General features: G+C 54.3%; 107 protein-coding genes and 3 pseudogenes (2 of these 110 only partly in view). 42 read left to right on the forward strand and 68 right to left on the reverse strand.

Annotated features, from left to right (window positions below):
- Together E0E41_RS09900 and E0E41_RS19130 are read right to left on the reverse strand one after the other, a co-directional pair.
- On the reverse strand, positions 1-900 hold the 5' portion of the coding sequence (locus tag E0E41_RS09900; protein ID WP_438819455.1) for a DUF6040 family protein. Its footprint begins 66 nt before the window's first position; only the first 900 of its 966 coding nucleotides appear in the window; it begins with the start codon at positions 898-900; its stop codon lies off the left edge, out of view.
- An 18-nt stretch (positions 901-918) separates the two neighbouring features.
- Positions 919-1,278, reverse strand: coding sequence for a hypothetical protein (locus E0E41_RS19130; protein ID WP_278045183.1), 360 nt, complete (start codon positions 1,276-1,278; stop codon positions 919-921).
- Between the two features lie 286 nt (positions 1,279-1,564).
- Here E0E41_RS19130 and E0E41_RS09910 point away from each other — a divergent pair, with 286 nt between their 5' ends.
- Positions 1,565-2,773, forward strand: coding sequence for an IS110 family transposase (locus E0E41_RS09910; protein WP_130870730.1), 1,209 nt, complete (start codon positions 1,565-1,567; stop codon positions 2,771-2,773).
- A gap of 260 nt (positions 2,774-3,033) precedes the next feature.
- On the opposite strand, the pseudogene E0E41_RS09915 reads toward E0E41_RS09910, so the two are convergent.
- From E0E41_RS09915 to E0E41_RS09930, 4 genes and pseudogenes are all read right to left on the reverse strand, one after another.
- Positions 3,034-4,086, reverse strand: a pseudogene (locus tag E0E41_RS09915) (MobA/MobL family protein); the annotation flags it as partial.
- Positions 4,043-4,414, reverse strand: a complete 372-nt coding sequence (locus E0E41_RS09920) for a hypothetical protein (RefSeq protein ID WP_015561462.1) — start codon at positions 4,412-4,414, stop codon at positions 4,043-4,045. The gene E0E41_RS09920 and the pseudogene E0E41_RS09915, both read right to left, overlap by 44 nt.
- A complete protein-coding gene (locus E0E41_RS09925) occupies positions 4,414-4,728 on the reverse strand; it encodes a hypothetical protein (RefSeq protein ID WP_008394181.1) in 315 nt (104 codons plus the stop codon). Before E0E41_RS09925 ends, E0E41_RS09920 begins: the two co-directional genes overlap by 1 nt.
- Positions 4,729-4,868: 140 nt before the next feature.
- Positions 4,869-5,099 carry a helix-turn-helix domain-containing protein gene (locus E0E41_RS09930; protein ID WP_004843519.1) on the reverse strand — a complete coding sequence of 77 codons (231 nt, stop codon included), beginning with the start codon at positions 5,097-5,099 and terminating at the stop codon, positions 4,869-4,871.
- Between the two features lie 171 nt (positions 5,100-5,270).
- Between E0E41_RS09930 and E0E41_RS09935 the strand changes: the two genes are divergently transcribed.
- The 15 genes from E0E41_RS09935 (at position 5,271) to pglX (ending at position 22,878) form a co-directional block, all read left to right on the forward strand.
- Positions 5,271-5,900: a helix-turn-helix domain-containing protein gene (locus E0E41_RS09935; protein WP_015530715.1), complete on the forward strand. Its 630-nt coding sequence runs from the start codon at positions 5,271-5,273 to the stop codon at positions 5,898-5,900.
- Between the two features lie 226 nt (positions 5,901-6,126).
- Positions 6,127-7,281, forward strand: coding sequence for a tyrosine-type recombinase/integrase (locus E0E41_RS09940; protein WP_438819456.1), 1,155 nt, complete (start codon positions 6,127-6,129; stop codon positions 7,279-7,281).
- A 160-nt stretch (positions 7,282-7,441) separates the two neighbouring features.
- A complete protein-coding gene (locus E0E41_RS09945; RefSeq protein ID WP_008982901.1) occupies positions 7,442-7,651 on the forward strand; it encodes a hypothetical protein in 210 nt (69 codons plus the stop codon).
- Between the two features lie 19 nt (positions 7,652-7,670).
- The gene (locus E0E41_RS09950) at positions 7,671-8,708 is read left to right on the forward strand and encodes an O-acetyl-ADP-ribose deacetylase (protein ID WP_130869769.1); all 1,038 of its coding nucleotides are present in this window, start codon (positions 7,671-7,673) and stop codon (positions 8,706-8,708) included.
- A 25-nt stretch (positions 8,709-8,733) separates the two neighbouring features.
- Complete coding sequence (locus E0E41_RS09955) at positions 8,734-10,242, forward strand: DinB/UmuC family translesion DNA polymerase (protein ID WP_130869770.1); 1,509 nt, start codon at positions 8,734-8,736, stop codon at positions 10,240-10,242.
- The gene (locus E0E41_RS09960) at positions 10,239-10,661 is read left to right on the forward strand and encodes a hypothetical protein (protein ID WP_008396798.1); all 423 of its coding nucleotides are present in this window, start codon (positions 10,239-10,241) and stop codon (positions 10,659-10,661) included. Before E0E41_RS09955 ends, E0E41_RS09960 begins: the two co-directional genes overlap by 4 nt.
- 101 nt (positions 10,662-10,762) lie before the next feature.
- A complete protein-coding gene (locus tag E0E41_RS09965; protein WP_130869771.1) occupies positions 10,763-11,419 on the forward strand; it encodes a VWA domain-containing protein in 657 nt (218 codons plus the stop codon).
- Positions 11,419-12,078, forward strand: a complete 660-nt coding sequence (locus tag E0E41_RS09970; protein ID WP_130869772.1) for an SIMPL domain-containing protein — start codon at positions 11,419-11,421, stop codon at positions 12,076-12,078. The genes E0E41_RS09965 and E0E41_RS09970 overlap by 1 nt, the downstream gene beginning before the upstream one ends.
- A gap of 236 nt (positions 12,079-12,314) precedes the next feature.
- Positions 12,315-12,644, forward strand: a complete 330-nt coding sequence (locus tag E0E41_RS09975) for a plasmid mobilization protein (protein ID WP_005934759.1) — start codon at positions 12,315-12,317, stop codon at positions 12,642-12,644.
- Complete coding sequence (locus tag E0E41_RS09980) at positions 12,605-13,969, forward strand: relaxase/mobilization nuclease domain-containing protein (protein WP_207303211.1); 1,365 nt, start codon at positions 12,605-12,607, stop codon at positions 13,967-13,969. Before E0E41_RS09975 ends, E0E41_RS09980 begins: the two co-directional genes overlap by 40 nt.
- A 194-nt stretch (positions 13,970-14,163) precedes the next feature.
- Complete coding sequence (locus E0E41_RS09985; protein ID WP_034242946.1) at positions 14,164-14,379, forward strand: helix-turn-helix domain-containing protein; 216 nt, start codon at positions 14,164-14,166, stop codon at positions 14,377-14,379.
- A 52-nt stretch (positions 14,380-14,431) separates the two neighbouring features.
- Entirely contained in the window at positions 14,432-15,037 is a 606-nt protein-coding gene (locus E0E41_RS09990) for a DUF1819 family protein (protein ID WP_130869773.1), read from the forward strand.
- Positions 15,038-15,053: 16 nt separating this feature from the next.
- Complete coding sequence (locus E0E41_RS09995; RefSeq protein ID WP_130869774.1) at positions 15,054-15,608, forward strand: DUF1788 domain-containing protein; 555 nt, start codon at positions 15,054-15,056, stop codon at positions 15,606-15,608.
- A gap of 13 nt (positions 15,609-15,621) precedes the next feature.
- A complete protein-coding gene (gene brxC, locus E0E41_RS10000; RefSeq protein ID WP_130869775.1) occupies positions 15,622-19,167 on the forward strand; it encodes a BREX system P-loop protein BrxC in 3,546 nt (1,181 codons plus the stop codon).
- A 15-nt stretch (positions 19,168-19,182) separates the two neighbouring features.
- A complete protein-coding gene (gene pglX, locus E0E41_RS10005; protein ID WP_130869776.1) occupies positions 19,183-22,878 on the forward strand; it encodes a BREX-1 system adenine-specific DNA-methyltransferase PglX in 3,696 nt (1,231 codons plus the stop codon).
- A gap of 128 nt (positions 22,879-23,006) precedes the next feature.
- Here the strand turns inward: pglX and E0E41_RS10010 are convergent, their stop codons facing one another.
- Positions 23,007-24,215 (reverse strand): IS110 family transposase, encoded by a 1,209-nt coding sequence (locus tag E0E41_RS10010; RefSeq protein WP_130870825.1) that lies wholly within the window; start codon positions 24,213-24,215, stop codon positions 23,007-23,009.
- Between the two features lie 429 nt (positions 24,216-24,644).
- On the opposite strand from E0E41_RS10010, the gene E0E41_RS10015 reads away from it, so the two are divergent.
- The 10 genes from E0E41_RS10015 (at position 24,645) to E0E41_RS10060 (ending at position 38,354) form a co-directional block, all read left to right on the forward strand.
- Positions 24,645-25,763 (forward strand): DUF4238 domain-containing protein, encoded by a 1,119-nt coding sequence (locus E0E41_RS10015; RefSeq protein ID WP_165450536.1) that lies wholly within the window; start codon positions 24,645-24,647, stop codon positions 25,761-25,763.
- Between the two features lie 32 nt (positions 25,764-25,795).
- On the forward strand, positions 25,796-28,402 hold the full coding sequence (gene pglZ, locus E0E41_RS10020; RefSeq protein WP_130869778.1) for a BREX-1 system phosphatase PglZ type A: 2,607 nt from the start codon (positions 25,796-25,798) through the stop codon (positions 28,400-28,402).
- Complete coding sequence (gene brxL / locus E0E41_RS10025) at positions 28,399-30,468, forward strand: protease Lon-related BREX system protein BrxL (RefSeq protein WP_130869779.1); 2,070 nt, start codon at positions 28,399-28,401, stop codon at positions 30,466-30,468. The genes pglZ and brxL overlap by 4 nt, the downstream gene beginning before the upstream one ends.
- Before the next feature lie 28 nt (positions 30,469-30,496).
- Complete coding sequence (locus tag E0E41_RS10030; RefSeq protein WP_130869780.1) at positions 30,497-31,372, forward strand: hypothetical protein; 876 nt, start codon at positions 30,497-30,499, stop codon at positions 31,370-31,372.
- A 7-nt stretch (positions 31,373-31,379) separates the two neighbouring features.
- Entirely contained in the window at positions 31,380-32,012 is a 633-nt protein-coding gene (locus E0E41_RS10035; protein WP_130869781.1) for a hypothetical protein, read from the forward strand.
- A gap of 56 nt (positions 32,013-32,068) precedes the next feature.
- Complete coding sequence (locus tag E0E41_RS10040) at positions 32,069-33,463, forward strand: NYN domain-containing protein (RefSeq protein WP_130869782.1); 1,395 nt, start codon at positions 32,069-32,071, stop codon at positions 33,461-33,463.
- A 29-nt stretch (positions 33,464-33,492) separates the two neighbouring features.
- Complete coding sequence (locus E0E41_RS10045; protein ID WP_130869783.1) at positions 33,493-35,541, forward strand: ATP-dependent DNA helicase; 2,049 nt, start codon at positions 33,493-33,495, stop codon at positions 35,539-35,541.
- Between the two features lie 74 nt (positions 35,542-35,615).
- Positions 35,616-36,227, forward strand: coding sequence for a hypothetical protein (locus E0E41_RS10050; protein WP_130869784.1), 612 nt, complete (start codon positions 35,616-35,618; stop codon positions 36,225-36,227).
- 308 nt (positions 36,228-36,535) lie between these two features.
- Positions 36,536-36,985 (forward strand): MarR family winged helix-turn-helix transcriptional regulator, encoded by a 450-nt coding sequence (locus E0E41_RS10055; RefSeq protein ID WP_130869785.1) that lies wholly within the window; start codon positions 36,536-36,538, stop codon positions 36,983-36,985.
- Positions 36,978-38,354, forward strand: coding sequence for an MATE family efflux transporter (locus E0E41_RS10060; RefSeq protein WP_130869786.1), 1,377 nt, complete (start codon positions 36,978-36,980; stop codon positions 38,352-38,354). The genes E0E41_RS10055 and E0E41_RS10060 overlap by 8 nt, the downstream gene beginning before the upstream one ends.
- A 235-nt stretch (positions 38,355-38,589) precedes the next feature.
- Here the strand turns inward: E0E41_RS10060 and E0E41_RS10065 are convergent, their stop codons facing one another.
- From E0E41_RS10065 to E0E41_RS10130, 13 genes are all read right to left on the reverse strand, one after another.
- Entirely contained in the window at positions 38,590-39,105 is a 516-nt protein-coding gene (locus E0E41_RS10065) for an SLOG family protein (protein ID WP_130869787.1), read from the reverse strand.
- A 141-nt stretch (positions 39,106-39,246) separates the two neighbouring features.
- Positions 39,247-39,582, reverse strand: coding sequence for a helix-turn-helix domain-containing protein (locus E0E41_RS10070; RefSeq protein WP_130869788.1), 336 nt, complete (start codon positions 39,580-39,582; stop codon positions 39,247-39,249).
- Positions 39,583-40,074: 492 nt separating this feature from the next.
- On the reverse strand, positions 40,075-41,847 hold the full coding sequence (locus E0E41_RS10080) for an antirestriction protein ArdA (RefSeq protein ID WP_242623752.1): 1,773 nt from the start codon (positions 41,845-41,847) through the stop codon (positions 40,075-40,077).
- A 13-nt stretch (positions 41,848-41,860) separates the two neighbouring features.
- The gene (locus E0E41_RS10085) at positions 41,861-42,076 is read right to left on the reverse strand and encodes a transposon-transfer assisting family protein (protein WP_130869790.1); all 216 of its coding nucleotides are present in this window, start codon (positions 42,074-42,076) and stop codon (positions 41,861-41,863) included.
- 1 nt (position 42,077) lies between these two features.
- Positions 42,078-43,271 (reverse strand): DNA mismatch repair protein MutS, encoded by a 1,194-nt coding sequence (locus E0E41_RS10090; RefSeq protein ID WP_130869791.1) that lies wholly within the window; start codon positions 43,269-43,271, stop codon positions 42,078-42,080.
- A gap of 12 nt (positions 43,272-43,283) precedes the next feature.
- Positions 43,284-45,173, reverse strand: a complete 1,890-nt coding sequence (locus tag E0E41_RS10095) for a DUF3849 domain-containing protein (RefSeq protein WP_130869792.1) — start codon at positions 45,171-45,173, stop codon at positions 43,284-43,286.
- A gap of 16 nt (positions 45,174-45,189) precedes the next feature.
- The gene (locus tag E0E41_RS10100) at positions 45,190-45,948 is read right to left on the reverse strand and encodes a phosphoadenosine phosphosulfate reductase (protein ID WP_130869793.1); all 759 of its coding nucleotides are present in this window, start codon (positions 45,946-45,948) and stop codon (positions 45,190-45,192) included.
- Positions 45,945-48,014 (reverse strand): DNA topoisomerase 3, encoded by a 2,070-nt coding sequence (locus E0E41_RS10105; protein WP_130869794.1) that lies wholly within the window; start codon positions 48,012-48,014, stop codon positions 45,945-45,947. Before E0E41_RS10105 ends, E0E41_RS10100 begins: the two co-directional genes overlap by 4 nt.
- Entirely contained in the window at positions 48,011-48,790 is a 780-nt protein-coding gene (locus tag E0E41_RS10110) for a DUF4366 domain-containing protein (RefSeq protein ID WP_130869795.1), read from the reverse strand. The genes E0E41_RS10105 and E0E41_RS10110 overlap by 4 nt, the downstream gene beginning before the upstream one ends.
- Positions 48,783-49,019 carry a DUF4315 family protein gene (locus tag E0E41_RS10115; protein ID WP_006573549.1) on the reverse strand — a complete coding sequence of 79 codons (237 nt, stop codon included), beginning with the start codon at positions 49,017-49,019 and terminating at the stop codon, positions 48,783-48,785. The genes E0E41_RS10110 and E0E41_RS10115 overlap by 8 nt, the downstream gene beginning before the upstream one ends.
- Before the next feature lie 16 nt (positions 49,020-49,035).
- On the reverse strand, positions 49,036-51,240 hold the full coding sequence (locus tag E0E41_RS10120; protein ID WP_130869796.1) for a C40 family peptidase: 2,205 nt from the start codon (positions 51,238-51,240) through the stop codon (positions 49,036-49,038).
- The gene (locus E0E41_RS10125; RefSeq protein ID WP_242623753.1) at positions 51,240-52,070 is read right to left on the reverse strand and encodes a DNA-methyltransferase; all 831 of its coding nucleotides are present in this window, start codon (positions 52,068-52,070) and stop codon (positions 51,240-51,242) included. The genes E0E41_RS10120 and E0E41_RS10125 overlap by 1 nt, the downstream gene beginning before the upstream one ends.
- Positions 52,071-52,222: 152 nt before the next feature.
- Positions 52,223-52,864, reverse strand: a complete 642-nt coding sequence (locus E0E41_RS10130; protein WP_130869798.1) for a nitrogen fixation protein — start codon at positions 52,862-52,864, stop codon at positions 52,223-52,225.
- A gap of 289 nt (positions 52,865-53,153) precedes the next feature.
- On the opposite strand from E0E41_RS10130, the gene E0E41_RS10135 reads away from it, so the two are divergent.
- A complete protein-coding gene (locus E0E41_RS10135; RefSeq protein ID WP_130869799.1) occupies positions 53,154-54,368 on the forward strand; it encodes an IS110 family transposase in 1,215 nt (404 codons plus the stop codon).
- Between the two features lie 261 nt (positions 54,369-54,629).
- Here E0E41_RS10135 and E0E41_RS10140 read toward each other — a convergent pair whose 3' ends face one another.
- The 27 genes and pseudogenes from E0E41_RS10140 to E0E41_RS10265 form a co-directional block, all read right to left on the reverse strand.
- Entirely contained in the window at positions 54,630-57,029 is a 2,400-nt protein-coding gene (locus E0E41_RS10140) for a VirB4-like conjugal transfer ATPase, CD1110 family (protein WP_130869800.1), read from the reverse strand.
- Position 57,030: 1 nt separating this feature from the next.
- Positions 57,031-57,411: a PrgI family protein gene (locus E0E41_RS10145; protein ID WP_005934790.1), complete on the reverse strand. Its 381-nt coding sequence runs from the start codon at positions 57,409-57,411 to the stop codon at positions 57,031-57,033.
- Positions 57,380-57,868 carry an XF1762 family protein gene (locus E0E41_RS10150; protein WP_071430980.1) on the reverse strand — a complete coding sequence of 163 codons (489 nt, stop codon included), beginning with the start codon at positions 57,866-57,868 and terminating at the stop codon, positions 57,380-57,382. Before E0E41_RS10150 ends, E0E41_RS10145 begins: the two co-directional genes overlap by 32 nt.
- On the reverse strand, positions 57,856-58,449 hold the full coding sequence (locus E0E41_RS10155) for an MT-A70 family methyltransferase (RefSeq protein WP_081365654.1): 594 nt from the start codon (positions 58,447-58,449) through the stop codon (positions 57,856-57,858). The genes E0E41_RS10150 and E0E41_RS10155 overlap by 13 nt, the downstream gene beginning before the upstream one ends.
- Positions 58,439-59,308: a VirB6/TrbL-like conjugal transfer protein, CD1112 family gene (locus E0E41_RS10160; protein WP_130869801.1), complete on the reverse strand. Its 870-nt coding sequence runs from the start codon at positions 59,306-59,308 to the stop codon at positions 58,439-58,441. Before E0E41_RS10160 ends, E0E41_RS10155 begins: the two co-directional genes overlap by 11 nt.
- 39 nt (positions 59,309-59,347) lie before the next feature.
- Entirely contained in the window at positions 59,348-59,563 is a 216-nt protein-coding gene (locus E0E41_RS10165; protein ID WP_130869802.1) for a Maff2 family mobile element protein, read from the reverse strand.
- 94 nt (positions 59,564-59,657) lie between these two features.
- Positions 59,658-59,873 carry a Maff2 family mobile element protein gene (locus E0E41_RS10170; RefSeq protein WP_005934794.1) on the reverse strand — a complete coding sequence of 72 codons (216 nt, stop codon included), beginning with the start codon at positions 59,871-59,873 and terminating at the stop codon, positions 59,658-59,660.
- 131 nt (positions 59,874-60,004) lie between these two features.
- Positions 60,005-60,823, reverse strand: a pseudogene (locus tag E0E41_RS10175) (VirD4-like conjugal transfer protein, CD1115 family); the annotation flags it as partial.
- A 41-nt stretch (positions 60,824-60,864) separates the two neighbouring features.
- Complete coding sequence (locus tag E0E41_RS10180) at positions 60,865-61,023, reverse strand: transposon-encoded TnpW family protein (RefSeq protein ID WP_006428300.1); 159 nt, start codon at positions 61,021-61,023, stop codon at positions 60,865-60,867.
- 142 nt (positions 61,024-61,165) lie between these two features.
- Positions 61,166-63,037: an AAA family ATPase gene (locus tag E0E41_RS10185; RefSeq protein WP_117861105.1), complete on the reverse strand. Its 1,872-nt coding sequence runs from the start codon at positions 63,035-63,037 to the stop codon at positions 61,166-61,168.
- An 11-nt stretch (positions 63,038-63,048) separates the two neighbouring features.
- Positions 63,049-63,351, reverse strand: a complete 303-nt coding sequence (locus E0E41_RS10190; protein ID WP_024729653.1) for a hypothetical protein — start codon at positions 63,349-63,351, stop codon at positions 63,049-63,051.
- The gene (gene mobQ, locus E0E41_RS10195; RefSeq protein WP_130869803.1) at positions 63,348-64,844 is read right to left on the reverse strand and encodes a MobQ family relaxase; all 1,497 of its coding nucleotides are present in this window, start codon (positions 64,842-64,844) and stop codon (positions 63,348-63,350) included. The genes E0E41_RS10190 and mobQ overlap by 4 nt, the downstream gene beginning before the upstream one ends.
- Positions 64,810-65,169, reverse strand: coding sequence for a DUF3847 domain-containing protein (locus E0E41_RS10200; RefSeq protein WP_130869804.1), 360 nt, complete (start codon positions 65,167-65,169; stop codon positions 64,810-64,812). Before E0E41_RS10200 ends, mobQ begins: the two co-directional genes overlap by 35 nt.
- 127 nt (positions 65,170-65,296) lie before the next feature.
- Entirely contained in the window at positions 65,297-65,821 is a 525-nt protein-coding gene (locus E0E41_RS10205; protein WP_015516227.1) for a hypothetical protein, read from the reverse strand.
- A gap of 300 nt (positions 65,822-66,121) precedes the next feature.
- Positions 66,122-66,952, reverse strand: coding sequence for a TraX family protein (locus E0E41_RS10210; protein ID WP_025483373.1), 831 nt, complete (start codon positions 66,950-66,952; stop codon positions 66,122-66,124).
- 135 nt (positions 66,953-67,087) lie between these two features.
- On the reverse strand, positions 67,088-67,432 hold the full coding sequence (locus E0E41_RS10215) for a TnpV protein (protein ID WP_033119194.1): 345 nt from the start codon (positions 67,430-67,432) through the stop codon (positions 67,088-67,090).
- Positions 67,429-69,315, reverse strand: a complete 1,887-nt coding sequence (locus E0E41_RS19270; protein ID WP_368019950.1) for a DUF4368 domain-containing protein — start codon at positions 69,313-69,315, stop codon at positions 67,429-67,431. The genes E0E41_RS10215 and E0E41_RS19270 overlap by 4 nt, the downstream gene beginning before the upstream one ends.
- A gap of 60 nt (positions 69,316-69,375) precedes the next feature.
- Positions 69,376-70,359, reverse strand: a pseudogene (locus tag E0E41_RS19275) (type IV secretory system conjugative DNA transfer family protein); the annotation flags it as partial.
- Positions 70,356-70,847 carry a PcfB family protein gene (locus E0E41_RS10225; RefSeq protein ID WP_130869806.1) on the reverse strand — a complete coding sequence of 164 codons (492 nt, stop codon included), beginning with the start codon at positions 70,845-70,847 and terminating at the stop codon, positions 70,356-70,358. The pseudogene E0E41_RS19275 and the gene E0E41_RS10225, both read right to left, overlap by 4 nt.
- 128 nt (positions 70,848-70,975) lie before the next feature.
- Positions 70,976-71,830, reverse strand: coding sequence for a DUF6017 domain-containing protein (locus E0E41_RS10230; RefSeq protein WP_118600784.1), 855 nt, complete (start codon positions 71,828-71,830; stop codon positions 70,976-70,978).
- 46 nt (positions 71,831-71,876) lie between these two features.
- The gene (locus E0E41_RS10235) at positions 71,877-72,638 is read right to left on the reverse strand and encodes a phage antirepressor KilAC domain-containing protein (RefSeq protein WP_130869807.1); all 762 of its coding nucleotides are present in this window, start codon (positions 72,636-72,638) and stop codon (positions 71,877-71,879) included.
- Positions 72,631-72,879: a hypothetical protein gene (locus E0E41_RS18950; RefSeq protein WP_117570518.1), complete on the reverse strand. Its 249-nt coding sequence runs from the start codon at positions 72,877-72,879 to the stop codon at positions 72,631-72,633. The genes E0E41_RS10235 and E0E41_RS18950 overlap by 8 nt, the downstream gene beginning before the upstream one ends.
- Positions 72,880-73,005: 126 nt before the next feature.
- A complete protein-coding gene (locus E0E41_RS10245) occupies positions 73,006-73,314 on the reverse strand; it encodes a DUF6050 family protein (RefSeq protein WP_005934801.1) in 309 nt (102 codons plus the stop codon).
- 93 nt (positions 73,315-73,407) lie between these two features.
- On the reverse strand, positions 73,408-73,722 hold the full coding sequence (locus tag E0E41_RS10250) for a recombinase family protein (RefSeq protein ID WP_130869808.1): 315 nt from the start codon (positions 73,720-73,722) through the stop codon (positions 73,408-73,410).
- A gap of 222 nt (positions 73,723-73,944) precedes the next feature.
- On the reverse strand, positions 73,945-74,154 hold the full coding sequence (locus E0E41_RS10255) for a hypothetical protein (RefSeq protein ID WP_130869809.1): 210 nt from the start codon (positions 74,152-74,154) through the stop codon (positions 73,945-73,947).
- Positions 74,155-74,269: 115 nt separating this feature from the next.
- Positions 74,270-74,614, reverse strand: coding sequence for a hypothetical protein (locus E0E41_RS10260; protein ID WP_130869810.1), 345 nt, complete (start codon positions 74,612-74,614; stop codon positions 74,270-74,272).
- Complete coding sequence (locus tag E0E41_RS10265; protein WP_130869811.1) at positions 74,604-74,933, reverse strand: plasmid mobilization protein; 330 nt, start codon at positions 74,931-74,933, stop codon at positions 74,604-74,606. The genes E0E41_RS10260 and E0E41_RS10265 overlap by 11 nt, the downstream gene beginning before the upstream one ends.
- A gap of 951 nt (positions 74,934-75,884) precedes the next feature.
- Between E0E41_RS10265 and E0E41_RS10275 the strand changes: the two genes are divergently transcribed.
- From E0E41_RS10275 to E0E41_RS10315, 9 genes are all read left to right on the forward strand, one after another.
- Positions 75,885-76,166, forward strand: coding sequence for a hypothetical protein (locus tag E0E41_RS10275; protein ID WP_130869813.1), 282 nt, complete (start codon positions 75,885-75,887; stop codon positions 76,164-76,166).
- 252 nt (positions 76,167-76,418) lie between these two features.
- Positions 76,419-76,724, forward strand: coding sequence for a hypothetical protein (locus E0E41_RS10280; protein ID WP_191400110.1), 306 nt, complete (start codon positions 76,419-76,421; stop codon positions 76,722-76,724).
- A gap of 38 nt (positions 76,725-76,762) precedes the next feature.
- A complete protein-coding gene (locus tag E0E41_RS10285; RefSeq protein ID WP_130869815.1) occupies positions 76,763-77,296 on the forward strand; it encodes a hypothetical protein in 534 nt (177 codons plus the stop codon).
- A gap of 34 nt (positions 77,297-77,330) precedes the next feature.
- A complete protein-coding gene (locus E0E41_RS10290; protein WP_130869816.1) occupies positions 77,331-78,116 on the forward strand; it encodes a hypothetical protein in 786 nt (261 codons plus the stop codon).
- A 117-nt stretch (positions 78,117-78,233) separates the two neighbouring features.
- A complete protein-coding gene (locus tag E0E41_RS10295) occupies positions 78,234-78,797 on the forward strand; it encodes a hypothetical protein (RefSeq protein WP_130869817.1) in 564 nt (187 codons plus the stop codon).
- Positions 78,798-78,812: 15 nt separating this feature from the next.
- The gene (locus tag E0E41_RS10300) at positions 78,813-79,514 is read left to right on the forward strand and encodes a hypothetical protein (protein WP_130869818.1); all 702 of its coding nucleotides are present in this window, start codon (positions 78,813-78,815) and stop codon (positions 79,512-79,514) included.
- Between the two features lie 44 nt (positions 79,515-79,558).
- Positions 79,559-80,017 carry a hypothetical protein gene (locus tag E0E41_RS10305; protein ID WP_087348679.1) on the forward strand — a complete coding sequence of 153 codons (459 nt, stop codon included), beginning with the start codon at positions 79,559-79,561 and terminating at the stop codon, positions 80,015-80,017.
- Positions 80,018-80,062: 45 nt separating this feature from the next.
- Complete coding sequence (locus E0E41_RS10310) at positions 80,063-80,695, forward strand: hypothetical protein (RefSeq protein ID WP_130869819.1); 633 nt, start codon at positions 80,063-80,065, stop codon at positions 80,693-80,695.
- A 180-nt stretch (positions 80,696-80,875) separates the two neighbouring features.
- The gene (locus E0E41_RS10315) at positions 80,876-81,460 is read left to right on the forward strand and encodes a hypothetical protein (protein ID WP_165450537.1); all 585 of its coding nucleotides are present in this window, start codon (positions 80,876-80,878) and stop codon (positions 81,458-81,460) included.
- A 26-nt stretch (positions 81,461-81,486) separates the two neighbouring features.
- Here E0E41_RS10315 and E0E41_RS10320 read toward each other — a convergent pair whose 3' ends face one another.
- Complete coding sequence (locus tag E0E41_RS10320) at positions 81,487-81,786, reverse strand: DUF6809 family protein (protein WP_130869821.1); 300 nt, start codon at positions 81,784-81,786, stop codon at positions 81,487-81,489.
- A gap of 399 nt (positions 81,787-82,185) precedes the next feature.
- Here E0E41_RS10320 and yedF point away from each other — a divergent pair, with 399 nt between their 5' ends.
- A complete protein-coding gene (gene yedF / locus E0E41_RS10325) occupies positions 82,186-82,785 on the forward strand; it encodes a sulfurtransferase-like selenium metabolism protein YedF (RefSeq protein ID WP_130869822.1) in 600 nt (199 codons plus the stop codon).
- Complete coding sequence (locus E0E41_RS10330; RefSeq protein ID WP_130869823.1) at positions 82,785-83,042, forward strand: DUF3343 domain-containing protein; 258 nt, start codon at positions 82,785-82,787, stop codon at positions 83,040-83,042. The genes yedF and E0E41_RS10330 overlap by 1 nt, the downstream gene beginning before the upstream one ends.
- A 7-nt stretch (positions 83,043-83,049) precedes the next feature.
- On the opposite strand, the gene E0E41_RS10335 is transcribed toward E0E41_RS10330, so the two are convergent.
- From E0E41_RS10335 to E0E41_RS10405, 15 genes are all read right to left on the reverse strand, one after another.
- A complete protein-coding gene (locus E0E41_RS10335) occupies positions 83,050-83,289 on the reverse strand; it encodes a phage-shock protein (RefSeq protein WP_130869824.1) in 240 nt (79 codons plus the stop codon).
- 125 nt (positions 83,290-83,414) lie between these two features.
- On the reverse strand, positions 83,415-84,122 hold the full coding sequence (locus E0E41_RS10340) for a zf-HC2 domain-containing protein (RefSeq protein ID WP_130869825.1): 708 nt from the start codon (positions 84,120-84,122) through the stop codon (positions 83,415-83,417).
- A gap of 1 nt (position 84,123) precedes the next feature.
- A complete protein-coding gene (locus E0E41_RS10345; RefSeq protein WP_130869826.1) occupies positions 84,124-84,591 on the reverse strand; it encodes an RNA polymerase sigma factor in 468 nt (155 codons plus the stop codon).
- Positions 84,592-84,692: 101 nt separating this feature from the next.
- On the reverse strand, positions 84,693-88,376 hold the full coding sequence (locus E0E41_RS10350) for a phosphoribosylformylglycinamidine synthase (protein WP_130869827.1): 3,684 nt from the start codon (positions 88,374-88,376) through the stop codon (positions 84,693-84,695).
- Positions 88,377-88,404: 28 nt separating this feature from the next.
- Positions 88,405-89,781, reverse strand: a complete 1,377-nt coding sequence (locus E0E41_RS10355; RefSeq protein WP_242623754.1) for an ABC transporter substrate-binding protein — start codon at positions 89,779-89,781, stop codon at positions 88,405-88,407.
- 139 nt (positions 89,782-89,920) lie between these two features.
- Entirely contained in the window at positions 89,921-90,733 is an 813-nt protein-coding gene (pgeF, locus tag E0E41_RS10360) for a peptidoglycan editing factor PgeF (protein WP_130869829.1), read from the reverse strand.
- 62 nt (positions 90,734-90,795) lie between these two features.
- On the reverse strand, positions 90,796-93,543 hold the full coding sequence (gene secA, locus E0E41_RS10365; protein ID WP_130869830.1) for a preprotein translocase subunit SecA: 2,748 nt from the start codon (positions 93,541-93,543) through the stop codon (positions 90,796-90,798).
- A 129-nt stretch (positions 93,544-93,672) separates the two neighbouring features.
- Positions 93,673-94,509 (reverse strand): epoxyqueuosine reductase, encoded by an 837-nt coding sequence (locus E0E41_RS10370; RefSeq protein WP_438819457.1) that lies wholly within the window; start codon positions 94,507-94,509, stop codon positions 93,673-93,675.
- On the reverse strand, positions 94,493-96,019 hold the full coding sequence (locus E0E41_RS10375; protein WP_130869832.1) for a Mur ligase family protein: 1,527 nt from the start codon (positions 96,017-96,019) through the stop codon (positions 94,493-94,495). Before E0E41_RS10375 ends, E0E41_RS10370 begins: the two co-directional genes overlap by 17 nt.
- A gap of 25 nt (positions 96,020-96,044) precedes the next feature.
- A complete protein-coding gene (locus tag E0E41_RS10380) occupies positions 96,045-96,749 on the reverse strand; it encodes an aspartate/glutamate racemase family protein (protein WP_130869833.1) in 705 nt (234 codons plus the stop codon).
- Positions 96,746-97,954 (reverse strand): carboxylate--amine ligase, encoded by a 1,209-nt coding sequence (locus E0E41_RS10385; protein ID WP_130869834.1) that lies wholly within the window; start codon positions 97,952-97,954, stop codon positions 96,746-96,748. Before E0E41_RS10385 ends, E0E41_RS10380 begins: the two co-directional genes overlap by 4 nt.
- A complete protein-coding gene (locus E0E41_RS10390) occupies positions 97,944-98,153 on the reverse strand; it encodes a hypothetical protein (protein WP_130869835.1) in 210 nt (69 codons plus the stop codon). The genes E0E41_RS10385 and E0E41_RS10390 overlap by 11 nt, the downstream gene beginning before the upstream one ends.
- A gap of 36 nt (positions 98,154-98,189) precedes the next feature.
- Positions 98,190-100,415: a RelA/SpoT family protein gene (locus E0E41_RS10395; RefSeq protein WP_130869836.1), complete on the reverse strand. Its 2,226-nt coding sequence runs from the start codon at positions 100,413-100,415 to the stop codon at positions 98,190-98,192.
- A gap of 131 nt (positions 100,416-100,546) precedes the next feature.
- On the reverse strand, positions 100,547-102,613 hold the full coding sequence (gene recJ / locus E0E41_RS10400; protein WP_130869837.1) for a single-stranded-DNA-specific exonuclease RecJ: 2,067 nt from the start codon (positions 102,611-102,613) through the stop codon (positions 100,547-100,549).
- Between the two features lie 306 nt (positions 102,614-102,919).
- Positions 102,920-103,960 carry a M42 family metallopeptidase gene (locus E0E41_RS10405; protein ID WP_130869838.1) on the reverse strand — a complete coding sequence of 347 codons (1,041 nt, stop codon included), beginning with the start codon at positions 103,958-103,960 and terminating at the stop codon, positions 102,920-102,922.
- A 62-nt stretch (positions 103,961-104,022) separates the two neighbouring features.
- Between E0E41_RS10405 and ybaK the strand changes: the two genes are divergently transcribed.
- Complete coding sequence (gene ybaK / locus E0E41_RS10410; protein ID WP_130869839.1) at positions 104,023-104,499, forward strand: Cys-tRNA(Pro) deacylase; 477 nt, start codon at positions 104,023-104,025, stop codon at positions 104,497-104,499.
- 3 nt (positions 104,500-104,502) lie between these two features.
- Here the strand turns inward: ybaK and E0E41_RS10415 are convergent, their stop codons facing one another.
- Entirely contained in the window at positions 104,503-106,104 is a 1,602-nt protein-coding gene (locus E0E41_RS10415) for a potassium/proton antiporter (protein WP_130869840.1), read from the reverse strand.
- A gap of 174 nt (positions 106,105-106,278) precedes the next feature.
- Between E0E41_RS10415 and E0E41_RS10420 the strand changes: the two genes are divergently transcribed.
- Positions 106,279-107,109 carry a DUF4358 domain-containing protein gene (locus E0E41_RS10420; RefSeq protein ID WP_130869841.1) on the forward strand — a complete coding sequence of 277 codons (831 nt, stop codon included), beginning with the start codon at positions 106,279-106,281 and terminating at the stop codon, positions 107,107-107,109.
- A 91-nt stretch (positions 107,110-107,200) separates the two neighbouring features.
- Complete coding sequence (locus tag E0E41_RS10425) at positions 107,201-107,671, forward strand: hypothetical protein (RefSeq protein WP_130869842.1); 471 nt, start codon at positions 107,201-107,203, stop codon at positions 107,669-107,671.
- Positions 107,672-107,713: 42 nt separating this feature from the next.
- Here the strand turns inward: E0E41_RS10425 and ftsH (E0E41_RS10430) are convergent, their stop codons facing one another.
- From ftsH (E0E41_RS10430) to rlmB, 3 genes are all read right to left on the reverse strand, one after another.
- Positions 107,714-109,594 carry an ATP-dependent zinc metalloprotease FtsH gene (ftsH, locus tag E0E41_RS10430; protein WP_130869843.1) on the reverse strand — a complete coding sequence of 627 codons (1,881 nt, stop codon included), beginning with the start codon at positions 109,592-109,594 and terminating at the stop codon, positions 107,714-107,716.
- Positions 109,595-109,765: 171 nt separating this feature from the next.
- Positions 109,766-111,970 carry a hypothetical protein gene (locus E0E41_RS10435; protein WP_130869844.1) on the reverse strand — a complete coding sequence of 735 codons (2,205 nt, stop codon included), beginning with the start codon at positions 111,968-111,970 and terminating at the stop codon, positions 109,766-109,768.
- 35 nt (positions 111,971-112,005) lie between these two features.
- Positions 112,006-112,773: a 23S rRNA (guanosine(2251)-2'-O)-methyltransferase RlmB gene (rlmB, locus tag E0E41_RS10440; RefSeq protein ID WP_130869845.1), complete on the reverse strand. Its 768-nt coding sequence runs from the start codon at positions 112,771-112,773 to the stop codon at positions 112,006-112,008.
- A 359-nt stretch (positions 112,774-113,132) separates the two neighbouring features.
- Here rlmB and ftsH (E0E41_RS10445) point away from each other — a divergent pair, with 359 nt between their 5' ends.
- The gene (gene ftsH, locus E0E41_RS10445; protein ID WP_438819466.1) at positions 113,133-115,160 is read left to right on the forward strand and encodes an ATP-dependent zinc metalloprotease FtsH; all 2,028 of its coding nucleotides are present in this window, start codon (positions 113,133-113,135) and stop codon (positions 115,158-115,160) included.
- Between the two features lie 56 nt (positions 115,161-115,216).
- On the opposite strand, the gene atpC is transcribed toward ftsH (E0E41_RS10445), so the two are convergent.
- Positions 115,217-115,343: the final stretch of an ATP synthase F1 subunit epsilon gene (atpC, locus tag E0E41_RS10450; RefSeq protein ID WP_130869847.1), read on the reverse strand. Its footprint extends 278 nt past the window's final position; 127 of the gene's 405 nt are visible here — the last part of the coding sequence; its start codon lies off the right edge, out of view; it ends in the stop codon at positions 115,217-115,219.

Genomic DNA, 115,343 nt, shown 5'->3' on the forward strand with positions numbered 1-115,343 from the left:
AAGTACGAAAAGCAATAGAAGATTTACTGACAGTACTTTTTTGATTGATTCTCCAAAATAAATGACAATAGCAACACTTGTCAGTATCATTAGTAGAGTAATAACATCCCAACAGTTTTTCTTATATAATTCTATAACCTTTATTTCTATCAGTATCGCCAGCATCCCTGTTCCTGCCATACATATTCCTACAATCAATATTAGCAATAACCAATATACCATTCCGGCTATAAAAGCATTTGGAATTTTTGTACTAATCTGTGCCGCAGAATGCCCGGCATCAATCGTCCATCCGACAAAGGTTTGTATGAATGATGCTAAATCATTGAAGAATGATTTACAATCGACAAGGAACATATCTGACTGTACTGCCTGAAAAAGAGTGGTTGTCAACGAATACCATGCAAGAAGGAACAAGGTTGTTTGGAACATTACCGTTTTTGCTTTATACTGTCCTGCAAGTCGCTCTTTTTGTGTTTCGTATTTTGCTTTTGCATTCTGATAGGCTGTCCGGTTACAGGCTTCACATTTTTCATAGAGTACCGGCTTTTCTACCGGTATTTCTACGATTTTCTGATGTGTCCGGGCATAATCCCGTTCCTGTGTTAAATAGCATATTTTATCTTGACATTCCTCTATCATGACGTTTGCGCTTCGCAACTTCTCTTTCTCGATCCGCAATGCTCTGTCTGCCAGCTTCAAGTCGTTCTTTAATGCTTGAATATTCCCGGCTCTGTTCTCTTTGTTTAATTTCTCGTTCAAGGTCAGAGATTCGCTGAGCTGCGTCTTCAGTTCCACGATAAGCTGTTCTTTCTGTTCTAGTTCTTCTTGTATCTCCTCGGTCAAGAGCAGAAGTTCTTCCAACTGTTCGGCGTTCTTTGATTCTCTGGATTCGTTCATCTATATCACGTCCTTTCTCTATCTGCTGTTCCAGTTCAGCAATTCGGTGTTCTGTTTCAGTAATAAACTGTTTTCGCTGTTCAGCTTCTGTGCCAATTTCTGCCATTGCTGATTTTCGTTTTCCAAAAGCTCTATCTTCGTTTTCTGTTCTTCCATCTTGGAAAGCAGTTCCTCGGTATTTGGCAAAATGTTGAGCAGCTCGGATAACTCGTTGTTTAATTTTTGTAATTTCTGATTCTGTTTTTGCATAAGAGAGAGTTGAGTGTCCCGGTTCTGCATTTCCAGAATCATTTCTGCCATTAGGTTCTGCTGTTCTTCGATTTGACCAATCATGGATTCCATTAAGGGTATAATTTCCCGGCTTTCTTCTAATGTCATTTAATCGCTCCTATTACAATAAATTTGGACAGGAAAGCCGGGCAGCCAGTCCGGCTTTCCCTCCATCTCGTGCCTAAGCTACAATAAGAGGAGCAACTGGCTGACCACTCACTCCTTGGGCTTGTAAGTCCGTACGAAAGACTGTCAGCCATCCTCTTGTTGTAGCGTTCGATTTCAGCAGGTTGAGCCACCGGATGCCGGGGAGTTCGCGTCACCCAATAGATTGAATCGGCAACGAGAAAAGATGGATTCCGGTTGCAGATTCTTTAGTATTGGAGGAATGTGGATGAACAGCGTTGGCATCGATGTTTCCAAAGGGAAAAGCATGATCGCCGTCATGCGCCCCTTCGGTGAGGTGGTGGTTTCACCCTTTGAAGTGCGACACACCGCCAATGAACTGAACGAACTGGCAGGGCTGCTCAAAAGTTTGGACGGTGAGACCCGTGTGGTGATGGAATCCACGGGTAATTACCACGCGCCGGTGGCCTGGCTGCTCCACGACGCGGGACTTTATGTCTCCGTAGTCAATGCAATGCTGGTGCATGACTATGGGAACAACAGTTTAAGACGAGGCAAGACTGACAAGAAGGACGCCGTGAAACTGGCCAACTACGGCCTTGACCACTGGCTCACACTACCGAAATATGTCCCGGAGGAGGACACCCGGCTCATGCTGAAGACCTGCTACCGGCAGTACCAGCAGTATTCCAAAGTACGGACCATGCTGAAGAACAACCTAATCTCCCTGCTGGACACCGCTTTCCCTGATGCAAACCGCCTGTTTACCAGTCCACCCCGCGCCGATGGCAGCGAGAAGTGGGTGGATTTTGTAGCCGCTTTTTGGCATTGTGAGTGTGTCTGTGGTTTGTCTAAAAAGGCCTTTACCACCCAATACCAGAAGTGGTGCAGAAAGCACGGCTACAATTTTAGCGAGGATAAGGCACTGGACATATACGCCTCTGCATGTGGACACTTCGGTGTCATGCCGAAAACGGATACGGCAAAACTTTTGGTAGAACAGGCTGTTTCCCAACTCCGGGCAACTTCCGCCGCGTTAGCTGCTCTCAAGCAGGAGATGCAGTCCCTGGCCGTTTCTCTACCGGAGTATCCTGTGGTGATGGAGATGTTTGGTGTTGGCCCAACCCTCGGCCCCCAACTCATAGCTGAAATTGGCGATGTACGCCGTTTTCATTCCAAGAAAGCGCTGGTGGCCTTTGCAGGCATTGACGCCCCACCTTACCAATCTGGACAAGTGGATGTCCGTAGCCGTAACATTTCCAAGAGAGGATCTGCCTCACTGCGAAGGACGCTCTTTCTGGTGATGGGGGTCCTCCTGCAATGCGCTCCAATGGATGAGCCGGTCTACCAGTTCATGAACAAGAAACGCTCTGAAGGTAAGCCCTACCGTGTCTACATGATGGCCTCCGCCAACAAGTTCCTGCGCATCTACTACGCTTCTGTGAAAGCCTACCTGGATTCTCTGGAGCATGGCTGATTTCCCAGCTCTATACTGTCTGGCTGACCGCCATTTTTTGAAATGCACAGCGGTTTAATTTGGTGCACCCTTTTCCTTTGCTCGTTTCCTTTGAAAGTTTTACTTGACTTTTGTTAGCAGGTCTNGGAGCATGGCTGATTTCCCAGCTCTATACTGTCTGGCTGACCGCCATTTTTTGAAATGCACAGCGGTTTAATTTGGTGCACCCTTTTCCTTTGCTCGTTTCCTTTGAAAGTTTTACTTGACTTTTGTTAGCAGGTCTTCCATAATGATAATGCACCCGATACTTTCCCAAAGGTGTTTAGTATCTTTTGCAATAACGTGTTTTGTTGTTTTATGATTTGATTTTCCGCTACTTTCCACGAGCCTTTTATTTCCTGCCCGGCAAAAAACTTTTGTTCAATCTTTCTTGCGTCAGCTCCTTCATGGATGGTAGGAATCTGGAGTTTTCCCTGCTTTTCATAAGAACGATGATCAACTTGATTATGCAAAGGCAGATGTTCATTACATACCTTTGCCCATTCACTCCGCCACAGTTCACAATTTTTTGGATTGTTCCATCCAGTAGCATCGGTCAGCACCCGTTTCCATTGCAGGCGGTTTCTTGCTCCAATCTTCTGAATTCCGTTTTCGTCTAATACAGGGATACGGATTCCATGACGGTCAGGGTTTTTCTTATCCTGCCACCAGTTCGGATGGGATTCATCAATCACGATATTTCCGTTTTTATCTCTGACAAAATCCCAATCCTTGACTTCTTTCTTTCCCCAAGAATGATCCGGGTTAAAAGGACGCATAGTTAGAAGCAGATGGACATGGGGGTTGCCATCCCCTTTGTCGTGGATACTCCAATCAGCGCACATTCCTCTATCTACAAAAGTTTTTTGGATATAGTCGGTTGTATATTGAATTTGTTCCTGTCTGCTCCATTCTTTGGGGAGGGCAAATTCAAATGACCTGCCAAGTTGGGCATCTGCATTTTTTTCAATCTTCAATACCTCATTCCATAACCTCTGTTTCTGAAATGTGATTTTGAATTTTTCTAAAGCAGCTTCTTTATCTTCTGACCTTTTGTAGCGGACAGATTTTTGAAAGCGTTTTATATTTTCTTCTGGTACTATCTGCCATTCAGGAGGTGCGTTTTCACACATCATCAGACTGGTGTAGACCACTTCTTTTTTAGAAGTGTAATAACTGATTCTCCCGGTTTCCTCGTTTTTCATCACATCCCCATTGAGATATGCGGAAGCGGAGATAACAGATTTCCCTTTACTTCGTCCGACTATTTTGATTGTGTAATGAAAAATCGCCATATCTGGATTCCTCCTTTCTGCACATCCGGTATAGATTTCCGGCAACATTGCTTTCGATTTTAGAAAAAGCAGCATTGCCAGAACGCCCTCTGCGTAAGAGTGCCCTGCGCATAGCAGCCTGCATGGAATGCGCCTCTCTGGCGAAGAGTGCCTCCTGTGGCATGAGCAGGTCTGGCTGAAAGCCCCGCCGACGGAACGAGCCCGGCAAGCGTGAGCGCAGACCGGTTGCCACTTGTGGCAAACTTATTGGGACGACCTCTGGTTGTCCATAAGTGCGCCCTTCATGAAAAAGCAATGAAGGGAATGAAAAACTCATCCCATCCGCCATTACACTTCCTCCATATCGGTATTTGTTTCTTTCTGCATTGCCTTTGAGAAAAATTTCCCATTGGCTTCCTGCTTTTTCAGAAAACCAATCAGCTTTGGGATGTCTTCCTCCTCAATAGTCGCACCAAGAACGGATTCCACCGCACCGCCAACCTGACAGAGCCTATGGGTTCGTTTTTTACTTTCTTCGGCTTTCTTTCGTTTTAGAAGTTCTTTCTTCTGTGCTGCATATCGTTTTGCTTTTTCAAGGCTTTCCTGTTCCTTCTTTTCCATTTCAAGCATTCGTTCTTCATAACTTTTTGTTGATTTTGCCATTCTTACATTCTCCTTTCCTTCACAAACATAAGTTCTCGGTTGCGTATCAGAAGAAGCACATGGTATAATCTTCTTGCGTGTAGGTATATCATGGCTTCGGTCTGATAGAACCTTTGGCGGTTTCTTCGGAAGCCGCCTTTTTAATTTGCCGCAGTTCTTGTTACGGCTTTTACATTTCCTCTATCCCTCAAATCACGACCTTCATTAGCTTCCATAAACATTTCCAGAATATCGGTTTTAATCAGGACTTTGCGACCAACCTTTAATACTGGAAGTTTCTTCCATTCTACAAGCTGTCTTAAGGTATTTCTGCCGATTCCCGTATAGTCAGCAGCTTCTTCGATGGATAATGCAATTTTTCTTTGCGTCATATAATCACCTCCTTATAAATTGCATTATGCAATTCTTGTGATGTAAGTATATCCTTTTCATATCTTTTTGTCAAGCGTTACGAAATATCAAAAACAAACTTTATGTTGCATATTGCAATTTTAGAAAAACAATGCTATAATTCATACATACCGAAAAAGGAGGCAGTCAGCATGAAAGATAAAGAACTACGCAAGCTGATAGGCAGCAGAGTAAAACAGCGCCGTCTGGAATTGAATCTGACACAGCCTTATGTCGCAGAAAAGATGGGGGTTACCGCTTCTACAATCCTGCGTTATGAGAATGGTTCGATTGACAATACGAAAAAAATGGTGCTGGAAGGTCTTTCGGAAGCACTCCATGTATCTGTGGAATGGCTCAAAGGGGAAACAGATGAATATGAAACCGACATTACGGATAAGAGAGAGTTACAGATTCGTGATGCGATGGGAGATATTCTGGAACAGTTACCGCTTGCCCTTACCAAAGAAGAAGATGCTTTTTCAAAAGATTTATTACTGCTGATGTTAAAACAATATGGTCTGTTTTTGGATTCCTTCCAGTTCGCCTGCAAAAATTTCAAGGGGAATGCTGGTCAGACGGATATTGCCAAAACAATAGGGTTTGAATCGAATGAGGAATATAATGAGATTATGTTCTTAAGGGAAATCACTCCTACCATCAATGCTCTTAATGAGATGGCAGACGTTGTAAGGCTCTATTCCAAGAAACCAAAAACAGCAGAACAAAGGCTTGCAAATCTTTTATCAGAAGTCTTATACGAAGATTCCGAATCGGTATAGTAAGACAACCGGAGTTATGATATACTTACACGCACGAAGCATTTCATCAGTTCCGATTGTCTAATATCGAAAGGAGATATACGATTATGGCAAAAGGATCTGTAAGAAAAAAGGAAAGAAATGGTACTACCGCTTCTATGTAGAGGACGCAAGCGGCAATCTTGTTCAAAAAGAATGCGTTGGAACAGAAAGCAAAAGTGAAACTGAAAAGCTGCTCCGTCAGGCAATGGATGATTATGAAAAAAAGAAATTTGTTGCCAAAGCGGAAAATCTCACAGTCGGACAACTTCTGGATGTGTGGGCAGAGGAGGAATTAAAAACAGGTACGCTCAGCAATGGTACTGTGGAGAATTACCTCGGAACAATCCGAAATATCAAGAAACACCCATTGGCAGAACGGAAATTAAAAAATGTAACCTCTGAGCATTTGCAATCCTTCTTTGATTTGCTTTCCTTTGGGGGAGTTCATCCCGATGGAAAAGAGAAAAAGGGTTACAGCAAAGATTACATCCATTCTTTTTCCGCAGTCATGCAGCAGTCCTTCCGCTTTGCAGTATTTCCAAAACAGTATATTACGTTCAATCCCATGCAGTATATTAAACTGCGGTATCAGACGGACGAAGTTGATTTGTTTTCGGATGAGGACATGGACGGAAATATCCAACCAATTTCACGAGAAGATTATGAAAGACTGCTTACGTATCTTCAAAAAAAGAACCCAGCCGCAATACTTCCAATCCAGATAGCCTATTATGCCGGGCTTCGTATTGGAGAAGCCTGTGGTTTGGCATGGCAGGACGTAAATCTGGAAGAACAATGCCTTACCATAAGACGCAGCATCCGATATGATGGCTCAAAACGCAAATATATCATCGGACCAACCAAGCGGAAAAAAGTGAGGATTGTTGATTTTGGAGATACGCTGGTAGAGATTTTCCGTAATGCCCGGAAAGAGCAGTTAAAAAATCGAATGCAGTATGGAGAACTTTATCACACGAACTACTACAAAGAGGTCAAAGAGAAAAACAGAGTGTACTACGAGTATTATTGCTTAGACAGAACAGAGGAAGTCCCGGCAGATTATAAAGAAATTTCTTTCGTCTGCTTAAGACCTGATGGCTGTCTGGAACTTCCGACTACTTTGGGAACGGTATGCAGAAAGGTAGCAAAAACATTAGAGGGATTTGAAGGCTTTCATTTCCACCAGTTACGTCACACCTATGCAAGCAACCTTTTAGCAAATGGAGCTGCCCCAAAAGATGTGCAGGAATTGTTAGGACACTCAGATGTCAGTACCACAATGAACGTCTATGCTCACTCCACAAGAGATGCGAAACGAAAATCGGTTCGGCTTCTTGATAAAGTGGTAGGCAATGACTAAAAAATTTCCCTTATTTCCCTTGTGATTATCTCATAAGGGCAAAAATAAGGGAAACTACATATCATTTCACTAATGGACAGGCGGGAAAGCCTATAAAATGGGGAAAGTTAGAGAGATAATTATATAAATTCCAGTTTAACGAACAGGAGATGATGAACGCATGAAAATCCTACATGAACTTTCTTGGCTATGGGAAACGCTGGGCATTGCGCTTTTGGCGGCGGCTATCTGCATAGCTTGCGCCGCGCTGATCTGCAAGGCAGCGAAGAAGAAACTCAGCAAAAAGGTATTGGCTGTCATAGGGGCTGCGGCATTTGTAGGGGCAATTCTGGCGATCATTCTGATCGCCCGGACACCGATGCCGCTTTGATAGGACGGAGGATTGCATAATGCCGCTTCAAATCGTCAGAAATGACATCACAAAAATGAAGGTGGACGCCATCGCCAATGCTGCCAACGAGTCGCTGCTGGGTGGCGGCGGTGTGGACGGCTGCATTCATCGCGCTGCAGGACCGGAGCTGCTGGCGGAATGTGAAACTCTCCACGGCTGCAAAACCGGGAGCGCAAAAATCACGAAGGGCTACAAGCTGCCCTGCAAATATGTCATTCACGCAGTCGGTCCGCGCTGGTATGACGGGCGGCACGGTGAGTGCGAACTGCTGATCTCCTGCTATCGGACATCGCTCATGCTGGCGAAGAAATACGGATGCGAGTCGGTTGCGTTCCCGCTGATTTCCTCCGGCATTTTCGGCTATCCGAAGGATCAGGCTCTCAAAGTGGCGATTGACACCATCAGCAGTTTCCTTCTTGAAAACGAAATGACGGTGTACATCGTCATTTTCGACCGCAAAGCCTATCAAATCAGTGGCAAGCTATTTGCCGACATTGCTTCATACATAGATGACCGCTATGTGGATGAGCATACCGATCCTCGTTCCAAGCGTCTGCGCAGGATGAACGCCTTCCGGATGGACGAGCCGATGCCCTGCGAGTCATCCGTTTGTGATGAAGCTATCGAAAAGCTCACAGCTCCTATGGCAGTCAGCTCCGAAAAAGTAGCAACTCTTGACGATGCACTGGGACAGATCGATGAGAGCTTTTCGGAGATGCTTCTGCGGAAGATTGACGAGCGCGGCATGACGGACTCGCAGTGCTACAAGAAGGCGAACATTGACCGGAAACTCTTCTCGAAGATCCGCTCGGACAAGTCCTACAAGCCTTCCAAGCCCACCGTCATTGCATTTGCCATTGCCCTTGAGCTGCCGCTTGTGGAAATGAAGGATATGCTCATGAAGGCGGGCTTTGCACTCTCCCACTCCAACAAGTTTGACATCATCGTGGAGTATTTCGTGGAGCATGGGAACTATAACGTCTTTGAGATCAACGAGGCTCTGTTTGCCTTTGACCAGAGCTTGATAGGAGCATAATCTGACTATGAAGGAGGCTTAGAAGATGAAACAACACACCTATATCGCAATCGACCTGAAATCCTTCTATGCCTCCGTGGAATGCCGGGAGCGTGGCTTAGATCCTCTGGACACAAATCTTGTTGTCGCAGATGAAAGCCGGACAGACAAGACTATCTGCCTTGCCGTCACGCCCTCCCTCAAGAGCTACGGTATCTCCGGACGCGGACGGCTATTTGAAGTCAAGCAGCGTGTGAAAGAAGCAAATGCCGGACGGCAGCACGACGCGCCGGGACACAGGCTGGACGGCACATCACACTTCTTCTCAGAGCTGCAAGCAAACCCGTCTCTGGCGATTGACTTCATCATCGCGCCACCCCGGATGGCGTACTATATGGAATACAGCACCCGCATCTATCAGGTCTACCTCAAGTACATTGCGCCGGAGGACATCGTAGTCTACTCCATCGACGAGGTGTTCATGGATGTGACGGACTACCTGAACACCTACAAGCTCTCCGCCCATGATCTCGCCATGAAGATCATCCTCGATGTGCTTGAAACAACCGGCATCACAGCAACCGCAGGAATCGGCACGAATCTTTTCCTCTGCAAAGTGGCAATGGACATTGTGGCGAAGCACATCCCCGCCGACAAAAACGGCGTCCGCATTGCAGAGCTGGATGAGATGAAGTTCCGGCGCGAGCTTTGGACGCATCAGCCCCTCACAGACTTCTGGCGTGTGGGTCGAGGTATTTCCAAGAAACTTGAGCAGAACGGGATGTTCACGATGGGCGATGTTGCCCTCTGTTCAGAGCGGAACGAAGACTTGCTTTACAAGCTCTTCGGGAAGAATGCAGAATTGCTCATCGACCATGCGTGGGGCTGGGAGCCTACGACCATTGAGGCAATCAAGGCATACCGTCCCAACTCCAACAGCCTCAGCTCCGGTCAGGTATTGTACTGTCCCTACGAGCCGCAGAAGGCGAAGTTGGTTGTGCGGGAAATGACAGATTTGCTTGTGCTGGACTTGGTGGACAAGGGGCTTGTTACCGACCAGATGGTTCTCACAGTCGGCTACGACATTGAGAACCTGACCGATCCGGCACGACGGGCAAAGTATCACGGCGCGGTTGAGACAGATCATTATGGGAGGCAGATTCCGAAACAGGCGCACGGCTCTATCAATCTCGACGGTCACACATCATCTACTCGCAAAATAATGTGTGCTGTGTCAGAACTCTTCGACCGGATCGTGGATAAGAATCTGCTTGTCCGCCGTATGTATGTTGTTGCAAATCATGTCCTGCCGGAAGCTGATGTACCGAAGAAAAACGACGGTGCAGTCCAGCTCGACCTTTTTACCGACTATGCCGCCGAAGAGGAAAAACAGAAAGCCGAAGATGCCGCTTTGGAGCGTGAGCGGAAGATACAAGCCGCCACGCTTGCCATCAAGAAGAAGTATGGAAAGAACGCCATCCTCAAGGCAATGAATCTTGAAGAAGGTGCAACCGCGAAAGACCGCAATGCGCAGATTGGAGGGCATAAGGCGTGAACGGAAAATACGACGAGATCATGGGACTTCCTCACCACGTTTCCAAAACGCGACCACAAATGCCGATGTCAGATCGTGCAGCGCAGTTTGCGCCCTTTGCCGCCCTCACCGGCTATGATTCTGCAATCAAGGAAACCGGACGTCTGACCGACGAAAGGATCGAGCTTGATGAGGGAGCCTTGACCGCTTTGAACATGAGGTATCAGCTTCTCATGGATGCCCTTGATGAAGAGCCGGAGGTTGAAATAACCTACTTCAAACCTGATGAGCGCAAAGCTGGCGGTGCGTATGTAACTGCAACCGGCGCAGTCATAAAGGTTGATGACTTTGAGCGCCTGATTACCATGCAGGACGGCACGAAGATTCCGATGGATGACATCCTAAGCATTGACGGAGAGCTGTTCTTGTCCTTAGAATAATGTCGCTTGCCATGCGACCAAATGAAGTGAATACCGAAGTACAATATGACTGTAAGGTGAGACACCAAGCAGTCATATTTTTATATACGGAGGTACAAAACATGAGAAAGAACTTGACGGAGATCGTATTCATCCTTGATCGCAGCGGCTCTATGAGCGGACTGGAAACAGACACCATCGGAGGATTCAACTCCATGATTGAAAAGCAGAAAAAAGAGAATGGCGAGGCATTGATCTCTGCCGTTCTCTTTGACAACGTGAGCGAGGTTATCCATGACCGTGTGCCGGTTCAGAAGGTGGAGCCGATGACCGACAGGGACTATTCCGTTCGCGGCTGCACCGCGCTTCTGGATGCTATCGGCGGAGCGATTCATCACATTGGGAATGTCCATAAGTACGCAAGAAAAGAGGATGTCCCTGAACACACACTGTTCGTCATCACAACGGATGGCATGGAGAATGCAAGCCGCCGTTATGACAGCGAGAAGGTCAAGAAGATGATTGAGCGACAGAAGGAAAAGTACGGCTGGGAGTTTCTTTTCCTCGGTGCAAACATTGATGCAGTTGAGACGGCAAAGCATTTTGGAATTGGAGCAGATCGAGCGGTCAATTACCACTCTGACCGCGAGGGAACGCAACTCAACTATGAAGTTCTGAGCGAAGCGGTTTCCGCTGTCCGATGCAGCGTACCGCTGGGTACGAATTGGAAAAAACGTATTGATGAGGACTTCAATTCCAGAAAGGACGGGAGAAAGTAATGAGAACAATCACCGTAAAAGGGACAGGCAATGTCTCCGCAAGACCGGATTACATCATCCTATCCCTGAACATTGAAGTCTTATCTGAAACATATGACCGCGCAATGTTGGAAGCTGCCGAGAGAATCGAAAGACTGCAAGGTGCCGCAGTCCGCGTTGGGTATCGCAAGGAAGACCTGAAGACCACGAGCTTTGATGTCCAGACAAGGTACGAGAATGTCAAGGATCGGCAAGGAAATTACAAGCGAGAGTTTGCCGGATATGCTTGCAGCTATCGCTTGAAACTTGCCTTTGACTTTGACAGCAAGCAGCTTGCAAAGGTCATTTCTGCGATTGCGGATTGTGGGGCGCAACCAGAACTCAGCATTGCGTTCACCGTGAAAAACCCGGCAAGAGTCAGCGAAGAGCTGCTGATCAATGCGACGGAGAACGCCAGGGCAAAGGCGGAGATTCTTTGCAAAGCATCAGGCAGTACGCTTGGGCAGTTGCTCAACATCGACTACAACTGGGGCGAACTCAATGTTTTTTCCAGAACAAGCTACGATGTTGAAGACTGCATTCAGCCTCTCATGGCGATGAGCAAGTGCGCCGCACCTGAGATTGAGCCGGTTGATATTGATGTGACAGACACAGTGGCTTTCACATGGGAAATCCAATGATTTTTTGACTTTTTTGAAATCCGGTACTCAACAAACGCCCTTTTTGTGTCCGTTGTAAAGTGAAGGGACATTTCACGGAGGAATCTTCGGGGAATACGATTTTGGGAGATTAGCAAGCAAATCCGGTGAGTACCCACCGGAGAAAAATCAGTTAAGGAGACCCTGCCCTTAACATCAGATTTTTGCTTGTTGGGATAGTCCCAAACCCTTCTAATCTTTACGACGGAGGGCGCAGCATGGTACGAAGAACACGAGACATTCAGAAGAAGATTTGGCTGACACCACAGGAAGAACGGACGATTGCAAAGAAGATGGAAATGATCGGCACGGAGAACTTCGGTGCGTATGCAAGGAAGATGCTGATCGACGGCTACATCATCGTTGTGGACTACACGGAGCAGAAAAAGCTCGCCGCCGAAATCAACAAGATCGGTGTGAACATCAATACCGTCTGCCGCAGGATCAACTCGACGGGACGATTCTATCAGGACGATATTGACGAGCTGAAAGAAAAGATGGACGCGGTATGGCAGTTACTAAAATCAAAGCAATCCGAGGAACTTTGAGCAAGGCAATCGCGTACATTCTGAATCCCGAAAAGACAGACGAGAAGCTGCTGGTCTCGTCCTACGGCTGTGCCAGCGAGACCGCAGCGCGGGAATTTGAATGGACGCGGAAAATAGCCGAGCAAAAAGGGATGAATCCGGTCAGGATCATAGCCCGTCATGTGATCCAGTCCTTTGAAATCGGAGAGGTCACACCGGAGCTTGCCCACGAGATCGGCAAGCAGTTTGCAGATGAAATCCTCGGAGGAAAATATGAGTATGTGCTGACCACTCACATTGACAAAGACCATGTTCATAACCATCTGATTTTCAATGCGGTTGACTTTGTGGGCTACCACGCATACAAGAGCTACAAGCGGATTTACTATGATATGCGTGAGGTCAGCGACCGGCTCTGTAAGGAAAACGGTCTCTCTGTTATCCCTCCCTCTCAGAACAAGGGCATGGGCTACAAGGAGTACACCGAAGCCAAACGCGGCACGAGCTGGAAGCAAAAGCTCAAGCAAACCATCGACCGGCTTGTCATCACAGCCAAGGACTACGATGATTTTTTGCGGCTCATGCAGGAAGCTGGTTATGAAATCAAGACCGGCAAATATATCTCCTTTCGCGCTGAAGGTCAGGAGCGGTTTACTCGTTCTAAGACCATTGGAGAGAACTACACCGAGGAACGCATCAAGGAGCGGGTTGCCGGACGGACGCCGCGCAGAAACAGGAGGCAGACCGTGCCGAAGGGCATCTCTCTCATCGGAGATATTCAGGAGCGGATCAGGCTCATCGACAGCAAGGGTTACGAGCATAAAGCAAAGCTCACTATCCTCAAGGAAGCGGCGCGGACACTCAATTATCTCACGGAAAACAACTTGCTCCAATACGCCGATCTTGAAAAAAAGGTCGAGAATGTTCATAGCTCCTATGACCGCACCGGCAAGGAACTGAAAGGCGTCGAAGCGCGACTGCGGGAAGTCCAACCGCTTATCAAAAACATCTCCAACTACCAGCGGCTCAAGCCTGTATATGATGCCTTCCAGAAGGCAAAAGACAAGCCGGGGTTCAAGGCAAAGCACGAAGCAGAGCTTGTGATCTTTGAGGCAGCGAGAAGCACATTACTTGCCATGCAGGGCAATGAAAAACTGCCGAGCTTGAAGACACTGCAAGCGGAACAGCAGCGACTTCTTGAAGAGCAACAGCGGCTCTATGATGAACGTGCGAAGCTCAAAAAGGAAGCTCGGATGATCGACACCATGAAGGCAAATGTAGATATTTTCCTCAAGCCGAGTGTAGTCCAAGAGCCTGAGCAAATTCGAGATAATCAGAGAGAATAACAAAAAGACTGTGCTGGTTTTTGACCGGCACAGTCTTTCCCTTTAGCTGTATATCATCCGAATCGAAAATGATGAACGTCTCGTGCAAATCGGTCGTATTCACCCAAAGTTTACGAAACTCTATTGAATAGCAGACCTTCTTGTGCTATAATATAAGTTAGGTTTATTTTACATACTTTGCTGAGGTGAAAGTCATGAAAGCAAGCTACAAAAAGTTGTGGAAACTGCTCGTCGATAAGGAAATGAGCAAAGGTGATCTTCATAAGGCGTCCGGTCTTTCTTCAAGCACAATGACCAAGCTCAGAAAAGGTGAAGATGTGTCAATGGAAGCTCTGAGAAAAATCTGCATTTGCCTTGGCTGCAATATTGGCGACATCGTGGAGTTTGTCCCTGACAACACACAGTCCTAAATATGGGACAGGCACTATGCCATGATAGAGTAGGTAGATTGGAGCAAATGTGATGGATCAGACACACCCTTATAACGGCAGCTTGACTGCTGAACAGTTCCTCTTCTATGAGATAAGAATTGCCGCCAAGTATTATGTTCGCGGCTTGAAAATTGAAGAGGCAATCGAGCGAATTAAGAAGGATAACCTCTTTCAATACCCAACAGAGAGGCAGGTTTCCCGTCTGGCGAGAGCCTGTTATAAACGACTGGACGCACTCGGCAATGAACAGCTTGTTCACGAACTTGCCTCTGCACCAAATGAGATTGCAAAACAGATCAATCTATACGCGGTGATGAGGTACAATCGCCTGGTCTGGGAGTTTATGATTCAGGTGATAGGTGAAAAATACCGCAATCAGGACATGATCTTTTCAAGGAAAGACATGAATGCGTTCTTTTCCAGACTGCAAGCACAGGATGATTCTGTTGCCGCTTGGAGTGATGCGACAATCACCAAAATCAAAAGTGTTCTCGTTCGGATGCTAATAGAGACAGGGTATCTGGATGGGCTGAAAGACACCACGCTGAATCCCGTTTTTCTCTGTGAAGAGCTTGAACGAGGTATCGAAGCAAACAACGATTATGATGCACTTCCGGCATTTAATTACTTTAGATAGACGGGCGGACACGACCATGATAAAACAGGAATTAGACAGGATCAGAGAACGTATCTCGAATAAGGATTTCCTTGAAAACAAAGGACTGAGCAACGAAGTCGGTATCCATGTTTTCTGCTACAAAGCGGAGGACGAGTTGATTGTTCAGGATTATATTCGCAGATTAAAAAGTGAGGTGAACTCACCATATCGGATTATTGAGTGCGACCTTTATGAAGTTTTTCTCTCCCTTTTGGAGGACAAGCGCATTCTGAAATCAGTTGCAGGGTTAGAAGAAAAACGAGGCAAAAAGTATCTTCTGGATCAGTTGCAGAAGATCGCCACACCGGAAGCTCTCCTTGCCAAGATGGACTATTCACCCCATATCAAAGGGCAGGATGTTCTCTTCATGACAGGCATTGGAAAAATTCATCCATTTATGCGTTCTCATAAGATGCTTGATAGTATGCAGCATCTCTTTGAAGACATCCCTATTGTGATGTTCTATCCCGGAACCTTCAATGGACAGACGCTCAATCTGTTCGACGAGTTCAAAGAAGGCAACTATTATCGGGCATTCAATCTGCTGTAATGGAGGTAGCAACGTGAAAATACAGAATATGTTCCAGAAGGACATCGAAAGAGACATCAACGGCGTTATCAAGGTTATGCAGGATGATGACCGGAGTTTGGAACAGGAACTCAGCGAATACATAATTACCAAGGAGCTTCGCCGTCACTTCCGCACATTCTTTGACAACTACACAAAGGCTATCGACCAGCCGACTGATAAAATCGGCGTGTGGATTTCCGGCTTCTTTGGAAGTGGTAAATCTCATTTCCTGAAAATCCTCTCTTACCTGCTTTCCAATCAGGAAGTCTGCGGTAAAAGAGCGATTGACTACTTTGCAGACAAATTTGATGACCCGATGATGTATGCTCAGGCGGTTAAAAGTGTGTCCGTGCCTACGCAGTCTATCCTTTTCAACATTGACATCGAAGGTCCTCTCACGAAGGATAAGACCGCAGTGCTGCGCGTCTTTGCAAAGATGTTCTACAACCACTGCGGGTTTTACGGCGATGATCTGAAAATTGCCAAGCTGGAACGCTTCATTGAAAAGCAAGGCAAGACGCAGCAGTTCCGCGAAGCCTTTGAGAAGGTCAACGGTGCGTCTTGGACTGAGACCCGCGATTCCTTTGCATTCTTTGAGGATGACATTGTTGCGGTTCTGCAATCTACGCTCGGCATGAGTGAACAGGCGGCGCGGAACTGGTTCAACGGCGAGGAAACGAACGAACTGAACATCGCGCAGCTCGTAGCTGACATTCAGGAATATGTAGACGGCAAAGGCAAGGATTTCCGACTGCTGTTTATGGTGGATGAAGTCGGTCAGTACATTGGTGACGATGGTGACTTGATGATCAATCTGCAATCTCTTGTAGAAGAGATTGGCATTCGCTGCCACGGCAAGGTTTGGGTCATGGTGACAAGTCAGGAGGCGATTGACTCCGTTGTCCACATCACCGGTAATGACTTTTCCAAAATTCAGGGACGCTTCAATACGCGCCTCAGCCTTTCCTCGTCCTCCGTTGATGAAGTTATCAAAAAGCGTGTTCTGGCGAAAACAGATGCGGCAGATCAGCTTCTTCGCATGGTCTATGACAAGGAACACGCCGTACTCAAAAACCTCTATACTTTCAACAATCCCGTTCTTGACATCAAGGGCTTTACGGATGGTGCGGAGTTTTCTGCAACTTTCCCCTTTGTACCGTACCAGTTCATCGTGATCCAGAAGGTACTTGCCGAGATTCGCAAGCACGGCAATTCCGGTAAGCATCTGTCCGGCGGTGAGCGTTCCATGCTCTCCGGCTTCCAAGAAGCAGCACAGGATGTGAAGGATAAGGATGAAAACGCTCTGGTTCCGTTCCATCTGTTTTACAATACAGTTCACACATTCCTCGAAAGCCCCATCCGACGGGTTATCGACCGCTGCCAGACTGCGGCAGACAATCACGATGGACTTGAGCAGCAGGATGTCAGTGTTCTGAAGCTCCTGTATCTTGTGCGCTATATTGAGGACATCAAGGCAAATATCGACAATATTTCCATTCTCATGATCGATGACATCCGCACAGATAAGATTGCGCTGCGGGCGTCGGTTTCCGCCTCACTGGAAAGGCTTCTCTCGCAGAACTACATTTCTCGCAACGGCGATACCTATGCCTTCCTGACGGACGAGGAACAGGATATTGCCATTGACATCAAGAATACACCGGTTGACAGTGCGCAGGTTATCACCAGCATTGCACAGACGGTTTACGGAGAAATATATCCCTCCAAGAAATTCAAGCATGACAAGTATGACTTCGCCTATGACCAATACATTGACGAGACCCTGAATGGCTCTGCTTGCGGAGGAATGCGGCTTCGCATTGTGACCGTTGCAAGCGACTACTACGGTGCGCCGAACGAACGGCTCATTATGGATTCTCAGGTCAACAATGAAGCAATCGTTGTACTGTCCAATGAGACGCCGTATTTTGATGAACTGGAACAGGCAATGAAGATCCGCAAGTATGTTAAGCAGCGGAATGTATCTCAGCTTCCTGAAAGCATTCAGGACATCATCCGCAAGCGGCAGCAACAGGCACGTATTCTGGAAGAAAGAGCGCGTAGCTATATTGAAAAAGCTATCGTCGGTGCAAAGGTCATTGTCCACGGCGAAGTCATGGACATCAAGACTGGCAACGCGAAAGACAAGCTGGACGCCGCGATGAACGGTCTGGTTGAGAGCGTCTATTCCAAGCTCAACATGGTCAACCGTTTCGTAGAGAGCGACGCAGACATTCTTTCCATCCTGAATGGAGCGGATGACGGGCAGATTGCCTTCAACGGTCAGGGCGCAAACAACGAGGATGCGCTGAACGAGATCAGCCAGTGGCTTGAGCTTCAAAATCAGAAGATGCTCAGTACCTCGATGGGCGATGTGCAACGCCGGTATCAGGCGATTCCCTACGGCTGGCGTGAAATTGATATTGCTGCGCTGATTGCTCGTTTGATTTCTCAGCAGAAAATATCCATCAAATACGGCGGCGCTTTGGTTGGCAAGGACGAACGCAGACTGGTTGATTATCTGCGGAAAAAATCCGAGATTGACAAAGCCGTCGTTACCCGCAGGATTGCCCCTTCCGAAGACCTTATGCGCAAGAGCATTGCCTTCCTCCGGGACTACCTTGGTGCGATGGATATTCCTTCCGACGAGGACGGACTGATTCGCTTTGTGCTGGACACCTTTACTCAAAAACAGGAGCATTATCAGGAGCTTCTTGATAAAGCCTATTCTGAGTTCCGTTACCCGGAAAAGGAAGTTGTCACAAAAGCCCGCGACCTTATGAATGATGTTCTGAGTCAGCGTAGGGACAATGTTGCGCTTCTCACACGCATGGTGCAGCGTCAGGAAGACCTTCTGGATTGCTCTGAGGACATGGAGGGTGTGGAGTTCTTCTTCAAGTCGCAGCGGAGTGTGTATGATGAGGCACGGCGTCAGATGGAGCGCGTGAACAAGGAACGTGACTACTTTGCTTCTGATGCGGATACATTGGAGGTCTTCCATACTATTGCGACCATCCTTGCACAGCCTAAGCCCTATGACCGCATTGGTGAGCTGCCGGAGCTGATTCAAAAGGTCAAAACGGCATACTCCGGTCTGCTGGATTTGAAGAAGGATGAGGTTGCCGAGAATATCCGTCAGTGTATGCAGGACGTTCATCAGCTTGCAACCGAGGCACGGGATGCTGGAGTTCCGCTGCGTCAGGCAGACGATTACTTTGTCGGCAAGCGTGAGGCGGCGAAGAACGCATCTTCTCTCACCGAGCTGGACGCTATGATCACCCAGCTTCTCACCTACAAGGACAATATCTGCCGTCGCATGGAGGTTATGTCTGCATCTCATCAGGAACGCACTACCCCGGTCGGTACAGGTACGGCACAGCCCGCTCCGAAGATGCCGAAGATTACGACACTTCGCCGGTATGACCTCTGCTCTGTCAAGCGTCTGCAATCCAAGGAGGATATTGACCGGTACGTCGATGGAATCCGCGAGAAGCTGCTGAAAACGTTGGAAAGCTGCGACGGCGTTCAGATCAACTAAAGGAGAATTACGAGCATGAATAAAGGTGCGATACAAAGATTTGCAATCTGGGCGCGGAACGAGCTGATCGCTCAAGTGTCGCAGAGAGCTTATCAGTATGGAATCACGAAGGAAGGCTGCGGCGAGGCAAACGCCATGACGGTGGGCGGACGCGCATTGACCGGCGATGAGCAGAAACAGCGCAAGGAGCTTGTCGATCAGATCCGCTCAAAGGGCTACACACAGGTCATGGAAGAGGTTGCCTACACTTGGTTCAACCGCTTTATTGCCCTGCGCTTTATGGAGGTCAACAACTATCTGCCCTCCCATATTCGCGTGTTTTCGGACAGTACCGGCGCGTTCAAGCCGGAGATTTTGAGTGATGTTCTGCACCTTGACCTTCCGGGGCTGAACCGGGAGAAAGTTGCGGAGTATATCGAAAGCAACGACACCGAAGGTCTCTATCGCTATCTGCTTTTGACGCAGTGCAACGCCCTGAACGATCCTCTTCCCCGTATGTTTGAGAAAATGGGCGGCTATACCGAGCTTCTGCTGCCGAACAACATTCTGAAACAGGACAGCGTTCTCGGTCACATGGTCGCGGATATTCCCGAAGCGGACTGGACGGATCAGGTGCAGATCATCGGCTGGCTGTATCAGTATTACAACTCCGAACTCAAGGATGATACCTTTGCGCTGCTCAAGAAAAATGTGAAGATCACCAAGGAGCGCATTCCTTCTGCGACACAGCTCTTCACTCCGGACTGGATCGTCCGCTATATGGTTGAAAACAGCCTTGGCAGAATCTATGTAGACAAGCGCAAGAACGAGGGCATCTATGCGGATGGTCGCGGCGCAAATGAAATGACATGGGAAGAGTCTGAGGCTAAGAGAATTGCCAACGAAAAGTACATCGCAGAGCAGATGGGCTGGAAATATTACTTGCCGGAAGCTGAACAGACGGAAGAAGTCAGACAGCAACTTGATGAGATTCAGAGAGAGTATGCCAATCTGGATGTCAAAGACATCAAAGTCATTGACCCCTGCATGGGCAGCGGGCATATCCTTGTCTATGCCTTTGATGTGCTGATGCAGATTTATGAGGCAACCGGATATAGTCAGAGGGACGCGGCGCAGAGCATTCTTGAAAACAACCTCTACGGTCTCGATATTGATGACCGTGCGGCGCAGCTTGCCTATTTTGCGGTCATGATGAAGGCACGGCAGTATGACCGCCGCATCTTCTCCCGTGGTATTCAGCCTCATGTGTATGCGATTGTTGAGAGCAACGGACTGGATAGCAGCTCTGTTGAATACTTCACCAACAACGATCCAAAGCTCAAAAAGGACTTTGGAACGCTGATGGATGAGCTGCGGGATGCAAAGGAATATGGCTCTATCCTCAATATCTCTCAGGTGGACTTTGCTTCCCTCTATGCCAGAGTCGAGGAAGTGCAGGCTGACATCAGTATGTTCCGCGAGATCGTGCTGAACAGCATCCTGCCGTTGATTCAAGTAGCGGAGGTTATGGCGCAAAGGTATGATGTTGTAGTCACGAATCCGCCTTACATGGGAAGCAGTGGCATGGGAAATAAACTAAGCTCGTATGTAAAAAAGCATTTTCCAAATACCAAGTCAGACATGAGTACAGTCTTTATGGAGCAAGCGAACCGCTTGTCATGTGCTAACGGCTACACTGCGATGATTAACATTCCTGTATGGATGTTCCTAAGTTCCTACGCTAAGATGAGAGGTGCGCTTCTTCACAATAGTTCCATTAACACGATGCTTCACTTAGGAAGGGGCGTTTTTGGTGCTGACTTTGGTACAACAGCTTTTGTGATTCGTTCTTCTCCTTTAAGTGGATATAAAGCGGTGTACCGAAGATTGTTCGATAGCCCAAGTGCTGTTGATAATGAAACGGAAAAGCAACTACGATTCTTTTCGGCGGAGAATAGCTTTTGCATTTCACAAGACAACTTTTTGAAAGTCGAAGATTCCCCGATAGTGTACTGGTTGAGCGACAAGATGCTTTCATTACTTTCAAGCAAGGATGCAATCAGCCTACATCACGATGTCGGTAGCGGACTATCTACTGCTGACAATGAGAGGTTCTTGCGCTTTCATTGGGAGGTCGCAGCAAATAGAATTGGGGAATCAAAGGATTCTCCGCGAAAATGGTTCCATTTCCAAAAAGGCGGCGAATTTAGGCGTTGGTATGGGAACCTTGAATACGTCGTTAACTGGGAAAATGATGGCTCAGAAATTAAATACTGGGTAACACATAATCCGAAGGATCCGGGAACAACGAGTTGGTCAAGGCGTATATTCAATGTTCCTCTTTATTTTCAGCATGGAATAACTTGGGCAGTAATTGGGATAGGGAAGATTTCCTTTCGGGAGACAACCGCTAACTCAATGATCTCAAATGCTGCTGGCGGCATATTCTCTTTCGAGTGTGAAGATGACTTTCTCAATCTTCTAGGTGGACTAAATACAAAATTGTGGGGAAATATTTTTCAGGTTATCAGCCCAACTGTAAATTATAGTGCGGGCATTATCCAAAAAGCTCCTGTGCCAAAGGCAGATTGCGCCGGTATAGTGCGTGATTGTATCGCAATTTCGAGAAACGATTGGGACACCTTTGAAGTCTCGTGGGGTTTTAAGAGGAATCCTTTACTTATTGGAAATAGCCTTTTTGCTGCCTACACAGCATGGAAACAGGAATGCGAAGACCGCTTCCAGCAGCTCAAAAAGAACGAAGAAGAAATCAATCGCATTTTCATTGACATTTACGGCTTGCAAGATGAATTGACGCCGGACGTGGCGGACAGGGATGTGACCGTGCATCGGGTGTTCGATAGCAAGGACGAAGTGCCGGAGTCCATGAAGGGCAGCAATTACGTCCGCACCATGCGCGACGAGATCGTCTCCCTCATTTCCTATGCCGTGGGCTGTATGTTCGGACGGTATTCACTGGACAAGCCCGGTCTGGTTTTTGCCGGGTACAGCAAGATAGAGAAAACCACAAAGACGCTTGACGGCGATGATCCTGAGCTTGAGAAGTTCGCAAAGCAGAACGCGGATGGTTCTGTCTCCTATGGTTCCTATTATCACGAGGTCAATCAGGATAACTACAAGTCCTTCCCGATTGATACGGACAATATCATCCCCATCTGCGACGATGACTACTTCGACGATGACATCACCGGACGGTTTGTGAAGTGGGTCGAAATTGTCTACGGCAAGGAGACGCTGGAAGAAAACCTCAAGTTCATCGCTGACGCACTTGGCGGCAAGGGTATGCCCCGCGAAGTTATCCGCAGCTACTTCCTGAATGACTTCTATGCTGACCATCTGAAAACCTATCAGAAGCGTCCGATCTACTGGCTCTTCGACAGCGGAAAAAAGAACGGCTTCAAGGCGCTGATCTATATGCACCGCTATCAGAGCGACCTTCTTGCCCGGATGCGTACCGACTACGTTCATGAGCAGCAGGAGCGTTATCGCACCCAGCTTACCCACCTCACGGATGCCATTGAACACGCTGGGGCTGCGGAGCGCGTGAAGCTGACCAAGCAGCAGAAAAAGCTACAAGAACAGGCGCTTGAAATCCAGAAGTACGAAGAGAAAATCCATCATCTTGCCGATCAGAACATCCAGATCGACCTTGATGATGGCGTGAAGCACAACTACGAGCTGTTTGCCGATGTGCTGGCGAAGATAAAGTGACGAAAGACCTGCTAACAAAAGTCAAGTAAAACTTTCAAAGGAAACGAGCAAAGGAAAAGGGTGCACCAAATTAAACCGCTGTGCATTTCAAAAAATGGCGGTCAGCCAGACAGTATAGAGCTGGGAAATCAGCCATGCTCCAGAGAATCCAGGTAGGCTTTCACAGAAGCGTAGTAGATGCGCAGGAACTTGTTGGCGGAGGCCATCATGTAGACACGGTAGGGCTTACCTTCAGAGCGTTTCTTGTTCATGAACTGGTAGACCGGCTCATCCATTGGAGCGCATTGCAGGAGGACCCCCATCACCAGAAAGAGCGTCCTTCGCAGTGAGGCAGATCCTCTCTTGGAAATGTTACGGCTACGGACATCCACTTGTCCAGATTGGTAAGGTGGGGCGTCAATGCCTGCAAAGGCCACCAGCGCTTTCTTGGAATGAAAACGGCGTACATCGCCAATTTCAGCTATGAGTTGGGGGCCGAGGGTTGGGCCAACACCAAACATCTCCATCACCACAGGATACTCCGGTAGAGAAACGGCCAGGGACTGCATCTCCTGCTTGAGAGCAGCTAACGCGGCGGAAGTTGCCCGGAGTTGGGAAACAGCCTGTTCTACCAAAAGTTTTGCCGTATCCGTTTTCGGCATGACACCGAAGTGTCCACATGCAGAGGCGTATATGTCCAGTGCCTTATCCTCGCTAAAATTGTAGCCGTGCTTTCTGCACCACTTCTGGTATTGGTTGGTAAAGGCCTTTTTAGACAAACCACAGACACACTCACAATGCCAAAAAGCGGCTACAAAATCCACCCACTTCTCGCTGCCATCGGCGCGGGGTGGACTGGTAAACAGGCGGTTTGCATCAGGGAAAGCGGTGTCCAGCAGGGAGATTAGGTTGTTCTTCAGCATGGTCCGTACTTTGGAATACTGCTGGTACTGCCGGTAGCAGGTCTTCAGCATGAGCCGGGTGTCCTCCTCCGGGACATATTTCGGTAGTGTGAGCCAGTGGTCAAGGCCGTAGTTGGCCAGTTTCACGGCGTCCTTCTTGTCAGTCTTGCCTCGTCTTAAACTGTTGTTCCCATAGTCATGCACCAGCATTGCATTGACTACGGAGACATAAAGTCCCGCGTCGTGGAGCAGCCAGGCCACCGGCGCGTGGTAATTACCCGTGGATTCCATCACCACACGGGTCTCACCGTCCAAACTTTTGAGCAGCCCTGCCAGTTCGTTCAGTTCATTGGCGGTGTGTCGCACTTCAAAGGGTGAAACCACCACCTCACCGAAGGGGCGCATGACGGCGATCATGCTTTTCCCTTTGGAAACATCGATGCCAACGCTGTTCATCCACATTCCTCCAATACTAAAGAATCTGCAACCGGAATCCATCTTTTCTCGTTGCCGATTCAATCTATTGGGTGACGCGAACTCCCCGGCATCCGGTGGCTCAACCTGCTGAAATCGAACGCTACAACAAGAGGATGGCTGACAGTCTTTCGTACGGACTTACAAGCCCAAGGAGTGAGTGGTCAGCCAGTTGCTCCTCTTATTGTAGCTTAGGCACGAGATGGAGGGAAAGCCGGACTGGCTGCCCGGCTTTCCTGTCCAAATTTATTGTAATAGAATGGCTGACAGTCTTTCGTACGGACTTACAAGCCCAAGGAGTGAGTGGTCAGCCAGTTGCTCCTCTTATTGTAGCTTAGGCACGAGATGGAGGGAAAGCCGGACTGGCTGCCCGGCTTTCCTGTCCAAATTTATTGTAATAGGAGTGTAACTGTGGGAACAACAAAAAAGCAGCATTATGTGCCTCGTGTATACCTCAAAGCGTGGGAAACATCAGTCACAACAGATCAAGAACCAAACAAGCAGATACAAGGCGTTTACAGACTTGACCACGATGAGAAACGTGGACATGGAACGCCAATAACTGCTGTACTTTGGGAATCCAGACTATATACTGTTGACTTTGCCCACAGCTACATCACACAATCTTGCCCAAAGATACTGGCTGATTTTGTTGAGCAGATATATGAGATCCTGCGAATAAAGCGCACACCGCCTGTTTATGGAAAACTTGGTTATAGTGTAATTAAAACAAAATCAAGCATTCGCAAGCATATCCAAGAGATTGACCAGTGGGATTTCTTCTATGACACAGGAGATCGCGCCCGAAAGAACGCCATCCTGAATGATATTCATGCCATCAACTCTTATTTGATTGAAGATGGTCTGGATTCGCATTTTGAAACGCATTGGCAATCTCTATTGGAGCAGTTCATCACTGAAATGAACTCAGATGAATCGGGAATTGATGGGAAAAGCGAGAGGCACATTTCTATGGAAACAGCAAAGGATATGCTTGCGTTTTTCTTTATGATGCTTTGTCGAAATCCCCGGTTTGATGGGACAGGTATATATAGCTGGATTCGAGACGATATACTCTTACCAGCTTTTCGTGGTGAATCTAATACACAGTCTGGCGAGAGCAACGGGAACGAAATTGAAGGATGGGCTGATGACTTTATAGATGGCTTATGGTATGCAGAACTATACCGAATGCTATATAAAAACAAAGGCGGTCATTTCCATACATTCTTGGATATTGGAAGTCAGCGGCTCCAAATGATTCTATTTGAGGCTTACAGCGATGCCGGAGACTTTATCACTTCGGATAATCCAGCGTTTCAATATCATAGCGTTCCAGAATCGAAGAACATGAACGGCTATATCTTCCCGTTGTCTCCCAAGTATCTGTTGTTCATAGGCTCTGGCAATCTTCCGATCAATATTGTCGATATGCGATATGCTGATCGTAACACAGTTGCCTATTTCAACCAAGCCATCAGCCGAAACAAAGTTCAAACGGTCATTTCGCGTTACAGGGACTTATCGTAATGGCTGTCATTCGCAATTAAGGAGAAAGAAAAATGTCCGAAGAACGCATACAATTTGATCTAATAGAACGTTTTGCCGCCCCTCTGCCTGAGTTCTATCAAAGACGGATCATCTTCTGGCAGGACGAGGACCGGGAGTTCGAGTCTATGCTTGATGAGCTTTCCATCCCTGATGTAACAATCATCAAGCTCACCGGGACGAACAACTTTGCCGTGAAAAAACTGCTCCTGCACGATGACCTCTCAGGGAACTACCTGATTTATAATCCCTTCTCTTATGCTGATCCAAAGGATAATTGGCTGCTGGATATTGAGAAGTTCAGTGAAGAATATCGCTCCGACCTTATCTCTACGCGCATGAATGAGCTGAATATCGAGGCAAGTCCGGCGATGCGCAAGACGGTAAAAATGTACGCAAAATTCTTTGACAGCAAAGAGCGGATTGAAAGGCTGAAAAGAATTGGGCGAGAATACCATACACCGTTGCAGCTTCATATTGACATTATGGCTGTGCTGGCAGGACTAAACGGCGGCTCTGCGCAGGATGTATTTATTGCTGTCCTTTCTGCAGGACAGGATGAGGAAAACAACGCCGTTCTCAGCAATATCAAGAAGTTCGGTAACATTGACGCCTTCTGGCAGCTTGTCCGCAAGTACACGGGCTATATCCATGAGGACGGAAATACGCTTGACCTGTTCGCCGCCCATGTGCTGCTGACAGCCCTTGCGCAGACGATGAATCCCAGCGTTCTCAAGGGCTTGGAACGCTTCATCTCTGATTCCAATAAGGCGTATTGCTACAGTATCGTCCATGAATGGCGCAACCGCGAGGACAACGATGCGCTCTGGGAACTGTGCCGCAGTGTGGAGCAGGAGTTGCATCTTGCATCTCGATTTGATAAGCAGGATATTGAAACGCTGCTGACAGCAGACATTTTCCCGTCCATTCACGAGGTCATTCTGAGCCGTTTCTTCTCTGAAATCGCAGATCATGTGGTAAAGACCGAGCTGATGCTGAAAACGGCTGAAAACCGCCGTACCTCCGGATGGATTGAGCGGTTCGAGAACTATTATGACTGCCTCTACTATGTTGCAAAGATGCAGAATTTTTATCAGGAGAATGCAGCAGGCTTCCATATCGTAGAACCGAAAGCAATCTGGAAGCTCTATGCAGAAAAGGCGTATGAGATGGATAGCTTCTATCGGCACTTCCACTATGCCTTCGGCTGCACTCTCAAGAACAGCAATGTGCTTCTGGAAGATAAGCTGAAACACGCGGCAGATTACGTTGAGGGGCTGTATCAGAACTGGTTCCTCAAGGAACTGACCGGCTGCTGGACAAAAGCAATTTCTGACAACCTTGCCGCATTGGGTTATGTGTCCGAGATCGGCAAGCAAAGAGACTTCTACTCTCACTATGTTAAGCCGCTTGCGGGGAAAAACTCCCGCGCCTTCGTGATCATATCCGACGCTCTGAGATATGAAGTTGCTGCGGAGCTATGCGATACCATCACCCGGACAACCAAGGGAACAGCGAAGCTCGATGCTGTTCAAGCAGTTTTTCCCTCAATCACAAAGTTCGGTATGGCGGCTCTCCTTCCGGGGCGAAAGTTGTCTGTCAATGACAGCATGGATGTTCTCGTGGACGAAATGCCCACCCGCTCTACTGATGAGCGTGGCAAGATTCTCTGTGCTGCTAACATGAACAGCGTGGCAGTTCAATACACAGATGTTTTGAACATGAAACGCGCCGAGCGACGTGAGCTTGTGAGCGGCAAAGAAGTCGTGTATATCTACCACAACACGATTGATGCCATTGGCGACAAAGCTCCAACTGAGAAAAAGGTGTTTGAGGCTTGCGAAGACGCTATGCAGGAGCTTTCCAACATTCTTCGTATTGTCATCAACGATATGCAGGGTACAGACATTTTCATCACCGCAGATCACGGTTTCCTCTACACATACAGTCCTTTGACCGAAGGCGATAAACTGGGCAAGGATGCAATCAGCGGCAAGGTCTATGAAAGTGGACGGCGGTATGTGCTGGCAGAACCCTCCGCAGCAGCAGAGTACCTTGTGCCGGTTCAGCTTGACGGTGAGATCGTCGGTACTCCGGTCAAGGGCTACACGCCTTTTGATTCCACACGCATACGGATTTCTGGTGGCGGTGAGAATTATGTTCACGGCGGTATCAGTTTGCAGGAGCTTGTTGTGCCTGTTATCAGCTTCAAGAATCTGCGCTCCACGAGCAAGAAGTATGTGGAGGTTTCCAACGCAGAATTGAAGCTGTTGAGCGAAAGCCGCAAGGTGTCCAACCTGCTATTCTCTCTGGATTTCTACCAGCGTCAGCCGGTCGGAGAAAAGATTCAGCCCTGCACCTACTACATCTATATGACGGATGATGAGGGCGTGGTCATCAGTGACCGTCAGACTGTCATTGCAGACCGCACAAGCACAAATGCTTCCGAGCGCGTCTTCCGTGTGCGCCTCAATTTGAAAGCCGGTGCCTATGACAAAAACAAGATTTACCGCCTTGTTATCGCCAATGATACAGATGTCCCGGAAGAGGCTGAGTTCCATATTGACATTGCCTTTGCGGATGACTTCGGATTTGACCTGTGGGGGAGAAACAGAAAATGAGCGAGTATATTGAAACGGTATCAACAGAGGATGCAAACGCTGTAATCGACAGCAAACTGCGCAAGGTATTCGACGGCAGGATTGTCCGCAAAGACCTTACAAAGAAAATCAAGGAAGGGGCAAATGTCCCCGTTTATGTCCTTGAGTTTCTTCTTGGACAGTATTGCAGTTCCGATGACGAGGATGTCATTGAAACCGGCGTTGCAAACGTCAAGCGGATTCTGGCTGAAAACTACGTCCGCCCCGACGAGGCGCAGAAGATCCTTTCTGTCCTCCGTCAGCGAGGCAGCTATACCGTGATTGACAAGATCACGGTTAATCTCAACATTAAGACGGACAGCTATGAGGCGGAGTTTTCCAATCTCGGAATCAAAGCAATTCCTATCTCTGAGGATTACCCGACTAAATACGATCGGCTTCTCTGCGGCGGTATCTGGTGCATTGTCCAGCTTGAATATGAATATGTGGAAGAGGATAAGCGCAGATCCCCAATACTCATTCATAAGCTCACGCCTATTCAGATGCCTCATGTGGACATTGAGGAATTGAAGCAGGGGCGAAAAGCGTTTACGCAAGAAGAGTGGATCAAGATTCTCCTTCGCTCCATCGGTATGGAACCGGACAAGTTAAACGACCGCGAACGCTGGCTTCTGCTTGCCCGTATGCTGCCGCTTGTCGAGAACAACTTCAACCTCTGTGAGTTAGGTCCGCGAAGCACCGGCAAATCCCATATCTACAAAGAAATCTCCCCGAACAGCATCCTTGTTTCCGGCGGTCAGACTACCGTTGCCAATTTGTTTTACAACATGGGCAGAAAAACGGTCGGCTTGGTCGGCTTGTGGGACTGCGTGGCGTTTGACGAGGTTGCCGGTATCAATTTCAAGGACAAAGACGGCATCCAGATCATGAAGGACTATATGGCATCCGGCTCCTTTGCCCGTGGAAAGGAAGAAAAAGCCGCGACCGCTTCTATGGTCTTCGTCGGCAACATCAATCAGAGCGTGGATGTGCTGCTGAAAACGTCCAGCCTCTTTGACCCATTCCCTCCCGAAATGGGAACGGACACAGCATTCCTTGACCGTATGCACTGTTATATTCCCGGTTGGGAGATACCGAAGTTCCGCCCGGAGCATTTCACCAACGACTATGGCTTCATCACCGACTATCTGGCAGAGTTTATCCGGGAGCTTCGCAAGGAGCAGTACGGCGATGCGCTGGACAAGTATTTCCGCCTCGGCAAAAACCTTAATCAGCGCGATACCATTGCCGTCCGCAAGATGGTCGGCGGAATGATCAAGTTGCTCTATCCGGACGGGGAGTTCACGAAAGAACAGCTTGAAGAAATCCTCAAGTTTGCGCTCGAAATGCGCCGCCGCGTCAAGGAGCAGCTCAAAAAGCTGGGCGGTATGGAGTTCTATGACGTCAATTTTTCGTACATTGACAACGATACCTTTGAGGAACATTTCGTCTCTGTCCCGGAACAGGGCGGCGGAAAACTCATCCCCGAAGGAATGTGCAATCCCGGTCAGGTCTATACGGTTTCTCAGGGAAAGAGCGGCATGATCGGCGTCTTCCGTCTGGAATCGCAGATGCTTCCCGGCAACGGCAAGTTTGAGCGGACGGGACTGAACTCTGACGGAAAGTGCAAGGAAGCGGCAAATACCGCATTCAACTATCTGAAAGCAAACGGCAACCGCATCAGCGGCGCGATTAGCACAACAACAAAGGACTATATCATCAACTATCAGGATTTGCAGGGCATCGGCATGACCGAGAAACTTGCGCTTCCCACGCTGATTGCACTCTGCTCGATTGCGCTTGGGAAACCGACCCTCAGCAGTCTGGCGGTGCTGGGCGAGATCAGCATTGCCGGAACGATGCTCAAGGTGGACGAGCTTGCAAATGCCCTTCAGGTCTGCCTCGATAGCGGTGCAAAGAAGGTGCTTCTTCCCATTACCTCTGCGGCTGACCTCGGAACAGCTCCCGCCGATCTAATCGGCTGCTTCAACCTGATTTTCTATCAGAGTGCGGAAGACGCTGTTTATAAAGCATTAGGCGTTGAGTGACATCCGCTGATTGGAAGGAGGCGTACCCATGTCCAAGAAAAAACGGTCAAAAAAACGTGAGCGCATTCCTGTAATAGATACCTTGATTGATCTTGCCGGAGCAATGACCTTAGATTATCTTGCAGCAAAACGTAGGCAGAAAAATGGGACAAAACGTAGCAAGAAAATTGATCCATACGCTGCAACCGGTGCTGCAATGGGCATGGGGCTAATTAAGGACACCGATGACATCATCAAGTTTGGCGGTGTCCTTGGCGCAATGGGAGCTTTTGATTCTGATGATGATTTACCAATTAGCACAGCCGCATACATGGCTCCCCGTGATAATCGCTATGCTTGGCGTTTGAATTGTGAAGATGGCAGCGCATACGGTATTGATCCAAACGATTATGAGACAAGAGACGAATATAATGAGGCTCTAAGCAGGGAAAAACACGGATGGCGTGATTACTGTGAAGATGGCTCAGACTACGGGATTTCACCAGAAGACTATGAGACTGAGGAAGAATATAATGCAGCAATAGATACAGTGGAGTCCAATAGCTTTAATGAAAACGAGGATGATGAAAAGATCATCCCAGATGATTCCTCAGAGAATGTTGGGGGTGAGACATCTCCCGAATGCACGCCAAAAAGTGGTAGTGACCCGATTGGAAAACATGATCCGTATGCAGCAGATGATTTCCATGTATATGTTTACTGCCTTGTAAAGCTGGATGAAACAAACACGAAAAAGTTCTACCGAACGGAGGATCGCACCTTGAAACGAGGTGAGGCGGTTTTCGTTCCAGACGAAAGCTCAGGCAGCAAATTGAGAGGAACAATATGTTCTATTGAGCATCACATGAGTTTTTCTGTTCCAAAGCCCGTGGAGGAAACTCCTGAAATTATTGGAAGGGCGTGATTGATGAATGGATTGGGACTCCTATTATGAGAAATTCTACGACTGGGCAACCAGCACGCAGATTAAAAAGATGTCCTCATTGACCTCGTTTGGTGCATCCGCCGAAGTCTCCGAGGTCGCGCAGGAGTATATGGATGAGAAGGCAGCATCACGGCTTATAAAAAAAGCGGTTGCCTATGGTGTCCAGTTCACGCCAGATGAAATCTATGACCTTTCCGGCTGCTGCGATATATCAGCCATGAATGAACTACTGAAATCTGCAAAATGCACCTTTACGCAGGAGCAGTTGGAAGACCTTTGGGGTTCCGCAGACGATGAAGTTCTTGAGCTTGTAGCAAGGCGCAATCATGTGACTGTGTTTGCAGATGACGAGAACGAAGCCCCTTCCGTAGAAGATGAGATCGATTTTGACGAACCGAAGCAAAAGGAGCCAAAGCTCGGATTCTTCTCAAAGCTCGGGTTGGCATTTGCGGTTGGAAGTCTTTTGGATAAGAAAAGCCAGTCTCACCACGGACATTGTACCGGTGACTGCGCAAATTGCCCTCCGCATTATGGGTATCGCTATGGAAGGTGGTATTATGGGCATGATCATACACACGGCTGTGAGTTTGGCGGAAATAAAGGCGGAGGCGGACTGTAAAGCACAGGATGAAAACAAACACACTGCTTTTCGACTGAACGTGATAGGAGGCGCACATGGATAACCCTTCTTTCAATCAGAATGGTATCGAATACAACGGAGAACAGATTGCCTACAAAGACAGCACCTATGAACTTGTATCGAAGGTTGCCTACCTGATCGGCGTCCCGCTCCGCATTTTTCAAAATGAACACGAGCCGCCGAAGATAGAGATATACAACCGGCTTGAGCAGGATAAAAATGCCCGCATCATTCGTAATCTATGTATCATCCGCACCGCCATTGAACGCAATTACCGGAAGATAAATGACATCATGCGAATGGAGTATCGAGGGCTCCTTTCAATGCCAGAGACCATCCCGGCTTCCAGTATGCAGCAGCTTTCAAATGACGGAATCAACTTTATCAAAAAGTCGAGTACAAAGCTCTGCCACCACATTATCGAGATCAACCGGCTGATTTCAGACCGCATTAACAACTGCAAAAGCCTCTTTCCAATCTGGATTAACTGGGCGTACATAAAAGAGCTGTTCATCATGCCAAACGGTTTGACAGAGGACGGAACGAAAGATGCTGCGGACATCTATTACGCAAGTCTCTCCTACTACCCCTATCAAATGTATATCAACTGGGTACCGATGGACGAGGGTAATGTCCTCTATAATGATAAGAAGTTTGCTACCCTGCTTTATCAATGGCATTGCGACGCCTTCACGGAATACAGTAAAGTCTCCGATGCAGGGGCTTTTGTAAAAAACAATATCTACGACTTCATAGATGACAGCGAGAAAACCGTATTGGTAGTGGACTGCGAAAACTCTGACCCGTACAAGCTGTGCGCCACGCTCAAAAACCTTGATTATGAAGTCATGCAGAAAATTACGGCGATCATTCTCTTTGATGACGTACATACTGCTACGGCATGGCGCATTCTCGAAAACTACACCCGCATCCCCGTTGAACATATCATGATTGAGCGGATCAAGCAGAACAAATCACTGGTAGACATCAAGCTCACCGCAAGAGCCTGTCAGGAACACTACCAGAAGCAAGTGGATTCCTTCGTCATCGTCTCAAGCGATTCCGACTACTGGGGGCTTATCTCTTCCTTGCCGGACGCCAGATTCCTTGTCATGATAGAGCGGGAAAAATGCGGACCGGATATGAAAGCGGCACTTGCAGAATCCGGGATATTCTACTGCTATCTGGATGACTTCTACTCCGGCAACAGCGAGGACATCAAGAAAAACGCACTATTCAAGGAGATGTACCGCTGGATTGACAACTCCGTTCACCTGAATGTCAACGATATGTTTGATGCAGCTCTGCGAAACACGAGGATCGAAATGTCGCCCGCAGAGCGGCGGCAGTTCTATGAGAAGCACATCAGGCACATGACGCTGACCATCGACGAGAACGGAAACGTCAGCATTGAACTGAAACGTGGATAGCCTTGGTTTCTATTCCGGGAGGAATGTGGATGGACAACAGATTCTATTTTGGATTCAATACATCGGAGGAACGGAAAAAGCGCAGAAAGGCAGAGCTGTACTCCATGAGTGAGCAAGTCAGCACCTTCTTTTGGGATGAAGCCCCGCAGCATGGATTGGAAATGCGTGAGGGGCAGCAGGATATGTCTTTTGAGATTGTGGACGCCCTCATAAACGATCAGCATTTTGCGATTGAAGCTGGCGTGGGCATTGGAAAGTCCTTTGGCTATCTTGTGCCGGTGCTGCTGTACAGCAAACGCATGAACAAGCCGGTTATCATCGCAACCTCGACCATTGCGCTTCAAGAGCAGCTCTGGCGCGATGTCCACGCGGTAATGCCCCTTCTTGGGCTGAACAGAGATGTCATCCTCGCAAAAGGACAGACCCATTATCTCTGCAACAAACGCGCAGATGAATATATGTGTGACCCGAAGGCTGACCCACCGGACGCGCTCAAAGAAGGAATCCAGCAGGGGTATGAGGAACGCAAGGATTTCCCGGAGGTTTTGCCGCAGGGCGTCTGGGACAAGGTAAATGTGCAGCGGTTCAGCATGAAGAATTGCGGCTCCTGTGAAAAGAAGTGCAAGTATTACAAAGTCCGCGCAGCATTAAAGTTTACGGATGGAGTGGTACTGTGCAATCAGGATTTTCTAACCCAGCATCTCATGAAACTCCGGCGCGGTCAGGAAGGGCTGATTAACGCCGCCGCTGATCTGCTTGTCGTGGATGAAGCACACAACTTGGATGATAAGGTGCGAAGTGCCACAACGGAGCGTTTCGGGCAAGGTATGCTCTTTGGAATGATTAAGAGCGCATTCTATGAGCTGCGATCCTTTGACCAGAGCAGTGTGTCAGGTGAAAAGCGAGAGGCAGAGAGCGCAATCATCGCCTTCTATAACTGCCTGAAAGCACAAGTCCAAAAGCAGATCAACGAGGCAGAGCAGAATATGCGCTACGCTGACCGCTTTTTCTTCGACAACAATGGCAGTGCGATTGAACTGCTTACCGAGATGAACGCCGCCATACACAACCTTTCGTCCAGCATTCAGATTTATTCCAGCATGGATTTCAGAAACAACCGTTCCTTTGCTGCCTCTGATGATTTGGATGCCGTCAGCGAGTCCCTTTCAGAGTTTCTTGACCGGATAGATGATATGTTGATCTGGATTGAGCAGCACGGCAGCAACACGGAACTCGTCTATTGCCCTAAAAACACAAAAGAAATTGTGAGCCGCCTATACTTCAATGGTGATGAAAGAACCATCTTGACCTCTGCCACGCTGACGAACGCCACGAGCGGGTCTCTGGAAGAACAGTATTCTTACTTTATCAGCAATACCGGCTTTCCCGCTGGTGATCGCGGCTGCTTATCCGAGCCAAAGCCTTCCCCATATCCATACGATGAACACGCCATGATCTACTATTGCGACGATCTCCCGCACCCGACCAGAGAACATGAAGCCTTCATTGAAAAGGGCGTGGAGCGGCTGCTTGAGATCCTGAACATTTCCAATGGAAAGGCACTCGTGCTGTTTACGGCAAAGACCGACATGGAAGAGGTCTACTCCATTCTCAGTAAGAAAAATCTTCCGTACAAAATCCTGATGCAGCAGCCGGGATCGTCGCAGGACAAGGTGCTGCTTGAGTTTAAGGAAGATACGAACTCCGTGCTTCTGGGGACGGGTGCATATTGGGAAGGTATCAGCATTGAAGGAAAAAGCCTTTCCAATGTCATCATTTTCCGGCTTCCGTTCCCTGTCCCCGATCCAATTATCGAGTATAAGTGTTCCGTCGCAAAGGACGCTCTGATGGATGTCCGCGTTCCCGAAATGATTATCAAGCTCAAGCAAGGTATCGGGCGATTGATCCGCAATTTCACAGACACCGGCATTGTCTGCATTATCGACCGAAGACTGCGGGACGAGCCGCCGGAACGCTATCATGACATTACATGGGACTCCCTGCCTATCAAAAATCGGACAAGCAGTTTGGACGAACTGAGGAAGTTTTACGAAGGTCTGCCCTCAGCCAAGGAATGATGATAGAAACGGCGTTCTCTTCGGAAGCATAGAACAGCCCCCCAAAAACGACAATCAGAAAACGGAGGTGTATCATGTTGTACAATGAAAATCTGCACGAAGAAGAACGACATCTGATCCAGCAGATTGCCGAGCAAACAGAGAGAGGAAAAATCGACTGGGAACTGACAGAGTATAATCCGCTGTCATTTCTGAATGAGGACAAGATAGACAAAAACCCAGCAGTAATCTGTCAGTCTTTCTCCTTTGAGGCGATCATCGGCGGCTCCCGTTTCGAGCTTGATGTCATGGAGAATATTGATGTGCCGTCCGGTATGGGAGACTACACCATAACCCTGACGCGGGATGAAACCGAAAATTATCTTAAAATTGAGGATGCGCTTTCCTTTGAGTGTGACCGCTATGAATGCACACCGAAGGAAGTGGCAGAGCGATTTGCGGACAGCCCCATTGTCCGTCTCTGCAACGCCATCATTCCTGCCACGCTTGGGCAGGAGGATTTAGAAGAGGTCTTCACATGGGCAAGGTTTTTCAACGAGACTGGCATTTCTGCAAAGCTGATGAATCATCCGCTGACCAAGCTCTGTGAAAAGCTGTTCGACGAACACCGTTTGATGGACTTCCATCGCTGCGTCTTGGATGTGGACTATCGAAAGCTGCTCCTAAATGAACTGGCTCATAACTAAGACACGAAAAAACGCCCCCGACACTGTGCCAGACGCACAGTGCCGGGGGCGTTTCCGTTTCCAGCGATTTATTTTTCTCTCGGCAAGGGACTGTTCATAAGGTGACACTTTCCGTTTTGCGAAGCCGTGAAAAATTGATGTGTTCCGTGGAGATGTTCACTGGGCAGCATACGCCGTACACGTTTCCGATAATCACTGAGTAGAATTGATTTGTGTTTAGGAGGACAAAGCGGCAGATATAATGTTAAAAGTAGTTGCGTGCGCACGCATATTGATGTATAATACGTTCTGATTGGAGGTATATATCTATGCAACTATTAAAATGGCTTTCCGTAACAGACCGATTTTACAAAATCTATTTGGACAAGCAACTTGCCCCCTATGGAATCAACAACAGTCAATATATGTTCTTAATCAAAATCTGTCGTTCGCCTGGCATTTTACAGGATTCTTTAATGGATATGTTCTATGTTCATCCAAGCAATATTGTACGGACGGTTGCGACATTGGAAAAGCAGGGAATGATTACACGTTCTCCCAATGATAAGGATAAGCGGACATGTAAATTGTATCCTACAGAAAGAGCATTGTCTATTATTGACGAGATACAGATGATATGCGAAAAGACAGAAGCTCTTTTATTGCAGGGTATGAGCGAATCCGAGCAGAACCTTTTTATGGATTTCTTAATACAGGCGGGCAGAAATATCACATCGGAACTCCATATAGAGAAAAAGGGGGAGGAGTTCAATGACTGAAAATCCTCTGGGCTATGAAAAAATTTCAAAGCTGTTGAAAAATTTTGCTGTTCCCAGTATTGTGGCGTCTCTTGTCGGCTCAATCTACAATATTGTGGATCAGATTTTTATTGGTCAAGGGGTCGGTTATTTGGGAAATGCAGCAACCAATGTTGCCTACCCGTTTTCTACCATCTGCCTTGCCATTGCACTACTGGTCGGAATTGGCAGTGCTTCCCGTGTTTCCCTCTGTCTTGGACGCAAAGAGCCGAAAGCTGCCGCCAAAGCAGCGGGAAATGGTATTGTTCTGATGGGAATTTTCGGAATTATTTATTTACTGGTTGGAGAAACTTTTCTGTCTTTGCTCCTAAAGGCATTTGGGGCAACGACAGATGTATTTCCATATGCAAAGCAGTATGCCCGCATAACATTGATTGGAATGCCGTTTCTCATTGTAACGAATGGTATGAGCAATTTGATTCGAGCAGATGGAAAACCAAAGTATTCAATGGTCTGCATGGTTGTGGGAGCTATTATCAATACCATTCTTGACCCCATTTTTATTTTTGTTTGCGATTGGGGAATTGCCGGCGGAGCTTGGGCAACGGTTATTGGGCAAATTTTTTCTTTCATACTCGCACTCCGTTATCTATGGCGTTTCCAAACAATCCATTTTGAAAAAGAGTCGTTTTTATTGGACATTAAAGAAAGCCTGAAAATTTGCAACATGGGGATAAGCAGCAGCTCAAACCAGATTGCAGTTACCGTGATTCAAATCATTCAGTACAATTCGTTGACTTATTACGGCGCATTAACAAAATATGGAACGGATATTCCCTTGGCAGCTTGCGGAATTGTTATGAAAACAAATGCCATAATCCTTGCGATTGTTGTAGGAATCTCGCAAGGGACACAGCCGATTATCGGTTTCAACTATGGAGCAAGGCAATATCATCGGGTACGGGAGGCTTACATGCTTGCAATAAAGTGGAATCTTGTTGTTTCCACTATTGCTTTTATCGCATTTCAATTTTTCCCGCAATCTATCATTTCACTATTCGGAGACGGGGACGAGCTGTATTTTGAATTTGCTGTTTTGTTCATGCGTACCTATCTTTTCATGGTGTTGGTAAATGGTGTGCAGTTGCTTTCTTCCAGTTTTTTTACCGCAATAGGAAAATCGTTAAGAGGTGCTCTGTTGGCATTAACAAGGCAGACCTTTTTCTTGATTCCGCTTACCCTGCTGCTCCCGCTTCGTTTCGGAATTATGGGAGTATTGCTAGCGGGGCCTGTTGCTGATTTTTCAGCGTTTGTGCTATCTGTTGTACTGGTGGGTATAGAATTAAAAAAGCAAAAAAAACTCGCTTATAATTTAAGCCATAGCATATAGCTATTATCCACAGCTACTGAGCAAGTGTTATCAATACCGATAACAAAATGATAACATTAGCTTATATAGGCAGGATAATATGGATATATCAAATAATCAAAGGATTTACATACTCGGCAGGGAATAATTTCTAAACAAAATTAGTTAGGAAAAGTTGAGTAGTGCAATGTGTATTCGTTATCGGGAAATACTTTACGGTTTTCACAATGCTTGATTCAAAAGGGATTTTTTTGCCTTATTCCCGCGTGACATCAAGGGAATCCGGATTGATGACGATGATGGACTTGCCCTTTTTGTGAGCATATCTCACGGTGTTCCCGGTACCGCTGGGGCATCCATTCCATACTGCGAGAATATAATCGGCGTGATCTACCATATACCGATTTCTCTTGTCCATGCAATCAGGCGAATAGTGGCATTGGAGCATGGTTTCCTTATCGCACTGCGCAGCAATGTCATAATAGCGTTCTCGCTGTGCCATCGACCACTTAACCGCCTGAGTTTCGCAGGGAATAGCACTCTCAAGTGTAATGCTGGGATAACGAGCCTTCAAATCAAGCACGATCTCAGCCGCGTAAAGATCAACACCGAGAGCCATGCCGGTTATAAAGTGCGTGACATTTTCTGCCTCGATAAGATTGATAATTTGTTCTTTCAGTTCCTCCTTGAGCTTGACACAGCGTTCGTCATTCTCGTTCATTCCGAACGGGAGGTGCTGCGGGCGATGTCCGGTAAAGGCGCAAGTTTTCATGGTTGTTCTCCATCTCCTTCTATGTATTAAAGGTTGTCTCTATGTCTTTAATACATAGTATAGCATGGAGATATGCAGAAATCGGTCGAAAAATGGCAAAAAAATAAGACTGCGTGAAAAAACACGCAGTCCTTGACGAACTTAGCCATTACCCGAGGTCTCCTGCTGAATCATCAGCTCAACCATCTGCAAGATACGTTTCTGTGCTTGTGGAGGCAACGAGTCAAGTTTCTCGGAAAGTTCAGACGCCTTGTAGCTCGTCGAGTGATCCAGAACGTCACAAAAGATCGCGTCAGCCGAAACCTCAAGTCCGTTGAGAAGGATAATCAACTTCTCGCAGCGAGGGAATGACATACCGCGTTCAACCGTGGAAATATAATTTGCTGTCAGCCCTGTCTTTTCCGCAAACTCTTCCTGCGAAAGACCGAGCCGTTCTCTGCATTGCTTTACTCTTTTTCCTATTCGCTTGTCAATCATAGCGCGTACCTACACCTTTTCTATAACGCTTATAATAATTATATGGGTTAGAGGCATAGTTATACAGAAACGCTAATAGCGGCACTATGGATTAACGTGTGATTTTCGACGATATTTACAGAAAAGATACAAAAAAGAGCCTCTGCCGATACCCAAAACGGGCATCGACAGAGGCTCTTCGTTCGTTTTATGGGAATTAGAATAAGTGCCAGAATCGACACTTATTCTTGCTCTATTGATGGAACTGCGCAGGGAATACAATCACTTAAGCTGGTCAATTTGCGCCGCTCTGAGGCTTGCAATCACAGGCTTTTTCGACCCCTAACTGTCTACACCTCGATGCCTTGCGGGAGAAGTGCGGACAGGCAATGAGATCCGCACGGAAGCTCTGCTTGCAGCTATGGACGCAGCGGACGCAGAAGCGGTTATACTTCCGGCGACCGCTGTCCCCGATGAAGAACGACCACTCCTGCCGCCATTTCTGACTTCTGCTCACAGCTCAATCTCTCCTTTGTGCTTTTTGGGAGGGCAGCATTCCTTCTGCTTTTCAGCCTTTGCAGACTTGAGCCTGTCCATGATGGAGGACTTCTCGCCCCTTTCGGGGGCTTTGACCTCTGCGGTCTTGTCTTCCTTCGGACCGTTGTTGATGATCCCGTCAATCATGCCGTAGTCATCCTCCATCGACATCTCCGCTGCCTTGAGGTAGTTTTCCTTCTCAAGTGCCGCCATCCAGCTTTCCTTGCTGATACCGAGCATTCCGCCCTTTGCCGCATGATCGGCAATCTCCTTGGCATCTACGCACAAGCCCTCGGTGTTATCGGAATAGAGACGGTAAACCTCGCAGCCCTTCTCCAAAGCCTTCTCAGCCGCCTCCTGACCGGCGGGAAGAACGCCAGCCCATGCGTAGCCGTAGTCCTTCATATCCTGAACGGAGAGCGCGGGATCGGGCATTTCCGGCACTTCCTTGACTTCAAGGTCAAGAAGGCGGAGTGTGTCATCGTCAAAGCCGTTGTAGACATCATCAAGGACGAGTTTGCCGCGCTCATCGACAATGACACAGGCAGCTTCATCGCCGTAGGTGTCATGCTCCATCAGATAAAAGCTGTGACCGCCGACTTCGTGCTGGTCAATGGTGTGCCACGTCCCGATGTGTCCGGCAACCGTCAGACCGGAGGTGTCGGCATTCATCTCAAAGTCCTTCTGCTCGGTAGCTTCCTGCTTCTGCTGCTCCTTCGAGATCATGGGGATCGCAACAATCTTATCGCCCAGCTTTACAAACTGCTCCGGCACTTTGAAGTGGTCAGAGAACTTCTGCATCTGCTCTACGGTCAGAGAACCGAAGCTGTCATCCGTCAAGCCGACTACCATGAATGTTCCGGCAACAACGTCGTAGATGTCACCTTCCTCATCACGCAGAGCGCGGTTCAGGGGCAGACCTTCCAGCTTGCCTTCCTCGTTGCAGACTAAGGCAATCGGGTCTTCGTAGGGATAAATCGCCTCGATGTAGCCGCCGACCTCATGCTGCAAGGACTCCAGACCGGAGTCAATCTCCTTCACATAAGGCTCCTTTCCCGGCTCGACGATGAGAACTGCGATAGTGCTGTCACGCTCGGCGGTTTCCCCTGAGCCGGTGATCCGGTATTCGTCGGGAATATCATCAAGCTCACCGTCAAACTGCCTGTCCCACCTCTCGCTTGCGACACGGACATATCCCTCATCGGTGAAGCGTCCCTGCTCATCCATCGCAATGTCACGCCCATAGCGCTCATAGTCGATGTAGTTTGCCAGAGGACCGAGATCCTTTTCGGAGTAGATACCGGCTTCGTGGGCGTAATAATAGCCAAGGTCGGATTCGTCGTTGATACCGGGCATGATGTCGTAGCAGTCCAGATTGAACGTCAGGTTGATGAGATCGTCGATGTCGCTGACCTCATCGCACCCGGCTTCCATAATGGCAACGAGCTTTTCCTGATCGCTCAGGGAAAGCTCGTCAATCAAAGCGGCAAGGTAGTTGAGCTTATCAAGGCTCTCGTACTCGCCAAGCATCTTCTGAACGCCATAGATCGGGCATTCGTAGTCGGTGATAAACCACTCTTCGTAGGGCTGACCGAACTCATCCTGCTTGCCGATCCCGATGCGCTCAAAGACCTTCTGCATCTCCTCTTCGGTGGTGGGCAGCTTCACCCACTCACCGACCAGCATACCCTCGTTGTACTTGCCAAGGTTCGTGACGAAGGCTTCAAAATCACCGTCTAATACGGGCATAGGCATCCTCCTTTCAGTCATCCACCATGCCGTCCGGCATGATATACAGTTCCTCAAACTCCGCGTCGGTCATGGCGTCGAGCTTCCAGATGGTCTTATACATCAGCTCTGCGATCTCTCCGTCCATGTCGTTCAGGGTGACGCTCTTCATATCGTCGATCAGCCGCTTCCGGCTGGACGTATTGAAGCAGCACATGAGGTTGAGTTCTTCTACGGTAAAGTTTTTCATATCAGAGTACCATATCCTTTCCTTTGTTTTTCTGCGGCTTCGGTGTGTGGGACGGCTGGGCTTTCTGCGCGGATTTCAGCTTGTCACGGATGGATTCACGGGCAGCGGGTTTCTTGGGGATGGTGTCGTAGATAGCAGTTCCGGCATCCTCCACATAGGAGCGGATATATTCGATGCTCTCAGAAAAGCGGATGGGGCGGTTTTTGTCCTCGATGTTGGTCAGTCGGACTTCATCGGCAGCAAAATCAACCGCGTCAATTCTGCACTTGATTCCGTCCACATTCAGCGTCGCGCCAACAGGAATGTAATCTGCGGCTTTGAGTTCCTTGAAGGTCTCGCCGTCCTTGCTGAGAAAGACATCTGCGCCGGACTTCCAGAGCTTATGAGAACCGGCTACCCATGCGGTTTCACGGAAGCCAGTAACCGGCATGGAAGGCTTGCCGCGCACCTTCTTCTCAAGGAGTTTTGTTCCGAGAAGCGGCGCGGCTTTTTTTGCATCCTTGCCGTACAGCTCAAAATAGCCGTTCTGGGCAAAGCAGACCAGCGCGTCAGGGTGAGCCTTTTTGATTGCCTCATATTTGCGGAGTTCAGCAACGGGCAGAGGCGCAAGCGCCTCCGTTCTCTCTGCCTCCGGAAGTCTGTCACGGCGGCTTTTCTGCTTAGACAGCACTTCCACCAGAGCATCCGCGTCCTTCGGGAGCGTCTGGTGGGTCTTGACGCCGCCATGCTCACCGATCAGAGCCATTGCTGCATCGAAGCTGCTGCGGCAGGGGGCTTCCAGCACAAAGCCATCCGCAAAGGTCAGCCGGTCATGATCCGGCGCAACCGAGTTCTGCGCCACATTTGCCGCCTGTTCCCGGTAGTTGATCTCAAAGACATCCCCGAACACCTTGCCGCGCTTGACGGCTTTCGGGATGATGACGCGGGCAATGCACTCGTCGTAGGTCTGTTCCGCATAGAAACGGAAGGTGTTGTGATCCCGCGTCCCTTGAATAAAGACCTGATTTTCATTGAGGCAGTGCGTTCCATGCGGACGGCAGAACCACATCAGCGGCTTGTCTTCGGGGTTCTGGCTTTCGGCAGCGCGGCGGATGATGCGCTTGTCGATGTCGAAGTCTTCCTTGTAGCTGTCTACATGACTGTCCACGAGCTTCTGAAGCTCCGCAACGATGTCAACGTCTGTGTATTTCTTCATACGTCTCCTTTCTCACAACTCCATGTCGTGTGTTTTGGATTTGACTGGGGATTTCTTCTCCGGCTGTGTTTTTGCGGCAGCTTTGAGCTGATCACGGATGGAGGGCTTTTCCTGCTTCTGCTCCTGCTTGACGTATTCCAGCGTCGGCATCAGCTCACGATAGCAGCCCTGCGTTTTCCGCGTCGCATGACGGCGATGGATTTTGAACAGCGGCTCACCGTTCTGCGTGACCGTGTTGCCCTCAATTTTGACGCCGCTTCGTGCCAGCAGATTGAAGGAGTGGTTAGAGGCGCGATAGGACGCCCGCATACCGTCGTTGTTATAGGCGATCTGTCCCTTGAGCGTGTCCATGATGGCGGCTTTGATCTCCTTCTCTTCGGCAGTCAGGCGGTGTGCCTTGGGCGCTTTCTCTGCTTCCTCCGGCAAGGGCGCAAAGGGAGACTTGACCTCCACGGTTTTTACCTCAATAGAGGTAATCTCATCATTCTCCCATGCAACGACCTCCGGGTCTCTTTCCTCTGTTTTCTCAGAAGTGACTTCCTTCTTAGGTTCAGTCTGCTGACGGAACGCATCGACGAAAAGGGCGGTCAGTCCGGGATTGGGTTTATCCACAAGGAAGCGAGAGGCATCCTCAGGGCAGACTTCAACGCTCTTTGCCCACTCCTTGAGAGACTGCGGAATGCGCCCGTCGAAGTCTTTCTGCTGAATGGTGTTTGCGAGGACGTACCGGACGCGCTCCGGAGAGAACTGCTCAAGGACGCTCTTCACGGCAGCATCCGCATCCAGCCGGTTATCTCCGTAGTTGGAGATGATCGCCGCTTCAATCGCTTTGCGGCATTCCACGTTTGCGGCGAGAGAAGCACGATATGACTCCAGCTCATCGGCTTCATAGGCGTAATTCGCCGTCTCGCGGTAAATGGGGACTTCCGGCTTTTCCTCCGGAACAGCTTCCTTTACGGGAGCTTCGACTTCCATCTCTGCGGACTGTGCTTTCTCTGCCAGCAGCACCTTGAGCTTGGCGTCAATGCCCTCGATCATCTCAGCCGCCGTCTTGCGGATGGTGTCCAGAGAGCTTTTCAGTTCCTTGGTTTCCTTGCCGGATGACCAACCGGCGATGTAACCGAAGGAGTAGTCCGAGGTTTCAATGCCGTACCGTTGGCAGACGGTGTAGGCAACGCTTTCCGCTTCAACCTCCTTGGTGTGCCGATCCTTCTTATCTTCTGGCGCGGCTTTCTCATCCGGCTTGACGGCGTGGAGCTTTGCGTGGGCGATCTCGTGAATGGCGGTCTTGACCGTCTGAATTTCACTCATGCCCTCCTGAATGGCGATGCGGCTTTCAACCGGAGAGAAGAATCCCTTTGCGCCGCCCGGAATGTCCTCGAAGGAAATAGGGACGGGAGATTCCTGCTTGAGCGCATCGAAGAACGCCTCGTAGTTTTCGACGGTGCCTTTCAGCTCATCGACGATAATGTCCGGAAGCTCCTTGCCGTCCGTCTGGGAAACATCAAAGACACTTACCACCTTGAAGGCAGGACGCAGGACCTCAACCGTTTCCGTGACAGCCTTCCCATCTGCGCCGATCACCGGCTTCTGCGTCAAAGGATCAATCTTCTCACGCTCTTCCTGCGCCTTGTACGGCGCGGGTGCGAGAATCTTGATGCCCTTTTCGCCCTTCATGACCTGACGGTCAAAGTTGCGCTGCCACGAGGTATAACCGGCAACATAGGTTGCCTCCGGCTTCTGCATCGCAATGAGCAGCGTGTTGTTGAAGGAATAGTTGTAGAACTTGGACATCGTGCGGAGATATTCTTTGAACCGCTCGGATTCAAAAAGCTCCTTGATGCCCTGTTCCAGCTTGTCCGTGATTTCGCGGACTTGCTGTGCATTTTTGTTTTCAGCCATCTCAAACCTCCATTTCTTATTTGCTTTTGTGCGAAGAAAACCCCGTCTGGGATTTGCTCAGTAAACGAGCCTTTACCTCAGACGGGGTTTCTCTGCGCGTCATCCGACGATGGAAGATGTTATCCTCGTTCTCCCATTCAATCAGCCGATCAAACATATCCGGGTGCTTTGTGACCATGTGCAGCAGCTCCGAGTCGCTTGCGTTGGGACAGAACCAGCAGCCGTTTCTCCGGCAGTGACCGTAAATCGGAGAAAGCAGCCCATGTTCCTGACAGAGCTTGTAGGCGTCCGCCTCGGTCATACCGTATTTGGCAAGCAGACTGACCTTCGTTATTCCATCCAGACGAGCAAGGCGTTTTGGCTCATCCTCCGCGATGCCGACATAGCTCACAGTGTCCGGCGAGAGTGCGGCATTGTACTTGCGGACTGGCGGGATTTTGCAGTCACGATTGACTGCACACATCCCGGCCCATGCAAAGCCGCGAACCTCGCCCTTGTGCGGTCCGCGGGTGATGACATGATGGAACACCTCATCGTAGGTCTTGTCTGCATGAAGAACGGTGAACTTGATGCCCAGCTCCTTTTCGCAGAAGGGCTTGATCCGGTCATAAATGAAGTCCCGGTGTTCCGGGACTTCGCCGCTTGTGTCTTTGTCGAACATGACCTCACTGAAAACCGCTTCGTCCAGCGGCTCATTGTGCTGTGCAGCCAGCAGGAGCGTCGCTACGCTGTCTTTGCCTCCGCTGCATGAAGCAACATACTTTGGGCGGGTCATCGATCAAACTCCATCTTGAAGCTGACGTATTTGCCGCCGCTGTCATCCAGACGAATGACCGCATCATAGAGCTGAGGCTTCTTCGGCGTGTAAAACCCGGTCACTCGGCACCAGCCCTTGTCCAGCAGCTCCTTTGCGATCTTCTTTGTCAGCTTCTTTTTCTTGCTGGAAAAGAACTTGTTGTCTTCCCACAGGCAGAAGGAGCATTCCTTGTTCGAGCAGTAGAAATTGCCCTTTCCGACATAGACCGGAGAGCCGCAGCGGGGACATTTGCCGATTTCCTCTTTGCCCGTGCCGAAACGCTGGGCTTCGGCATCGGAGAGAAACGGGTAGGCTTTCACGAGATCCCCGGTCATCCGGACAATGCCGCTGAGGAAGGCGTCTGCATCCGCATTGCCGCGCTCAATCTCCATGAGCGTGTTTTCCCATTCCGCAGTCATTGCGGGAGACGCGATCTGTTCCGGCAGAACACAGACGAGGTTGCAGCCGTCCTTTGTGGGAATGAGTGATTTGCCTTTGCGCTCTGCAAAGCCGGATTTCACCAGCTTTTCAATGATACCGGCGCGAGTCGCGGGAGTGCCGAGACCTTTCTTCTCGGTGTCATCGTCAAACTGATCGTTTCCGGCAGTCTCCATTGCAGACAGGAGCGTGTCTTCCGTGTACTGCTTCGGAGGCGTCGTGAAGTGTTCCGTAACGCTGGCGGACACATTATCCAGAACATCGCCCTCATGGACTTCGGGCAGGGACTTCATGGGAGCGTCTTTTTCCTTCGCCTTGAGGGAAGCCTTGAACAGCTCTTCGATGGCTTTCCATCCGTTTTGAACGACGGTCTTGCCCTTGGTTTTGAACTCGTAGCCCTCGCAGGAGAGCGAGATCTGCGTTTCTGCGTAGGTGTGCTTCTCGCCGGTCGCACACAGAAGGCGCATCCCGACAAGATTGAGAATTTTCTGCTCCGACTGAGGGAGTGCGGAAACATCCTGCTTTTCAAGCTGGACGGTCGGGAGAATGGCATGGTGATCTGTGACCTTGCTGTTGTCGGTTACGCAGGCAATGTCCGGAGTAACCGAAACACCGGAGAAAAGCGGAAGCTGGCGGCAGACAATAGAAATGACCTGACGGGCGGTGTCCTCCATATCGTCCGTAATGAACTGGCTGTCCGTGCGCGGATAGGTCAGGAGCTTCTTTTCGTAGAGTGTTTGTACGAGATCGAGCGTCTGCTGGGCGGTGAAGCCGTAGTATCGGTTTGCCTCGCGCTGCAAGGTGGTCAGATCATAGAGCTTCGGAGGATTGACGGTTTTCGTCTCTCGCTTGAGAGAAGAAACGACGGCTTGCTTTTTCTCGCAAGCCACCGCAATCTTCTTTGCTTCCTCTTCGGTTTTGACCTTTTCCAGATCGGCAGTCAGATCGCCCTTGCCGACGTGGACGTTGAAATACTTCTCCTTCTGGAACGTGGAGATTTTTCCGTCGCGCTCCACCAGCATTGCAAGGGTCGGCGTCTGGACGCGCCCGACCACCAGCTTCTTGTGATAGAGCGTGGTGAAAAGGCGGGTGCCGTTGATGCCGACAATCCAGTCCGCCTTTGAGCGGCTGAGTGCTGCATCATAGAGACGGTCATATTCCTTGCCGTCCCGGAGATGCTGGAAGCCTTCGCGGATGGCGGAATCCTCCAACGAGCTGATCCACAGGCGCTTGAAGGGCTTGGTGCAACTGGCTTTGTTGTAGACCAGCCGGAAGATCAGCTCACCCTCGCGTCCTGCATCGGTTGCGCAGACAAGCTCGGTGACGCGCTTGTCCTTCATGAGAGAGGACAGCACATTGAACTGCTGTGCTTTGTCCTTCATGACCTCAAACATCCAGCTTTCCGGAACAATAGGCAGATCGTCATACCGCCACTTGGCATACCGCTCATCGTAGGAGCTGGCGTCTGCCAGCTCCACCAGATGACCGAAGCACCACGAAACGATGTAATTGCCGCCCTCCATGTAGCCGTCCTTTCGGGTCGTCGCGCCCAGCACCTTTGCGATGGACTGGGCAACGCTGGGCTTTTCAGCAATGACTAAGATCAATCTTCATCACCATCCGTTTCAGCATCCTCCGCAATCTGCGGCTCTTCATCCTCGTTGATATACGGCTCTTCCTCATAGCCTTCATCATCAAAGAAGTCCATATCTTCATCCTTGGGCTTTCTGCCCTTGACGAACTTGATGTAGTAATACGCCGCACCCGCAGCACCAACAAGGACGAAGACGATAAGAACCATACCGACATTGGATTTCTTTTCAGGCTTGGGCGCAGGGACGTCGGTTTCTGCATCCTTATCCGGCTCAGGCGTCACGGGGGCTGTGCCGGTGCATTCGCTCATGTTGGTCTTGCAGACCGGGCAGTCTGTGTTGACCTGACCGGCAGCGCACTTTTCCTTGCAGTTACAGGTGGTCAGAGCAGCCGCAGTGTCTTCATCCAGCAGCGCAAGCAGGTCGCTCTCATCGACCATGTTGAGGAAGTATGTCTGATACTGTTCCTCGTCCTCATTGATGGGTGCATCGTAGTCGATGACAATGAAAAAGGTGTTGCCGTTTTTCGTCTGGACTGTGATGAACTGCTTGTTGGTTGCCCTGTCATAGAGCAAGTCGCGGGTGTAGGCGTTGCCCTCATCGTCAATCGGCTCACACTTCGGCTTTTCCGGCGCGGGCGTAGTCTCAGGCTGCTGTTCCAGCTGGGTTGCCTCTGTGACCGGAAGGTTCTGCTCGGTATCATCGGCGTAGGCAAACGCCGTCACCGAGAAGCAGGACAGAACCATGACGCAGATCGCAAGGACGGTCAGAAAACGAAACTTCTTACGCATTGTCGATTACCTCCGTATTTTCAGCGGGTTTGGTGCCGCCCTTCATGGAAGACAGGAACGCCATGATCTGATCCTTGTCCATCACCATAGAGCGCACGGTATTGATGATTTCAAGGTTCTCCAGCTCCGTCTTCTTGTCATACAGCTCCTTGAGCTGACCTTCGATTTCGGATTTCTTCTTTTCAGCCTTCTCAATGTCGGAGAGGACTTTCTGATACTTGGGATTCATGAAAAACTCCTTTCTTTTAATAGGCGGGTCTTCCGAAGGCGTAGAAATGCTGCTGCCAATAGGAAGAGTTGATGGATGTGTACTGAATGGGATCGCCGCAGTGGATCATGACCCCATCACCAACATAGATGCCGACGTGAGACACGCCGGGGGTGTCATACGTCCCGACAAAGAAGATGAGATCACCGGGCTGTGCATTCGCCTTTGAGACCGGCGTACAGACGTTGTAAAGCCCTTGTGCGCCCAGCCGCCCGGTATTCACAAGACCGCTGTTCGTGAGAACGTAGCTGACAAAGCCGGAGCAGTCAAAGGATGTGTCGGGATTGGAGCCGCCCCACACATACGGATAGCCGAGATACTTTTCCGCCTCGGTAATCAGCGTTGCAAACTTCTCGTCGTTCAGGTATTCCGGGTTGACATCGTAGTCGGCGGGAGGATTTGTGATGTACTTGTCCACATAGGGTGAGTTGGGGAATAGATCCTCGCGGTTGCCCAGCACAGACATATACGTCGCATACATGGAAAGCTGTTCCTGCCCCATGATGTAGACCGGGACGTGGGAGAGATTGAAGTTTTCGAGCTTCACGTTGCAGATGTAGTAGTCATACGGGACGCGATAGGTTTCCGTGTGCGTGTTGCCGTCTGCGTCCGTCCATGTGTCGGTCTCCGTGCGGTATCTGGTTTCGACGATAACCTCTTCGGTGAGGATGTACTGCTTCTCAAACAGCATTTGAAGCGTACCCTGCACCTCATCCAGCGTGAACTCGCCCTCGTGGAGAGCCGAGAGAATGGAGATCAGCACATAGGGGTCATGCTCAATATCGTCCAGATCGAAGTGGTATTCATCATAGTTGTGAGTGCTTTCGTAGGTGTCGAGATAGCTTTGCAGCTCTTGCTCCATCCGGCAATACTGCGCCTCCGCACCGAGCATCGCGTCATCCTCGCTGAGATAAGAGGAAGCGATAACCGACGAGCCGGTAGAGGTGAGCATCGAACACGAGCTGATACCGGCACCGAGCAAAACGAGAAGGGCAACTCCGACGCCGATCCAGATGAAGACCTTCTTGTTGTTCTCAAAGAACTCCTTGAGCTTGTCGGACACCTTTTCGCCGAGCTTCTTGCCGGTATTCTTCGTGGCAGTCCCGGCAGTCTGAGAACCGGCATTCCGTGCAGCGGCATATTCCTTCTTGATGTTCTGCTTCTGGTAGTGCTTGTTCATGTTCTGCTTCTTCATCTCAGGATGCTCCTGCTGATTTCTCTCATATTGGAGCTTGGCGTCAGCTACATCCGCCTTGTGTTCCAGCTTGGAAACCTTCTCATAAGGCTTGTTGACGCTGCTTTCCCGATGATGACGGAAATGCCTCGCAGCGGTCTCAGCGGCAATCTCTGTTTTATGCGCCGCCTCAACCGCCGAGTTTTCCTGCTCGACCTCATGGATTTTGCCGTGAATGCCGGAAGCAAGGGTGTCACCGACCTTGCGGACGGTTTTATCTGCCTCAAATTGCAGCTTGCCTTTGCTCTTGGGCTTTTTCAGCTCATCCTCAAAATGAAGGCGGGTTTTGCCCTTTCCGGTCTCTTCATCAAAGACACGCTCTTTCTTGAGAACCTTGTGCGTGGGCCGCTTCTCACGGGCAGCGTCCAGTCGCTCATGCGCCTTCTCGGACTTCCTTTCGAGCTTCTGCATCCGCTTCGTGGGCGGGACGGCATCGTCGATGATCGGCTTTGCGGAAGCAGTCTCCGCCGCTTGGGAGAGAACGGCATCCGCGTCAACGGCTTCAACCGCAGAGGTCTTGCGCAGCTTGTGCGTGACAACCGTTTCAGCAATCACCGTGCCGGTATGAGAAGAAACACCGTGCTGCTCTAAAGTTGGAGGCTTGAACGGCGTTTCCGAAGGCAGCGGTTCAGATACATTCTGGGGTGGATTATCCGGCTTTTTCTCTTCTGTGACGGACGTTTCCGAGGGCGGTTGTGTGTCATTATCCACGCCGTGTTCCGCCTGAAACTGACGCTGCTGACGGCGCATCTGCACCTTTTTCTGTTCCTCCGGTGAAAGAGCTTCGGAAGGCACGGCTGTCTCAGCGGGCTTCACCAGCTCTGCATCTTCCAGCCGCTTTGACACACGCTGCTCGGTGCCAGCCGTCAGGTTTGCCTCAACCGCGCCTTCCCGCGTCATCCGCACGACCACCTTGTCACGGGCTTTGAGTTCCGGTTCCTTCGCCATCAGATTTCACCTCCAATCCGCTTGTAGGCAAGCTCAGTGTATTCAGGGTTCAGCTCTATGCCCACGAAATGACGCCCCATCCGTGAGGCAACCATGCCGGTTGTGCCGCTCCCCATGAAGGGATCAAGCACAATGCCGCCTTCGGGACAACCGGCGAGAAGACAGGTCTCAACCAGCTTCGGAGGGTAGGCGGCATAGTGACCGCCCTTGAAGGGAACGGTGTTGATCTTCCAGACATCGCGTTTGTTGCGGACCGGATTGATGTCACAATACTTGATCTCGCCATGCTCACGGGGGCGGTTGATGGACTGCGGCTGAGGCTGACCGGGAACGGGCTTGCCGTATTTGTTGCCGCCCTTCATGCCGCGCTTGAGGCGTTCTGCCGTTGCAGGGGCAATCGGCTCGGAGATCGCCTTGTAGTCAAAGAAATACTTCTTGGACTTGGAAAACAGGAAGATATGCTCATAGCAGCGGGATAGGCGGTCTTTCACGCTCTCCGGCATGGGGTTATCCTTCGTCCAGATGATGTCGTTGCGCAGATACCAGCCGGTATCGCGGAGGGCAAAAGCCAGCATCCACGGAATGCCGATCATGTCCTTTGGCTTGCAGCCCTCAACCTTGTTGTTGAGAGCCACAGCCTGACCGTTTCTGCCGTTGGGGTTCTTCGGGTCAATATAATCACCCTGATTGCCCTTTCCAGCGTAGGTGTCCGAGATGTTCAGCCAGAGCGTTCCATCCGGACGCAAAACGCGCCTGACTTCGGTAAACACTTCCGTCAGGCGCGAGATATATTCCGTCGGCGTTGTCTCTCTGCCGATCTGAGCCTCCATGCCGTAATCACGGAGCGCGTAATACGGAGGGGACGTCACACAGCAATGAACGGTGTCATCGGGCAGGGCTTTCAGGATTTCAAGGCAATCGCCGGTATGAATGATGTCAAGCTCTATAAAAACCAGCTCCTTTCTTCGGATTTGAGCGCATATCAGTCGGAGTAATACTCGTCCGGCTCGTAGTCCTCATCTTCCATGAAGTCCTCGTCGAGATCATCAATCACGTCCGCCCAACGGTCGAAGATTTCCTCGGCTTCCTTCGCCGCCTCACGATAGAGGCTCAGGCGCTTCTTTTCAAAGGCAGCGAAGGCGGGGACGAACTTGGCAAACTCACGGATTGCCTTCACGTCCTGCGTGCGCATATCTGCAACGCACTGGATGATTTCGGACATGGTGAGCAGATCGTCGATCATGGTCTCGTAGTCCTCCTTGGCAATGGTGACGGTATCGGCATCGTCCTCAGCCGCTTCCTGATTACGGACACGGAAGGTCTCGTGGACATCCTTCATCAGCTTGATCACACAGTCGGTGGTCTCGTCGAAAATCTCCTGCATTCGTTCTGCCATCTCGTCGGCGCAGTCCTCCAGTTCCTCATGAACGTGGAGATAGGCGCGATGGTGCTTTTTCAGCTCGGTTTCCTCGTGGATGAGGGCGATGAGATCGGCGCTCATGTCGATGACCTCAAGCAGAAGGTCAATCGGCTTGGTGATGCTGCCGAACGTGGTATTCACGGGAACACCGCTGGCTTCTGCGATGATGCTCTTGGCGTTCTCAAGGTTAAAGTTCTTATCCATATTCAAAATCCTCCTATTACAATATATTTACGGTTTAAGGCACGGCAGCCAGCCGTGTCTTTTCCGTATCGTTGCCTAAGCTGTTAGAATGAGAGTGTCTTGGCCTGATGCAATCCTCCAAGGATCATCGCGTCCGTAACGAAGTCCGTCAGCCAGCCTCTCGTTCGCAGCGTTCGATTTATGCAGGTTGAGCCGCCACACCGGTGCGCCCGTGTCATCAAATAGATTGGATCGGCAATGATGAAATGGTTGGTCGCCAAAGACAAATCCATGATGAGGAGCGTTGTACATGAGCAATGTGGCAGGGATTGATATTTCCAAGGGAAAGAGCACGGTGTCTGTTCTCCGTCCCTTTGGGGAAGTGGTGGCAAAGCCGTTTTCTGTTGGTCACACCGGCAGTGAACTCAAAGAGCTGGCAGACTACTTGAAAAGCTTGGATGGTGAGACACGGGTGGTCATGGAGCACACCGGGCGGTACTATGAGCCGGTGGCCCGCTTTCTCCACGATCAGGGCATCTTTGTCAGCGCGGTCAATCCAAAGCTCATCAAGGACTACGGGAACAACACCCTGCGCAAAGTGAAAACAGACAAGGCGGATGCCAGGAAGATTGCCCGCTATGGGCTTGACAACTGGGTGGAATTGCGCCAACATACTCCTGTGGACACGATTCGGATGCAACTGAAAACGCTGAACCGGCAGCAGGGGCTGTACTCCAAGACCAAGACGATGATGAAAAACAATCTCATTGCGCTCCTGGACCAGACCTATCCCGGTGTCAATGCCCTGTTTGACAGTCCCGTCCGAGAGGACGGCAGTCAGAAATGGGTGGACTTTGCCACGGCCTTTTGGCATGTGGACTGCGTTCGGAATATGAGCCTTACTGCCTTTACCGAGCGCTACCGCAAGTGGTGCAAGCGCCATGGTTACAACTTCAGCCAGAGCCGAGCCGTTGAGATCCATGCTGGAGCACAAGATCTGATTGCCATGCTCCCCAAAGATGCCCTGACCAAAACGATGATCCGGCAGGCTATTGATGCGCTGAACGCCGTCTCTGCGTCTCTGGAACGGCTCAAGGCCGAAATGCGTACCTTGGCAGCCCAGCTCCCAGAATATCCCGTAGTCATGGCTATGCATGGTGTTGGAGATTCTCTTGGCCCGCAGCTTATGGCGGAACTTGGTGATGTAACTCGGTTCACCCACAGAAACGCCATTACGGCTTTTGCGGGGGTTGACCCTGGAGCTGACCAGTCCGGCACCCATGAGGCAAAGAGTACAAGAGCCTCCAAAAGCGGTCCGCCAGAACTGCGCAAAGCACTCTTCCTGGTCATGGACTGCTTGTTAAAAACTATGCCTGCGGACGACCCGGTGTACTGCTTTATGGACAAGAAGCGAGCCGAGGGCAAACCTTATCTGGTTTACATGACAGCCGGCGCCAACAAGTTCCTACGCATCTACTATGGCCGTGTAAAGGAGTATCTGGCTTTACGGGAAAATGCTGATTAACCACTTCCATACTCTTTCAATTTGACCGGCGCTTGCGCGGCGGTCTTTTTGTTTTGCTCTCTTTCGCCTCCTACTAAGGTTGCAAACTTTCCTCAATTCCCTGTTGACTTTTTATTTGCAGACTTAGNTGCTGATTAACCACTTCCATACTCTTTCAATTTGACCGGCGCTTGCGCGGCGGTCTTTTTGTTTTGCTCTCTTTCGCCTCCTACTAAGGTTGCAAACTTTCCTCAATTCCCTGTTGACTTTTTATTTGCAGACTTAGTTCTGTACGGTTTCTTCGAGTTTGGTGGTCATGATGCGGTAGAGCTGGGTGTCCTTCGGGAAATCGTCCTTGAAGGGAACGATGGTCGAGCCGTAGAAGATCAGCCCCTCACCGGCGTTGGAATTGGTGATGTAGTTCTGCTGGCTGGGCGAGATGTTCAGCGCCTTCGAGAGAATCTGCCGGTCGCCGGACGCCTGATTCAGAAGGTAGACAAAATCCGAGTTTTCAAAAATGTTCTCTACCTCGCGGGACGCAAGCAGATCCTTGACGTTCTGCGTGATGCCGGTCGGGATGCCGCCCCATTTTCTGAAACGCTTCCAGATTTCCACGCTGTACGCGGCGGTCTGTTCCTCTTTCAGCAAAAGGTGGAACTCGTCCATGTAGTAGCGCGTTGCCTTGTGCTGGGCGCGGTTGATGGTAACTCTGTTCCACACCTGATCCTGCACAATCAGCATACCGAGCTTCTTGAGCTGCTTGCCGAGTTCGCGGATGTCATAGCAGACGAAGCGGTTGTTGACATCCACATTCGTTCTGTGATTGAAGACGTTCAGAGAGCCGTGAACATAGATTTCAAGGGCAGTTGCAATGCGCTGTGCCTCCGGCTCCTTCTGATTTCTCAGAATGTTGTAGAGGTCTTCGAGGATCGGCATTTTCTCCGGCTTGGGGTCTGCAAGAAACTCCTGATAGACCATGCGGACGCTGCGGTCAATGATGGTCTTCTCAACCGGCTGCAAGCCGTCCTTGCCGCCGACAATCAGCTCACACATGGAGAGGATAAAGTCGGATTTCAGCGTAAGCGGGTTTTCCTCTTCGGAGTAGTTCGTGTTGATGTCCAACGGATTGATGTAATCCGTGCTGACCGGCGAGATACGGATGACCTGACCGCCGAGCTTCTGCACGAGGGGGAAATACTCGGCTTCGGGGTCGCAGACGATGATGTCATCCTCCGTGATGAGGAAGGCGTTCGTCATTTCACGCTTTGCGGAGAAGGACTTACCGGAACCGGGCGTACCCAAGATCAGTCCGTTGGGGTTTTTGAGCTGCTTACGGTCAACCATGATCATGTTGTTGGACAGCGCATTCAGCCCGTAGTAGAGAGCTTCGCCGCCCTGAAAAAGCTCCTGCGTGGTGAACGGCACGAAAACCGCCGTGCTGGAAGTGGTCAGTCCGCGTTCGATCTCCACCTGATTGACGCCGATAGGCAGAGATGACATCAGCCCTTCCTCCTGCTGGAAGTCAAGACGCTTGAGCGCACAGTTATACTTTTGGGCAATGGCGGCGGTCTGGAACACCGCATTTTCGAGCTTCTGGCGGTTGGTTGCTGTGTTCATGATGAGGATGGTCACAAGGAACAGTCTCTCATTGCGGGTCTGGAGATCCTGCAACAGACGCTTTGCCTCACCGCCGAAGGTGGCGAGATCGGACGGGATGATGTCCATATCGTAGCCGGAGCGGACAGCCTTTTTCTGCTCTTCAATCTTCATTTTGTCGAGGTCGGTGATCTTCGACTTGATGCTCTTGATTGCCTTCGCCTGGTCAATCGTCCGGATATGAAAATTGACCGTAATGTTGCTGTCCATCTCAAGGAAGTCGGCAAGCATACGGTCATTGAGTTCCGGCGCGAGGATTTGCAGGAAGCTCACCGCGCCGATGGTTTTGCCCATCTTGAAGCACTTGCCTTCACGGAAGTCAAAGGAAGTGGGAGCGATGAAGTCCTTGCTGGAAAGCCCCGTCCGGGCAACCATATCGAAGGAAAAGCGGAACGGCTCATTGCTGTCCATATTGAACACATCATGAAGCACTTTCAGCCGTTCGTAGCCGGACAGCGGCTCGGTTTTCACGCCGAGAGTTTTGAAGTTGTTGAGAATGTCGGTTTCAATGCGTTCGAGCTTCGGCTTTGCCGTGCGGAGGGAGTCCGCCTCAATGCCGAAGGTGATGTACTTCCTCTTGATCAGCCCGTTGTTGCCCTTGGTGAGCTGGTTTTGCAGCATACCGGAATACTCGGAGCGGATGTCGTTGAAGGCGTCCTCCTGTGCCGGAATGTTGATGCGCTTGCGGAACTCATTCAGGCTTGCCTTCTGATTGATGAAGGAGAGCTGGACGAAAATCGAGCTGTCGAAGTAGTTCAGAAAGTCGCACCAGTTCTCAAAGATGGCAGTTTTGTCCTCGTTCTGCGCAAGCTGGTAGTTGATGTCCTCAAAGGCGATGGACTTCGTGTAGAGGCGGCTGTTCACCTTGCAAATACCGTCACGGCACATCTCCACATAGGGGATGGTCTGCTGGGCGGACTTGCGGACTTTCTTTGCCTTCCTGTCCTTTTTCTTCTGCATGACGATCCGCTTCTTTTCCTGAGCGGAAAGGGCATCGCCGTAAACGACGCCGTTTTTGACCGTCATCTTAGGCTTTGCCTTTGCTGTGCTGTTGTTCAAGCTGCAATTCCTCCTGTTCTTTGATTTTCTGCTGAATCTCAGCGTAGAGATTGTTTGTGCGATAGGGACGCACCTTGTCCCGGATGAACATGGACTGTACGATGTGGTACAGATACTTTTCGGCGGGCTGACCGTCCTTCTCGTAAAGCGCGAAGAAGATAAACGGGAGCATGATAACCACCATCAGCATTGCCGCCGTAGACAAATCGAGATGCGCCTTCGCCAGAAAGAAGATCGGGACGCCGACTGCCGCAGCGATGGAAAAACAAATGAGCTGCCGCTTGGTCAGGTTGAACATGACCTTCGTTTTGACGCGGTTAAGATCCTTCGGGACCGGAACAAATGCCATTGACTGTTTCCTCCTTTCTAAGCTGCCTTTCGTAGCGCAGCTTCATTTGTGCGGGATATTGATCCTCCTTCGGCTGACGCTTGCCCGTCCAGCGAAGCCCACCCGCTTTGCCTTGACAGATCCAGCCGGAAGCCCGAAGGCTTGCACCGTTTTCGCTTTCCAGCGTGTAGGTGATGATGCGCTTATAGCCCATAGCCGCAGCAGCTCTTGCCGCCGCGCCGTAGAGAAAGCTGCAAGCGTTCTTTGCGCCGTTGGTGCATAGCCTTGTAACCTCCAATGTGAAGCCGTCATCCAGATACCGGCTGACGGGACGCCCGGCGATGATTACACCGACCAGCTCACCGTCTGCTTCACAGCCGATGGAGAACTTGTGACCGGCAACCGGCTTGTGATGTCGGTGATGCTGCCGGACATACTCGTTGGCGTCTCGAAGAGAGATGGGTTTTAGCCGCAGCATGGTGTTTCCTCCATAGGAAGATGAGCCGTGCATTCGACCTCGTTGCCCCAAACGTCCCAGCCTTCGGGAGACTGACGGGCAAAAAGCTCTACGCGGGGAAGGTCTCCCATGAGCCGAACAATGCGCTCCCGCGCCTCATCCGGCTTTTTGGAATGCTCTTCGATGTGGCTGAGGATGACCTGACGCACACCGGCGTCAACTCGCTTCGGGTGTCCCTTCGTGGCAAGGATGCAGATTTCCGCGTTTGCCCTTGTCCAATACCCCATGCCGGTGAAGAGGTCATCGTTCCTGCGGTTTTGCTTCACCCATACAAAAGCCACGGTCTTATAGGAAAAGCCCCATGCCGTCAGCACTTCGAGTGCTTCACAGAGGCACGGGAACGTGATCCAGAGAAACAGAGCGCAGTCCTTAGCGGCAAGCTCACCGACCGGAAGTGCCTTGATGTCTTCAATGCACATTGTCGGGTAGTGGCTTTCCGCCGACCGTCCCTGTCCCTTCTTGGAGTAAGTCCGATACGCCCAAGGGGGATCGGCGTAGATGATGCTGTACTTCTTCATGCTGCCGACCTCCTTAGTGCGCATGGAAGATGGATTTTGCGAGGCTTCCGGTCTTGAACAGCGAGAAGCACAGAATGACCGTGTACGCTGCCACAGAGAACAGAGCCGAATGAATGTTGTCTGCGATGATCATGCCGTTGATCAGCACCGCATAGATGCCGACGCAGACCATGATGAGAAAGCCCTGAAATGCCAGAGCGAACAAGCCTTTCAGATAGTTCGTGCCGATGCTGCCCCATTCGCGGTTGCTCATGGTTGCGATGGGAATAGGCGCAATGCTCACGGTGCAGTAAATCTCAATCATGCGCCCGTAGAGAATAACCGTAATGAGGATCGCCATGATTTTGAGGCACAGGCTGATCAGAAGCGTTTCTATCGACAGTCCGAGCAGTTCTCCGACACCCATGTTCTCCATGCCGGTACGCATCTGCGCAATCGTCGCGTGAATGTCAATGCTGGTGTTGCCGTGGATTACTCCTGCTGCACCGGAAACCACGTTCTGCCCGATGTCGAATACTGCCATCACGATGTCAAACGTGTGTGTCACGAGATAGATCGCCACAGCCGCCTTGAAAAACCACTTGAAGAACATCCAAGTGTCCATGTCGTGAAGGTTGTTTTTCTCGGTGATCATGGAAATCAGCTCGTAGCACAAAACAAAGGTGATGATGATACCAGCGATGGGGACTATCACGTTTTCAGATAGTCCCCGGATCATCTGGTACACGCCGCCGTTCCAGCCGGACGGTGTTTGCCCAACTTCGGCGGCAATCGTTCCTACCTTCTCGTTGACATCGGTGAACATATTGGTCAGGTTGCTCTCGATCCATCCGATCAGCATATCCTTGAGAGCTTGTTCGATCTTTTCTAAAATGCTGCCCAATATTTCACCACCCTTCGGTTAAGCTGGGCTTGCCGTGGATTAGCCGAACAAACCGGAGAGCAGGGGGATGAGGGTCGTGCCGATCAGCACCACACCGCCGCCAGCCATGAGCTGCTTGATACCTTGAGATTTAGCCGCAGGATTATCGTTTCCGTAGCCTTCCATGAGGTTAATAACACCCCACACTGCGAGACCCGCACCGAGGGCGATAACAAGCGTCTGGAGAACCGTAACTGCCTGATTGATAAATGCCATACTTGAATTTCCTCCTTAAATCGTTGGTGAATTGTGAGGGGCGAGTGCCTTTTCCAGCACCCGCCCCGATGGTTACTTCTGCGCGGCTGCCGGATTAACCGAACAGACCGGAGAGCAGAGGGATGAGGGTCGTGCCGATCAGCACCACACCACCGCCAGCCATGAGCTGCTTGATGCCCTGAGACTTGGCGCCGGGGTTGTCGTTGCCGTAGCCTTCCATGAGGTTGACAACACCCCACACTGCGAGACCGGCACCGAGGGCGATAACGAGCGTCTGAAGAACCGTGACAGCCTGATTGATGAAAGCCATAGATTTTCCTCCTTGATTTGAAAAAGATTGGTTGTGTATTTTTGAAAATGGGCATAAAAAAAGAAGCCCCGTCGCTGTTCTGCTTTGGGAGCCATCAGGCTTTACCCACTGCGCAGTGCAGCGACGGAGCTTTAATCTGCATCGACCTCGCCCATATCATAGAGGTCGAATGTGTCATCGGGCTTGACTACCAACTTGTGCTGCCGGTACTTCTCAATGTCAAAGGTGTTCCGCTTGTCGTAGTCGGAGAGCTGTCGGTATTTGGGATGCTTCGTAATGTCGTATTTGTTACTGAGAAAAGGTCTCACACCTCGAAGCTGCAAAATACACTTGGCCCCGTCCATGACGGCGATCTCATCCTGAGACATCAGTTCCTTGCCGGTTTTCTGGTAATTCAAGCCGTAGGAGTTGTTGTTGGAACGGGTTTCTGAGGTGTTGTAAAGGTCGATTGTCTCCTTGCCCAGCACCTCGCTGATTTCCTTGAGGGTCGATTTTTCTTTTCCGCCGAGGAAAAGTGTGCAGTCGCAGTTGCCCGTGATGGTGTCCGCCGCGTCCTTGTAGATGGTCTTGAGCTGAGACTGGGACTGCAAGATGATTGACGCCGAGATTTCCCGGCTTCGGATGGTGGCGATGAGCTTATCAAACTTCGGGATTTGACCGATGTTCGCAAACTCGTCCAGCAGACAGCGCACATGGACGGGAAGCCGTCCGTTGTAAACGTCATCTGCTTTGTCGCAGAGAAGGTTGAAGAGCTGGGAATACATGATCGCCACGACGAAATTGAAGGTGTCATCGGTGTCGGAAATGATGACGAACAGCGCCGTCTTCCGGTCTCCGATGGTGTCCAGTTCCATCTCATCGTAGCTCATCAGCTCCCGCAGCTCTGCAATGTCGAAGGGCGCAAGCCTTGCACCGCAGGAAATCAAAATCGACTTGGCGGTTTTGCCAGAGACGAAAAGTCAAGGACTTTTTCATCAAATTCAAAAAGAAGTCACATTTTGCGGACTTCCTCACGGAGCAGACGCTTGATTTTGTCCTCCATCGTCTCTTTTGCGGTCTGGCTGAAATGGACACGGACGATATAGGTTGTCTTGCCGATCTGCTTTCTGACAGTCGGGCAAGTGGCGGTGTTGGTTGCGGTATTGTTCATTCAAAATCCTCCTGTAAATGAAAAATGCCCGGTGACTGTTCATCATCGAGCGGTGTCGGTATGAGGGAACAAGGCAAGGCGGCAACATTAAGGTATCTATAAAAACCTTGCCGTCTTTGCCATGCTTGCCGTGTTCCTGTTGTCAGTCTCGGAGATAGCAGACCCATGCTGTGCCGTCTTTCTCGGTCACAAGTCTGTCCCCGATACGGCTCTTTGCCGTCCTCATGGTGCGTGAGGAAATCCCACGCTCATTGACTGCCTTTTCCAGTTCTGCGCTCGGCATACGCTTTCCGTCCGCAAGCAGTTCCAGAATGAGCATTTGCGCCTGTGCGGTCTTGCTCTCGGTCTTGGCGGTGTCCGTCCCGGCAAGAAGCTCGTCAGCGGTAATGTCATAAGCTCCTATCCACGCAAACCCTTTCTCGTCTCCCAGAGAAAAGGCAATGGACTGTCCGGGCGGCGCAAGGGAGCTTTTCTCATGGATCAGCACCCTCGTTGTGGGGCTGTCCTTCAGCTTGCCGATAAAGAGCAGACTGCGGACTGCCGCCGTAATGTCGATAGACCCTAATCCCCGGTAGGTGCTTTGCGTTCCTGCGGCTTTGTTGAGGTGTCCGATCAGCACGATAGCGCACCCGGTAGCCTGTGCAATGTCTCCCAGACTGCGGAATATCGGGCGCACCTCGTTTGCTCTGTTCATGTCCACATCTGCACCCAGAAAAGCCTGTACCGGGTCAATGATAACCAGCCTTGCGCTGTTTTCCCGGATTGCCCTTGCTATGCGTTCATCGGCAAGGGTCAGCGGTGTGTCTCTATCGTCAATGACAAGCACTCGTTCAAGGTCTGCGTCTGCTTCTATCAGTCGGGGCTTGACGGTATCACCCAGACCGTCCTCGGCGGTCTGATAGATGATATTGAAAGGCTCAAGTGTCTCCATACCGGGCAAAGGCTTTCGATTGGTGCAAGCCGCCGCAAGGCGCATGGCAAAGTAGGTCTTGCCCTCGCCGGGATTGCCCTGGATAATTGTCAGCTTTCCAAAGGGGATATACGGAAACCATAGCCAATCCACGCTCGTCAGCTCCACATCTGCCATGCGGAGCATGGGGACAGGCTGGGCGGTGGGCAGCTCTCGCAGCGTGATTGTCTCGGCTATGAATTTGCGGCTGGGAATGTCCCCTTGCTGACGGAGAACATCGTTCCAGTCTTTCCTTACCGGGACAAGGCGAATGACGGCGATCTCGCCGGGAATGTCCTGTGCCAGCCGGGTGCAGGCTTCACTTCCTGCGGTGTCGCTGTCAAGGCAGAGGAACACTTTTCGGATGTCCTTGCGTTCAGAAAGAAAACGGTCAAGGGCTTTGCCTGAAACGCCGCCCAGGGCAAGGTAGCTCCTTGTCTGCCAGTCCTGCGGATAAAGGCAGATAAAGGACAAAAGGTCAATCGGTGCTTCAAAGACAAAGAGCTGGTTGCCGTTTCCCTCATAGTGGAACGGATAGGATTTGTCAGACCCGGCAATGTCCTGTCTGAATGGGTCTGCCGTTCCTCGCACATGGGCGTATCTCGGCGTACCGCTTCGGTCTCTGCCGACAAACACAACATTGTGCCGCTTTGCGTCCTCGTAAATATCCCCGGAAAGAAGAAAAGCCTCAACAAGCGTTTTGTTGAGACCTCGGCTTTCTGTGAGATATTGGATTGCTCTGTCGGCTGTCCTGTTGTGCAAGGGCAAGTGAAACGCTGTGGGCGGTGCTGTGCTGGCTTCGCTCTGTCCCTCGGCGCTTTCGCCGGTTAAGAGCTGGACTGCTTCGGGAAAGGACTTGCCGTAAAACTCCATGACAAAATCAATAGGATAGCCGCCCTTGCTCTGGCTGTGGCGAAACCATTTGTTTCCCCGGACGGTCAGGCTGTCATGTTCTTTCCAGCGGTATTCCCGTCCGCTTTTGATAAGTGTCTCTCCCTGTGTGCGGAGAAAATCTTCCAGACTGACGGCGTTTGCCCGGTCGATCTGTGCTTGGGTGTACTGCATGGGCGTCCTCCTTACTTCTTGAAAACAGCGCATCGTCTGCAAATGCCATGCTCACGCTCGTCCAGCGTGTAGGGGCAGTTCGCACATTCCTCGCCGTACTGTCTCATGATAACAGGCAGATAGCCCAGCTCCTGCAACATATCAATCTGGCGGTCGGTGAGGGTGGCTTCAAAGGCAAGGCATTTCCGGGTGTGTTCGTCCAGCTCGATCAGGTCGGAAAGCGGTCTGCCATCGGTCAAAGCTTCTCCGCTCAAAAGGCGTTTTGCCGTTCTGCGGATGGGGTTGTACTCGTTCTTCCAGTCGTATTTTTTCATCGTGTCATATCCTCCTTTTTCTGTCGTGTTTGGGGTCGATTTTGGAGCTTTTGTTCCTCTGTACGCTCGTTAAATCGGGCGGCAGTATCTACACATGACTTGACCTTCCAAAGGCGGTGTAAATCGTCTCTGACGGTCTTAAACTCGCCATAGGTGGTGTTGTGCGCCTGTTCCAGCTCGTCATACTCGTCGGACAGCTTTTTCATATCCACCTTGCCGTCTGGGAACTCCCCGGTCAGCTTTCGTCTGGCGGCGTAGAACTGTATCAGTTCCGCTTCATGCTCTGCCTTGTACTTGGCTCTGGGCTTCTCAAGCTTGATTTTCTGCAAGCCGTCATAGACAGGCTTCAAGTTCTGGAAAGCGGCGGAGCTGTCATAGAGCCGCTTAATCGCTTTCATTCGTGCCGTCTGCTCATCCAGCGTTTTCTTCAAGCTCTCTGTGGCAGCACTGTGTTCGCTGACACGGCTTTCCAAATCTTCAAGGGAGTAAATGCCATTCCTCCGAAGATAATTGAAAGTCTCGTTCATCTCCTTTAGATTGCTGATTTTACCTTTCTGGGAATACGCCCCGGCTCTGCGCTGGGTGTAATAGGCGTTCAGCAGAGAAACAAGGTCGGGTGCCTGCGGCTTGGCAAGCTCCACCTTTGCTTCGGCAATCCAATCAAACAGGAGAGCGATTTTCTTCTTAATGTCCCGGATAACGGCATTGGTGGCTTTGATCCAGCGGTTGAACTCGCCTTTCTCGGTGCGTATGCCCTTCTTCTCCATTGCCCGGACGGTTGCGCCCTCATGGACGGTGGGAAGAAGCTCCACGCCCTGACGCTCATAGCTTCGGTGGTCGATACTAACGTCAAGCCCCTTTTCAGCAAACTTGGCGTTGCATAGCTCCGCCCATGTCTGCCGCCAGTATTCCAGCGTTTCGGGACTGCCCCAGTCGGTAGTGGGAACGGCGTTAAACACAAAGTTTCCATCTGCGTCCCGGATACGGTTGCCGTCCTCGTCCAGCTCGTAAACTCGGTGCTGCTTACAGCCCCATTTGCCGTTCTGCTCAATGGGACGGATGGGGCAAAGCACATGAAAATGCGGATTGGGTATGCCGCCGTCCTCCCGGTCTGGCTGGTGTACAGCGAAGTCAACCACCATGCCACGGCTCACAAACTGCTCCAATAAAAATTGCCTTGCAAGAGCGATGTTTTCCTCAAGGGAAAATTCATTCTGCAAAGCAATGTCAAAGCTGTATGCAAGCTGTGCCGTCTTTCCACGCTCGGCTTTTTCCACGGCGTTCCATAGGGTCTGGCGGTCTGCGTATTCGGGCGGTGCATGGGACGGCAGGAGAATGTCGGAGCAGATCACGCCGCCCTTGCGGGTGTAGTCGCTGTATTCGCCGTAATACTCGCTATACAATCGCTCCCCGGCACGGTAGGCGGCAGAAGCAATAGCGGACTGTCCTGCGCTTCGCTTAGTCTGCGTGACGCTCAGATGAAATAGTGCCATCGGCTTTCAACTCCTTTTCTCTGTTCGCTTGGTTGGTGTGAGTAATCGCCATGTGACGGACGGCTCGCTGGACTTCGGACAGAGAAAAGATGTGTTCCATCAGCTCTGTCATTTCGGTGCGTGTGAGATCTTTGACCTCCGGGGCAAGACTCTCAACCGTGCCGCCCAGATTGCAAAGGCGGTGGGTGCGCTTGGTGCGTTCGCCTTTCTCCAGATACTTCTTTCTATTCTCAAGACGCTCCAGCTTGTGCTGTTCCTGTGCAAGCTGCGTCTCGGCTCGTTCCTTTTCGGTTCGGAGCTGTTCAAGGGTTTTCGGTTTTGTCATTGTGATTGACCTCCTTTTTTGATTTTGGGGATAAAAAAAGACCGTCAACTTTTCGCATAGTGCGACCAGTCAACGGTCAGTTTTTCGGTATTCAGTTGTTGTGTTCAGTTCGGTAAATTGAAGTTGGTCAAAGTTGTTGGCGAAGATATTCCACAACATTTCCATTCGTATCATAGAAACAGATGTTTCCTACATTGAGGGGCAGGACAATGGCGAAAGGCTTGCCACTATCAATATCAATCACCTGAATGCCGTTGCCATCATCTACTTCAAGTCGAACAATATTTTGGGTATTCATTGAGATAAATGCCCTTTCGTTATTTCCCTCAACAACAAACTCTGCAATGTAATCATCAACCTCAACTATATCTCCACCACCACGGAAGAAATATCCAAAAGACAAGCCAGGGCGATTTACATAGACAGAAAAAGTGTGGTCTGTCTTGTCCTGTGGGTAAGAAATAAATGCAGCCATTGTGTCGGAAATGCTTCCATCAACAATCCAATCATCCAAAATTTTTTGAGATTGGCGAATGTCTGCTTCTAAACTGTTTGCGGTTTTACCAATGTCATTGTTTGCATAAAGGAAACCGAAAACCAACACACAAGCCAAAATAACACCCAAGAGGATTATGGGTAATTTCTTTTTCATAGAATCACACTCCTTTATCAAATTAAGATTCTTGATTTTCAAACTTGCTGGCGGCGAACGGTTTGTCAAAACCGTTTGCGGACGGCAAGTCCACAGGGGATAGCCGCTTTAGCGGCGCAAGGGGGTGTAGCCACCTTGACGGAACGAAGTGACGCAACATTCTCGGTCATGCAGTTTTCTTCTGCTGACGGAGAATGAAGCTCCGCAGGGCGCACTACTCTCGACAGAGAGTATAGAAGTGCGCCCTTTAGTTCCTAAAGGGGTTTGCTCCGGCTTAATTTCTCGACAAACTGCAATTAGTCATTTCAGTAAGTATTTTCCGAGTCCTATCTGAATCAAATATAGGACAAGGATATGTGCTGGATAAAAAACATAGAAGAAGTATTTTAGCTTCAGTTTACCACGCTTTCCGTTGTATAGCAGAATAAGCAAGCAGGCAAGAAGCGTACATAAAGGCGGTTGATTCCCCGTTGTCCCCATGTAAGCCAAAAGGAACAGCAACACTTGATAGATTCGGTGATTACGGCAAATATAAAATGCTGATATGAATAAGATCCCCTGCATACCGTAGTCACAATGGATTCCTTCCGCAATGCCGGAAAAAAGCACTACACTGAGAACTTGCAGGACTGCTGATTTTATTCTATCCACCGGTAGGTCTGATTTACACGAAAATCTTTCAAGGCATACCAATGTCAATAAGCCTAAAAACAAGGTGAAAAATACATTTTGATACTTCAAGTAAAACGGAAATGTATCTTCCATTCGTGAATACGCACTAAAGAAACCTATGTCAAATGGAACTTCCGAAATAAGGGCAAATGCAAGCATCAACCCAATATAGCGTTTTTTACTTCTTGTGTGTTGGAATCCTTCTGCCAGCAAAAAACAGAATAGCGGAAAAGCAATCGTCCCAATGCTTTGCAAATCAAACCGTATGAAATAATCTATCTCTCGGAATCTCTCCCACGACATTTGCCCGTTATCTGCCATAGCCCCCCAGTAGTTTGATAGCAGCCATTGCAGCACAATTTTACATAGATGGTCAATAAGCATTGTCAGTACAGCAATAACCTTTAGCGAATTTCCTGAGAGAAATTGAATGCGATTTATTTTCCTATCAAGGCTCATAAAGCAACCTCCTACCAACTTCCAATTCTACGATTTTTCGCATTCAAATTATACCATAAAACTCGTGAACAATTCTATCGCAACTTTGGAATATATGAGAAAAGTCCGAACAGTTTTCTGCCCGGACTTCCTCACTCAATCATAAATCAATTCTGCTTTCACAATCTCCTCTGCCTGTGCCTTGCAAGCGTTCATCTGCCGCACCCATTCCATTTGATTATCGGCTTTCAGTTGCTCAGTCACACCGTTTTGCTCTGCCAGTGACCGCACGATCAGCTCCATGCGGTTTCGTGCCGCTTCGTCAATCTCGGCACAATGTTCAAAGAGCTTGTCGGATAGCACCAGTTCATTGAACAGTATCGGGCGGTGCATTTCCAGATACGCCTTGCGAAGTCTGCCGTAGTGTCCGATGGGCTTGGTCTTGCGGATAACGATGTTCGGGATAAGATAATCGCCGTTCTGTGTGTAAGTGATATTCATGCTGATTGTACTCCTTTCATTGGCTCTCTCTGCGGTAAGCTGCTGACAGGGACGAACACGCCCTTTGCAATGTCCTCTGCACGAATGGCGGCTTTCTTGGCTTCGATTTCTGCCTTTTTCCGCTCCTTGATTTTATCCTCGTATCGCTTCTGCGCTCCGCTGGCTTTACGCTTCAAGTAGTTCTGATGAAGTCTGTCCTTGCGTTCCTCTCGCTTGCGGATTTCTTCTAATTCCTCCGGGGTCAGCTCCACTTCTCCAAACGCCGGGGGAACGAAACGCCCAACAAAATTGAAGTAAATCTCAACCTCCTGTGTGGTCTGTATACTTCCTTTGCGGTCACGCTCATGCACAAGAATTTTCTCGATAAACTCGTTGAGCATGGCAATGGTCAGCTTGTCGAAGTTCTCATACTTACCAATCAGAGCGATAAAACGGTCAGCGTCCTTTTCGTGCTTCTCATAGCTCTTGACAGCCTTTTCCAGAACAGAGATTTCAGCGGTAAGCTCGGACTGTTCCTTTTCGTATTGAGCGTCCAGAGTGGCGTATCTGCTGTCGGACAGCTTGCCTAAAATGTTGTCCTCATAGATTTTGCAGAGCAGGACTTCCAGCTCGGAAACTCTCTGCTTTGCTGTGGCAAGGCGTGTCCGCTGTTTCCTGACCTCTGCCGTCTGCTGGCTGGACTGTGCTTCCTGCACCACACGGACAAACTCGGCTCTGTCATGCTTGGCATATTCGGCAATAGCTTTGAGCATTTCGGAAACAAGGGACAGTACCACATCTTCATTGATACGGTGCTGTGTCGTGCAGAGCTTTCCAACTGGGACTTTGCTGTATTGGGAACAGGTATATTGAGAAATACGCTTGCCGTTGTTGGTACGGTGGACATACATCTTGCCGCCGCAATCGGCACAATAAAGCAAGCCTGTGAGGGGAGCTGCTTCGCCCCAGCCGTCCGGGTAGCGTCTGACATTCCCACGGATTTTCTGCACAAGGTCAAAGGTCTGCTGGTCAATAATGGCTTCGTGCGTATTCTCAAAAATCGTCCATTCGTCCTCCGGGACATAATGGCTTTTCTTGTCCTTGAAGTGCTTTCGGGTCTTGAAATTGATGGTGTGTCCCAGATATTCACGCTTTTCAAGAAGGTTGCAGATGGTGGAAGAACCCCAGCCGTACACATCTTTGAAAGTCTTATTCTTGTTCACGCCCTCGCCGTGCTGGGCAAGGTAAGCAGACGGAATAAGCACCTTTTCCGATTTCAGTTTGCTGGCGATCTGATACGGACCGTAACCCTCAATCGTCATGGCAAAGATGCGCTTGACCACCTCTGCGGCTTCGGGGTCAACCAACCATTGGTCTCTGGCTTCGTTCCAGAGATAGCCGTAAATGACCGTGCCTGTGAGGTGCTTGCCGGACTTGCCTTTTGACTGGAAAGTGGAACGGATTTTACGGCTGGTGTCTCTGGCGTAATACTCGTTCATAATGTTGCGGAAAGGGGTAAAATCATCGTCCCCTCTGGCACTGTCCACGCCGTCATTGATGGCGATAAGGCGAACGCCACGCTGACGCAGGATTTCCATAATCTGACCAACTTTCAGATAGTCACGACCCATGCGGCTCATGTCCTTGATGCACAAATACTCCACATTCCCGGCTTCAACCTCTTTCATCATTGCCAAAAATCCGGGACGGTCAAAGCAAGTACCACTAATGCCATCGTCCGTGAAATGGACAATGTTCGTAAACCCCTGCCGTGCGGCGAACTCCTCCAACATAGCCTTTTGATTGGAAATGGAATTGCTCTCACGCTGCTGGTCATCATCTTTGCCAAAGTCATCACGGCTCAGTCGTTCGTACAGAGCAGTGATTTTCTCGTTTTTTCTCATAACTTGCGCTCCTTTCTTCGGTTTTAGGTTGTGTGTTCTAAGAGACTTCCCAACCGCTTGATTAAGAAGTCTTTTAGAGCATACAACACCCGCAGCTAATTTGTATTTGCGGTACTGCTTGACCGCGAAGTGGTCAGGATCGCGGGCTTCCAGCTCGTCGAACATGACATCCACAGGGTTCTTGAAGGTCTCATCGTCCTCTCTGGCTTCCGAGGCATTGATCATTTCGAGCAGGGTAGTAAAGTTTTTCTCGTGATCAGGTGCCTCGTACCAGATGTAACCGATGAGGGCTGTATAGTACAGCTTCTCCGCCTTCACCCAAAAATCTTCGCCGGACTTATCGCCATCTCCCTTCGTGTTGACGATGATCGTATTGACCAGCTTGAGGATGTCCTTCTCGCTGCGGATGTACGCGAATGGGTTGTAGTGCATGGATTTTTTGAAATTGATGGTGTTCAGCGACTTGATGACATAGCCGCCCTTTTCGAGCATCCTGCCGCACTCTACCAGCACCGTACCCTTCGGGTCGGTGACAACGTATGAACTGTGCATCTGCATCAGATTTGGTTTTACAAAAAAGCGCGTCTTGCCTGAGCCGGAACCGCCGATGACAAGGATGTTCTTGTTGCGGGCGTATTTCGGCTGCTTTGGACGGCTGTTCATGGTCAGGAACTCCGTCTGCGTCAGAATGACATTGTTGGAAAACTCCGGGTCCATGTACGGCTTGATGTCCTCCGGCTTACCCCAGCGGGCAGAGCCGTACTCTTCGCCCTTCCGGAACTTCTTGCGGTTCTTACCCTTGACGTAAACTGCCAGCTTGAGCAACACGCCAGCCGACAGACCGATGAGCAGATCAACGAGATGAAAGCTGGGAAACGGATTTGCAAAGGCTGTGCCGAACACGGCAAAACCGTTTGTCAGCTTGTCGATGAACGCTGTGCCGGGTGCAAGGCGGAACACAGCGGCGATCTTATCCGCAAAGTAAAAGGCAAAGACATACGGGAGGTTCAGAAGAATGAGCTTCTTCACATCGGACTTGTTCACAGCTCCACACCCCGATCCTTGGTCTTGACCTTGACTTTCTCTTTGTGCTGCGACTTGCTCTGGGCTTTTTCCTGATCCAGCTTGTGCCGGATAGACGGCTGTTCCTTCTGCTTGACCGTCTTGGCGGAGAACTCCTTGAAGGCGGCGGTCATGACATCAACGTCCCGTCCCTTGAAGAAGACAAGATAGCTGGGCGGCTCAACGGAAACGTCCTTCTTGAGCGCAAAGTCCAGACCGTATTTACTGGCTGTTCGCTCAAAGGACTTGATGTTGCCGTCCGTCACTTCGATGTTGGAGATGGCGGCGTTCTGGCTCATCAGATGCTTGATGGACTGCTTGCCGCGATAGGTTTTTGGCTTCTGCATCTGCTTCTGCGCCTTCTCAATCTCCTGCACGAACTTGTCCAGTGCCTTTTTCAGCACCTCGGCTGAGATTTTGCCGCCCTTGATCATGATTGCAACAACTTTGGTGTTGACTTCATCCTGCATTGCAGTGATACCTCCTTTCCTTGAAATGATTGAGGGAATGCTGCCTCAGCTAAGGCGGCACAATCCGGCGACAGATGATTTTCATTTACACTGTCCTCCTTTCCGAGCATTGCTCACGATGGTATTCATTAAAGAGTGTCTTCGCAAAGGCTATAATCGTAGGTCTTCGGCTTCTTTGACCCTGCCGATCTGTCCTGCCCGTAGAAATCATGATTGACGAGCGCGGAGTAGTAATTGTCTATCGTCAGAGAGGCGTTATACAGAGCGGTCAACAGGTACGCCCGGATATTACGGATGTCTGACGGGTTCTTGTTCATTGCTTCCAGAACGTACTCTATGTGGCTGCTATTCAGCTTGAGAAAGCGGGACTTAACCACTTGCTGCGGCATATCCTCGCCATTGATACGGATGGTCGGAGCGGTAGAGCAGACGGCATCCAGCATGATGTCCATGATCTCCCGGAAGCGGTCTTTATCGAACTTCGGATCCTGACAGAGAATGTTGTAGTCAAGATTCTCTTTGATAATCTCTTCATACTCGCTTCGCTCATCCATCCTGTCCATCACATCAAGATTGATGGATTGATAGTTCTTTGAGAGAGTATTTCTTTCTTGTGTAATTACTTGGATAGTATTTCTTTGTGCGGGATTTTCCCTATGGGGATTCTCCACGTCTGGATTCTCCACATCGGGATTTTCCCTGTGTGGATTATCCCTGTGTGGCAAACCAGCTTGCGGCATCTCATAGATGTCGAACTCCGTGCTGACCATTCTGCCCTTATCATCTCTGCCACGGTGACGGACAAGGTAGCCGTTTTCCTCAAGCTCCTTGAGTGCCGAAAGTATGGCGTCGGGACCTTCCTTGCAGAGTGCTGCAAGACCACGGGTGGAGAACTGCCAGCCGTCGTTGAAGGACAGCATCTTTGAGAGAAGACCGACTGCTTTGAGGGAGAGGTTCTTATCTCTCAGGTGGGTATTGCCCATGACCGTGAAGTCACGGGTTTTATTGACGCGATAGACTGACACATGATCACCCTGCCATTTCCGCAGATACTTCAACGCCGCAGATTCCAAAGTAGCGGATGCGGATGACGTTCTTGCCCTTCGGGGTGAAGTAGGTCTGAGAGCCGGTATAGCGGAAGGTCACGAAATCCCGGACGATGAAGAGTCCTTCGTTGCTCTTCTTGTTGTAGGGAAGAAGCTGACCGGAGGGAGAGCGGAACAGATACCCTTCGTTAAGCAGGAATTTGACGAACTTGCGCTCCGGGATTTTCAGTTCCTTCGCCGTGGTGCAAATGTTGGTGCAGTCATCTGGATTGACGAAGACGTCAAAGTAATCGGCTTTCGGTCTTGCGATGCCCAGCTCCGCTTCAAGGGCATTGGCGCGATTCGTTTCCTTGAGCAAGGTCTGCGCAAGCTCTATGATGACCGCCGGTTCCTTCTGAATGCGGTCCAGCAGGGATTCCGTCATGTAGCAGCCGGTCTTGCGGATCATGGGAACAACCTCATCGAACAGCCAGTGTTCAAATCTTTCCGCCGAGGGGAGTTTGCTATGGACAATTAGCCTGTAAACATCACCCTCCGTAATGTAGGAAAGGGACTGCGTACCGCCGCTCGTAAGGGTGTCCCGTTTTAGGACACCCTTGCAATGGTCAATAATTGCCTTGCCGGGTCTGGCATATCCCAATGCTCTTGCAACATCTGAGCCGCAGAACAGAAGTGTTTCTCCGTCGAGGATCGTCCTCACCTCACCGAACTGTTCATTCTTGAAGACTTCGATTTTGTTATCCATGACAGGTTTCCTTTCCGGCATCAGATGTGCCACTTTGATTTTTGAGTGTAGAAACGGGATTGCAGCAGTAGGGACACTCTGCAAACACGCAGGACTGATATTTCCAGTGAGGACGGTGAAAGCGGCAGCTTCGGCACTCAGGGAGAATGCCATCCGCGCCGCTGTCAAAATGCTCAAAGCCGGGTATGGTCTGCATCAGCAATTCCAGTGCTTGCAGATCACCGGCTGTCATGCGTTTCATGCTTAAAAACTCCTTTCCTTCGCCGCATCGCCAGCAAATATTCCGGCTTTTGGGCAACAAAAAAAGAGGGTTTGCTTCTTACTCCAAATTGGAGAAGAAACAAACCCTCTTCGTTTACGATGTAGTTCAGATGATTTCTCGGATGGTATGAATGACACCGAGCAGCAGCCCGATGAAGAAGGCAAGTCCTCCGATAAGACCGCCTATGATTAAGTTCAATGCGAAGATGCCGACTGAGCCGGAGATACCGTAGCCGCTGGGAACGAGCCAGAGGCACATCCTCCGGATGCCAAATGGCAAGCCGACGCAGATCCACATAAGGAAGTAGTCACATACGCCGTCAGGCATATAGATCGGCTTGAGAAATGACGCGAGGCAGAACGCAAGCGCGATTGGAAGCAGAACCTCCTTCAAGAAGACTTTGATAGCACCCACTATATCCTCCTTCTGCCGGAAGTGTGCAGCGGCACACTCCGGCTTGCTTGATTATTGTGAAAGTCCTTTGTTTTCGGTCAAAAAAAGAAGGGACTAAGCCAGAATGCCTTGGTTTTCAAGGTCTTTCTGATTTAGTCCTATTATCGCACAATAATCCTTGGTGATGATGGTGCGGATCTTCCCGTTTTCCATATCCGTCATCATCTGCTGAAAGCCGGGGCGGTTGAAGCTGCCCCCGGAATAGCCATCATCCACATAAAAGCGGGGGTTGGGGAAGCGGCGCTCCCGTGCGTACCGCTCCAGGATATTCCGCTGGTTCTGGATGCTGTTGGACTCTCCGTCCGCCCCGTCATCCTGGCTAAGACGGCAGTACAGGGCGGTGATCTCATTCTGGTTTGACTGTTTCATACAGCCCTCCTTTTTTCTCGTCAAACCGATTCAGCGCATCGCGCCTACACAATACCCCAAAGCCTGGGCAATGTCCAGTCCTTTAGGCACACAGCTTTCCCTGCTGCGCGTCCAGGTTGATGAGGGTTTTCAGCTTGTCCTCCGGGGTGGCGCTGCCTTGCTGCGGGAACACAGACACCACACGGATAAGCCGCCCATGGGAGCGCTAAAGGCGTTCCGCTTTTACCTGTTGAACATCATCTTTCGCTTCTTCTGACATTTTCGTTTCCTCCATCTCTGGTCGGGAAGGTTCGGCAACTTTGCCAAACCTTGCTGGGCAGCGCTTTTGGTGATTTCATCAAAAGCGGTCTCCCGGCTCTGTGGTATATTCCGCTCCTCCCGCGGATCGCCTTTGACACTATTGTCAAAGGCGATTTTCTGCTCCTGTGACATAAAAGTGACGCTCCTGACGATTCGGCTGAAAGCGCCCAGTTTCTCTCTGGGGCCATACCTATCCCCCCCTCTGGGCCTGCGAGGCCACACGGGGCCTCCTGTGGCCTTACAGAGGCTATTGCTGGGTGGAGAGAAGGAAGCACTCCTCACAGAGCTTGTCCGCCAGAAACTCCAGCTGCGCGATCTGCTCCGGGGCAAGTTCTCTGGCCGTTGGGCAGCGGGCGATCTGCCGGATGTTGGAGTAGATATGGTTCACGGCGGGATGCGGGTCCAGCTTCTGCCTGGGCATTCGGGCGTGGATCGTGGCCTCCTTGATCAGCTTACGGAAATAAGTTGTGACTGGCAGTCTGGTGATGGCCAGATAGCGGCACAGCCGCTGGTACTGCTCCTCTGTCATGCGGACGGACAGAGAACAGCTGTTGTCCCGCATAGGTGGGCGTGGCTTGTGTTTATGCCGCATAGGGGTACCCCAGCTTTCTCACCTGCCGGAATTGCTCCACCACCTGGGCCAGCCGCTGGACGGAAAAGCCCAACTGCTGGGCGGTGCCGCAGCCGCTGTTGAATACCCTGGCCACGGCGTTGATGTCCCGGCCAGCCTCATCCGCAAAGGCGATGGCCGCTCTCGTCTCCTCCTCCCGATAGAGCATGGGGCGGTTTCGCTCCAGCTCTCTCATCAGCCAGGCGTTGGCGGATAACCCGGCAGCCCTGCTTTTCTCTTTCAGCTGGTCGTATTCCTCCTGGCTCATCCGGATGCAGGTACGGTGTGTTTGTGCGTTCATGCAGCTCCTCCTCTCGGAAGACGGCTCCAGGGCCATCCCCGGTTCTCGCACCCATCCTAACAGATAATGCGGACAGTCTGTGTCCGCATTAAAAAAGAAAAATGGGGGTCTCATGATGCACCCTGCCCTGGATTTCTTGACCTCCAGGGTGCTAACATGGACACCCTTGTACGGATTATAATGTACCCAATCATGTAGACAGTTTATTGAAAAAACGACACCCTGATGCAGGTGAAAATCGGGTCCGGCAAGGTTGCCGAACCCGATTTTCAGCGCAATGGACTGCCGCCGGAATTGCCAAATGTTCCAATGAGATCGGGTTTGACAATTTTGTCAAACCCGATCTTGCGTGGAAAATCTTCCGAAAACTTTTCGGCAACCTTGCCGAAAAGTTCCNAACCCGATTTTCAGCGCAATGGACTGCCGCCGGAATTGCCAAATGTTCCAATGAGATCGGGTTTGACAATTTTGTCAAACCCGATCTTGCGTGGAAAATCTTCCGAAAACTTTTCGGCAACCTTGCCGAAAAGTTCCGCCCGCAGGCGGCATTGGGGACAGGGGTTTCCCCTGCAAGGGCGTTTTGACATCAAAACGCGATGCTTGCGTGAAACACCCGCCCTGAAGGGCGGGCGTTTCACCGCCGCCAGGGGCGGCGAAGCCTTGCTCGGCATGGCCTGATTTGACTTCTCGCCGCACGGAACCAGGTCACACGCTTAGGTATACCGATGAGCAGAAGATCTGGCCGTCCGCCTCAAGCAGGGCATCATCACGTATGCCAAAACCTGTGAGACCTATGTGGCCTATCTGCGCAGACATCTGTCTCATGATATTTGGAAGGAATTTTAGAATTACACCGGCGCGGTGACCTGCACCGCTCAGAACAAGCAGGACACCACCTACCTGGGCCGCTTTACCTTTGACACCATCTTGGACTTTTAGGGGCCCAACCGGGTGCTGACCATCCTGGCAAGAGGATTTCTGTTCCATAACGGGGACAGCAGCCCAGCCGAAGCGCCCAGAGAGCGCATCGACTATGCCAAGCGGGGCTTATGCGCCTGGTGCAGTGTGCCGGACAGCGAAAACGCCACGCCCCGGGAGGTGTGGCAGTTTGGCAATGATTTTGGAGGACTTTATTTAGAATTTCCCGGCCTTGCGGAAACCTTTCACGCATTTCTTCTTATCATGGTCATGGCGGGAGAACAGTCTAAGTTTTTCTCGCCGGATGGTCGATAAAATAATAAAGAGTATTTGTTCTGGTGGCAGTACCTATCGCAGTAACGAAGAGTAGGGAAAGATAGGCGAGATCAACATTTCCAGCTATACAATTTCAATACGGCTCTAAACGGTGATCCGTTTGTTGCATCCGATGATCACTATATCATTGATCCCGATGTTGCGCCCCCGGAAAATTTCAAGTGGTTTTATGAAAAGAGCGGAGACGCTTATCGTACCACCATCCGAATGAATTCGCTTACCGTGGAGGATGTGGATGGCAACAAAACAGTCACGGATTACACTACTGATGAGTTTGATCCCAAAGATCCCTTAAAAGCACAAACATGGGTTTCCTACACAGACGAGGATGGCATAGAGCATCGGCTCAGCACAGATCTTGTGTTCAACAATAGCAAAGAGGATCTTCGGAATGTTGCGGATTTGCTGTCCTTCTCTGATACAGATATGGATAAGGCCAGCTTGCTCAATCAATTCCTGTCCAACTTGCAGCTCTATCCGAAGCGGTATTTTGACCGTTTCCCGACAGTCTCCCGCAGTATGGATTTTATGGTTTAACACAAAGTTTATATTATTGATGTTGGGAGGGAGTATCCATGCAAATTGGCGGCTTGGGAACCAGCAATACGGCCAAGCTGGGTGGCGCGTCGAACATCCAAACATCGGCAAAAAAGGCTGTTAAGAACGCGATCACAGATGGCTTTGTAAAACAGATTCAAACACTGGCCCACGAGGATGCGGAAAAGGGCATCTATATGGACAAGGAATTTATTCAACTTCAGCGTGCCCGAATGGAACGGTATGTCTCTCCTGATCGTGCCAGCCCGATGGCCAAAGTAAATTCCATTATGAAAACATTGGATCAAGAGCAGGAGCGGATCAAAGTCTATTTGGAGCATCTTTTCGGCGACTATTCTGCCGAAATCAAAGGCGATTCGACATTCCGGACAGCTGAGGTTTATTCACCAGAGGGAGAACTGATTGCGAGTTACAGCAGCTTTTATGGCCAATGGACGATACATCAGACGAAAGCGGAATTCAATTTTATTACGGAAACGGACATGATTTATTTGCAGGCATTTCGGGAAGCCCGTGCGGAAATGAACGCTGCCGTAGACACTCGGGCATGACCCGCAAGAATGAGAAAGTGAGGAAACCAGGATGATGAGAATTGATCGAAACCTTGCCCCGCAACCGCGGGAAACGTACGCTCGTGCGGCTGCGGCGGAGCAGAGCAACACCAGTAAGAGCAACCCAACCACCGGTGCAGATACGGTGACGATCTCAGAGGAAGGACGTCAGGCGTCCATTGCTGCACAGATGGAAGCCGCCGGCATTGACCCGGCGCTGGCGGAAAAACTGGCTTCCGGCAAAATCCAAATCGTCGAACCGGATTGGGATACCTTTGAGATACCTACTCTGGTAGTAAATCCAGATCCGAAGCTTTTCGAAACAACGTTTCTTCAGACTGTGACCAGCGAAAAGGAAGCTCTGGAGACCCAGGTACGGAACTATTATGCCCCCATGCTGGCCGAATTGGAGGGTATGGATCGGGATGAGGCGATCCATTACCTGTACCGCACCTATGTGCAGTCCTGGTTGGGTGATTTTGCTGTGGACGGAACCGAACTTCCGGATCCGCCGGAGGGAATGACCAAGCAGTCCGCCGCTATGGCGTATGACCAGCTGAGAAGCCTGTACCTGACCGGAAAGCTGCATACGACGGAAGATCCCTACGCTCTGGGGGAGGAAGGCATGAACCGACTGGAGAATATATACGAGTTTGCCAAGGAGACCGCCCAGGCCGCCTGCGACAAGGCCCAGCAAGAGTTGGACGCCCAAGCGAAACAGTATGCCGCCGAGCAGAAGGAAAAATTCAAAGATTGGATCGCGAAGGTCAACAGCGGAGAGTTGACTGGAACCTGCATGGGCTTTATGACGCTGGGGTAAGGAACACCAGACGAAGGCTTATGCCGTCATACTGCAAATGACCCACAATTTCCACCGACGTGGATTGTCTGAGCTTACAGCGGCCAAAAAAACCATCAAAGCAAGGGGGTGCACTCTATGGAGATGAATAGCATTGGCAGCCGAGATTTAAGTCTCACGAAATACACGCTTCCAACCGGCGAAAAGCGTAAAATGGAGCTGACGGCCACGTCCCTCTTTCCCGAAGAGGAGGTCCGGGAGACGGAGGAGAGCCAGGCCCGCTATCGGAAGTATGAGAAGATCATCCGCAAGATGTATTCGGGCAGGCGGCTGACCGCGGCGGAAATGCGCTTTCTGCGCCAGCATTACCCGGAAGCTGCGGCCAAGGCGGAGCGGATCCAGCGGGAGATTGAAATGGTCGAGGAGCAACTCCGCACCTGTGACACCCAGGAGGAGGCCGAGCAGGTGTACGAGCAGGTGCGGACGCAGGCGCTCGCCCGGTTTGCCCAAAAAGATTCCTCCGGGCTTGCTGTGCTGGCCGCCGTCCAGCGGATGCAGCCCGCCTGCAAAGCTGGGCAGGGGTCGGAGAGCACAGAGCAGAAGGAGGGCGACAGGGCGGCGCTCCTCCCCTGGCAGCCGGAGCAGGCATTTGATATCAGCATTTTAGAGAAACACCAGCGGAGCGTTGATGTAAAAGCGTAAAGGAGGCACAACGAAATGTCTTTGATTATTTCTGACACCGGAGCTATGCGCCTGCCCGACGCTCTGGTAAACAGCGGCTGGGTAACCAATATCAAGCCATCGGGCCAGCAGGCGGAGCCGACCACGGTTGGGGAGAAAATTCAATTTTCCCCGCCGAATTTTGATCGGGTGGATTTAAGTAAGGCGGTGAGTCTGGACGACAAGATGGTCCCCTGCGGAGTCCAGAACGAGGCAAGGCAGACGGATGCCGTTCCGCACGGTACAGGGACTGAAATCAAAAAAAGAGAAATCTCCCAAATGCAGTATGCGGATGGAAGTTTCAATTTCTCCCTTCCAGAAGATGCTGCACAGCGCAATGTAGACATCTGGGAGGGACACACAAAGGAAATAGTTATATCTCTTTCCCCAGAAGGAAAACACTATCAAGCAATTAGACAAATGACCAAAGAATGGAACGCTTTCGTCGAGCAGTTGAAATCATCCATCAATGGATCTGGGATGGACTATTTTGAGAGCCAGCGCTTTGTAAAGGAAAGTTTTACTTCTCTCTATACCGATTGGATGCATAATAAGCCTGAACTTTTCAAAGTATTGTTCGATCAAGAAAAAGACCACTTTGCCAATCGCGAGTGGAATCTGATTGCCAAACCGGAGGGTTGGACTGATGCAGACTTCGAGTTCTGGGAAAATTATGACCCCTGGACGGAAAGCAAATGATGTGAATAACCTGATAACCGATTTTCCGGAAGGGGTGTAACAAAATGACGATCACAGACATTGCCCGTATGATGATGACCTCAGATCAGTATCAGCGTGGAGTCACACAGCCGAAATATCCAAACGGCGCTGCGGTAGCGCACCCTGATACGCCGGATGACGGGATGGATATTACCGGGATGACTGCGGCGGATTTTCATATCATCCCTGTGTCCAAGGAGATCGAGCAGAAGGTGCGGGACAGAGTATTTGAGAATATGAAGTACCGCTATGGCATGACCGGGACAGGCAATGAATACGGAGAAATGGTACATAGCTATTTGATGTCTATCCCCGCCAAAGACCGAAGGGACGCGGCCTACACCATAGATCAAATTCATTTTGACGAAGTGGAAAAAATCAATGCCTTTGTCAAAGCCCATGTCCCAGGCTGGCAGCCGGGGCAGGCATTTGATACCAGCATTTTGGAAGAATACCAGTGGGGAATTGATGTAAAGGCGTAACTGTTTTGCCTTTGAACAGCGGATTGTTTTAAGGAGGATATTCGTGTGAATGTGAGAGGAGTATCTGAGGGGATTTATTTGCCCTGCATTTGGTTGAATCCGACGACGCAAAAAGCGGAGGTTGGTACTTATAGCTACACAGCTCTGATGGAAAAATTTCAAAAGCAGGTCGAGCAAGTACAAGGGAAGCCGCCTGAGTTGGGCAATCAAACACTGTCAGAGGCGGAAATCCAAGCGCTTGCGGAAAAGTATGATCCGCAAAACATGTCACAAGCAGAGTATGACGAATTCATCCGATATTTGGAGAAAAAAGGCGTCCTAAGTCGGCTTGAAACCAGCGACCTGGGAATGTCCCGTATCACGATTGTACCGGGGTATTTTGAGCCTGCCTATATCTGGACCTCATCTTCCGGTATGGGATCCAGTGTCCGTTCACTGAGTGATGTGGGTGGAAACGCACTTCAGTTTGCGCAGATCATGTCCCAGTGGGCAGTGCCTGACAGCAGTTTGCAAATCAGGCAAGGCGCCTATTCCAAAGTGCTGGAGATCCTAAACCAAATGAACGCGGTGAGAGGGGCCACAGGGAGCGGGGCAACTACATCGCCTTTGATGATGGATTTAAGCAGCATTCAACTGACCATTGACCACATCAAGAACGAGCGAATCCAGACCGTGTAAGGGCCCTGATTGCTGGCAGAACAGACAGTTAAGTTATACACAGGTTACGATATCGCTTAGTTTGTGAAAGGATAGAGGATTTCTATGGTTTGTGGAGTCCAATACGCTGAAAAGGCTGTAACCAATCATGCCAAAAGGGCAAAGGCATCCAGCGTTCCCACCGTCAGCTGGGCGGATGTTATGGCTGGTACCGTTCCAAGCGCCAGCTTTGTAGTGTGCAGCAGTTCGGAGGATCGAACTGCCATGCAGGCGTATTTCTCCAATGTTTTTTCGAGCGCTCCTGCGTTTTCCTCCGAGAACAAACATCCTATGCCTGACCTTTCCGCTGTATTGACAGATGAGGAATGGGAGAGCCTCAGCCAGAAGTATGATCCATCCAACATGACACAGCAGGAATACACTGCGCTTCTGAATGAATTGCACGATGCAGGTCTGCTCAGCGATGAGGAACTGAAACTGCTCTCCGTTTGCGAGGATGGACTTTCCTCCTGCACAAATATAGGCGGCATCCATCTTTCGCCGGTATTCCCGGAGCTGCTGAGTGGTCGTTGCGTTATATCGTTGACCAACAACGCTGATTTTCCGGATGGACAGCCTGTTGGCTTTTCCTCCGGTAAGGCGTATTGCGATGTGTTTGCAATATCTGCGTGGGAGGCAGCATTTCGCTATTATGATCAGGAACGCTCGGAATGGCTTCCGACCTGTAAGGCGCAGGCGTTCCAGCAGCTTGACGCCATCCTACAAGAGATGGTGTCGCACAGGTGAGATGTGCGGAATGCATCCTGTTACAATCATACAGAACAGGCATCTGCCTCAGCTTCTTCAGCTGACGGTGGCTGCCTGTTTTGTTTATAGTAATTCAATTCGTTTGCCATTTTTAAAGCCAGGTGAAATCCACAGAGGAAACTGTCCATAGAGCGTTCCTCCGCCATTAGATTCTGGGTATCCATGATCCGCAGCACCAGTTTTCTCTCTGGTTTTTCCAATCGCTCGATGAGCTGCTTGTGACAATCTTCAATTTCCTGCTCAGCCTCCGTCATGGGCAGTGGCGTGTAAAATCTGTTGTAGAGTTGTTTCAGTATGTCATTCATGTGTCCTACCTCCTCGTAGCAAGACACCATACCACAAGCGGATAGAAAAAGCCACAACAATATTTGCATTACTGCAATCTAACTAGATTCAAATTTTCGAAAGTCGTTTTTGTGAAACATCGAGAGATTGTTTTTCGCAGCACTTCTCAAATAGCAGGGGCGAGGACAGTCAACCAGCTATCGGCGTTCTTTTTTGATGTGCGCAAAAAGAAGGGCCTGCGGATTTCCGCAGACCCTTTCTCGTTGATGTGCAAAATCGGTTTTGTTGTTGTCCTTATGTTGGGGTACCTTCATCCTCCCGCTTTTTTTAAAAATTCTTCACATTTTTCACCGGTTTTCCACCACTTGCACAGCAGAGGGGCGGAATAGTATAATATCCTCAAAAAAGGGGGTATCTCTATGTCACAGATCATCGACGCCAAAGGCAAGCCCTGTCCCACGCCCGTACTGATGGCCAAAAAGGCCATGGCGGAAGGGGCGGATTCCTTCACCATCCTGGTGGACAACCAGACCGCTGTGGAGAATCTGAAGCGGCTGGCGGACAACCAGGGCTTTACCGCCGCAGTCCGGGAGGAGAACGGGGCCTTTGCCCTTGACTTCGTCAGGGGCGAGGGCTGCGCCGCCTGTGAAGAGGCCGTGAATTCTCCCCTGCCCGCCGCGGGAGCGGACTGGGCGGTCTTTGTGGGCCGGGACATCATCGGCGACGGGGACCGGGAGCTGGGCACCAACCTGATGCGGATGTTCTTCTACACCCTGACCCAGAGCGACGACAAACCGGGGGCTGTACTCTTCATGAATGCCGGGGTCAAGCTGCCCACGCTGGACGAGCAGGTGGCGGAGCACCTGAAGGCCCTTTCCGACGCCGGGGTGGAGATCCTGGTGTGCGGCACCTGCCTGAACTTCTACGGCCTTACCGATCAGCTGAAGGTGGGCACCGTCAGCAATATGTACGACATCGTCACCCGGATGCAGAAGGCCGCCAAGGTCATCAGCCTGTAATGGACTACGGTCTCATCACCTTTGCCTCCACCTATGGGGCCATTTCCGCCCAGAAAAAGCTGGCGTCGGTGGCCCCGGTGCGGGTAATGCCGGTGCTGCGGGAAATCTCCCTGGGCTGCGGCATGGCCCTGCGGTTCCCGCCGGGGGATCTGGCGGCGGTGCGGCAGGCCCTGGCGGAGTCGGAACTGAAGCCGGGTGAGTACGCCTTTTACGCCATAACGGGAAGCGGCCCCGCCTTAAAGGCGGAGCCGCTGTAGGGGACCATCAGAAAATCCAGCCGATGAGGATGGACAGGGCGAAGGCGACAACGGCGGGCATGAAGTTCTCCCACCGGGTGGGCTGCTCAAACAGGGCCTTCAGCAGCAGCACCACGCCCGCGATGCGCAGCAGCCAGGGCAGCAGGGCAAACAGCACCAGGAAGGGCAGACCCACCAGGACCAGCACCACCGGGATCAGAATAATGGCAGCCACACAGATCAGGCACAGGCTCAATAAGGTGATCATGGTTCTTTCCTCCTTTGTTGGACCCAGTGTATCATGTCTATGTGAAACCGCCTTAAAAGGAGCCTTAAAATTTCATAAAAAATAGAGCGGCGGCCAGGGCAGATACCCTTGACCGCCGTCTTGTTTTATGGTTCTGCAATGCCATGGACAAAGGTCAGACGCCCCTGATCCGGGCTGTCCCGGCGGCTGTCGTAGGAAAATCCGTAGACCGTGCCGTCGGTCCGGACCAGGTTGGCCACCAGGGGCGTGGTGGCCAGGGTCACCTGCCCCTCATCACCCTGGATGACGATGTGGTATTCATCGGGGACGGACACCACCTGGCTCCAGCCGGTGACATGGACCAGCCTGGCCTGATCCCACAGATAGCCGGCCTGGGCTGCCAGCAGCACCGCCAGCACCGCCAGCATGGCCCCATTCTTCCGCCAGGTCCGCCGCCGTGCGGTGCGGGCCAGCAGAACAGCCAGCCAGATCAGGGTGAGCAGGGGGACCAGCAGATACCCCAGGGTGTACGCCTCGTGGAAGGTATAGGAAAACCAGCGGTAGTTGCCCACCTCCGCCAGGGCGTTCTGCCACAGCCAGACCAGCCAATAGAGCACAATGGCCGCCGCCCCCGCCGCCCGGAGGGCGGCCTGCCGGCCGAACCGCCGGGCCGTCTGCCGCAGCACCTGCTCTGCCGCGGGCTCCGCCGGGCCGTCTCCCATGTCTGTCAGCAGCTTTTGGCAGGCCGGACACCGGGCGGTGTGTTCCTCCACCAGCGCCCGGCTCTCCCCGCTGCACGCCCCGTCCAGATAGAGCGGAATGAGATCGGCCACGATCCCGCAGGTCTTGTCCATATCACTCTCCCCTTTCTTCCAGCATCTGCCGCATCTTCTGCCTGGCCCGGTAGAAGGTCACCCGGGCCCAGCTCTCGCTTTTGCCAAAGGTGCCGCCGATGTCCCGGTACCCCCGGTCCTCCAGCACCCGGGCACGGAACACCGTCCGGTAGGGCTCCGGCAGGGCGTCCATCAGCTCCGCCCACTCGCACCACACCTGATCCCACACCGCCTCACTCGTCTCCGGCAGGGGCAGGCTCCGCTTCTGCCGCCGCAGCAGGGAAAACCAGGTGTTCCTGGCGATCCGGCACAGCCAGGCCGACAGCCCGCAGTCCCCCCGGTAGTCCTCGATGTGGAGAAGGGCCTTGACGAAGGCGTCATGGATCACATCCTCCACATCCTGGCCGGGGCAGCCCAGGGCCCGGAGATAGCGGCCCATCAGGGGGGCACAGAGCCGGTAAATGGCCTCAAAGTCCCGGTTTTCGTCCATGCTCCTCCCCCCTTTTACAGATAGGACGCTCCGGCAGGGCAAAGCGTTACAACGGTTTTAAAAAAAAGCGGCATGACTTTTGTCATGCCGCTTTCCCTTGCTTATCGGAAGTACTCCGCGCCGCTCTCGAAGAGGGGCTGATACTTGTCGCCGGGGATGTTGAGCGCCACGTGGTCCCCCCGCCGCTCGGAGTGGCCCATCTTGCCGAACACCCGGCCGTCGGGGGAGAAGATGCCCTCGATGGCGTACAGGGAGCCGTTGGGGTTCACGTCCATGTCCATGGAGGGGACGCCGTGCTCGTCCACGTACTGGGTGGCCACCTGGCCATTGGCAATCAGCTGATCCAGCACGGCCTGGGGCGCCACGAACCGGCCCTCACCGTGGGAGATGGGGATGGCGTGGAGGTCGCCCACGTTGGACTTGAGCATCCAGGGGGAGTTGACACTGGCCACCCGGGTGGTGACGTACCTGCTCTGGTGGCGGCCGATGGTGTTGTAGGTCAGGGTGGGGCAGTTCTCGTCCATGTCCCGGATCTCGCCGTAGGGCACCAGGCCCAGCTTGATGAGGGCCTGGAAGCCGTTGCAGATGCCCAGCATCAGGCCGTCCCGGTTCTTCAGCAGGTCGTGGACCGCGTCGGTGATGCGGCTGTTGCGGAAGAAGGAGCAGATGAACTTGGCGGAGCCGTCGGGCTCGTCGCCTCCGGAGAAGCCGCCGGGGATAAAGACGATCTGGGCGTTGCGGATGGCCCCCTCCAGCTCCACGGTGGACTGGAGCAGATCGTCGGGAGTCAGGTTGCGGATATTCACCGTCTCGGCGGTCATGCCCGCCCGCAGGCAGGCTTTGACCGAATCGTACTCGCAGTTGGTGCCGGGGAACACGGGGATGACCACCCGGGGCCGGGCGATCTTGCTCCTGCACACGGCGGGGGAGCGCTTGTCCCAGGAGATGGGCTCCACCGCCCCGGTCTCGCCGGTGCGGGTGGGGTACACGTCCTCCAGCACATCCTCATTGAGGGAGAGCAGCTCATCGATGGAGGCAGTGTCCTCTCCGAAGGTGAGCACCGGCTCGGCGGTGGTATGGCCCACCAGCTCGGCTCCCTCCACGGGGCCGTCGCACTCGGCCAGGATCATGCCCTGGCAGGCGGGGCCCACGAACTTCTCGTCCAGGGTGAAGCCGATGCGGTTGCCGAAGGCCATCTGCATGGCGGCCTCTTTCACCCCGCCGGGCTCCAGCACCCGGGCGGCCTTCACCTTGCCGGTCAGGCACAGGGCGTGGAACTGCTCCCAGGCCCGCTTCTGTCCCTCGAAGTCCCCCAGATGGGGCACGCCGAACAGGTACACCGGGTGGCCCGCCTCCTTGAACTCGGGGGAGAGCACCTCCCCCGCCTTGGCGGGGGCGATGGCGAAGGAGATCAGCGTGGGGGGCACGTCCAGGTCCAGGAAGGAGCCGGACATGGAGTCCTTGCCGCCGATGGCGGCGCAGCCCAGGCCGATCTGGGCGTCCATGGCCCCCAGCAGGGCCTGGAAGGGCTTGCCCCACCGCAGGGGCTCCTCCCGCAGCTTTTCAAAGAACTCCTGGAGGGTGAGGTACACCTTCTTGTAGTCGCCGCCGGCGGCCACCACCTTTGCCACCGAGGTGACCACCGCCTGCACCGCCCCGTAGTAGGGGTCACGGCTCAGCTGCTTGGGGTCGCAGCCCCAGGCCATGATGGAGGCCTGGTCGGTCTCCTGGTTGGGCTCCACGGGGAAGAGGGCGGCCATGGCCTGGGCGGGGGTGCGCTGGGTCTTGCCGCCGAAGGGCATCAGCACGCTGCCGGCCCCGATGGAGCCGTCAAACCGCTCGGTAAGGCCGCGGCGGGAGGCGTAGTCCAGCTCCGCCGCCAGCTCCCGCAGGGAGCGCTCCTCAAAGGTCTGGGGGCCGGGCCGCTGGGCCACCTTCACCTGGGCGTGCTTCACCGCGCCGTTGGTGTTGAGGAAGGCACGGGACAGGTTTGCCACGGTCTGGCCCCGCCAGGTCATGACCATCCGGGGGCTTTCCGTCACTGTAGCCACCTGGTAGGCCTCCAGATTTTCGATGGAGGCACAGTTGATGAGGGTCTGGGCGTCCTCAGGGGCCACCACCACCGCCATCCGCTCCTGGGACTCGGAAATGGCGATCTCGGTGCCGTCCAGGCCGTCGTATTTCTTGCGCACGGCGTCCAGGTCGATGGACAGGCCGTCGGCCAGCTCGCCGATGGCCACCGACACGCCGCCGGCGCCGAAGTCGTTGCACCGCTTGATGAGGCGGGTCACATTGGGGTTGCGGAAGAGCCGCTGGAGCTTGCGCTCCTCGGGGGCGTTGCCCTTCTGTACCTCGGAGGCCATGGTATCCAGGCTCTTCAGGTTGTGGCTCTTGGAGGAGCCGGTGGCGCCGCCGATGCCGTCCCGGCCGGTGCGGCCGCCCAGCAGGATGACCACGTCGCCGGGGGCGGGCACCTCACGGCGGACATGGTCGGCGGGGGCGGCCCCCACTACCGCGCCGCACTCCAGATGCTTGGCGATGTAGCCCTCATGGTACAGCTCGGCCACGTGGCCGGTGGCCAGGCCGATCTGGTTGCCGTAGGAGGAGTAGCCCGCCGCGGCGGTCTGGGCGATCTTCCGCTGGGGCAGCTTGCCCTCCAGGGTCTGGTCCACCGGGGTGCGGGGGTCGCCGCAGCCGGTGAGGCGCATGGCCTGGTGGACGTACACCCGGCCGGACAGAGGGTCACGGATGCAGCCGCCGATGCAGGTGGCGGCGCCGCCAAAGGGCTCGATCTCGGTGGGGTGGTTGTGGGTCTCATTCTTGAACATCAGGAGCCAGTCCTGCTCCCTGCCGTCCACCAGAGCGGGGACGTGGATGGAACAGGCGTTGATCTCCTCGCTCTCGTCCAGCTCGGGCAGTTCGCCCCGCTTTTTCAGCACCTTGGTGCCGATGGTGGCCAGATCCATCAGGGTCTGGGGCCGCTGGGCGGCCTTCTCCCGGCCGTACACCTCGTCCCGGGCGGACAGGTAGCGCAGGTAGGCCCCGTTGATGGTGGGATCCTGGATGTCCACCCGGTCCAGATGGGTGGAGAAGGTGGTGTGGCGGCAGTGATCGGACCAGTAGGTGTCCACCACCCGCACCTCGGTGAGGGTGGGGTCCCGCTGTTCCTCGTCCCTGAAGTAGCTCTGCAGGAAGGTCAGGTCGGCCAGGTCCATGGCCAGACCGTAGTGGTTCAGCAGCCCCTCCAGGCCCTCCTGGTCCAGGTCCCGGAAGCCCTCCAGCACCGGCACGTCCGCCGGTTCGGGATACTGCTGGATCAGGGTCTCCGGCTTGTCCAGGGACGCCTCCCGGCTCTCCACCGGGTTGATGAGGTAGCCCCTGGCCTTGGCCATGTCCTCCTCAGACAGCTCTCCCGCCAGCAGGTAGATGGTGGCGGCCCGGACCACCGGCCGCTCTCCGCCGGTGAGCATCTGGATGCACTGGGCGCAGGAGTCCGCCCGCTGATCATACTGACCGGGCAGGGCCTCCACCGCCAGCACCTGGCAGCCAGCCGGCAGTTCAAACGCCTCGTCGGTGATGGCGTCCACCTGGGGCTCAGACAGGACGGTGGTACGGGCGGCGTCATAGACGGCCTGATCCACGCCCTCCACGTCGTACCGGCGGATCACCCGCACCCCGGCAAGGCCCTTCAGCCCCAGGGTGCCTTTCAGCTCGGCCAAGAGGCGGCCTGCCTCCACATCATAGCCCGGCTTCTTTTCCACAAAACAGCGATATACCTTCCCCATACTTCCATTCCCCTTCTCTCTATAACTGTCAGGCGATGTCCCACTGGGCAAAGCCGTAAAACACATTCTGCTGGGTGGGCGTCAGGTTGGAAATGCGGCTCCACTGGGTGAGCACCGACCAGTTTTTGAAGCAGATCACCCCGAAGGGCGGCTCCTCCATGAGCCGCTCACACAGCCGCTTAGCGCTCAGATCCCGGCCCTGGCCGGAGGCGGCCCGGTACTGCTGGAGCAGCTGGGCGGCCTCGGCATCGGCGTAGCCGCCGTAGTTCAGGCTACCGCCGGCGGTAATGAGGGCGGTCAGATCAAAGTCGGCGGTGAGCTTCACCTCGCCCAGGTAGAGGTCAAAATCTCCCTTCTCCAGGGCGGCCACATAGTCGTCCCAGGGCAGCAGCTGGAGGTCCACCTGGAGTCCCAGGTCGGTGAGACCGCCGGCCAGCTTCTCCGCCGCGGAGGCCCGGGTGGCGTTGTCCGACGGAGCCACAAAGGTCAGGCTCCCCACCTTCCCCGCTTCAGCCAGCAGCTCCGTGGCCTGCTGGGTGGAGAACTCCAGGTCCTGGGCCAGCTCCTCCTGGTAGTAGGAGCTGGCGGGGGAGATGGGCAGAGCCGCAGGCTGGGCGTGGCTGGAGTAGATGGCGGTGGATACCGACGTGCGGTCAAAGGCCCGCAGCAGCACCTGGCGCACCGCCGCCGTCCGGCAGGGGCCGGACTGCACGTTGAAGCCCACATACAGCATGATGCTGGTGGGATAGTCCACCGTATCAAAAGAACCGGAAAAACCCAGGGCATTGGTGCCCGTCAGGTCGGTGGAGACCAGGGCAATGTCCCGGGTATCAAACGCGTGGATCAGATCGTCCGTCTCCTGGATGGAGCGGAGCGGGATGGTCTGGAGGGGCAGCTCCTCCCCCTGCCACCAGCCCTGCCGGGCGGTGAGGGACCACGCCTCCCCTGAGCCGGAGAGCACGTAGGGGCCGGTACCCAGGGGCACGCCCCCCGTCTCCTTCACGATGGGGATATCCAGCAGGGCGGGCAGGTTGCCGTTGGCCCGGCTGAGGGTGACCGTCACCGTACCCTCTCCCGCCGTAATGCCGGTGATATCGGCAAAGCGCGCGGAATAGAGGCTGCTGGTGCGGGCCAGGTCCAGGGAGGACTTGACCTCCGCAGAGGTGAGGGGGCTGCCATCGGAGAAGGTGACCCCGGTGCGGAGGGTAAAGGTCCAGCTCAGGCCGTCCGCCGCCGGCGTCCCGGCGGTACACAGCTGGGGCTCCGGCTGGAACTGCTGGTCCAGGGTATACAGGCCCTCATACACCAGCCCGGCCAGGGTCAGATTGGTGCGGTTGCCCCCGGTGATGGGGTGGAACCCGGCCTCCGGATAGCAGGCCAGGGCAAACTCCGCCTGCTCCTCCACCGGGGCAGAGGACGGGGTGGGACTGGGGGTGGGGTCCGGNGCTCGGAAACGGTATTCCGGGTACTCGCAGAACCCGCTGCGCTGTAGGATGCCAGTAGGGACTGCCAGCCCGTTGCGGATGATCCAAACAGGACTTTTCTCATAGCAGCGATATCATGGCCGCCTGGCTTCCCCGCTGGCCGTGGGTATAGCGGTGGGACCAGTATTTCTCCGGCATGCAGGAGGTGCAGTCGTCCGACACGGCAATGTGGGCCGGGTCCAGGCCGGCCGCCTCCAGCCGGCAGACATTGAGGGCCTTCAGATCCACATGGAACTTGCCGGTGGGCAGCACCTGGATGCAGTGGAGGGCGGAGGCCCCCATGGATTCGGTCATGGCGTTGGGCACGTCCTCGTGGGTCTCAAAGCAGCACTTGGAGATGCCGGGACCGATGGCGGCCAGGATGTCCAGCCGGTCGCAGCCGTAGCAGTCCACCATCCGCTCCACCGCCCGGGTGACAATGCCCAGGGCGGTGCCCCGCCAGCCGGAGTGGACCGCGCCCGCCACCTTGCGCACCGGGTCGTACAGCAGGATGGGCAGGCAGTCGGCGGTAAAGACGGTGAGGACCACTCCGGGGATATCGGTGACCAGGCCGTCGGCCTGCCAGGGCTCGGGCTGATCCAGACCGATGCCCAGGTCGGCGGAGGTAATGGTGCGCACCGTGTCCCCGTGGACCTGGCTGGCGCACACCACCCGGCGCACGTCGGCACCGATGGCGGCGCAGAAGCGGCGGTAGTTCTCCGCCACCTTGTCCGGGTCGTCCCCCCGGTTCATGCCCAGGTTCAGGGAGGCGTAGATCCCCTCAGACACGCCCCCCAGCCGGGTGGAAAAGCCGTGGGCCACACCGCCGGCGGCGTCAAAGCCGTCGGCGGTGAGATACACCAGACCATTTTGATTGTGTTCGATGATATTCATGGAGTTCCTCCATCCGGGAATCAAAATCGGTTTTTCCGGAAATTCATTTCCCGGAAAAACGATTAGTCCTCTTCAAACCGGCCGCAGCACTTCTTGTACTTCTTGCCGCTGCCGCAGGGGCAGGGATCGTTCCGGCCGGGCTTCTTGCCCTTCTTCACGGGCTGCTTCTTCACGGTGCCGTCGGCGCCGGCGCTCTCGCCGGTGACCTTGGCCACCCGCTCCCGCTTCACGGTGGAGCCCACCTGGATCCGGGCCAGGAAGATGCGGCGCAGGGTCTCCTCCTGGATGGCGGCGATCATCCGCTCGAACATCTCGTAGCCTTCCCGCTTGTACTCCACCACAGGGTCGTTCTGGCCGTAAGCCCGCAGGCCGATGCCCTGGCGCAGCTCCTGCATGGCGTCGATGTTGTCCATCCAGTACTCGTCCACCACCCGGAGCATCATCACACGCTCCAGCTCACGCATCAGGGGCTCGCCCAGCTCCTGCTCCTTGCGGGTGTACACGGCGGTGGCCCGCTGCTGGAGCAGGTCGATGAGGCCCTGGCCGTCGTACTGCTGCAGCTCCTCGTCGGTGAGCTTCAGCTCGTCGGGGGTGAGGAACAGGCCCCGGTACTGGGCGCACACCTCGCGCCAGTTCTCGGCGTCCATGTGCTTCTGCTCACCCAGATGGGCGTGGACCTCGTTGGTGATGACGGTGGTGAGCATGTTCTGCACCGATTCCTTCAGGTTTTCGCCGTCCAGCACCTTGCGCCGCTGCTCATAGATCACCTGGCGCTGGGTGTTCATCACGTCGTCGTACTCCAGTACCGTCTTACGGGTCTGGAAGTTGCGGGATTCCACCTGCTTCTGGGCGTTCTCAATGGCGTTGGAGAGGATCTTGGCGTCGATGGGGGTGTCCTCGTCCACGCCCAGCTTCTCCATCATGCCCATGACCCGCTCGGAGCCGAACAGGCGCATAATGTCGTCCTCCAGGGACAGGAAGAAGCGGCTCTCGCCCGGGTCGCCCTGACGGCCGGCCCGGCCGCGGAGCTGGTTGTCGATCCGGCGGGACTCGTGGCGCTCGGTGCCCAGGATATACAGACCGCCCGCGGCCCGCACCTTGTCGGCCTCCTCCTTGATCTCGTCCTTATACTTGGCCTCCGCCTCGGTGAACATCCGCCGGGCGTCCAGGATCTCCTGGTTGTCGGTCTCGGCAAAGCCGGTGGATTCCGCGATGAGCTCATCGGACAGGCCCGCCTTGCGCAGCTCGGCCTTGGCCAGGAACTCGGCGTTGCCGCCCAGCATGATATCGGTACCACGGCCGGCCATGTTGGTGGCCACGGTGACGGCGCCGAACTTGCCGGCCTGGGCCACGATCTCCGCTTCCTTCTCGTGGAACTTGGCGTTCAGCACGTTGTGCTTGATGCCCCGCTTCTTCAGCATGGCGGAGAGCTCCTCCGACTTCTCGATGGAGATGGTGCCCACCAGCACGGGCTGGCCTTTCTTGTGGCACTCCTCGATCTGGTTGACGATGGCCCGGTACTTGCCGGCCTCGTTCTTGTACACCACGTCGGGGTGGTCGATCCGGGCCAGGGGCTTGTTGGTGGGGATCTCCACGATATCCAGGGCGTAGATGGTGCCGAACTCCTCCTCCTCGGTCATGGCGGTGCCCGTCATGCCGGAGAGCTTCTGGTACAGGCGGAAGTAGTTCTGGAAGGTGATGGTGGCCAGGGTCTTGGATTCCCGGGCCACGGTGACGTGCTCCTTGGCCTCGATGGCCTGGTGCAGGCCCTCGGAGTACCGGCGGCCGTACATCAGGCGGCCGGTGAACTCGTCCACGATGATGACCTCGCCGTCCTTCACCACGTAGTCGATGTCCCGCTTCATCAGGCCCCGGGCCTTGATGGCCTGGTTGATGTGGTGGGACAGGGTGGTGTTCTCCGGGTCGGCCAGGTTCTCCAGCTGGAACTGCTGCTCGGCCTTCTTGATGCCCCGGGCGGTGAGGGTGACGGTGCGGGCCTTCTCATCCACGATGTAGTCGGCGTCCACATCCGGGTCTTCCTCTTCCTTGGTGTCCACGCTGGTGACCCGCTGGCCCTTCAGGCGGGAGACGAAGTCGTCCACGATGGTGTACAGCTGGGTGGACTTGTCCCCCTGGCCGGAGATGATCAGCGGGGTACGGGCCTCATCGATGAGGATGGAGTCCACCTCGTCCACGATGGCGAAGGCGTGGCCCCGCTGCACCATCTCGGAGGCGTAGATGCACATGTTGTCCCGCAGGTAGTCGAAGCCGAACTCGTTGTTGGTGCCGTAGGTGATGTCGGCGGCGTAGGAGGCCTTCCGGTCCTTGGGCTGCACGTCGTGGATCACCAGGCCCACGGTCAGGCCCATAAAGCGGTAGACCTTGCCCATCCACTCGGAGTCGCGCTTGGCCAGGTAGTCGTTGACGGTGACGATGTGGACGCCCTCGCCGGTGAGGGCGTTCAGGTAGGCGGGCAGGGTGGCCACCAGGGTCTTGCCTTCGCCGGTCTTCATCTCGGCGATACGGCCCTGGTGCAGGATGATGCCGCCGATGAGCTGCACCCGGTAGGGCTTCATGCCCAGCACGCGCCAGGCGGCCTCCCGGCAGGCGGCAAAGGCCTCGGGCAGGATATCGTCCAGGCTCTCGCCGTTGCGGATCCGCTCCTTGAATTCCGGAGTCTTGGCCTTGAGCTGCTCGTCGGTCAGCTTGGAGTACTCCCCGTCCAGCGCCTCGATCTTGTCCACGATGGGTTTGATGGCCTTCAGCTCCTTCTCAGAGCTGGTGCCAAACAGCTTTTTCAACAGTCCCATGGATCACGTTCACCTTTCTTATTTCCTCCCCGGACCAGATGGCCCGGGCGATTTATGCCAATTCGGTCTTTTAGTATATCATATCCCCCCCTGATAAAAAAGGGGAAATTGTGAACAAATCGCCCGTTTTCACCCCTGCTCTCCCTGCAGCTCCAGGTTGCGGCGGAGGGGGGCGGGTCCCCGCCAGGCGAAAGACCGGTCCCCGTACTTCTCCCGAAAGGTGCGGTTGGTCAGCCCCGCCAGGTCGGCCCCCGTCAGGGAATCCACCAGCCCCTCCCGGAATTCCGGCAGGGGGGACAGGGCAGGCCGGGCATTGTAGGGGCAGACCCGCTGGCAGGTATCGCACCCCCAGATCAGGGGATGGGCCTTCAGCAGGTCGTTCTCCTCCCCGGTCAGCTCTCCCTTTTTCTGGGTCAGCTCGGACAGGCAGCGGCTCACCTCCACGCCGCCCTCCCCCAGAGCGCTTCCGGGGCAGGCGGACAGGCACTTGCCGCAGCCCACACAGTGGGGGGACGGGGTGTGGGGCGGCAGCTCCAGGACAGCGTCGGTGAGGATGGTGCCCAGAAACACATAGGAGCCGTAGGGGGGAACGATGACCAGCCCGTTTTTCCCCCTCAGGCCCACGCCGCACCGCCAGGCCGCCTGACGCTCCGGCAGGGGAGAGTTGTCGGCGGCGGGCAGAAACAGGGCATTTTTGTATTTTTCACTCAAAAAATTGCAGATTGTATTCAACCGACCGGTAACCACAGTGTGATAATCCAGCCCCCGGGCGTAGAGGGACAGGTTGCCGGAGGTCTCCCCGGCGTAGTAGGGGAAGGCGGCCGCCAATACGGTTTGGGGGTGGGGGCACAGGGTCTCCGCCTTTTGGACAGCCTCCGCCGTCATATCCTCCGCCAGTTCTGAAAACGGCAAGCCGCCCCAGGCGGCGGCGCCTGCGGCGGCAAAAGCCTCATTGAGACTGTGCACGATCATATTTCTCCAGGGCGTGCCGGGCCAGCACCCCGTCGGACAGGCAGGGCTCCGGGCCGTTCTTCCGCTTCTGGGCGGTCTCGCACCCCTTGCCGGCCAGCAGCACCACGGCGGGCCGGGAGGCCTCCAGGATGGCGGTCTCCACCGCCTGCTCCCGGTTGGGGATCACGGTGTAGTCCTTGTTCCACTTTCTCAGGAATACCCCGATGTCGGCGCAGATGTCCTCCACCTCCTCGGGGCCGGGGTCGTCCTCAGTGAGGATCACCCGGTGGGCAAACTCTCCGGCGGCGTTGCCCATGCCCTCCCGGCGGTCGATGCCCTTGCCGCCGGTGCAGCCGAACATGACGGTCACTTGCCGGTCAGGATACTCCGCCCGGACGGAGCGCAGGGCGTTCTGCAGGCTCATGCCGTTGTGGGAGTAGTCCACGATGACGGAGATCTGCCCGTCGGCGCTGGCGTAGTGCTCCATCCGGCCGGGGACGAAGGCCTTCACCAGGCCCTCCCGAACCGCTTCATAGGGGATCCCATAGGCCTCCGCCACGGTGACGGCGGCCAGGGCGTTTTCCACATTGAACAGGCCGGGGGTGGAGACGGCCAGCTCCCCCTCATACCGGGGGGTGCGGACGTGGAAGGCAATCTTGTCCCCCTCCTTGCGCACATCGGTGCCGTACACAGCGGCCTCGGCGTGCTTCTGGGAGAAGGTGAGCACCCGCTCACACTTGGCGGCGGCAGCGGCCACCTCAGCGGCGTGATCGCAGTCCATGTTAATACAGGCGGTATTTGCCTGCCGGAAAATCAACAGCTTGGATTGGAGGTAGTCCTCCAGATTGGGATGCTCCACCGGGGAGATGTGGTCCTCGCCGATGTTGAGGAACACGGCGCAGTTCAGGTCCACCCCGATGACCCGGCCGTACTTCAGGGCCTGGGAGGACACCTCCATGGTGAGCCAGTCCGCCCCGGCAGACACCGCATTGGACAGGTGCCGCTGCAGGTCCAGGGGCTCCGGGGTGGTGAGCTTGGCGGGCTTGCGCTCCACCCCGTCGTCGGTGACGATGGTGGACAGCAGGGCGCTCTCCCGGTGGCCCCGGGAGGCCAGCCAGGTATCCACGATGGATTTGATATAGTAGGCCGTGGTGGTCTTGCCCTTGGTGCCGGTAATGCCGGTGATGTGCAGCTTACCGGAGGGGTGGCCGTAGAACTGGTCGGCCAGCAGGCCCATGGCCTGCCGGATGTCGGTGACCCGCAGGCAGGGCAGGGGGATATTGGGATAGGCGGTCTCGCTGACATACACGAAGGCGCCGCTGTCCATGGCCTGGCGCAGGTAGTCCTCTTTGAACTTGGCCCCCTTGCACACGAAGAGGGTATGGGGGATCACCACCTGGGAATCGCAGGACACCAGGGACACCGGGGCGGTCAGATCGGCGTGGACCGGCCCTTTGTCCGCCAGCAGGTCATGGCGCAGCAAAAGCTGCACATAGTCGCCCAAAGGCAGGCGCGTATTGCTCATTTCCGTTCACCACCATGTGAAAATCTTACACCATCCGCAGCTTGTAGCCGCAGGCGGTGATGCACCGCTGGGCCAGTACGTCCATGGCATCCAGGTAGTAGTCGGGCAGGCCGTGGTAGGTGCGGTAGACGCTCAGCTCGGTGCAGCCCAGGATGGCGCTGTCGCAGCCCGCCTGGCGGAGCCAGTGGTCGATGACGGCGAATTTCTCCCGGGAACCGGTCTCGCCCCGCTTGATCTCGTCGTAAATGATGCTCATGACCAGCTTCTGGATCTGCTCCGGCGGGGAGACCGCCTCAATGTTCCGGGCGTCGCACTCCTTTTGATATACCCCGGTGCGGATGGTGCCGTCGGTGCCCAGGATGCCCACCTTTTTCTTCTCCTCGTCGGCCAGCACCCCCACGGTCTCCCGGGGCATGTGGATCAGGCGGAGGGACAGCTCACTCTGGAGCCGGTCGGCAAAGTAGTGGGAGGTGTTGCAGGGGATGGCCAGCACGGTGCAGCCCCCCCGCTCCAGCAGCTTGGCTCCCTCCAGCAGCCGCCGGTAGCAGCCCTCCGCGTCGCCCCCCAGAATGGCGGCGGTGCGGTCGGGGATGGCGGTATCGCTCCAGATCAGGGTGGGCAGGTGCTCCTGGTCGCAGGCGGCGTCGGTGCGGTCCAGAATCCGCTGGTAAAAATCCTGGGTGGCTTGAGGACCCATGCCCCCCAGGATACCTAATCTCTGTTCCTTCATCGCACCTTTTCCATACAGGAGGCGTACCACCCCACATAGCGCCGCTGGCCCTTCAAAATGCGCAGCTTGTGGAGGAAGCCGTTGTCCTTGCTGTAAAACAGGGGGTTGACCGCGGCGTTGCGGGCCTGCAGGGCCTTCATCTCCTGATGATACCGGGGGTTGACATAATCATAAGCCACCTTGGGCGGGATCACCCACCACAGATGGCGGTTCTTGGTGATGGTCAGCTCACAGGGCTTCCCCTCAATCCGGTCCTCCACCAGGTACTTGGCCAGGTTGTACCCCGCGCCGGTGACATAATAGTTGGACCGGCCCTGGCGGCAGTTGATCTCAAAGGCCTTGAACTTGCCGTCCCGCTGATCGTACTTGATGTCGAAGTTGGAGAAGCCGGTGAAGCGGATGGCCTCCAGGAAGCCCTTCAGCTTCTCGCACAGCTCGGGCTCCGGCTCGGTGATGATGACGGCGTGGTTGCCGATGGCGTGGCCGGTGTGCTCCTCCAGCAGCACATGGCCCACGCACATGAGCCGCACCTTGCCGTCGGCGCCGGAGTAGTTGGTCACCACCCGCATATAGCTGTCGTCCCCGGGGATGAAGTCCTGGAGGATCAGGGAATCCTCATACCCGGCGTTGTAGATGTCGTCAATGACCTGGTCCACCTCTTCCCGGGTCTGGAGGACGTAGGCCTTCTTCTGGGTGGGGAAGGGGTGCTTCCAGTAGGTGTCCGACTCGGCGGGCTTGACCACAAAGGGGCCGTCAAAGGGCAGGGTGAAGTCGTGGCCCATGCCCTTATGGTACACCACGGTGGCGGGGTGATCGATGCCGTATTTGTCGCACAGCTCGTAAAATTTCTCCTTGTGGATGAGCCCCTGCAGCACGGGCAGCTCCACATAGGGGGCGATGACGTTTTCCGGGTAGTTGGGCAGGTTGGCGGAGATGGCGTTGAGGTAGTTGTCCCCGCAGCCCAGCACCAGGATCTTTTTGTCCGGGTGTTCCTTGGCCGCCTCGGTGACGTTCTTCAGCACCTGCTCCACGGTGTCGTTGTTCTGGCGGATGCGGTAGTCGATGATCTTGCTGCCGGCGCACACGCTGGCGGCAAACATACCAAACACGATGCTTTTGACCCCGTAGGCCTCATGAAAGGCCCGGGCCATACTGTAAGCGTTGATGTCCGCGCCCAGAAGCACGGGTACAAATTCAGCTGCCATAGGAATACAGCGCCTCCTGAAAACTGATTTGATACCAATCCTGGCCCAGGGGCTCTACCCGGGCCGGATAGTCCGCCGCCAGGCGGCGGGCCTGTTCAGGGGTGAGGCGCAGCTCCCGCAGGAGCAGCTCCCCGCCGCAGAAACACTGGGACACCAGCCGGTCCAGGCCGGGGTCGGTGGGATGGTTTGAGTTCGTCATAGTCTCTCTCCTTTATGACGGAACGGTGGGTGTTTTTCAGCCTGCCGCGCGCTTCACCTGATACACGCCCTGGATCTGGCCCAGCTTGTTGATGACGGCGGCCAGCTCGCTCTGGTTCTTGACCTCCAGCACGATATTCACGTTGGCGTAGCCGTCTGGCATGGAGCGGGCGGACAGGCTGGTGGTCTTGACCTTGGCCGCCGACAGGGCCATGGCCACATCCAGGGTCAGGCCGTCCCGGTCCTTGGCGGAGATCTCCAGACTGGTCTGGTAGGAGGACAGCTCCCCCTCCGCCCAGCGGACGTGGACCCAGCGCCCCGCCTCCTCCGGCTTCCGCTTGGCCGGGTCGGCGTTGGGGCAGTCCGCCCGGTGGACGGACACGCCGAAGCCCCGGGTGATGAAGCCCACCACCGGGTCGCCGGGGACGGGGGTACAGCACTTGGCGAACTTCACCAGGCAGTTGTCGATGCCCTCCACGATGATGCCGCTCTGGTCGCGCTTGCCGGTCTTGACGGGCACGGGGGGCGGGTTGCCGGTGGCGGGATGGATGGCCTCCGCCGCGTCCCGCTCGGCGGCGGCCTGCTCGGCGTGGAGCCGGTTGAGCCGGGTCAGCTCGTCCTTGACCCGCACCACCGCCTTCTGGGCGGACATGCCGCCGTAGCCGATGGCGGCGTACAGCTCGTCCAGGGTACCGAAGCGCACCTTCTTGAGCACGAAGGGAAGCACGTCGTCGGCGGTAATGGCGGCCAGGGACAGGCCCATGTGCTTCAGCTCCGATTCAAAGGCGGCCCGGCCGGTGGCGATGTTCTCCTCCCGGCGTTCCTTCTTGAACCACTGGCGGATCTTGTTGCGGGCCTCGTTGGACTTGCAGATCTTCATCCAGTCCCGGCTGGGGCCGTGGGCCGACTTGGAGGTGATGACCTCCACGATGTCGCCGTTGTTCAGCTGGGTGTCAAAGGTGACCATCCGGCCGTTGACCTTGGCACCTGTCATGTGGTTGCCCACGGCGGAGTGGATGTTGTAGGCGAAGTCGATGGGGGTGGCCCCGGCGGGCAGGTTGATCACGTCGCCCCGGGGGGTGAACACGAACACCTCGTCGGAGAACAGGTCTACCCGCATGGTGCGGACGAACTCCTCCGCATCCACGTCCTGCTGACTCTCCAGCAGCTTGCGCACCCACTCGAAGGCGGCCTCGGTGCCCAGCTTGGTGTTGGCCATGCCCTGCTTGTACTTCCAGTGGGCGGCGATGCCGTATTCCGCCGTGTGGTGCATGTCCCAGGTGCGGATCTGCACCTCGAAGGGGATGCCCTCCCGGCCGAACACGGTGGTATGGAGGGACTGGTAGCCGTTGGGCTTGGGGGTGCCGATATAGTCCTTGAACCGGCCCAGCACCGGCTTGAACAGGTCGTGGATCACGCCCAGCACATTGTAGCACTCCGGGATGTCATCCACAATCACCCGGAAGGCGTACAGGTCAAAAATTTCGTCCATGGTCTTGTTCTGGGCGTACATCTTCCGGTAGATGGAGTAGGCGTGCTTCACCCGGCCGTAGATGGTGCAGCGGATGCCCTCGGCGTCCAGCCGGTCCTGGATCCGCTTCTGCACCGAGGCCATGAACTCCTCGTGGGCGGCGGACCGGGCCTCCAGCTCGTCGCTGATCTCCTTGTAGCCCACCGGGTCCAGATAGCGCAGGGAGGTGTCCTCCAGCTCCCACTTGATGCGCTGCATGCCTAAGCGGTGGGCGATGGGGGCGTAGATCTCCATGGTCTCCAGGGCCTTTTCCTTCTGCTTGCGGGGGGACTGGTACTCCATGGTGCGCATGTTGTGCAGCCGGTCGCAGATCTTGATGAGGATCACCCGGATGTCCTTGGCCATGGCCATGAGCATCTTGCGCAGGTTCTCCATCTGCTCCTCTTCCTTGGAGGTATACTGCACCCGTGTCAGTTTGGTGACCCCCTCCACCAGCTCGGCCACCGGCGCGCCGAAGAGCTTGGCGATCTCCTCATGGGTCACCCCGGTGTCCTCAATGCAGTCGTGGAGGAGGGCGGCGATGATGGAATCGGTGTCCAGCTCCAGGTCGGCCACGATCTCCGCCACCGCCAGGGGGTGGGTAATATAGGGAGAGCCGTCCTTGCGCAGCTGCCCGGAGTGGGCGTTGTCGGCAAAGGTAAAGGCGTTGAACAGCCGCTGGGTATCCAGAGACGGATTATAGGTTTTGATTTTATCTTCCAGCGCCTGATACCGCTCCAGAATGGGGTCCATACAGGCACCTCCTTCGTCGTTGCAATCTTCATATCCTTCGCGCCGCCGCGTCCGCGGCAGCGCTCACTCATTCCGATGCTCCTCCTCTCCCCACCGAACCCGCTTCGCTGGGCTTCGGCGGGGGCCCCGGTTTATCCCCGCATCTCCCGCAGGCGGCGGAGAATCCAGGAATCGTCCAGGTCCACCTTGCCCTCCACCGCCCGCAGGGCGATGTGCAGGTGGTCGGTGGTGCGCTCCAGCCGGATGAGCCCCCGCTCGTCAAAGACCTCCAGACACACCATGGTGCGCATGACGGTCTCCCGCCTGCCGGCGGAGCGGGCAATGCTCCGGGCCAGCCGGGGGGCGGTCTCCTCCAGGGGGGCGGGCTGGGCGTGGCCCTTCAGGTAGCGCCACAGCACCACAAACTCCTCCCGGCTGGGCAGCAGAGCAGCCGCCTCCCCGGGGGTCAGGGCCTCGCCCCGGCGGAACTTCTCATACAGGGCCCGCTCGGCCTGGGCCCGGGTCAGGGCGGGGCGCAGGTCGCACACCTGCAGCTGCACGGTGCGCCAGCCCCGGAACTCGTTGATCTGGGGGGTAAAGGCCACATCCACCCGGTCGCCCACGGCCACTCCCGCCTGGGCGGCGGTGGCGGAAAAGAAAATGGCGTCGAAGCTCCGCCCGCCGGCGGTCAGCTTCAGCTTCAGATGCCGGCCGCCCCCCACCTCGCTGAGGGCGGTGATCAGGCAGCCGGACAGGGAAAACACCGGTTTGGGGTTGCCGGCGCCGTAGGGTTCCAGCAGATCCAGGCCCTCCACCCCCTCCAGGGTGAGCAGACCGGGGTCCTCCACCTCGGCGTCCACATCCAGGGTGGAGACCATCTCCTCCCCGCCGGTGCAGGCGCAGACATAGTCGTTCATGGCCCGGGTGAAGGCGGGGATGTTCTCCTCCAGTATGGTAAAGCCCGCCGCCAGCTCGTGGCCGCCGAAGCCCTCCAGCAGGGGGGCGCAGTGCTCCAGGGCGGCAAACAGGTTGAAACCGGCGAAGGACCGGCAGGAGCCCTTGCCCTTGCCGTCCTGGAGGCAGATCATGAAGGCCGGGCAGGAGTACTTGTCCGCCAGGCGGGAGGCCACAATGCCCACCACGCCCTGATGCCAGTGTTCCCCGGCCAGCACCAGCGCATACCGCTGCTGCTGGGGAAGGGCCTGAGCCAGGGCCTGACACTCCTCATAGATCTCCGCCTCAATGGCCTGCCGCTCCCGGTTGAGCTGGCACAGCTGGCCGGCCAGTTCACTTCCCCGGGCGGGGCTGTCGGTGAGGAGCAGCTCCCCCGCCAGGGCGGCGCACCCCATCCGGCCGGAGGCGTTGATCCGGGGGGCCAGGGTATATCCGATGGCGCCGGAGGTCAGGGGCCGCTCCTCCAGCCCCGCCTCCTGCAGCAGGGCCTTCAGCCCCGGCCGCCGGGTGTGCCGCAGGGCCTCCAGCCCCAGATGCACGATGGTCCGGTTCTCCCCGGTCAGGCTCATCACATCGGCCACCGTACCCACGGCGGCCAGGTCGGCGTACCGCTCCAGCAGCTCCCGCTGCCGGTCCGGCCCGCCCAGGGCCAGTACCAGCTTCAGGGCCACACCCACCCCCGCCAGACATTTAAACGGGTAGGGGCAGTCATCCTGGTGGGGATCCACCACCGCCGTCGCTTGGGGCAGCTGGGATTTGCACTCATGGTGGTCGGTAATCACCAGGTCGATCCCCAGCGTCCGGGCATACTCCGCCTCTTCCACGGCGGTGATCCCGCAGTCCACCGTCACCATCAGGCTCACGCCCTCCTTCCGGAGGGTGGTCAGGGCCTCCTGGTTCAGGCCGTAGCCCTCCTCCAGCCGGTCAGGGATGTAGGGGATCACACTGCCGCCCTCCCCCCGCAGGAAGTCCGTAAGCAGGCAGGTGGAGGTAATACCGTCCACGTCGTAGTCGCCGTAGACCGCTATGGTCTCCCCCGTCTCCAGGGCCCGGGCCACCCGGGCGGCGGCTTTGTCCATATCCTTCATCAGCAGCGGGTCCCGGAGCTGGCCCAGCCCCGCATCCAGGAAGGCGGCCGCCTTTTCCGGGGTGTCCAGCCCCCGGGCGCACAGCACCATGGCCGCCAGGGGCTGGATACCCGCAGCCTCCATGGCCTGTCGGCTGCCGGACGGGCAGGCAGCCCGGTTCCATTTCTTATATTTCATTGGGCTGCACCACCCTTCCGCGCTCAAAATTACCCTTAATTATATCAAATACTGTCTCTTATGACAAGGGGCTGGAAAAAACGGCGGGCGGCCCCGGGGGCCGCCCGCACGATTCTGTTCGGCTTACGCCAGCTCCAGGTACAGGCCCACCAGATCAATGGTGGCCTTCATCCCGTCAAAATGCGTCCGCTCCCCACGGGACCATGGTCCCGCGGGGACCCCCTTTGCTTTCCACTTATCGCCCGGCAGAAATGAATTCCGCCGGGCTCCCGCCTTCGGCGGAGATGGAGCGGACCCCCTTGTCTTTCAGGCCAGCTCCAGATACAGCCCCACCAGATCAATGGTGGCCTTCATCCCGTCAAAGTGGGTCCGCTCCATGCCGTGGGAGGCGTGGACACCGGGGCCGATGAGGGCGCCCCTGGCGTCCATACCGGTTTTCCAGGCCACCGACACATCGGAGCTGTAGTGGGGGTAGATGTCCACGGCGTAGTCCACCCCGTTGGCCTTCGCCAGCTCCACCAGCCGGGTCACCATGTCGTAGTCGTAGGGTCCGGCGCTGTCCTTGGCACAGATGGACACCTGGTACTCGGTGCAGTTCAGGTCGTCGCCCACGCAGCCCATGTCCACCGCCAGCAGCTCGTCCACCGCCGGCAGGGTGGCGCCGCCGTGACCCACCTCCTCGTGGACGGTGAAGCACACCTGGGTGTCGTACCGGGGGGTGAGGCCCTGCCGGTTCATCAGGGTGAGCAGGGTGAGCAGGCAGGCGGCGCTCCCCTTGTCGTCGATGAACCGGGACTTGAGGAAGCCGCTGTCGGTGACGGTGGTCTTGGGGTCAAAGCACACGTAGTCCCCGGCGGAGATGCCCAGGGCCTCCACGTCCTCCTTGCTCTTCACCTTTTCGTCGATGCGCACCGCCAGGTTCTTCTCGTCCCGGGGGCGGGTGGCGGCGTCGTCAAAGACGTGAACGGCGGGGGACAGGGACAGGATGGTGCCGGTGTACACCCGGCCGTCCCGGGTATAGATCCTGCAGTACTCCCCGTCCAGGGTGGGCAGGATGGGGCCGCCCACTTTGGTGATCATCAGCATGCCGTCGCTGGTGATGGAGCGCACCATCAGGCCCAGGGTGTCGATGTGGGCGCACAGGCCCACCTGCTTGCCCACCTCCCGGCCGGGCACCGACACCACCACATTGCCCTTGTTGGTGCGGCGGACGGCATAGCCCTGTTCCCGGGCGATCCGCTCCGCCTCCTCCGCCGCTTTATGGGTAAAGCCGCTGGGGCTGTCGATGGTGAGCAGCCGCTTGGCGGTGTCCATCAGAAGCTCCCGGCAGTTTTGTGTATCCAGCATTTGCATCGTCTCCTCTGTTGTAGTAAACTGATTTTATACCAAACCACAGGAGAGATGCAACCATGTCGGAAGAAAAGACCAACGTCATGCGGGTGCTGGATCAGAAGAAGGTGGCCTACACCCCCCACTGGTACGCCCATCCCGACGGAGCGGTGGACGGGGCCAGCGTGGCCGCCCTCATCGGCAAAAACCCGGAGGCGGTGTGCAAGACCCTGGTGACCCAGGGGGCCAGCAAGAAATATTATGTGTTCGTCATCCCGGTGGGGAGGGAACTGGACCTGAAGGCCGCCGCCAAGGCGGTGCGGGAGAAGTCCATCGAGATGATCAAGCAGGCCCAGCTGCTCCCCCTCACCGGCTATATCCACGGGGGCTGCTCCCCCATCGGCATGAAGAAGCAGTTCCCCACCGTTTTTGATGAAAGTGTGGAAAACCAGCCCACCATCACGGTGAGCGCCGGCAAGATCGGCTGCCAGGTGGAGGCGGCTCCGGTTGATCTGGCCGCTCTGGTGCGGGGCTCCTTCGCCCCGGTGAGCAAGTAAGGCTCAGGAGTTCTCCTCCGGCTCCGCCACCACCAGCACGTCCCCCGGCCGGATCACGGTGCTGCCGGTGGGGATGACCGTCTCCAGGCCCCGCTTGATCAGGATGATCAGGCGGGGCTTTGTGCTGGAAAACTGGCTGATGGGATGGCCGGCCCACTTGCTGCCCCGCTCCACCGGCACCTCCCGCAGGTTCAGGTGCTCCTGGTCCTCAAAGGAGCGGGCGGCCAGCACCAGCCGGTCTCCTTCCTTCAGCTCGGTGTCCCCCTGGGGCACGATGCACGTCCCGTTCCGGTCCACCATGGCCACCAGCAGCTCCGCCGGCAGGGAGAGCTGGCTGACCGTCCGGCCGCTCCAGGGGTGGTCCGGTCCCAGTCGGACCTCCACAAAGTCGATGTCCCGCTCCTCCTGGTAGTCGGTAAAGGTCTTGCCCACGTCGGCATCCCGGTCGGTCATGGACAGCCTGCCCGCCACCCAGGGCAGCAGGGTGCCCTGGACCGCCATGGACAGCAGCACGACGCAGAACACCAGGTTGAACAGATCGTAGGTCATACCGATGCCGCTGAGGACTGCGGAGATGGCGAACACGATGGAGGCCGCCCCCCGCAGGCCCGCCCAGGCGGTGATGCCGATCTGGCCCCAGGGTGCCCGGAAGGGGAGCAGCAGGGCGGTACACACCAGGGGCCGGGCGATAAACGTGAGGAAGACCATGATGGCCAGGGCGGGCAGCAGCACGGCGGGCAGGCGCACCGGGGTGACCAGCAGGCCCAGCAGGAAGAAGATGAGCACCTGGGCCACACTGGTGGCTACGCTGAAAAAGTGGACCAGGTAGCGCTTCTGGGTCAGGCTGGTGTTGCCCAGCCAGATACCGCACAGGTAGGCGCTCAGGTAGCCGTTGCCCCCGCAGGCGGCAGGGATGGAATAGGCCAGCAGCATGACGGCGAAGAGGAACACCGTCCGGCTCTCCTGGGAGCGGAGCAGGTCCTGCCGCAGCAGCCAGGCCGCCGCCGCTCCGATCAGCAGGCCGCCGCCGATACCCAGCAGCATCTGCTTGGCCAGCAGCAGGGGCAGGGACAGTTCCTCTCCCGCCATCAGGCTCAGGCAGACGGTGGTGAGCATATAGGAGATGGGGTCGTTGGAGCCGGACTCCATCTCCAGCAGGGAGTCGGTGTGGTGCTTCAGAGCCAGCTTTTTGGAGCGCAGGATGCTGAACACCGAGGCGGCGTCGGTGGAGGAGATCACCGAGCCGATGAGCAGGCTCTCCAGCCAGGGCAGGTCCAGCACCAGCCAGGCGAACAGGCCCACCGCCAGGGCGGTGCCCGCCACCCCCAGGGTGGACAGCACCGCCGACTGCACCACCACCGGCCGGGCGGCCTGAAGGTTGGTGCCGAAGCCGCCGTAGAACATAATGAAAATCAGGCAGAAGGAGCAGATCAGGTTGACCCCGGCGTAGTCGTCAAAGGGGATGCGGAAGATGCCGTTTTCTCCGAAACACATACCCAGGGCCAGGAAGATCAGCAGGGAGGGCACCGCCAGTTTTTCCAGAAAACGATTCATCAAAATGCAGATTAAAATGACGGATCCAATCAGCAGAAGTGCGCTATTCACCGTTTTATCGCCACCTTTCCTCCGTATCAGCGGATATTTGAGTATTATTGTATCATAAAACAGGGTTGGGACGCAAATCTCCCCTCCGGCGGAAAATCCCTGCCGGAGAGGGAACTTTTTCATTTGGCTCTCGTCTATGTGTCTGTTATATGATACAGCAAAGGAGAATCTGCTATGAAAAAGCTCGGCACTGCCGCTCTGACTCTGGCCCTGGCCGGGGCCATGGCCGTCCCCGCCTTTGCCGCGGAGAATCTGGTCATCTCCCCCAATCCCAACGCCTATTCCACCGCCATTACCCTGAACGGGGAGGCGCTGGACACCACCGGCATCCCCGCCGCCAGCCGGCCCGACCTGCTGCCCATGCGCCTGGTGGCTGAGGCCGACCACGGCTCCGCCTACTGGGATCAGGAGAACAACGAGGGCTGGTTCCAGTTCGGTGAGGGCCGGATCGTGGTCCAGTTCGAGGCCAACACCATTCTGGTCAACGACGTGGCGGTAAACACCACCGCCGAGGTCCACAACGGCGTCACCTACATCCCCGCCGCCGTGCTGGAGGGGCTGGAGGGCTTTACCGCCACTGTGTCGGATGACACCGTCACCATCACCACCCCCAACAACGACCCCATGGTGAAGCTGGCCTACTCCATTATGGACAACAGCGGGATGTTCGGCAGCCGCACCTATGAGGATATGCTGACCGATGCCTACCAGATTCCCGCGGATCAGTTTGAGCAGATCGTGGCCTTCTTCCCCATGATCACCAGCCCCGACACCATCATTGTGGGCAAGCTGTCCGACGGCGCCGACGAGAAGGCTGTGACCGACGCCCTGGAGGCCTACCGTCAGCGGCAGGAGGACACCTTCTCCTGGTATCTGTCCCAGCACCTGCCCAAGGTGCAGGACGCCCGCACCGTGATCGAGGACGGCTATGTGTTCTTCTTCATCGGCGAGAAGGCCGACGAGGCCGAGCAGATGTTCCGCGACTACGTGGCGGCGCAGGCCTGAGTTTGTATAGGGAAACAAGGTCCCGGCTTTGGCCGGGACCTTGTTTTTTCCACCGCCAGCCGCTATAATGTGGAAAAAAGGAGGGGTCGCCGTGGAAAACGCACCGGAACTGACTGTCCCCCAGATCCTGGAGGAGCTGGAGCACTGCTACGGGGAATTTGTGGAGCGGCTGGAGAAAAGCCGGGCCGCCAACGCAGGGGAGGTCATGGGATTTTTCTTCCGCGTCCAGGGCAATCCCAAGGTGAGCCTGGCGGTGGAGGACTTCAACTCGGCTCTCACCGGGCGAGTGGCCGCCCTGACGGAGCTGCTGGCCCAATGCCCGGCGGAGCAGGCCGGGGAATGGGCGGCCCAGGCCCTGGAGATCATGCTTTTTTACCCTGTGCCGGCAAACCGCTCCACCGCCTTTTCTCTGGCTGCTTTTGAAGGGCACGCCCTTCCCCTGGTGCCTTTTCTCACCCCCGCCGGGCGGCAGGAGGCCGCCAGGCGCTGCGCCAAGCGCACCCCGCCCCGGCGGATGCTGCCCAACCAGAAAAAGCTGTGGCAGGCCCTCTCACGGCCATGAGACAAACGCCCCCGCGGGATTGCCGCGGGGGCGTTTTTTCGCTTATTTCTCCTGCAGCAGGGACATGAATTCCTCGCCGGTGATGGTCTCCTTCTCCAGCAGGTAGCCCGCCAGCTTGTGGAGCTGGTCCTGGTGGTCCTTGAGCAGATCCAGGGCCTTCCGGTGGGCCGCCTTCACGGTGTCCACCACCTGCTTGTCGATCTCCGCGGCGGTCTCGGCGGAACAGGCCAGGGAGGTGTCGCCCCCCAGATACTGGTTCTGCACCGTCTCCAGGGCCACCATGTCAAATTCCTCGGTCATGCCGTACCGGGTAATCATGGCCCGGGCCAGCTTGGTGGCCTGCTCGATGTCGTTGGAGGCGCCGGTGGTGATGTTGTCCGCACCGAAGATCAGCTCCTCGGCGGCCCGGCCGCCGGTGAGGGTGGCAATCTTGTTGACGATCTCCGCCCGGCTCATCAGGTTCCGCTCCCCCTGGTCCACCTGCATGGTGTAGCCCAGAGCGCCGGAGGTCCGGGGGACAATGGTGATCTTGGTCACCGGGGCCGAGTGGGTCTGGAGGGCGGCCACCAGGGCGTGGCCCACCTCGTGGTAGGACACTAGCTTCTTCTCCTCCGGGGAGATGACGGCGTTCTTCCGCTGGGCGCCGGCGATGACGGTCTCCACGCTCTCCTCCAGGTCGGCCTGGGTGACCGTCTTGCGGCCCTGCCGCACCGCCCGCAGGGCGCCCTCGTTGATGATGTTGGCCAGCTCCGCGCCGGAGGCGCCGGCGGTGGCCCGGGCAATGGCCTCCCAGTCCACGTCGCCGTCCAAATGGACGTGCTTGCCGTGGACCTTCAGGATGGCCACACGGCCCTGGAGGTCGGGCAGCTCCACCGGCACCCGCCGGTCGAACCGGCCGGGCCGCATGAGGGCGGGGTCCAGGCTCTCGGGCCGGTTGGTGGCGGCCAGCAGCACCACGCCCTTGCTGGAATCAAAGCCGTCCATCTCGGCCAGCAGCTGGTTCAGGGTCTGCTCCCGCTCGTCGTTGCCGCCGTAGCCGCCGGTATCACGCTTCTTGCCGATGGCGTCGATCTCGTCGATAAACACGATGCAGGGGGCCTTCTCCCCCGCCTGCTTGAACAGGTCCCGCACCTTGGCGGCGCCCATGCCCACGAACATCTCCACGAACTCCGAGCCAGAGATGGAGAAGAAGGGCACCTTGGCCTCCCCGGCCACAGCCTTGGCCAGCAAGGTCTTGCCGGTGCCCGGAGGGCCCACCAGCAGCACGCCCTTGGGCAGCTTGGCGCCGATTTCGGTGTACTTCTGGGGCTCGTGGAGGAAGTCCACCACCTCCATCAGGGCATCCTTGGCCTCATCCTGACCGGCCACGTCGGCAAAGGACACGCCGGTGGAGGCCTCCTCCACATAGATCTTAGCGTTGGCCTTGCCGAAGGTCATGGCGTTGCCCATACCTCCGGGCATTCCCCCCATCCGCTTGACCATCCAGCGGGAGAGAATCTGGCCGATGATCAGGAAGATAAAGATGGGCAGCACCCAGCTGATCAGCGCCGCCAGGATGGGGTTGGCCTGGGTGGGGATCTCGGCGGTAAATACGATATCCGGGTCGGCCCGCAGCTGCTCCAGCAGCCGCTGGCCGTCGTCCGGCCACACGCCGGTCTTGTAATAGCCCTCCTGGCCGTTCTCATCAGTGCCGATAAAGACGATCTCCCGGCTGTCCTCGTCCAGCGCCACCTGGCTCACCCGGTCATCATCCACCATGGTGAGGAACTGGCTGTAGGGCACCTCATAGACCTGCCGCTCCAGCAACGAGGGGAAAAACAGGGCGTTGAGGAGCATCAGGACAACAAGGGCAATGCAGTAGTAAAAGATCAGCGGTTTTTTGGGCGGCGATGGCCGCTTTTCCGGCTCTTTGACCTCTTTCATGATTTTATTCCTCCGTAGTCCGAAATTTATTTCTTATGCGAAACAATAGTAGGCCCTTCTTTCCCCAAAGTCAATCTGTTGGAGGCAGGTTTTACATATTGTTCACAGCCGGAAGGAAATTATGAACTTTCTGTGCAAAAAGGCCCGTCCTGCACAGGACGGGCCTTGGGCTCAGTATTTGTTGACCATGCCGGAGATCAGGGGGGTGGGCACCAGCCACATGATGAGGAACACCAGCAGGTTGCCGGCAGACAGGGAGGCGTAGGAACCCACAAAGGTGAGATAGAAGGCCAGCAGCAGACCGGCCACTGCCCCCAGACTGGCCAGCACGGCGGAAATGCGCACCGCCCGGCGGAGCCGGGCCGCGCCCACCACCGCCTCGGAGTAGGGGGCCACGCCCTCCCGGCAGAGGACGGCGGTGAGGATATCGCTGTGCTCCTGGTCCTCGTCGGACAGCTCGATGCGCCGCTCGGCGGCGGGGAACTCCATCTTGTCCACCGGCAGCTTGAACCGCTGGCGGAGCATGGCGGGAATCAGGTTGAAGTCCCGGGTGGCCATGACGGGGGTGATCCGGTTGCGGATCAGGCTGTTGAGGGAGGGCTCCAGGGTGCCGTGGAGGGTGTAGTGGAGGGCAAAGATGCCCGCCAGCTCCCCGTCGATGGCACAGAACACGGCGTTCTTTACGTTGAGGCCGGGGGGCAGGGGGATCTCCATCAGATGCATGAAGGCCGCCGAGCCCACCAGCACCTGCTGATCCCGGATGACGGCGGACAGGCCGCCCTCATAGCAGCAGAAGTTGGACATCCGCCGGTAGACGGTACCCTGGGACCGGAGCAGGTCGTGAAAAATCTTGTCCAGGCCGCAGCCCGATTCCTTGATGAGGCTGGCGGTGTTGGCCACCACCTTGTCCACCGGGAAGTCCCCAAAGACCTTGATGCCGTTGAGGGACACGCAGCCCGGCGGGAAGAAGTCGGTATCGGTGAGCAGAATGCCGCTGCCGCCGGTAGCGGTGACCCCGTCCCAGCCGGCGATGGCGGCTCCCGACTGGCTCAGCCGCCGGCACAAAGTAAGCCAGGGCAGGGAAAAGCACAGGGCCCCCGACAGGGAGGCGGAGGCTGTGAGCATAGCGGACAGGCACCACAGCAGCCGCTCGGGGGCGCCCCGTCCGATGGAGGCCACGATGCTCAACAGCAGGCTGGCAATGAGCAGCAGGGGAACGATCCGCTGAAAGATCCGCTGGGCCCCGTCGCTGGCCTGCATCTGCCGGCCGAAGCCGATGGGCTCCCCGGACCACTTGGCGTAGGTGTCCCGGCCGTTCCACTTGCCCTCGTCCAGGGTGACCAGATAGGGCTGGGAGGCGGAGGCCGCCGTGCGGCAGGCCAGCCGCTGGCCCCGCCGCTTGCGGGCGGTGCCCTTGAGCAGCAGGGAAATGCCCAGAATGATGGCGGCGCAGTAGGGCATCTCTCCCTCCCGGCTGTCCAGCAGGGGCATGGTCAGAGCGTCGGCCAGGGTGGCGGCGGAGGCAAAGACCAGCAGGGTATCCATACCGAACTCCAGGCGGAAGGGGCGGGCCAGGCCGCCGATGAGCACATCCAGGCCCAGAAGCATGGCCAGGCCCTGGGCGGCAGCCAGCACCCACAGGCGCAGCTGAGGAGTAAGCATCTCAGGATAGGGCAGCAGATCCACGCTCAGATACAGGGCGGGGATGAAGAGCAGCAGCACCAGGGTGCCCCGCACCCCCAGGGACTTCAGGCCCTTGCCGTACCGGCGGGCCAGATCCCCGGCGGGCAGGTCGGGAGCGGGAGGCGGCTGCCGGCGTGGGCGGCGCTCCCGCCGGGGCTCGTCCGGCTCCTCCTCCTCGTCGGTGCCGGGGATATAGGCCTCGGCTCGGCGCACCTCCTCCTCGTGCTCCTTGCCCTCCTCCTCATACATATGGGCGGCATAGTCGTCCGCCTTGCGTACCAGGCGGTTGAGCTTTTCGGCAATGGGGTTGTCGGCAGCGGGGCCCTCCTCACCGGGGAAGTCCACCACCTTATTATTATGACTGCCTTCCGGTTCCTCCGGCGGCTCCGGCTCCGCCGGGCGCTGAGGCGCGGCCTGCCGCTCCACCGGCGGCTGGTCCGCTTTGGGCTTGGCCGGCTCCTTGGCCTTTTCCTCCCGTTTGCCGGAGGGGAAACTCACCACCCGGCCGCCCCCTTTGGAGCGGTTTGGCTGAGCAGTCCGGCTCTTGGGTACAATGGGGAAGGGTACGGTGTCCTCCTTGTCCCGCTTCCTGCGGGCGGACCCGCCCCCGAATTCCGCCAGAATCTCCTCCAGGGAGAACTCCTCCCCGCCGGGCTCGCCCTTATTCAGTTCATCGTCCCGGTCTTTGGCCATGGGAGAGAGCTCCTTTTCTCTGGTAAATGTGGGCGTCAGCCCATGCGCTGGCGCACCGCCTCATAGAGCAGGATGGCGGCGGCGGCGCTGGCGTTGAGGGAGTTGAGCTTGCCCTTCATGGGAATGCGCACCTTGAAGTCGCAGGTCTCGGCCACCAGGCGGCCCATGCCGTCCCCCTCACTGCCGATGACAATGGCGGCGGGACCCTTCAGATCGGCGTCGTACAGCAGCCGGTCCCCGTCGGCGGCGGTTCCGAACACCCATACGCCCTCGTCCTTCAGCTCCTTGAGCAGGGCGGGCAGGTTGGGCACCCGGGCCACCGGGATGTGGCTCACCGCGCCGGCGGAGGTCTTGGCCACCACCGCCGTCAGGCCGGCGGAGCGGCGCTTGGGAATGATGACCCCGTGGGCCCCGGCGCACTCGGCGGTGCGGATCACCGCCCCCAGGTTGTGGGGGTCGCTGAGCTCGTCGCACACCACGATCAGGGGCGGCTCCCCCTTCTCCCGGGCGGCGTTCAGAATGTCGTCCACGCTGGCGTACTCCCGCACGGCGGCCTGGGCGATGACCCCCTGGTGGGAGTGGGTGCGGCTCATAAAGTCCAGCTTCCGCCGGTCGCACTCCACCACCACGATGCCCTTGTCCCGGGCGGCGGCGGCGATGTGGCCCAGGGTGGCGTCAGTCTCCCCCCGGGCCAGGAAGATCTTGTCGATGGGGGTACCGGCCCGGAGGGCCTCCGTCACCGCGTTGCGGCCCTCGATCAGGCCGTCGGCCTCGGCCTGGGGAATGGGTCTGCGCTCCTTCATGCTTGTGTCCCGCCTTTCTCATTCGTATCCATCAGTATACCACAACCCGCTCCGCAGAAAAAGCCATATTTGCTTCTTTTCCGCAAAATCGCGTCCCCGAAAAAAGCCCTGTTTTCATAGAAAGTTTACAGGTTTCACACCCTGTTTTCTTGTTTTTTCGGGTGGGCTGTGCTATAACTATAAGTACTTTGCAATAAGAATCAACTCCAGATTGGAGGAGGAACCTTAATTTGAACCCTGATAACAAGAACAACAACCGGGGAAAGGGCGGCGGCGGGAACCGACGCAATACCACCGCCATCATTTCCATCATTTTGTGGGCCCTGGTCCTCACCGTACTGGTGAATTATGCCACCTCCATGGCCCGCTCCGCCAATTCGGTGGAGATCACCTACAGCCAGTTCCGCCAGCTGGTGGAGGAGGACAAGGTGGAGTCGGTGGTCATGGAGTCCACCAAGTACACCATCACCCTGAAGGACGGCGTCGTTCTGGATGAGAACGGAAACGTGGTGGAATCCGGCACCGCCTCTTCCTCCGGCACCGCTTCAAAGAATCAGCCGGGCAATTCCCTGGGGCTGCCCCCGCTGGAGAGCTGGGGCAGCGGAGCTTCCAAGAGCGACGTCACCTACTTCTGCGCCCCTGTCAGCCAGGCCGGTCTGCGGGATGACGAGCTCATCCCGCTGCTGGATGCGCATGATGTAAAATACGGCCCGGAGTATGTGGAACAGCTCTCCCCCGTCATCTCCCTGCTCATCTCCTACGTACTGCCGGTGGTCATCATGGTGGTGCTCTTCTCCTTCCTGTTCCGCGGCATGGCGGGCAAGATGGGGGGCGGCATCGGCAACCTGGGCAAGTCCAACGCCAAGGTATACGTAGAGAAAAAGACCGGCGTCACCTTCAAGGACGTGGCCGGCCAGGATGAGGCCAAGGAATCCCTGGTGGAGATCATCGATTTCCTCCACAACCCCCAGAAATACACCGAGATCGGCGCCAAGCTGCCCAAGGGCGCCCTGCTGGTAGGCCCTCCGGGCACCGGCAAGACCCTGCTGGCAAAGGCTGTGGCCGGCGAGGCCAATGTGCCCTTTTTCTCCATCTCCGGCTCCGATTTTGTGGAGATGTTCGTGGGCATGGGCGCCGCCCGGGTCCGCGACCTGTTCAAGGAGGCCAACAAGATGGCCCCCTGTATCGTGTTCATCGACGAGATCGATACCATCGGCAAATCCCGTGACAACCGCATGGGCGGCAACGACGAGCGGGAGCAGACCCTGAACCAGCTGCTGGCCGAGATGGACGGCTTCGACCCCACCAAGGGCGTTATCCTGCTGGCCGCCACCAACCGGCCCGAAGTGCTGGACCAGGCCCTGCTGCGGCCCGGCCGGTTCGACCGCCGGATCATCGTGGACCGGCCCAACCTGGCCGGCCGTCTGGCCACCCTCCAGGTCCACACCCGGAACATCCGCCTGGCAGAGGACGTGGATCTGAAGAAGATCGCCATTGCCACTGCCGGCACCGTGGGCGCGGACCTGGCCAACCTGGTGAACGAGGCCGCCCTGCGGGCCGTCCGCATGGGCCGCAAGGCGGTGAACCAGGAGGACCTGCTGGTGTCCTTCGAGCTGGTCATCGCCGGCTCGGAGAAGAAGGGCAGCGTCCTCACCGAGTTTGAGAAAAAACTGGTGGCCTACCACGAGGTGGGCCACGCCATGGTGGCCTACAAGCAGAAGAACACCGAGCCGGTGCAGAAGATCACCATCGTCCCCCACACCCAGGGCTCTCTGGGCTACACCCTGCTGATGCCCGAGGAGGACAAGACCGACCTGCGCACCAAGGACGAGCTGCTGGCCAAGATCTGCGTATCCATGGGCGGCCGGGCCGCCGAGGAAGTGGTGCTCAACACCATGACCAACGGCGCGGCCCAGGACATCCAGGACGCCACCAGCGTGGCCCGCAGCATGGTGGTGCTCTACGGCATGAGCGACCAGTTCGGCATGATGGCCCTGGCCTCCCGCCGCAACCAGTACCTGGAGGGCGGCTACGGCATGGACTGCGCCCAGGACACCGCCGCGGCGGTGGACCAGGCGGTGAAGGAGCTGCTGACCCAGTGCTATGAGCAGGCCGTCCAGGTCATCAAGGAGAACCGGGAGGACATGGACAAGGTGGTGGCCTATCTGCTGGAGAAGGAGACCATCACCGGCGCCGAGATGGTGGCCATTCTGGAGGGCCGGGACCCCGCTCTGGCGGACAACTACCCCGACCCGGACAAGAAGGAGCCGGAGCAGCCCGCCCCGGCAGACCAGCCGGAGCCCACTTCCCAGGCCATCCCTCTGGGGGATGGACAGGCGCCCGCTCCCCAGGAGGAGCCTCCCGCCGATCAGCCTCCGGAAGAATAACAAGACCAAAGAGGTCCGGCAGATCTTTCGATCTGCCGGACCTCTTTTCTTTTCGTTCAGCGCCGGGTCTTCAGCCGGGCCATGGCTCTGGCCAGGGCGGCCTTGGAGTGGTAGTACTCGTGGACACTCTGCTTCTGACGCAGGCGCTCCTCGGCCCGCTCCTTGGCGGCCTCGGCCCGCTTG

The organism is Intestinimonas massiliensis (ex Afouda et al. 2020) (genome assembly GCF_900626285.1).
Lineage (GTDB): Bacteria > Bacillota > Clostridia > Oscillospirales > Oscillospiraceae > Flavonifractor > Flavonifractor massiliensis_A.

Coding starts and splice junctions, on each gene's coding strand:
- E0E41_RS19130 (WP_278045183.1), bottom strand. CDS start 1,278: ATGACATTAGAAGAAAGCCGGGAAATTATACCCTTAATGGAATCCATG.
- E0E41_RS09910 (WP_130870730.1), top strand. CDS start 1,565: ATGAACAGCGTTGGCATCGATGTTTCCAAAGGGAAAAGCATGATCGCC.
- E0E41_RS09920 (WP_015561462.1), bottom strand. CDS start 4,414: ATGGCGGATGGGATGAGTTTTTCATTCCCTTCATTGCTTTTTCATGAA.
- E0E41_RS09925 (WP_008394181.1), bottom strand. CDS start 4,728: ATGGCAAAATCAACAAAAAGTTATGAAGAACGAATGCTTGAAATGGAA.
- E0E41_RS09930 (WP_004843519.1), bottom strand. CDS start 5,099: ATGACGCAAAGAAAAATTGCATTATCCATCGAAGAAGCTGCTGACTAT.
- E0E41_RS09935 (WP_015530715.1), top strand. CDS start 5,271: ATGAAAGATAAAGAACTACGCAAGCTGATAGGCAGCAGAGTAAAACAG.
- E0E41_RS09940 (WP_438819456.1), top strand. CDS start 6,127: ATGGATGATTATGAAAAAAAGAAATTTGTTGCCAAAGCGGAAAATCTC.
- E0E41_RS09945 (WP_008982901.1), top strand. CDS start 7,442: ATGAAAATCCTACATGAACTTTCTTGGCTATGGGAAACGCTGGGCATT.
- E0E41_RS09950 (WP_130869769.1), top strand. CDS start 7,671: ATGCCGCTTCAAATCGTCAGAAATGACATCACAAAAATGAAGGTGGAC.
- E0E41_RS09955 (WP_130869770.1), top strand. CDS start 8,734: ATGAAACAACACACCTATATCGCAATCGACCTGAAATCCTTCTATGCC.
- E0E41_RS09965 (WP_130869771.1), top strand. CDS start 10,763: ATGAGAAAGAACTTGACGGAGATCGTATTCATCCTTGATCGCAGCGGC.
- E0E41_RS09970 (WP_130869772.1), top strand. CDS start 11,419: ATGAGAACAATCACCGTAAAAGGGACAGGCAATGTCTCCGCAAGACCG.
- E0E41_RS09975 (WP_005934759.1), top strand. CDS start 12,315: ATGGTACGAAGAACACGAGACATTCAGAAGAAGATTTGGCTGACACCA.
- E0E41_RS09980 (WP_207303211.1), top strand. CDS start 12,605: ATGGCAGTTACTAAAATCAAAGCAATCCGAGGAACTTTGAGCAAGGCA.
- E0E41_RS09985 (WP_034242946.1), top strand. CDS start 14,164: ATGAAAGCAAGCTACAAAAAGTTGTGGAAACTGCTCGTCGATAAGGAA.
- E0E41_RS09990 (WP_130869773.1), top strand. CDS start 14,432: ATGGATCAGACACACCCTTATAACGGCAGCTTGACTGCTGAACAGTTC.
- E0E41_RS09995 (WP_130869774.1), top strand. CDS start 15,054: ATGATAAAACAGGAATTAGACAGGATCAGAGAACGTATCTCGAATAAG.
- pglX (WP_130869776.1), top strand. CDS start 19,183: ATGAATAAAGGTGCGATACAAAGATTTGCAATCTGGGCGCGGAACGAG.
- E0E41_RS10010 (WP_130870825.1), bottom strand. CDS start 24,215: ATGAACAGCGTTGGCATCGATGTTTCCAAAGGGAAAAGCATGATCGCC.
- pglZ (WP_130869778.1), top strand. CDS start 25,796: ATGTCCGAAGAACGCATACAATTTGATCTAATAGAACGTTTTGCCGCC.
- brxL (WP_130869779.1), top strand. CDS start 28,399: ATGAGCGAGTATATTGAAACGGTATCAACAGAGGATGCAAACGCTGTA.
- E0E41_RS10030 (WP_130869780.1), top strand. CDS start 30,497: ATGTCCAAGAAAAAACGGTCAAAAAAACGTGAGCGCATTCCTGTAATA.
- E0E41_RS10035 (WP_130869781.1), top strand. CDS start 31,380: ATGGATTGGGACTCCTATTATGAGAAATTCTACGACTGGGCAACCAGC.
- E0E41_RS10040 (WP_130869782.1), top strand. CDS start 32,069: ATGGATAACCCTTCTTTCAATCAGAATGGTATCGAATACAACGGAGAA.
- E0E41_RS10045 (WP_130869783.1), top strand. CDS start 33,493: ATGGACAACAGATTCTATTTTGGATTCAATACATCGGAGGAACGGAAA.
- E0E41_RS10050 (WP_130869784.1), top strand. CDS start 35,616: ATGTTGTACAATGAAAATCTGCACGAAGAAGAACGACATCTGATCCAG.
- E0E41_RS10055 (WP_130869785.1), top strand. CDS start 36,536: ATGCAACTATTAAAATGGCTTTCCGTAACAGACCGATTTTACAAAATC.
- E0E41_RS10060 (WP_130869786.1), top strand. CDS start 36,978: ATGACTGAAAATCCTCTGGGCTATGAAAAAATTTCAAAGCTGTTGAAA.
- E0E41_RS10065 (WP_130869787.1), bottom strand. CDS start 39,105: ATGAAAACTTGCGCCTTTACCGGACATCGCCCGCAGCACCTCCCGTTC.
- E0E41_RS10070 (WP_130869788.1), bottom strand. CDS start 39,582: ATGATTGACAAGCGAATAGGAAAAAGAGTAAAGCAATGCAGAGAACGG.
- E0E41_RS10080 (WP_242623752.1), bottom strand. CDS start 41,847: ATGCCCGTATTAGACGGTGATTTTGAAGCCTTCGTCACGAACCTTGGC.
- E0E41_RS10085 (WP_130869790.1), bottom strand. CDS start 42,076: ATGAAAAACTTTACCGTAGAAGAACTCAACCTCATGTGCTGCTTCAAT.
- E0E41_RS10090 (WP_130869791.1), bottom strand. CDS start 43,271: ATGAAGAAATACACAGACGTTGACATCGTTGCGGAGCTTCAGAAGCTC.
- E0E41_RS10095 (WP_130869792.1), bottom strand. CDS start 45,173: ATGGCTGAAAACAAAAATGCACAGCAAGTCCGCGAAATCACGGACAAG.
- E0E41_RS10100 (WP_130869793.1), bottom strand. CDS start 45,948: ATGACCCGCCCAAAGTATGTTGCTTCATGCAGCGGAGGCAAAGACAGC.
- E0E41_RS10110 (WP_130869795.1), bottom strand. CDS start 48,790: ATGCGTAAGAAGTTTCGTTTTCTGACCGTCCTTGCGATCTGCGTCATG.
- E0E41_RS10115 (WP_006573549.1), bottom strand. CDS start 49,019: ATGAATCCCAAGTATCAGAAAGTCCTCTCCGACATTGAGAAGGCTGAA.
- E0E41_RS10120 (WP_130869796.1), bottom strand. CDS start 51,240: ATGGCGAAGGAACCGGAACTCAAAGCCCGTGACAAGGTGGTCGTGCGG.
- E0E41_RS10125 (WP_242623753.1), bottom strand. CDS start 52,070: ATGGAGGCTCAGATCGGCAGAGAGACAACGCCGACGGAATATATCTCG.
- E0E41_RS10130 (WP_130869798.1), bottom strand. CDS start 52,864: ATGGATAAGAACTTTAACCTTGAGAACGCCAAGAGCATCATCGCAGAA.
- E0E41_RS10135 (WP_130869799.1), top strand. CDS start 53,154: ATGAGCAATGTGGCAGGGATTGATATTTCCAAGGGAAAGAGCACGGTG.
- E0E41_RS10140 (WP_130869800.1), bottom strand. CDS start 57,029: ATGACGGTCAAAAACGGCGTCGTTTACGGCGATGCCCTTTCCGCTCAG.
- E0E41_RS10145 (WP_005934790.1), bottom strand. CDS start 57,411: ATGGCATTTGTTCCGGTCCCGAAGGATCTTAACCGCGTCAAAACGAAG.
- E0E41_RS10150 (WP_071430980.1), bottom strand. CDS start 57,868: ATGCTGCGGCTAAAACCCATCTCTCTTCGAGACGCCAACGAGTATGTC.
- E0E41_RS10155 (WP_081365654.1), bottom strand. CDS start 58,449: ATGCGCACTAAGGAGGTCGGCAGCATGAAGAAGTACAGCATCATCTAC.
- E0E41_RS10165 (WP_130869802.1), bottom strand. CDS start 59,563: ATGGCATTTATCAATCAGGCAGTTACGGTTCTCCAGACGCTTGTTATC.
- E0E41_RS10170 (WP_005934794.1), bottom strand. CDS start 59,873: ATGGCTTTCATCAATCAGGCTGTCACGGTTCTTCAGACGCTCGTTATC.
- E0E41_RS10180 (WP_006428300.1), bottom strand. CDS start 61,023: ATGAACAATACCGCAACCAACACCGCCACTTGCCCGACTGTCAGAAAG.
- E0E41_RS10185 (WP_117861105.1), bottom strand. CDS start 63,037: ATGCAGTACACCCAAGCACAGATCGACCGGGCAAACGCCGTCAGTCTG.
- E0E41_RS10190 (WP_024729653.1), bottom strand. CDS start 63,351: ATGAAAAAATACGACTGGAAGAACGAGTACAACCCCATCCGCAGAACG.
- mobQ (WP_130869803.1), bottom strand. CDS start 64,844: ATGGCACTATTTCATCTGAGCGTCACGCAGACTAAGCGAAGCGCAGGA.
- E0E41_RS10200 (WP_130869804.1), bottom strand. CDS start 65,169: ATGACAAAACCGAAAACCCTTGAACAGCTCCGAACCGAAAAGGAACGA.
- E0E41_RS10205 (WP_015516227.1), bottom strand. CDS start 65,821: ATGAAAAAGAAATTACCCATAATCCTCTTGGGTGTTATTTTGGCTTGT.
- E0E41_RS10210 (WP_025483373.1), bottom strand. CDS start 66,952: ATGAGCCTTGATAGGAAAATAAATCGCATTCAATTTCTCTCAGGAAAT.
- E0E41_RS10215 (WP_033119194.1), bottom strand. CDS start 67,432: ATGAATATCACTTACACACAGAACGGCGATTATCTTATCCCGAACATC.
- E0E41_RS19270 (WP_368019950.1), bottom strand. CDS start 69,315: ATGAGAAAAAACGAGAAAATCACTGCTCTGTACGAACGACTGAGCCGT.
- E0E41_RS10225 (WP_130869806.1), bottom strand. CDS start 70,847: ATGCAGGATGAAGTCAACACCAAAGTTGTTGCAATCATGATCAAGGGC.
- E0E41_RS10230 (WP_118600784.1), bottom strand. CDS start 71,830: ATGGGCAATACCCACCTGAGAGATAAGAACCTCTCCCTCAAAGCAGTC.
- E0E41_RS10235 (WP_130869807.1), bottom strand. CDS start 72,638: ATGGATAACAAAATCGAAGTCTTCAAGAATGAACAGTTCGGTGAGGTG.
- E0E41_RS18950 (WP_117570518.1), bottom strand. CDS start 72,879: ATGAAACGCATGACAGCCGGTGATCTGCAAGCACTGGAATTGCTGATG.
- E0E41_RS10250 (WP_130869808.1), bottom strand. CDS start 73,722: ATGAAACAGTCAAACCAGAATGAGATCACCGCCCTGTACTGCCGTCTT.
- E0E41_RS10255 (WP_130869809.1), bottom strand. CDS start 74,154: ATGTCACAGGAGCAGAAAATCGCCTTTGACAATAGTGTCAAAGGCGAT.
- E0E41_RS10260 (WP_130869810.1), bottom strand. CDS start 74,614: ATGCGGCATAAACACAAGCCACGCCCACCTATGCGGGACAACAGCTGT.
- E0E41_RS10265 (WP_130869811.1), bottom strand. CDS start 74,933: ATGAACGCACAAACACACCGTACCTGCATCCGGATGAGCCAGGAGGAA.
- E0E41_RS10285 (WP_130869815.1), top strand. CDS start 76,763: ATGCAAATTGGCGGCTTGGGAACCAGCAATACGGCCAAGCTGGGTGGC.
- E0E41_RS10290 (WP_130869816.1), top strand. CDS start 77,331: ATGAGAATTGATCGAAACCTTGCCCCGCAACCGCGGGAAACGTACGCT.
- E0E41_RS10295 (WP_130869817.1), top strand. CDS start 78,234: ATGGAGATGAATAGCATTGGCAGCCGAGATTTAAGTCTCACGAAATAC.
- E0E41_RS10300 (WP_130869818.1), top strand. CDS start 78,813: ATGTCTTTGATTATTTCTGACACCGGAGCTATGCGCCTGCCCGACGCT.
- E0E41_RS10305 (WP_087348679.1), top strand. CDS start 79,559: ATGACGATCACAGACATTGCCCGTATGATGATGACCTCAGATCAGTAT.
- E0E41_RS10315 (WP_165450537.1), top strand. CDS start 80,876: ATGGCTGGTACCGTTCCAAGCGCCAGCTTTGTAGTGTGCAGCAGTTCG.
- E0E41_RS10320 (WP_130869821.1), bottom strand. CDS start 81,786: ATGAATGACATACTGAAACAACTCTACAACAGATTTTACACGCCACTG.
- yedF (WP_130869822.1), top strand. CDS start 82,186: ATGTCACAGATCATCGACGCCAAAGGCAAGCCCTGTCCCACGCCCGTA.
- E0E41_RS10330 (WP_130869823.1), top strand. CDS start 82,785: ATGGACTACGGTCTCATCACCTTTGCCTCCACCTATGGGGCCATTTCC.
- E0E41_RS10335 (WP_130869824.1), bottom strand. CDS start 83,289: ATGATCACCTTATTGAGCCTGTGCCTGATCTGTGTGGCTGCCATTATT.
- E0E41_RS10340 (WP_130869825.1), bottom strand. CDS start 84,122: ATGGACAAGACCTGCGGGATCGTGGCCGATCTCATTCCGCTCTATCTG.
- E0E41_RS10345 (WP_130869826.1), bottom strand. CDS start 84,591: ATGGACGAAAACCGGGACTTTGAGGCCATTTACCGGCTCTGTGCCCCC.
- E0E41_RS10350 (WP_130869827.1), bottom strand. CDS start 88,376: ATGGGGAAGGTATATCGCTGTTTTGTGGAAAAGAAGCCGGGCTATGAT.
- pgeF (WP_130869829.1), bottom strand. CDS start 90,733: ATGAATATCATCGAACACAATCAAAATGGTCTGGTGTATCTCACCGCC.
- secA (WP_130869830.1), bottom strand. CDS start 93,543: ATGGGACTGTTGAAAAAGCTGTTTGGCACCAGCTCTGAGAAGGAGCTG.
- E0E41_RS10375 (WP_130869832.1), bottom strand. CDS start 96,019: ATGAGCAATACGCGCCTGCCTTTGGGCGACTATGTGCAGCTTTTGCTG.
- E0E41_RS10380 (WP_130869833.1), bottom strand. CDS start 96,749: ATGAAGGAACAGAGATTAGGTATCCTGGGGGGCATGGGTCCTCAAGCC.
- E0E41_RS10385 (WP_130869834.1), bottom strand. CDS start 97,954: ATGGCAGCTGAATTTGTACCCGTGCTTCTGGGCGCGGACATCAACGCT.
- E0E41_RS10390 (WP_130869835.1), bottom strand. CDS start 98,153: ATGACGAACTCAAACCATCCCACCGACCCCGGCCTGGACCGGCTGGTG.
- E0E41_RS10395 (WP_130869836.1), bottom strand. CDS start 100,415: ATGGACCCCATTCTGGAGCGGTATCAGGCGCTGGAAGATAAAATCAAA.
- recJ (WP_130869837.1), bottom strand. CDS start 102,613: ATGAAATATAAGAAATGGAACCGGGCTGCCTGCCCGTCCGGCAGCCGA.
- E0E41_RS10405 (WP_130869838.1), bottom strand. CDS start 103,960: ATGCTGGATACACAAAACTGCCGGGAGCTTCTGATGGACACCGCCAAG.
- ybaK (WP_130869839.1), top strand. CDS start 104,023: ATGTCGGAAGAAAAGACCAACGTCATGCGGGTGCTGGATCAGAAGAAG.
- E0E41_RS10420 (WP_130869841.1), top strand. CDS start 106,279: ATGAAAAAGCTCGGCACTGCCGCTCTGACTCTGGCCCTGGCCGGGGCC.
- ftsH (WP_130869843.1), bottom strand. CDS start 109,594: ATGAAAGAGGTCAAAGAGCCGGAAAAGCGGCCATCGCCGCCCAAAAAA.
- E0E41_RS10435 (WP_130869844.1), bottom strand. CDS start 111,970: ATGGCCAAAGACCGGGACGATGAACTGAATAAGGGCGAGCCCGGCGGG.
- rlmB (WP_130869845.1), bottom strand. CDS start 112,773: ATGAAGGAGCGCAGACCCATTCCCCAGGCCGAGGCCGACGGCCTGATC.
- ftsH (WP_438819466.1), top strand. CDS start 113,133: ATGGCCCGCTCCGCCAATTCGGTGGAGATCACCTACAGCCAGTTCCGC.